Raw genomic sequence first — 103421 nt, forward strand, 5'->3', positions numbered from 1 at the left:
GCAGCGGCGGGGGCAGCGGCGGGTGCAGGGGTGGCGGCAGGCTTGGGCGCGGCGACGGGTTCCGCAGGCTTGGGCGCAGCTGCGGCCGGCTTGGCGGCAGGTGCGGCCTTCGGGGCGGCGGCGGGTTTCGAAGCGGCGGCCTTGGGGGCAGCAGGTTTCGCCGCTGCAGGCTTTGCCGCCGTCGCCTTCGGGGCGGCCGCTTTCGGAGCTGCAGACTTCACTGCCGTCTTGGCGGCGGCGGGTTTGGGTGCAGCAGCCTTGGGCGCGGCTTTCGGAGCAGCATTGGGGGCAGGGGCGGGTTTCGGCTTGGCTGCGGCCTTGGCGGCGACCGGCTTAGCGGCGGGCTTGGGGGCGGCGGTTTTGGGCGCCGCAGCCTTGGGCGGGACAGTCTTGGCGGCAGCGGGCTTCGGCGCAGCGGCTGCCGGCTTTGCCGCAGCCTTGGGCGCAGCGGTTTTCTCGGCGGCGGTCTTCACGGCGCTCGACTTCGGCGCGGCTTTAGGCTTGGAAGCGGCGGTCGCCGGCTTTGGCGACGCTGGTTTAGACGTAGACGGTGACTTGGCCATGTATTCCCCGACCCCTCGGTTTGATAAAAACGCGGCGGCGACGGGCGTTCAGCACCGGATCGCTACGATTCGCCATATTACCGGTGTTTGAAAAATGTCCGAGTCCGCACTTCAGATAATCGCACGTGGCCCGCGCGCCGCGGCAGAGGCCGCAGCAGAGGCCGTAGACGCCGATCCGCGGCTGGAAGGCGCGACCTATTCCATCCTGGAAGAGGACGAGGACAACGACGTCTGGCGCATCGACGCCTTTCCCACGACGGACGAAGAGGTCGAGGGGCTGAAGGCGGTGCTGGCGGGCTATCCGGTGACGGTGCTGGTCGAGAAGCTGGCGGACGCCGACTGGCTGGCCATGTCGCTGTCGGGTCTGCCGCCGGTCGAGGCCGGACGGTTCTTCGTCTATGGCGCGCACGATCAGGGCAAGGTGCCCGAGGGCCGCGTCACGCTGAAGATCGACGCCGGCGCCGCATTCGGCACGGGCCACCATGGCACGACGGTCGGCTGCCTGGAGGCGTTCGACAAGCTGCTGGAGACCGAACGCTTCGAGAAGGTGCTGGACGTCGGCTGCGGCACGGGCGTGCTGGCGATCGCGGCGGCCAAGACGGGCTCGCCCATCGCGGTCGGAACCGACATCGACGAGCCCTCGGCCCGGATCGCCAATGAGAACGCCGAGATCAACGAGGCCAAGTGCGACTTCTATTTCGCCGATGGTCTCAGCGATCCGCGCATCGCCCAGCATCAGCCGTATGATCTGGTGTTCGCCAACATCCTGGCCGCGCCGCTGGTGCATCTGGCGCCCGAGATCGGGGCGGCGCTGAAGAGCGGCGGGGTCGCGATCCTGTCGGGCCTGCTGCGCACGCAGGAGGAGCGGGTGCTGGAGGCTTATCTGCCGCTGGGCTTCACGGTCGAGCAGACTATCCATCACGACGCCTGGAGCGCCCTGCAACTGCGCAAGGGCTGAGGATCGATCATGCGCCAGACTTTCGACGAGACGACCGACCCGTCCTTCGGGGCCAAACACCTGCCGCTGCTGCGCGCCGAAATGGCCAAGCAGGGGCTGGACGGGTTTCTGATCCCCCATGAGGACGAGCATCAGAACGAGTATCTGCCGGACGCCAATGAGCGCCTGGCCTGGGCGACCGGCTTCACCGGCTCGGCCGGGGCGGCGGTGGTGTTTCAGGATCGCGCCAGCATGTTCACCGACGGTCGCTACACCGTTCAAGTCAAGGCCCAGACCGATCCGGCTCTGTTCGAGCGACGCGACCTCAATGACGTGGCGGCCTATCTTGAGACGGCGGCGAAGGAGGCGGTGATCGGTTACGATCCGCGTCTGCACAGCCCGGATGCCCTGGTCGTCCTGAAGGCGGCGGCGCAGAAGGCGGGGGCCGAGTTGCGCGCCGTGGACGCCAATCCGCTGGACCTGGCCTGGGGCGCCGATCGTCCGGCCCAGCCGACGGCGCCGGTCGTGCCGCACGAGGATGTCTATTCCGGCGAGAGCCATGCCTCCAAGCGGGCGCGGATCGGCAAGGCCGTGGCGGACGCCGGCGCAGACGCGGTGGTGCTGACGGCGCCGATGTCGATCGCCTGGCTGTTCAATGTGCGCGGCGGGGACGTGATCCGTTCGCCTCTGCCGATCGGTCAGGCCATTCTGGCGGCGGACGGACAGGCGCGGCTGTTCCTGGACCCGGCCAAGGTCACGAATGCGCTGCCGGGCTGGCTGGGCGACGATGTCCGCATCGAGGCGACCGAGCAGCTGGCGGCTGCGCTGGACGGGCTGTCGGGCCAGAAGGTCATGATCGATCCGTCGCTGTCCTCGGCCTGGTATTTCGACCGGCTGGACGCGGCAGGCGCGACGGTGGTGCGCGCGATGGACCCTTGCGCCATTCCCCGGGCGGCCAAGAATGCGGTGGAGATCGAGGGCAGCCGTCAGGCGCACATTCGCGACGGGGCGGCGCTGAGCCGGTTCCTGCACTGGGTCGACACCGTGGTGCAGGAGACCCTGCCGGACGAGCGCGAAGTGGTCGAGGCGCTGGAGCGGTTCCGCGAGGAGACCGGGGCGCTGAAGGACCTGAGTTTCGACACCATCGCCGGCGCCGGGCCGAACGGGGCCTTGCCGCATTACAAGCCGGTGGGCGCCAGCATTCGCAAGGTCGAGAATGGCTCGCTGCTGCTGGTGGACGGCGGCGGTCAGTATCTGGACGGCACGACCGATGTGACCCGCACCATGGCGGTGGGCGAACCGAGCGAAGATCAGCGCCACAAGTTCACCCTGGTGCTGAAGGCGCATATCGCCATGGCGACGATCCGTTTCCCGTCCGGGACCAGCGGGATGGCGCTGGACGCCATTGCAAGGGCGCCGATGTGGGCGGCGGGGCTGGATTACGATCACGGCACCGGCCACGGCGTCGGCAGCTATCTGGGGGTCCACGAGGGGCCGCAGAGGATCGCGAAATGGGGCACGTCCCAGCCGCTGCTGGAAGGGATGATCCTGTCCAACGAGCCCGGCTATTACCGCGAAGGCCACTGGGGCATCCGCATCGAGACCCTGCAGGTCGTGACGCCCGCCGAGGTCCCCGAGGGCGGCGAGCGGCCCATGCACGGGTTCGAGCAGCTGACGTTCGCGCCGATCGACCGCAAGCTGATCGCGGTCGAGATGCTGACGCCGGGCGAGCGGGCCTATGTCGACGCCTACCACGCCGAAACGCTGGCCAAGGTCGGGCCGTTGATGGATGGCGAGGCGCTGGACTGGCTGAAGCGGGCCTGCGCGCCGCTTTAAGGGGCGGGTGAAGGCGCCGGGGGCGCGCTGGGGCAGTGGCGCATCTGGGTGACGGGGCAGGCAAGGTCGGCGAGCGCCGCCTTTGTCGCCTCGTAGCCGATGGCGACGGGGCCGTCGTAGGTCTTCCAGTCGCGAATATCGCTGCCGGCGACCTGGGGCAGGATCAGGACGTCGGCGTCGGCGCGCGACTGGGTCATCTCGGCGTCGGTGGTAATGGTGGCCGAGCGCATCAGGATCGAGACGATGGGCGGGCCGGCCTTCCAGGCTCCGGACAGGACCCATTTCCACCAGGACGGCGGATTCTCCAGCGCCTGGGGATCGACGCCGCGCGTTTGGGACATGTCCACGCCGATGATGGGGCCGCTGTTCAGTTGACGCATCACGCTGGTGGGGAAATTCTTCAGCACGGCGCCGTCCACCAGCACCTGACCGTCCATGACGACCGGCGGCAGGACGCCGGGAATGGCGATGGAGGCGCGCATGGCCCGACGCATCAGGCCGGTGCGGTGCGCCTCGATCCGGCCCGAGGTCAGGTTCGAAGAGACGGCGAAGAAAGGCAGGGCCAGGTCCGCCAGATCGATGTCGCCGTAAGCCTGTTCCAGCAGACGGGCGACCTTTCGGGCGCGGGACATGGCGATGATCGGCACCGCGAGGTCCGACAGCGGGTCGGACTCGACGAAGGCGCGCCGAATCTCGAAATCCAGCCGTTCGAATGACCAGCCCAGGGCCGGGCCGGCGGCGACGACCGCGCCCATGGAGGCGCCGCCTGCGAAGTCGATGGGCACCTTGGTCTCTTCCAGGGCCCTGATCGCGCCAATGTGGCAATAGGCCCGCGCGCCTCCGCCCGACAGGACCAGGCCGACCGCCGTGCCGGTGACGACGCGGGCGATGCGCTCGGCGTCCGAGGCCACGCCCTCCATGCAATGGAACCAGCGATCGGGCTGTATCGCATCCAGCCAGACGCGGGTGTTGGCCGGATGATGCATGCGCGGATCGCGCAGCAGGATCAGGTCGGTCAGGCGGCGGCCGTCGCCGAAGCCTTGGCGGCGCGGCACGGCGGACGGCGGCGCCAGCAGGCCGCTGCCGACGATGAACATCCGGTCTACCTGACGCGCGCACAGGCTGGCCCAGGCGGGCTGATCCTGTTCGGCGACATAGAGGACGTAGTCGTGGTCGCCCTCCACCCGGCTGAACCATTCGGACGCCGAGGCCAGGGCCGACTGGTCGATGACCTGACAGGTGAAGCCCATGGCCTGGATGGCGGCGGCGATGCGTTCGACGAAGGCGCGGATGGGGCGGGGGCGGGCAGAGACGAAGCCGAAGACGCTGGGCTCGGACGCGCCGGCGGTGCGTTCGCGGGCGCGGTGGATCATCAGCCGCGACAGCTCGACCATCAGGTCCGGTTCGGTGCGGGCGGCCTCGAAGAAGGCTTCGCGCGGCAGGGCCAGGATCTCGCTGTCCCGCAGGGCGACGACGGTGGCGGTGTGCGGCGTGCCGGCCAGCATGGCCATCTCGCCCACCGGCTCGCCCGCCTTGACCACGCCCAGCATGTGCGGCGGCTGATCCGCCTCCATCCGAAACACGCCCAGACGGCCGGAGCGAACCAGATAAAGGGTGTCGGCCGGATCGCCCTCGGTGAACAGCGGCTCGCCGCCGGTCAGCGCAAACCAGCTGGCCCGGTCGACCATGCGACCTTCGAAAATTCGCGCGAGCGAGGTCGCCAGCGTGTCGGGGCGAAGCGTGGCCATGATCCGTTTGTAGGCGCGATTCTCAAGCGGGTGAATTGGGATGTTTGGACGTGCGACGGCGCCTTCGCGCGATCGCAGCGAAGTTCGGAGGGCTGGGCGGAGCGTCGGGCCTTCGCCCGGAGTGTGATTAGAGATTACCGTTTCGACGAAGGGTGTGACGCTCGGCGCGGGGGGTTGGCCTGCAAGCTCGGGGCGCCGAGCGGTGGCGGTCTTATCGCCTAACCCCATAAGCCTGCGACGGGCGGGTCGGAGCAGCGATCCCCAATCCCCGGTGCGGCCGAGTATCCCCCTCGACCCTGCGACGCGACTGCGGGCGTCGGGGCGATTCCCCGACCGATCAGCCCCGGCGCCGCGATGGAGTTTCACCATCGCTCCCGTTCCCTCCGCTCTCGCCGCCGCAAGGTCGCAGGCCAGGCGAGCCCTCCATGCGACGAGACGGGTGCATTATGCGGCCGTTTGACCCCTTGGATGGGAGACGGGGGACATAAATCGGCAAGCGGTTGAAATCGTTTGGGAGGGACCAGCGGCATTGCGCTGGCTGAGCATTGTCTCCTCCCCATGTCAGGGGGAGGTGGCTCGAAGCGTAGCGGAGAGACGGAGGGGCTCTTCAGCGCATCCCGGCGCCTAAGCGGCGTCAAGAACCCCTTCACCGCTTCGCGGTCCCCCTCCCCACAAGTGGGGGAGGAGACGATGGTGCGAGCTTCTCGCGTTGCCCGATTCCGCGTGGGCGGGTAGAGCGTTCGGCTTCTCCCGCCCAGCCGAAGTTTCAGACCATGCACGACATCAGAGCCATTCGCGAGAACCCCCAGGTTTACGTGGCGGGCTGGTCGTCGCGCGGGGTGGACGAGGCCGATGGGCTGGTGGCGGACATCCTGCGGCTGGACGGCGAACTGCGTCACGCCCAGACGACGGGGCAGGACGCCCTGGCCAAGCGCAATGCGGCCTCCAAGCTGATCGGCGCTGCGATGGGGCGTAAGGACATGGGCGAGGCCGATAGGCTGAAAGCCGAGGTCGAGGCGCTGAAAGGCGATATCGCGGCGGCGGCCGAGGTCGAAGCGCGTGTCGGCAAGGAGCTGCGCGACCTGCTGGCGGCGCAGAAAAACCTGGCGGCCGAGGATGTGCCGGACGGTGAGGACGAGGCGGGCAATGTCGAGGTCTCGACCTGGGGCGAGCCGCGTCGCATCGGTCCGGCCAAGGACCACGCCGACCTGGGCGAGGCCCTGGACATGCTGGACTTCGAGGCGGCGGCGAAGATGTCGGGCGCGCGGTTCGCAGTGCTGAAGGGGCAGCTGGCGCGGCTGGAACGGGCCGTGGGCCAGTTCATGCTGGATATGCAGACGGATCAGCACGGGTATCTGGAGGTAAACCCGCCGCTTCTGGTAAATGACGAATCCATGTTTGGAACGGGTCAGTTGCCAAAGTTTGGCGAGGACCTGTTTTATCCTACTGAAGTTCGCAAGCCGCCGAAGCGCGAAAACTTGTCTCGCGACTTGAAAGAGCTACGCAATTTTCTGGCTCACAAGCAGTTTTCTGTCCGACCAGGTTCATTGTCGCAAGAAGACTGGGGGTTATGGGCGCGTCTGGACCAACTCGGTTTCGACGATCTGCTGGAAGCGGAAGTTTATCAGCTCCTAGATGCCCTGGAACGGGCCCACGTGCAGGGTATTGAGGGGCGTCGCTGGCTCATCCCTACCGCCGAAGTCTCCCTGACCAATCTCGTGCGCGAGACCATCCTGTCTGAGGACGACCTCACCACGCCGATGCGGATGACGGCGTTGACGCCGTGCTTCCGGGCCGAGGCGGGGTCGGCGGGGCGCGATACGCGCGGGCTGATCCGCCAGCACCAGTTCTCGAAGGTCGAGATGGTGTCCATCGCGCGGCCGGAGGACTCAGACGCCGAGCACGAGCGGATGACGGCCTGTGCGGAGGCGGTGCTGAAGGCGCTGGAGCTGCCGTTCCGGCGGATGCTGCTGTGCAAGGGCGACATGGGCTTTTCGGCGCAGAAGACCTTCGACCTGGAGGTCTGGCTGCCCAGCCAGGGGACCTATCGCGAGATCAGCAGCTGCTCGAACTGCGGGGACTTCCAGGCGCGGCGCATGGATGCGCGGTTTAAGCGCGCCGGCGAGAAGAAGACCGAGTTCGTCCATACGCTGAACGGCTCTGGCCTGGCGGTCGGCCGGACGCTTGTGGCGATCATGGAAAACTATCAGCGAGACGACGGGCGGATCGCCGTGCCGGCGGTGTTGCAGCCCTATATGGGCGGTCTGCAGGTCGTGGGCGGCTGATGCGTATTCTTCTGACCAACGACGACGGCATCGAGGCCGAAGGTCTGGAATGCCTCGAGCGGATCGCGCGCACGCTGAGCGACGACGTGTGGGTGTGCGCGCCCGCCGTCGAACAGTCGGGCAAGGGGCGGGGGATCACCCTGACCGAGCCGCTGCGGGTGCTGAACCTGGGCGAGAAGCGGTTCGCCGTGACGGGAACGCCGACCGACTGCGTCGTGCTGGCGGTCAATGACCTGATGCCGGAGAAGCCCGATCTGGTCCTGTCGGGCGTCAATCGCGGGCACAATATAGGCGAGGACGTCAGCTATTCCGGCACAGTGGCGGGCGCCTTGCAGGGGATGGCGTTCGGCATCCGCTCCATCGCCCTGAGCCAGAGCCTGGAGCGGTTCCACGACGAGGTGGTCGCGCATTGGGAGACGGCTGAGGCCTTCGCGCCTGCGATCATCAGCCGCCTGCTGGAGCAGAAATGGGCGAACGGGGTGGTGATGAACCTGAACTTCCCCAACCGGCCGCCCGAAGCGGTCGATCAGGTCGAGGTGACGACCCAGGGCTTCCGCAACGTCGGCGAGATGCACGCGGTGCGGCGCACGGACCTGCGCGGACGGGACTATTACTGGATGAGCTTCCGGGGTGAAAAGCAGGAGCATGCCGAGGGCACGGACCTGCGGGCCATCGAGGAGGGGCGGATCTCGGTCACGCCGCTGCATATCGACCTGACGCACATGACCAGCGTGCATGACCTGAAGAAGGTGCTGGGCGGGGCGCCGCCGAAGAGCGTGGCGACCGCTGCATGAATCTGCACGACGACCGGGCCGGGCGGCTGATCCTGTCGCTGCGGCAGCAGGGGGTCACGGACCCGCGCGTGCTGAAGGCGATGGAGAGCATCGACCGCGCGGTCTTCGTGCATGAGAAGTTCCTGGATCAGGCGTGGGAGGATCAGGCCCTGCCGATCGACTGCGCCCAGACGATCAGCCAGCCCTATATCGTCGGACTGATGACCCAGGCGCTGGAGGTGCAGGCGCGTCATCGGGTTTTGGAGATCGGCACCGGCAGCGGATACCAGTGCGCGGTGCTGAGCCGGCTGGCGCGCTATGTCTATTCGGTGGAGCGGTATCGCAGTCTGCTGGTCGAGGCCGAAGCGCGACTGCGGGTGCTGAAGATCGAGAACGTCATCACCAAGCACGGCGACGGCGGCCTGGGCTGGGCCGAACAGGCGCCCTTCGACCGGATCATGGTCACGGCCGCCTCGCCGACCGAGCCGACCGAACTGCTGAAACAGCTGAAGCCGAACGGGGTGCTGGTCGCGCCTGTGGGACGCACGTCGGTGCAGATGCTGCATCGCTACGTCGGGCAGGGCGACGGGTCGTTCCACCGCGAAAGTCTGACGGAAGTGCGTTTCGTGCCCCTGGTCGAGGGGACGGCGAAGGAGGGATAGGCTCCTTTTTGCTGGCTATCGCTCGCGACCGGGTTGCTCGCTGTTTGAGCCGTTAATCTTCGCGCCCCAATTCCGTGCGGTTTGCGGGGTTGGCTTATGGGGCGCGAGCGGGCACACCGGGCGGGCGAGTTTAACCACGAATGGGAGCAGCCGGTGGCGATGATTTCGGGCTGGATGAGAGCGGTTCTGGTCGCGGGGGCGGCGTTGAGCACGGCGGCCTGCATCAGCTATCCTTCGGAGCCGCGCTATTCGACGCATGCGAACCCGGCGCCGGCCTATGGTCCGGGGCAGGGTGCCTACCCGCAGCAGCCGACCTATCCGAACGCCGGCCAGAATTCGAACCAGCCCTATCGTCCCGCCCCCTATGAATCGCCGCCGCCCGCGACGGCGCCGATCGGTCAGGTGGACGGCGGGGCCTTACCGCCGACGGTCAATGTCGGTCCGAGCCAACCGGCCTACCAGCCGCCGGCGTCGCAGCCGCCCGCCTATACGCCACCATCCTATCCGTCGTCGTCGGCCCCGGTGCGTCCGGGCGCGGCCTATGTGATCCAACCGGGCGACACGATCTCGGGCGTGGGACGCCGCTTCCAGACGCCGGTGCAGACACTGATCGATCTGAATGGCCTGGGGCCGCGCGGGGCGATCACGACGGGCCAGCGAATCATACTGCCTGAAGCGGCGGTGGATACCGGCCGCGATCCTTACGCGACCGGCGCCTCGCCCGTCGGCGTCCTGGTGCCCAACAATGGCTCCGTGCCGCCGCCCCCGCCGCCGCCCTCGGGCAATGCAGCTCTGCCGGTCCAGACGCGCCCTATCGAACAGACCAACGCTGGCGCCGTCACCGGTCAGCCAAACCTGCTGTGGCCAGTGCGCGGCGACATCGTGCGGCGGTTCGGCCCGGTCGGCATGGGCGAGCGGAACAACGGCATCAACATCGGCGCCTCGGCCGGCGCGCCGGTCAGCGCCTCTGCGGCAGGGCGTGTGGCCTATGTCGGCAGCGATCTGGTGGGGCAGGGGCTTACGGTGCTGATCGTGCACGCCAACGGCTGGCGCACGGTCTATGGCCATCTGGGTTCGGCGACGGTCAAGGACGGCGACGACGTGCGCGCCGGCCAGCAGATCGGCACCGTGGGTCTGACGGCCGGCGACGGACGCCCCTCGATCCACTTCGAGACCCGTCAGATGCGCGGCGACGATCCGGTCGCCGTCGATCCTTTGACAGTGTTGCCCAGGTAGCGCTTTCGCCGCGTTGCAATCTGCGAGGCGCGGCCCTAGGTTCCGCGCCTCGTTTTAATGGGGGGCCGACGAGGGCTACCCTTCTATGTTCGGAGACGACCCATGGGCGCTGAAGGCGGCTTGACGGCGCAGTTGATCGGGTTTGCGCCCATCATCGGTATTTTCATCCTGTTTTACTTCCTGCTGATCCGTCCGCAGCAGAAGCGCGCCAAGGAACACGCGACCGCCATCGCCGCCGTCAAGCGTGGCGACACGGTCGTCCTGGGCAGCGGCATGATCGGCAAGGTCACCCGCGTCGAAGAGGCCGAGGTCAACGTCGAGATCGCGCCCAGCGTCAATGTGCGCGTGGTCAAGGCCATGATCGCCGAGGTGCGCAACCGCACCGCCATCGCCGCCAACGATTCCAAGGCCTGATACGCTCGCGTATCCGCCGATACCTGGACCGCCCTCATGATTCAGCTGTCGCGCTGGAAAGTCATTCTCGTCGTCGTCGCGGCCGTTCTCGGCTGTCTGCTGGCGTTCCCGAACCTGTTGTCGGATCAGCAGCGTGAGGCGCTGCCTGGCTTCATGCCCAAGAACAAGCTGAACCTGGGGCTGGACCTTCAGGGCGGTTCGTATCTGCTGCTGGAAGTCGATGTGCCGGCGATGCGCGAAAAGCGCGTCACCAACCTGATCGAAGACGTTCGGGTCACGCTGAACGGCGCCGGCGTCGCCACCAACGGCTTCCAGCGTGAAGCCGGCGGCGTGGTCGTCACCCTGGCCAATCCGGCCCAGGGCGATGCCGCGTTCAAGGCGCTGCAACAATTGGGCGGTCAGGTCGGACCGGGCGGCCAGGCCGAACGCACCGCGACTCGCCTGGGCGACAACCGCATCCGCTTCGCCTATACCGACGCCGCGCTGAACGGCATGGGCGCGACGGCCGTCGACCAGTCGATCGAGGTGGTGCGCCGCCGGATCGACAGCCTGGGCACGCGCGAACCCTCCATCACTCGTCAGGGCGCCGACCGGATCGTGGTTCAGGCGCCGGGCGAGAGCGATCCGAGCAAGCTGGAAGAAGTGATCGGCCAGACGGCGCAGCTGACCTTCCAGATGGTCGATGTCGAGAACTCGGTTCAGGACGCGCTGGCCGGCCGTGTGCCGCCCGATTCCGAACTGCTGCAAGGCGAGGACGGCACGCCCTATCTGGTCAAGAAGCGCGTGCTGGTGTCGGGCGAGAACCTGACCCGCGCCGGCGTCGGTTCGGACCAGAGCGGCCGTCCGGCCATCGACTTCCGCTTCGACGGCGCCGGCGCCCGCCGGTTCGGCGAAGCCACTGCCGCCAACCTGCAAAAGCCCTTCGCCATCATTCTGGACGGCAAGGTCATCTCGGCCCCGACGATCCAGAGCGCGATCACCTCGGGCTCGGGTCAGATCACAGGCAACTTCTCGATCCAGGAAGCGGCGACGCTGGTGAACCTGCTGAACGGGGGCGCCCTGCCGGCGCCGCTGAATGTCGAGGAGCGCCGCACCGTGACGGCTGAACTGGGTGCGGACGCGGTGGCGGCCGGCGCCCTGTCGACCGCCGTCGGCTTCGCCATCATCGTGCTGTTCATGATCCTGGCCTACGGTCTGCTGTTCGGTGGCGTGTCGGTGGTCGGCCTGGTGCTGAACGGCGTGCTGATCGTGGCGGCCATGTCGTTGACCCAGGCGACGCTGACCTTGCCCGGTATCGCCGGTCTGATCCTGACCTTCGCAGTCGCGGTGGACGCCAACGTGCTGATCTATGAGCGGATGCGTGACGAGGCCCGGGCGGGCCGCAGCGTCATCGCCTCGATGGACGCCGGCTTCAACAAGGCCATGGGCACGATCATCGATGCCAACCTGACCACCCTGGTCGCGGCGGGCATCATGTTCGTGTTCGGCGAAGGCCCGGTTCGCGGGTTCGCCTGGACCCTGACCATCGGTGTGTTCACCTCGGTCTTCTCGTCGGTCCTGGTCGCCCAGGTCCTGCTCGGCTACTGGCTCAAGACGGCCAAGCCCAAAAAACTGCCGATCGCGGAGTGATGGCGATGCGTGGATGGCCCCTCATCAAACTGCTGCCGCAGAAGACGAACTTCCACTTCGTCAAATATGCGCGCTTCGCCGGCGTCCTGTCGGTGATCCTGTGCGTCGCGGCGATCGTCTCCTGCTTCTATCCCGGCCTGAACATGGGCATCGATTTCCGGGGCGGCGCCTCGATGGAGGTGTCCAAGCCGGCGGGCCAGACGATCGAGCTGGATCGAGTCCGCGAGGCCGTGAACGGCCTGAACCTGGGCGACGTCCAAGTCCAGGGCATCGCGCGCCGCGACACCAATGTCGATGACGGCTCAACCGCCATTCTTCGCTTCCAGGTGCCGGAAGGCCGCGATCAGACCCAGGTCGTCAACCAGGTCGAGGGCGCCATCAGCGGCGCAGTCGGTCAGGTCAACTACTCGGGCGTCAGCGTCGTCGGCTCCAAGGTGTCGGGCGAGCTGTTCACCTCCGGCCTCTTGGCTCTGGGCGTCGCGATCGGCCTGATGTTCCTCTACATCTGGTTCCGCTTCGAACCGCAGTTCGGCTTCGGCGCCGTGGTCGGCCTGCTGCACGACGTGATCCTGACGTTTGGGCTGATCGTGCTGTTCAAGCTGGAGTTCAGCCTGAACATGGTCGCCGCCGTCCTGACCGTCATCGGCTATTCGATGAACGACACCGTCGTCGTGTTCGACCGCCTTCGCGAGAACCTGCGCAAGTACAAGACCATGCCGCTGCGCGACGTGATCGACCTGTCGCTGAACGAGACCCTGTCGCGGACCATCATCACCGGCGTGACCGCCGTCATGGTGCTGGCGGCCCTGGCCATCTTCGGCGGCGAGGCCCTGTTCGGCTTCTCCATCGCTCTGATGTTCGGCATCATCATCGGCACCTATTCGTCGATCTATGTCGGCGCGCCGATCATCCTTCTGTGGGGCGTCAAGCGCGGCGCCCTGGCCGACGACGCCAAGCCGGTGAAGCTGGGCATGGCCAGCCGGCCGTAGGTTGAGCGCTATCGTCGAAAGTTGGGCCGTTCCGGCATCGCCGGGGCGGCCTTTTCCTTGGGCGGCGTCCGTGCAAGGCTGAGCCTATGAAAGCGCTCGTCTATACCGCCGTTGCTCTCGCCCTGACCGGCGCCCTCACCGGCGGACTGTCCGCCTGCACCGACAGCAAGCGGGCGCGCAACGACGCCACCTGGGGCGACAAGCCGGCGGACATCACCTGCTGGACCTATGGGGTGGAGAACTTCAAGGGACGCTCGACCGGCAAGGTCGAGTACGACGACGGCGGCCGGATCTCGTTCGTGGACGCGTCGAACAACCGCTACACCACGATCGATGGCGATTGCCGCGTGGTCTATATGCAACCCAGCAAATAGGGCCGGATGGCGGGCGGAGGCCTGAACCTCCGCCCTGGGTCGATCAGCGCAGCGAGGCCGTAAAGCGCTGGATGCGGGTGCAGGCTTCTTCCAGCACGGCGTCCGAGGTGGCGTAGCTGATGCGGAAATAGGGGCTCAGGCCGAAAGCCTCGCCCTGGACGACGGCGACGCCCTCGGCGTTCAGCAGTTCGGCGGCGAAGGTGGAGTCGCCGTCGATGACCACGCCCGTTTCCGTCGTCTTGCCGATCAGTCCAGCGATGGACGGATAGACGTAGAAGGCGCCCTCGGGCGTGGCGCATGTGACGCCAGCCGCTTGGTTGAGCATCGACACGACCAGATTGCGGCGCTTTTCAAAGGCGGCCTTGCGCTCGGGGATGAAGTCCTGCGGGCCGTTCAGCGCCTCGACGGCCGCCCACTGGCTGATGCTGGACGGGTTGGACGTGGTCTGGCTGGCCACCTTGCGCATCAGGTCGATCAGCGGCTTGGGGCCGCCAGCGTAGCCGATGCGCCAGCCGGTCATTGCATAGGCCTTGGACACGCCGTTGACCGTCAGGGTGCGGTCGATCAGGTCCGGCGCCACCTGGGCGATGGTGGTGTATTCGAAGTCGCCGTAGACGAGGTGCTCGTACATGTCGTCTGTCAGCACCCACACGTGGGGGTGACGACGTAGGACCTCGGCCAGGGCTTCCAGTTCGGCGCGCGTATAGGCGGCGCCGCTGGGGTTGGACGGGCTGTTCAGGATCAGCCACTTGGTGCGGGGCGTGATCGCGGCTTCCAGTACGACCGGCAGCAGCTTGAAGCCGTCCTTCTCCTCGCCGATCACAGTGACGGGCTCGCCGCCGGCCAGCAGCACCATGTCGGGATAGCTGACCCAGTAGGGGGCGGGCACGATGACTTCGTCGCCGGGGTTCAGCGTCGCGACCAGGGCGTTGAAGATGACGGGCTTGCCGCCCGGCGCGACGTGGATGTTGGCCGCCGTATAGTCGAGATCGTTCTCGCGCTTGAACTTGGCCACGATGGCCGCCTTCAGCTCGGGCATGCCGTCCGCATCGGTGTATTTGGTCTCGCCGCGGCTGATCGCGTCGATCGCGGCCTGTTTGATGTTTTCAGGCGTATCGAAGTCCGGCTCGCCGGCGCCCAGGCCGATCACGTCTCGGCCTTCGGCTTTCAGCTTCCGGGCCTGCGCGGTGACGGCGATGGTGGCCGAGGGCGCTACGCGGGCGAGGGCGGAAGATTGCAGGCTGGACATGAACTATCCCATGGTTTTGGAAGTTTTTGCCGGGGAGGCGGGGTTGTTTACGCGGCGTCGCCCCTCGGGACAATGCGCTGATGCTCGCTAATGCAGAGATGGGATGATAAGCGGCGGCTCTGATGCGCTGGATCATCGAGTTTCTGTCGAACATGGAGGCGCGTCGCTGGCGCGCCGTGCTGGCGACGACCCTGCTGCTGGGCGCGATGATCGCCCTGTTCGCCGTGGGCAAGAGCCAGTTGGGGCTGGAGGCCGAAGGGCGTCTGGAAGACTGGCTGGGCGGGTTTCGTCAGGGACCTTGGGGGCTGGTCGCCGCCATCGTGGTGTTCACGGTCTCGGCCTTCTTCGGCGCCCCACAGTTCATCCTGATCGCCGCCTGCGTCGTAGCGTTCGGGCCGTGGTTCGGCTTCCTCTACAGTTGGATCGCAACGGTCGTGTCTGCGGGCGTGACCTACTGGCTGGGACGCGGACCCACGGCGCGGCTGCTGGCGCGGCACGGCGGCAAGACGGTCGGACGGCTGACGCGGTTCGTCGGCAAGAACGCCTTCTACGCCAGCTTCATGATCCGCAACGTGCCGTCTGCGCCGTTCATCGTCGTCAACATGGCGTTCGGGGCGGCGAGGGCGTCGTTCCCGGGCTTTCTGGCGGGGTGCGCGCTGGGCGTATTGCCGAAGACCGCTCTGGTCGCCTTCTTCGGCGGATCCTTCATGACGGCGGTCAGCGGCGACGGGATCTGGACCTCGGCCATATTGGCTGGCGTGGCGCTGGCTTGGCTGGCTCTGATGCTGTTGGTGCGTGAACTGGTCAAGCGGCGCGAGATCGCGCGCGGCGACTGAGGGAATTTGCTTAGCCTGCTATTTAGACTCCGTTCATCCAGAGGTTGCATGGTGTAGGTTTGGAGGCGTCGCCATGGATGTCCGTATTCTGAAGACGCAGCACGGCCGGATCATTCGACTGGCCAGCGCCCTGGGCGGGACCGCCGCCATTATGAAAACGTCGGACGATGCGATCCGCGCCCGTGAGCTGATGCGTGCGCTGAATACGGCTCTGACCGAGCATCTGGCGATCGAGGACGGCGAACTTTATCCCGTCCTGATGCGGTCCCAAGATCATTCGGTTCGCGACCTCGCGCAGCACTATGTTGAGGACATGGGGGCTCTGAGCGGCGTTTGGGCGCACTATTTTGAAGAGTGGTCACAGGCCCGCATTCTGAGGGATCGGGAGCGTTTCGCCTCTGTAACCAAGGGGTTGATCGGCGCCTTGGCGCATCGGGTCGCCCGCGAGGAGGACACGCTGTATCCCACGATGGAGGCGGCGGACGCCCTGGCCGTCGTTCCGAAGCGCGACGGCAGGCCGACATCCTGAAGCCGGTGTCCACAGGCGTCGTGCCTCGATAGCCCTCTCCATATGACGACACTGTCATCGGGGCTTGTATTCCCGGTTTCATACGGGCAAACCCGCCGCTAGTAGGCGTGGCGAAGACGATCAGGAACTGTCCGGCGTGGGGATGTCAGGGCAGTTGGGGCGTCGCCAGGTCGACTGAGACATCTAGACGCCCTGCCAGCTAACAACGGTATCGATTCCCATGAGCTTCTCCCTTTTCGGCGCGATCTCCAACGACATCGCGATGGACCTGGGCACCGCCAACACCCTGATCTACATGAAGGGCAAGGGCATCGTCCTGAACGAGCCGTCGGTCGTGGCGCTGAGAAACGTCGGCGGGCGCAAGGTCGTTCACGCCGTGGGGATCGAGGCCAAGCAGATGCTGGGCCGCACGCCGGGCCACATGGAGGCGATCCGCCCCATGCGCGACGGCGTCATCGCCGACTTCGAAGTCGCCGAAGAGATGATCAAGCACTTCATTCGCAAGGTTCATAACCGCAAGGGCTTCGTGAACCCCAAGATCATCGTCTGCGTGCCCTCGGGCGCCACGGCGGTCGAGCGTCGTGCGATCAATGACAGCTGCCTGAACGCCTCGGCGCGTCGCGTGGGCCTGATTGACGAGCCCATGGCCGCCGCGATCGGCGCCGGCTTGCCGATCCACGAGCCGACCGGCTCGATGGTCGTCGACATCGGCGGCGGCACGACGGAAGTCGCCGTCCTGTCGCTGTCGGGCATCGTCTATTCGCGTTCGGTCCGCGTCGGCGGCGACAAGATGGACGACAGCATCATCAGCTACATGCGCCGCAACCATAACCTGCTGATCGGCGAAACGACCGCCGAACGCATCAAGAAGGACATCGGCACCGCCCGCATCCCGGCCGACGGCGAAGGCCTGTCGATCGAGGTCAAGGGCCGCGACCTGATGCAGGGCGTGCCGCGCGAGGTGCGTATCTCGGAGCGTCAGGCGGCGGAAGCCCTGGCCGAGCCGGTCACCCAGATCATCGAGGCCGTGAAGGTCGCGCTGGAAGCCACCCCGCCTGAACTGGCCGCCGACATCGCAGACAAGGGCATCATGCTGACGGGCGGCGGCGCCCTGCTGCGCGGTCTGGACGTCGAGATCCGCGATCACACCGGCCTGCCGGTCTCGGTCGCCGATGATCCGCTGTCGTGCGTAGCCATCGGCTGTGGCCGCGTGCTGGAGCACCCGCGCTGGATGAAGGGCGTGCTCGACTCCGCGCTCTGATCCGTCCGTTGCGGCCAGGTGAAAGCTTGGCTGCAAATCCTTGTCAGGCCTGCGTGATCACGGTTCCATTCCGGCCTTGATTTTGCGATAGGCAGGCTCAGCGGCAGGGGGCGTCCTGCCGATTCCAACCCCTTTGAGTGGAAGGTCGCCCGTGGCGTTTCGCGACGGCCCTTTTGAAAACATCAAGGTGCCGCTGGCGTGGACCGCCGCGGTCGTCGTCGTCGTGGCCGTCATCGGCGCGGTCGTCCTGTTGCTGGGCGATCGGACCACGTCCGAGGGCGGCTCGACCATGGGCGCGGCGCGCGGCGGTTTCGAAGCGGCGGCCGGGCCAGTGGGCGGGGTCTTCGCCGCGCCGGTGCGCTGGGCCGGGGCCGCGCGCGACTACGTCGGCGGCTATTTCTTCGCCATCGGCGAGAACCGCCGCCTGAAAGCCGAGATCGCTGAACTACGCGGCTGGCGTGACGAAGCGATCGCTCAAAAGAACATCAACGGCCGCTATGAGGCCCTGCTAGGTCTGCGCACCGAGCCGCCGGTGCCCATGGCCACGGGGCGGGCGATTTCGGAATCGCGGGGTCCCTTCTCCAACGCCAAGCTGATCGACGTCGGTTCGGCCAAGGGCGTGCGGATCGGTAATCCCGTTGTGACGGAACATGGACTGGTTGGTCGGGTGACGGGCGTGACGGGCGGCGTCAGCCGTGTCGTGCTGCTGACGGATGTGGCGTCGCGCACCCCTGTTATGATCGAGCGCACCGATGCGCGCGCCATGCTGACCGGCGACGGCGGCGATAGCCCGCGTCTGGAGTTCATTCGCGGATCCGGTTCGATCAAGGCCGGTGACCGTATCCTGAGTTCGGGCGACGGCGGCGGACTGCCGCGCGGCCTGCCGGTCGGGGTGGCCGCCAAGGGCGTGGACGGCGCCTGGCGGGTCAAGCTGTTCAGCGATCACGGCGCGATCGACTATGTTCGCGTGCTGTTGTTCCAGAGCTTTGGACAGCTGGTCAGCCCGAACGCCTTGAATGCGCCGCCGCTCGCAGGCCTGACGACGGCGCCGGAGCCGAGCGCGGCCGAGGTCGGGGCGATCCGTGACGCGGCCGCCCGTCGTGCGGCAGCGCAGCAGGCTCAGGCCGAACGGGCGCGTGCTGCGGCGGCGACGCCAGCGCCAACGCCTGCGCCCGCGGCTGCGCCGACTGCGGCCCGTCCGGCCGTGACGTCTCCGAGGCCTGCGGCTTCGCCCCCGTCGCCTGCACCGGTTGCGCCCAGCCCTGCGCCGGCGCCCGCTCCGGGAGGCGCGGCGTGAGACGGCCCGTCGCGGTTCGCGTTGTCGGACCTCTTCAGTGGATCGTCTATCCGGCCCTGCTCGTCCTCGCCGCGACGGTCGTTCTGGGAACGCCGCTCCAGCTGTTCGGTCTGCATCTGCCCGAGCCGGTCATTCCGATGATCCTGGCCTTCGCCTGGCCCTTGATCCGGCCCTCGATGCTGGCGCCGGCGGTGCTGTTTCTGATCGGCCTTTTCCTCGATCTGTTCTGGAATACGCCGCTGGGTCTGTGGGCGCTGTGCCTGATGGGCGTCTATGGAACGGTGCTGCTGTCGCGTAATCTGCTGGCGGGGCATGAGGGGCTGATCCGTTTCGGAGCCTATGCCGCCTGCACGCTGGGCACCTTTTTTCTGGCCTATCTGGTGGTGACGATGCGGGCGACGAACGCGCCGGCGATCCTGCCGCTGGTCGGACAGGTCGTGCCGACGCTGCTGCTGTTTCCGATCGCCAACTGGATGCTTGAGCGATTCGACGACGGAGATATTCGGTTCCGATGAGCGGCGAGCCCTCCATCTTCTTTGCCGATGTGAATGAGCGTCAGGGGTCCTTCCTGCGGCGCACCTTCGTGCTGGGCGGGGCGACGGCGCTGGGTATTACAGCGCTGATCGGAAGGCTGGGTCAGCTGCAGGTCGTTCAGGCTCAGGAATATGCGACCTTGTCGTCGCAGAACCAGTTCAACTTCCGCATGGTCCCGCCGCCGCGCGGTCTGATCAAGGACCGCAACGGCGTCGTCATCGCCGGCAACCGCCCCAGCTTCCGTGTGCTGGTGGTGCGCGACGAGACCAAGGATCTGGACCAGACCCTGGACCTTTTGGGACGCCTGCTGCCCGACACGCTGGAGCGCCGTCGCGCGATCATCCGCGACGTCAATGCGGCTTCCAAGTTCAACCCGGTGCCGGTCAAGAGCGACCTGACCTGGGAGGAGTTCGCCAAGGTCAATCAGTACGCCAACGAACTGCCCGGCGTGATGGTCGATATGAACGAGGCGCGCTATTACCCTTTCGGCGGATCGTTCGCCCACGTCATTGGCTATGTGGCCAAGGTGTCCGATCGCGACGTCAAGGCCATCCGGGACAAGGGCGAGCAGCCGCCGGCTCTGCTGTTCAACCCCAGCTTCCGCATCGGCCGCCAGGGCGTCGAAAAGGCGCTGGATACCTCGCTGCGCGGCGAGCCGGGCGGCAACCGGGTCGAGGTGGATGCGCGCGGTCGCGTGGTGGCCGAGGATATCGGCGGCTCGCGGCCGGCCGTGCCGGGCAAGGAAGTCATCCTGACACTGGACGCCGATGTTCAGAACCGGGCACTGGAGGTGTTTGGCGACGAGTCGGGCGCCTGTGTGGTCATGGATGTGCGCAACGGCGACATCCTGTGCATGATGTCTGCGCCGTCTTTCGATCCCAATCTGTTCGTCGGCGGCGTGCCGAGCAAGACCTATCGTGCGTTGGCCGACTATGAGCGCAAGCCGCTGCTGGACAAGACGCTGAACGGCACCTTCCCGCCGGGTTCGACCTTCAAGCCGACCACGGCCCTGGCTCTGTTGGAAGCTGGGGTCGATCCGAAGCTGACGGTGTTCTGCTCGGGTTCGTATCGGACGGGCAACCGAACGCAGCGATGCTGGGGGCGGCATGGCACCCAGAACATGCACGACGCGATCAAGAACTCGTGCGACGTCTATTTCTACGCCATGTGCAACCGCGCGGGCGTGGACAACATCCGCAAGGCGGGGCTGGCGCTGGGCTTCGAGCACGAGTTCGACATCGGCGTCGGCAACCAGCGCAAAGGCCTGTTGCCGTCCACGGAATGGAAGGCGCGAACCTTCCCGCGCGATCCGGTCTGGCATCCGGGGGAGACGACCTCTGTGGCGATCGGGCAGGGGGCGATCACGGTGAACGCCCTGCAGCTGGCCGTCATGACCTCGCGCCTCGCGAACGGGAAGAAGCAGCTTCAACCGCGCCTGATCAAGTCCATCGGCGGCGTCGAACAGCCCAGCGGGGCCGAGGCCCCGGACCTGCCGTTCGATCCCGCCCACGTCGAATATGTGCGCCAAGGCATGATCGCCGTGGCCAATGACCGATCCGGCACCGCCTATCGCCAGAGCCAGTTGGGCCTGGGCGACATACAGATGGCCGGCAAGACCGGCACGGCTCAGGTCCGAAACTACGGCTCCGGCTCGCGCAAGAGCAATATCTGGGCGCTGAAGGACCACAACCTCTTCGTGGCGTTCGCGCCGGTGGATGCGCCGCGATATGCGGTCGCCATCATCGTCGAACACGGGGGCAAGGGCGGAGCGACCGCCGGCGCGCCTCGCGCGCGTGAGGTGATGCGCACCGTGCTGCTCAAGGATCCGGACATGCGAGCCCGCATCGAACGGCCGCTGCCGCCCGAGCCGACCGGCGACGCCATCGTCGAGGACGGCGTGGTCGGCGCCGCGCCCGAGCCCGATGTCGTGGCCCCGCCGCAGCCGAGCCGCCCCGCGCCGTCTGCGACCAGCGGTCCGCGTCCCTATCTGTCCGAGCCCGGCCGTTGACCGCGTCGGCCCTTTCACGTCCTGGCGAGCGCGAACGCGTCTCGACCAAGCTGGGCCAGATCGACTGGCGGCTGACGGCCTTGCTGTGCGTGGTGTCCGGCACCGGGGCCCTGATGCTGTATTCGGTGGCCGGCGGGTCGTGGTCGCCGTGGGCGATGAAGCACCTGATCCGGTTCGGCATGTGTCTGGCGCTGATGCTGATGCTGTCCCTGATCAGCATCCGCTACTGGTTTGCTCTGGCCTATCCCATTTACGGGATGGCGCTGTTCATGCTGGCGCTGGTGGAGACGCCGCTTGGCTATACGGCGCTGGGCGCCACGCGATGGCTGGATTTGGGCTTCACCCGCATCCAGCCGTCCGAGATCATGAAGATCGGCGTCGTGCTGGCCTTGGCGCGCTGGTATCACGGGGCCTCGGCCAAGGAGGCGAGCTTCCATTGGAAGCTGATCTTCCCGGTCGGGATCATCGGCTTGCCGTTCCTGCTGGTCGCGCACCAGCCGGACCTGGGATCGGCCATGCTGATCGGTTTGACGGGCGCGGCGATCATGTTCGTCGCCGGGCTGAGCTGGCGGATCATCCTGCCGCTGATCATCGCCGCCGCCGTGCTGGTGCCGCCCTATGTGATGTTCGGCATGCACGACTATCAGCGTCACCGGGTGCTGACCTTCCTGAACCCCGAGGCCGACATGTCGGACAAGGGCTATCAGATCGTGCAGTCCAAGATCGCCATGGGGTCGGGCGGGCCTTTGGGGCGCGGGTTCGGCCTGGGCAGCCAGAGCCAGCTGGAGTTCCTTCCCGAACGTCAGACCGACTTCATCTTCGCCGCCTTCGCCGAGGAGTTCGGCTTTGTGGGCACCTTTACGCTTCTGGCCTCCTATGCCGCCATCATCCTGATCTCGCTGAGAATCGCTTCGCTTTCGCACAGCCACTTCGGGCGATTGGCGGCGTCGGGGGTGACGGCGACATTCGCTCTGTATGTGCTGATCAACGGGGCGATGGTGATGGGGCTGGCGCCGGTCGTGGGCGTGCCGATGCCGCTCTTGTCCTATGGCGGCACGGTGATGCTGACCGTCATGATCGGTTTCGGTCTGGTGATGGCGACGCGGGTTCACCGCTACGCCGAACTGCCCAAGGGTCACGGCCTGATCTGACGTTACGTCAGCTAGGTGATCGGCATTCAGGTTTCGCTTTCTAAGGCGGGGATTTCCTGGATAAGGTCATTCCCAACGATGTCTCGCATCGGTTTCGGCCGGTCAGCGACGCACGCCATGGGAGACGAGGAATGACCGATCTGGAGCAATTCCGCGCCGAGACGCGCGCCTGGCTGGAGGCGAACTGCCCGGCCGAATGTCGCGGGCCGATGGCCGACGACGAGATGATCTGGGGCGGGCGAAATCCCACCTTCAAGACCCCGGCGCACAAGCTGTGGCTGGATCGGATGGGCGCGCGGGGCTGGACGGCGCCGGAATGGCCCAAGGAATACGGCGGAGGCGGCCTCAGCCGGGAGGAGGCCAAGGTGCTGACCTCCGAACTGCGCCGCATCAAGGCCCAGCCGGCCCTGGCCAGTTTCGGCGTCTGGATGCTGGGCCCGGCGCTGCTGGCCTTTGGGACGGAGGAGCAGAAGAAGCGCTTCCTGCCAGAGATCGTGCGCGGCGAGATCCGCTGGTGCCAGGGCTATTCCGAACCGGGCGCGGGGTCGGATCTGGCGTCCATTCAGACGCGGGCCGAGGATCAAGGTGACCACTGGATCGTCAACGGCCAGAAGATCTGGACCTCCTACGCCGACAAGGCCGACTGGATCTTCTGCCTGGTGCGCACGGACCCCGAGGCGCCCAAACATCTGGGCATCAGCTTCGTGCTGTTCGACATGAAGACGCCGGGCGTGACGACGCGGCCGATCACCCTGATTTCAGGCAAGTCGCCCTTCTGCGAGACCTTCTTCGACGATGTGCGGGTGGAGAAGGAAAACCTGGTCGGGACGCTGAACCGGGGCTGGGACGTGGCCAAATATTTGTTGGCGCACGAGCGGACCATGATCGGCGCGATGGGCGAGGTCGGCGGCGGGCGGCCGGTGGGGCAGGTGGCGCTGGACGCCATCGGCGCCGATGAGGCGGGGCGTCTGGACGAGCCGATGCTGCGCGCGCGGATCGCGGACCTGGAGATCGACGCCGCCGCCTTCCGTCTGGCGATGGAGCGGGTCGGCGATCAGGTGAAGGCCAAACAGGCGCATCCGGCCATCGCCTCCATGCTGAAATACTATGGCTCCGAGCTGAACAAGCGGCGTCATGAGCTGCTGATGGCGGCGGGCGGGGCCGATGCGCTGGAATGGGAGGGCGATCGGTCGCACGACGGCAAGACGGCGCGCGACTGGCTGCGGACCAAGGCCAACTCCATCGAAGGCGGCACCAGCGAGGTTCAGCTGAACATCATCGCCAAACACCTGCTGCAACTGCCGGGAGCGTGAGACGATGCCGCTGATCCTGACCGAAGAACAGACGATGTTGCAGGACGCCGCCGACGGCTTCCTGAACGAACAGGCGCCGATCGCGCATCTAAGGAAGCTGCGGGACGAGCGGGACACCGACGGCGTGTCGCGCGACCTGTGGCGGGCCTTTGGCGAGATGGGTTTCGCCGGCGTCATCATTCCCGAGGCGCTGGGCGGCATGGGGCTGGGCGCGGTCGAGGCCGGGGTGATCGCCGAGAGCCTGGGGCGCACCCTGACGCCGTCGCCGTATCTGGGATCGTCGATCCTGTCGGCCAAGGTGTTGATCGACGGCGGATCGCAGGCGCAGCAGGCCTGGCTGCCCAGGATCGCAGCGGGTGGGGCGATCCTGTCGCTGGCGGTGGATGAGGGCGCGAAACACGCGCCGTCGCGGATCACCACGCGGGCCGAGCGGGCGGGCAACGGCTTCAAGCTGAACGGCGCCAAGGCCTTCGTGCTGGACGGCCATGTGGCCGACGCCCTGATCGTCGTCGCGACGGCTGAGGAAGGGACGACGCTGTTCCTGGTCGATCCTGCGACGGCTGGCGTCGCGGTCGAGCGCACGGTGATGGTGGACGCGCACAATGCGGCGCGGATCACGCTGACTGATGTGGCGGTTGACGCCGATGCGGTGATCGGCGCGGTCGGGGGCGGGGAGGCGCTGCTGGACGGCGCACTGAACCTGGGGCGGGCCTGCGCGGCCTCCAGCCTGACCGGCGCGGGCGATCAGGCGTTCAAGACGACGATGGACTATCTGCGGACGCGAAAACAGTTCGGCAAGCTGATCGGCGAGTTTCAGGCGTTGCAGCACCGGGCCGCGCATCTGTTCTCGGAGCTGGAGCTGGCGCGCGCGGCGACGATCGGCGCCCAGATCGCCATCGACGAGGGGCGCGAGGAGGCGCCGCTTGCCGCCTCCATCGCCAAGGCCAAGGCCGGGCGGGTCGCCGAGCTGGCGGTGCAGGAGGCGGTCCAGATGCACGGCGGCGTCGGCATGACCGACGAGTTCGACGTCGGCCTGTTCATGAAGCGGGTGCGGGTGCTGAACGAACTGCTGGGCGACGCCGGGTTCCACGCCGAACGGGTGGCGCGGGCGCAAGGGTTCTAGGGCGGGATTTAGACCGCCTTTTCGCTCCACAGGTCCAGATCCGCCTCGCGGCCGATCAGGGCCAGGCCGGCGGCGATGGATTCAAACTCGCCGCCCGTCTCGATCCGCTCGGCGCCGAAGCGGTTTTGGAAAAGCGCCCGCACGGCCGGCACGAAGGAGGTGCCGCCGGTCAGGAAGACGCGGTCGATGGCGTCGGGCGCCAGGCCGCTGCGAGCCATCGCCTGATCCACCGCCCCCTCGATGGCGGCCAGTTCCGGTGCGATCCAGCGTTCGAAATCGGCGCGGGCGACCGGCTTTTCGATATGGACGCCGCCGGCCTGGAAAAGGAAGGTCGCCTGGTCGTGGGCCGACAGGGCCATCTTCAGCGTGGAGACGGCGCGGTACAGGTCATGTCCGTGATTGTCGTCCAGCACCTCGATCAGGCGCTCGATCTTCTCGGGCTCCAGCGCGGTGCGAGCCAGCGCGCGGATGTCGCGCATGTCGCGCGAGGCGCGCAGCAGGGCCAACTGATCCCAGCGGGCGAAGGCGGAATAATACCGCTGGGGAATAGGCAGTTGCTTGCCGACCGAACTGTACAGCCCGCCCTTGCCCAGTTCGGGCGACACCAACTGATCGATGATCCGGTAGTCGAAGGCGTCGCCCGCCACGCCGACGCCCGAGCGGGCCAGCGGCGTCGAGCGCAGGCCGTCGGGCGTATGTTCGAACCGGATGATGGAGAAGTCGCTGGTGCCGCCGCCGAAGTCGGCGACCAGGACCGTGGCGTCCGCCTTCAGCTGGCGCGCGAAGTAGAAGGCGGCGCCGACCGGCTCGTGCGCATAGCGGATATCGGTAAAGCCCAGCCGCTGGAACGCCGTCTGATAGCGCGACAGGGCCAGGGTCTCGTCCGGATTGCCGCCCGCAAAGGTGACGGGACGGCCGACGATGACGGCGGGCGGGGCATCAGTCAGTGCGTCGCCGGCATGGTGGCGCAGGCGCAGCAGGAAGGCGGCCAGCAGATCCTCGAAGGCATAGCGCTTGTTGTCGATCCGGGTCTCGGTGAAGGCGGCGCTGGCGGCGAAGGTCTTGAACGACTGGATGAAGCGGGTCTCCAGCGGGTCCTCGACATAGGCGGCGATGGCCCAGGGCCCGGCCTCGACCACGCGCTCGGGCGGCTGGCCGTCCACGCCCGGGTGGGTCTGGAAGCTGAGCGCCGAGCGGAAGGTGGTCGTCTGGCCCTCGACCGCGTCGAAGGTCACGAGATGGGCGAGGCCGTCCGCATCGGTCAGGGCCACGACCGTATTGGTCGTGCCGAAATCGATCCCGATCGTCATCGGTTTCGTCGCCGTCATGGCAGGGCTCCAGGCAGGGGAGCCGGGTTCCTAACGGCAGACGAGGCAATAGCAAGGGCTAAGCGAGGGATAGTGGCGGAAGCGGTGGGATTCGAAGACCCCTCCGTGCGCCTCCACGACCCTCCACAGGGCCTGAACTCTAGGCCTTGCGGGCGCTGAACTTTCTCCACCTATCTCCACTGACATTGCCGGGCATCGGCGACACGAACTTAGGGCGGGACTTAGGGTGGCGACCGATATTGTCGCTGGGCTATGTTCTCGTTCCGTTCTGGAGGAGCAATGGCGCGCGAGATCAACAGACTGTCGGCCGTCAAGGTGCGGTCGCTGAAGGAGCCGGGGCTGCATGCCGACGGCAACGGTCTGTATCTGCGGATTGACCAAACCGGCGCCCGGCGCTGGGTCTTTGTCTTCTACCTTGCCGGCCGCCGTCGGGAGATGGGCCTGGGAAGCCTGGAGGCCGTTCCACTCAAGGAAGCCCGCGAAGCCCTATCCAAGGCTCGAGACGTGCTCAGGGCAGGGGAGGATCCGATTGCGGCCCGTCGCGCGCCGACAGCGCCAGCACGGACGCCGTTGTTCAGCGAAGTCGCCGGCGAGCTAATGGATAGCCTGGAGCCGTCGTGGAAGTCGCCGAAGCAGCGCGGGCAGTGGGAGGCATCGCTCAAACAGCATGCCCCGGTGATCTGGCGCGCGGAGATCACCGCCGTCGACACGGCTATGATGCTGGAGGCCCTGCAACCGATCTGGCTGTCCATTCCTGAGACGGCGACCCGACTTCGCGCCCGGATAGAGCGCGTCCTCGACACCGCGAAGGTGAAGGGCCTGCGCCACGGGGAGAACCCCGCCCGCCTGCGAGGCCACCTCGACGCGCTGCTGCCACGTGTGAAGCGCATCCGCGGTCACCATGCCGCCATGGCCTATGACCGCGTTCCCGCCTTCGTCGAGCAGCTTTCCGGCCGTCACAGCGAGAGTGCCGACGCCCTGCGTTTCCTGATTTTCACCGGCGTCAGGTCGGGTGAGGTCAGAGGGGCGACGTGGGATGAGATCAGCGGCAACGTCTGGACGATCCCGGCAGAGCGGATGAAGGCCGGCAAAACACACCGCGTCCCCCTGTCTCACGCCGCGAAGGCCGTACTCGACGCCATTGACCCGATCGACCGTACCGGCCTGATCTTCTGCGGCGCCAAGGGCGGCAAGCTGTCAGACATGGCGCTCGCCATGGTCATGCGGAAAATGGGGATCACCGATGCGACCCCTCACGGATTTCGCTCCAGCTTCCGGGATTGGGCCGGGGACTGCACGACCTATCCGCGAGAGCTGCTGGAGGAGGCTCTGGCCCACAACGTCGGCAATGCGGTCGAGCGAGCCTATCGGCGGGGAACAGCTTTCGAGAAGCGGCGGGCGCTGATGAGCGATTGGGCCGATCACTGCATGGGCGTCACCCGCGCCGACAACGTCTATCCGCTGAAGGCATGACTCACTATCGGGACGACACGACGCCCGACGACATCCGCCGCGGCGATCAATGCGCTCTGGTCTGCCAATGCGGCAGCCGCGTCATCCCGGCTTGGGCGAAGTTGCCCCAAGCCCAGCGCTTTACGCCACTGCGGGACATGCGCGCCAAGATGGTCTGCAAGCGATGCGGCAACCGGCCCGACGATCGTCATATCCGGACATCAAGGGACGGGCGGGCAGTTGAAGGAGTTTTGGCGATGGCCGCCGGCGAACCGGACCTGACGCTGGAAGAGATAGACGCGCTGATCGACGAAGCGACGGCGCCGAAGATCCTCATCGTGGCCCACTGGACCTGGTTCTTGATCCAAGAGGCCGGCCGGCACCTGAAGACCCGGAACAACGGCGGTCTGAACTATCGGGGTCTCGATGTCTGGATCAGCAGCCGAACGCGGATCGGAACGGAGGCCGAGGCCGAATTTCTCGCGGAGTGCTGAAAGACGAAAAGCCGCCATCCCGAAAGGTGACGGCCTTAGGTCGCGCAACACATGGAACCGGTATCGCAAACGGTCTCGACTCCACAATCGCATAACGCCGTGTCAGGTTCCGGTTCGGAGGACTGGAGCCATGGCAACACGGAAGACCCTCATAAAATCGCGCGCGGGCGTTCGTCTTCAGCGGATTGAGCGCCTGGCCCGGCAACAGGTCATGCAATCATCATGGCGGCTATCGACGTTGCGCCAGAACCAGCCGCGCACATTTGCTGACGAGATTGAAGCTGAAGATGCTTTCGATTTGGAGGTCATCGCTTCGCTGACCGACCCCATCATCATGGATATGCAGCGGCGTGGGCTGCTCGACTGAATGTGCAACCTCTATCGCCAGCGCTCCGGCCCCCAGGCCATCACGGACATGGCCGGTGCCATGCGCTCGACGGTCGGCAATCTGGCACCGGGCGACATCTATCCCGACTATCCTGCCCCTATTGTGCGTTGGGAGGACGCAGAGCGCATCTTAGCATCCGCGCGCTGGGGCATGTCGTCGTCCAAGAAGATGATCTTCGACAATGCGACGAAGCGCGCCGACAAGCTGCGCGCCAAGGGCGGCGAGGTGGACTTTCAGAAAATTCTGGAGTTCGAGCCCGACAGCGGCACGACCAACGTCCGCAATACCAGTTCCAGCCATTGGCGCTCGCATCTGTCGCCGGCATCGCGCTGTCTGGTCCCATTCCCGCCTTTAGCGAACCGGGCCGGGACGCGTCCGGAAAATACCGCCCCATCTGGTTCAAGCTCGCGGACGACGAGCCCGAGCCGTTGGCTTTCTTCGCCGGCATCCACCTCCAGGCCCACACGAGCGTCCGCAAGATCAAGACCGGCATGGAGACGATCGACGTCTTCGCCTTCCTGACGACCGAACCTAACGCCGAGGTCGGCGCGGTTCACCCCAAAGCCATGCCGGTGATCCTGACGGAGCCCGACGAGATCGAGGCGTGGATGACGGAGCCTTGGGACATCGCTAAAGAGCTTCAGCGCCCGCTGGATGACGGCGCGCTGGAGTATGTATGATGGACTGGGAACGCCGCGAAGATGGAGAGCTGGTGCTCTCGGTGCTTCAGAACTTCGAACTGGCGACCTTCACGAATGAAGCGCTCGCCGTGAGGCTCGAATCGCTGACGTCCAAGAACAGCTTCGCGGCGAAATGGCTCTGTCGCACAAGCAACTGATCATGACACCAAAGGCCGCTGCCGCCCTTGGCAAGCTGCTCGTCGAACAAGCGGCATTGGCGAGCGATGCCGCCGGCGAGGTTTGAACGATCTGGCTGGCCGCAAGGGTGGTGGCCCGGCGCCCTTCGCGAAGGGTGGGGATTCACCGAGCCACCGTGTTCCTACGGAGGGGAACGCATTTTCGTAGGCTGAAACCGAGAGCATGGCCCGTTAATTGGAGTTCATGCGAACGGCGGTCCGCGAGAAATAGTCAGCACCGGCACGTCCGCCCGCCGACACAAAATCTTGTTTTGAGGTGCTCCCCGAACGGTGTCGTCATATCGCTACGACGCTGTTTCGGGGGAAACGCTCATGCTGATGTCCATCGCCTTAGGCGAGACCCTTTACTGGGCGCACCGATTGCGCCGAACGATCATTCTGTCGCCGGCAGTCGCTATGAGCGTCGGGGTGGCGGTGATGGTGGTGCGAAACTGGCATCACCTCAGACATCTCGTCGCTCACTGATGAAAGAAAGCCCGCCCTCCGAAGAGAGCGGGCCTCGATAGCGGAGCCGAGGCTCGACGCTCAGATGGTTTCGGTAGCCATGCCGCCCTCCTAGCCCGGTCGAGGCGGCGGCGGACAATCCAGCCCTCGCATCCCCATCATATCGAAGAATCGGCAGAGCCGCCCGACTTGGGCCGCCAGGCGATCACCTCGCGCCTCAATGGCGATGTCGTAGGCGTCGAGCGCAGCCTCCGAATAGATCGCTTCGGGCTCCAGGACCGGCTTCGGCTCAATCGCCAGATCGGCAGGGCTCGGGTAGAAGGCGCTCTGCGGCCCCTTGGTGGCGCAACCGCTCGCAAGCGAGGCGGACGCGGCGAGCGCTAGGGACAGCATCAGGGAGCGAGTTGACCGCATCGGATAGATCCTTTTCGCGGGCGTTGATGATGGGGGTTTCGACGGAGGCCTCGCGAGCAGCGGTTTCCCGCGCGCCTGACGCCTTCGCCTTGGTCTTCTGTGTCTGGGCCGCCTGCCGGCCCCGCTCGCCCTGTGCGCCCTTGTGAGAGCAGTAGGCGCCGGTCAGGACGAAGGTGGCGCTGATAGCGACGATCAGCCAACCGAGCGGGGTGAGAAGGCGCGGGATGGAGCGGAGGAAGGCGAGGGCGATCACAGCCCGACGACCTTCTTGGCTGCCGCCGTGGCGGCTATGCGCGCATCTAGGCCGTTGGTGCCTCCGTTCACCTTCAGCGTCACGCCCTTCACGTCATCGCGCAGCGCCGGAGCGATGCAACCGTGCTTGACGAAGAAGTTGGCGGCAGCTCTGGCGGACGCGACTGGGTCAGTCCGCAGGGTGTCCGGATCATGCTCGTGCCCGGCCTCGCGATAGTTGGCCCGTCCGGTAATTGCTTCTCGCCGCCACCCCTGAACCGCCAGCCGTCGCCCGGCTCCGTGTTGCCCAGGTTCTTCCGGCCCCACTCTCCGCCGTAGATGATGTTGGCGATCGCGTTCTGGTGCGCGGGCCGGCCGGGCGCGCGACCGAACTTGCGGGCATCGGCCTCGCTGATCCGATGCCGGCCGAACATCCTCAGGAGGCCATCGACGGAATAGTTCAGATTCTCTTCGCGGGTCGTGAACCCGGCGCTTTCGACGAACATCTGACCCAGCCAGTGGGCCAGGACCAAGCCGGAGAAGCCGTTTGCGGCCGCTGCCGCCTCCAGCGCCTCGCGCGTGCCCGCCGTCGCCTTGGGCGCAAACGTACGGAACCTGTCAGCCGGTATGAGGCCCATGGTCAGTCTCCGGTTGTTAAGGGTTGCGCGCTTAGGCTGCGTCGCATAGCGTGAGAGTTGAGCCTTGCGGCTTGCTCTAGCGGGGAGTTTCAGGCCGGCGGTTCCGCAAATGCCCCGGCCAATCCATTGGGGGACGGATGGGTATGGATCAGAAAAACGTCGCACCCGTCCTGCTGACGATGATGGCTTGGCTAACCGGCCTGGTCTTGGCGGGCGTTCCGCGGATCAGGTGACAGCCACCCCCGCATTCAGCTAAGCCATAAATGTCGCAGCTCGTGCCCGAACTGCGTCAGGCGGCCCGGCTGGGCGAGGACATCAACGGCTGGGCCGCAAAGCCATTGGGGACGTGGAATGGATGACGGGACGCTGGAGCGGCGCGCCATGGGCGCGGAACAGCTGATGACGGCCAAGATCACCGAGTTCGCAGCCCATCTGACGGCGGGTGATCGATCGGCCGCAGAGCGTGCCCGAACCGAGGCCATTGCGGCGCTGGAGGTCCACTTGGACCTTACCGATCAACTGATCACCCAGACATTCGCCTGACGCTGCGCCTCGCAAGCGCGCTCTGGCGAACGGCTGATCCATAGCCTACATGGCCGCCATGATCGGTGAACTTCTCTATTTCGCGCATCGTCACGCCCGCGTCCTGATCGTGGCGGCGGCGCTCGGTTTTGCGTTCAGCCTGGTGTCCGGCGGCGAGGCCGTGGCTCACCATATTCACTGGCGCTGACGCGAACCGGGTTCGTCAGTCGGCACGCGGCGAGGCGGGCGGGACCGGGTCGATCCGGATCAGCCGGTCATAGTCTGGGGCCGGTTCGGCAAAGCCGGTGACGACCTTCTCCAGAGAGCGCTCCACGACCGGCGGGACCGTCTCCGCCACCGCTTCCTTCATGTCCTGAACGTCGGCGGCCCGTGTCTCCGCCCGCCGCACCTCCAGCACCTCGCGCCCATCGTGGACGAACATGCTGATAAGCATGGCGGTCGAGGTCAGGGCGGCGATGACGAAGAACCAGGCGACGGCGTCGGGCACATGCGCGCCGCCGACGACCTCGAAGATGACGAACACCGTCACCAGTGCGACGGCGTCCATGCCGAACCGCACGAACCCGTTGCTGGCGTAGGAACTGCGAACGCGCGGCGAAACCAATTCCGCACGGGCGAGAACGGTCAGTCCAACTAATCCAGCGGCGATGACAGTGACGATGTCGACAGGGGTCATGGGTTGGCCCTCGTGCCGCCCAACCAGCGCAGGGCCAGATCGCGAAGGGTGGCGGGGTTGGACAGCAGTTTGACGGCCCCAAACAGACCAGGCGCAAAGCGCCATGCCCCCATGCCGATCCCGAAGCCGATGGCTCTTAGGTCGGACGGGTTGATGTCAGGCGCCAATCTCAGCGCGATGGGCGCGGCCCAGAAACGGGCGACCAGCGCGCCGACGACGACGGCAAACACGCCCTCGATCACCGCGCGCATGATCTCGCGCGAGGTCGCCGGTTCGGATCCCAGCGACACCACCCCGACGTGGACCAAGGCGGAGACGATGCCCCCGCCGCGCCCGCGAGGAAAATCCAGTCGGGGTCGATCCGGTCCGCCCCGATGACGCCGGCATAGGCCGCCGCGCTCAGGATCAGGTTCAGCAGCGCGCCGATCCCGAACACGGTGAAGGGTTCCGCCACCCAGCGGATGAAACGAGCCATGGAGGTCTCCGATAGTCAGGCCGTGGTGGAACAGCCGTTGGGCGGCTTACGGGAACCGGGCGGGTCCGCGAGGCGCTTGCCTCTCATGGACATGACCACGATGCTTCTTCTGGTGCTGATCGCTGCGACGGTGATTGGCGCAATGGCGCTTCAGTCGCGTCTGTCCAACGATGCGACGCCTGATCATAGAACTAATCTGGCTCTTTGTCGGCGGCATCGTGCTTGTCGTGGCGATGTGGGCGCTGAACGACGCCATCACCAAACGTCCGCGCGGGCCGCCAGCGACAGCCAAGCCCGCACCCGCGCCTCGCGCGTCGCGCCCTTCGATCCATAGGCCGGGATCATGCCCAGCCCGCCCGCGATCAGGCCGCCGCACAGGCCCCAGAACCAGGGCATTTCACGCGGGTCGAACATCCGCCCCTCCAAGTCGTCAGCCCACGAACACAGACAGCCGACGTGGAGACGGCTTCGCAGCGATGTCAGATCGTGACCCCGCGCCGCGCCATGTGAGTGCGCACGTCTGCCACGACGGTGGCGATCTCGTCGGTCGTCAGGGCGACGGAGTGGGCTTGGAAAAAGGCCATGTCGGCATGCCCGGCGAACTGAGTGTAGCCGGAACCAATGCGAAGAAGACCCAGGCTCGGATAGCGCGGCAGGGCTGAGGAGGCGTTCTGCGCCTGTGTTCCCGCCGTTTCGTTGCGAACGATGGTGTCCTCGGAAGCGCCCACGCCGGTACGGTGGATCATCAACGCCCAGCTGCCCGGCGCGACCGTCAGCGTAGCGGGACCGGAAGTGTGGTCCGCAAGCGAGTTTCCGCGCCCGGCCCCAGCTGAATACTGGGTCGCACTTGCGGCAAAGAGCGAGATACCGAAGGTCGTATCGGCCGTCGTGCCGTCAGCTGGCAGCGAGCGGAACGTGCCATAGAACATCGGCCGGGTGGCGTTGTCCGCCAGGGTGTCCTGCGTCCTGACGACCGAGAAGATGGTCATGGCCCGCGCCTCGCGCACCTGGGTCTGCACATAGGCGCTCAGGCTCTTGGTCCGAACCGACTGCGCGCCGATCGAGACCGGTGATCCGACGAATACGGCGTTCGGCTTGCCGGGCGCGTAGTTCTTGGCGACCTTCTCCGGCGTCTTGTTCATGAAGTGGATGGCTTCCAGCCCCCGGCGAACGGGAGCCAGATACTCGACGGCGGTGTCCTCCGCGTCGATGTCCTTGGCGATCAGGCGCGTGCCCATGGGTCGATCTCCCTTGTCAGATCAGGTTGGACGCCGCGCACGCGACGTAGGCGGACACGGCGTGGAAAAGCTGCGCGCGAGCGCTGTTGATGGGGTGGATGTCGTCGGCGAGATCGGCGGAGAGCGCGCCGGTCGTCGGGTCCGGAGTGGCGGCGGCCAGGGCGAAACCCGTCTCCTGCGTCATCATCGCCCAAGCCGGGCACAGGTACATCTTGGAGTCATTGAGCGTCTTCAGCGCATCCTTCATCGCGCGAACGACGGGGATGTATTCGGGGGCCCACAGCGCATCGCGGCTGGTGGATCGGGGAGCGCCCGGCATGACGCGGATGATCTTGGCGTTCGGCCATGCCGCCCGCATTCGAGCCAGGATGAGCAGGTCGTTGGCCAGAACCGTCTCGTAGACCACGCCCGCGTCGCGATCCCGGATGTCGTTCGTGCCGCACTCCCAGATGATGATGTTTGGCGTCGGCAGGCTGAAGCGCGACTGGTAGAAGGCGAAGTCCAGCACATAGCCGTTGCGGACGATGCTGGGGTTGTCCCCGCCGGTGGATTCCCTGATAAACGGGTTGCGGCCCCGCTGGTCGCCCTTCGACATCGCTAGATAGGTCGCCTCTCCGCCCGGCGCGACTGGGGAGGAGCGGTCGGTGATCGTGTTGGTGTAGTCGCCGGTTTCCCAACCCTCGCGGACCTCCCCCAACTCCCCGGTGATGTCGTCATTGTTCGCCTGGGTCGAAGAGCCGCGCATGGTGCCGATGAAGTTCGGCGCATAGCCCCAGGCCTGGAGGAAGGCCTTCATCAGCGTTCCGCCCTGGCGGTTCAGGATGCTGTCGCCGATCGGCAGGACATTGAAGCCGGATGTGAAGGTCGCGGGGTTGGCGGCCGTGCGGACGACAAGGGGCAGAACCCGTCGAGCGTTCACGACGCTGTTGCGAAGCGAGAGTTCCGCTGTCGCCCCGAGCTTCTCCGTTCGGACCACGATCTCGTCGGCGCCGACACGGGCGTAGGGATTGCCGATGACCGTGCTGGCGATCACGCCCGTGACCACGGCCGCGTCAGACCGCGCCTCCCTGAGATTGCGCAGGTAGATCGGCGTGTCCTCGCCCTGGACACCACACAACAGGCCGCTGAAATACGGCATGGTGTCGGGGACTTCTTCGACCGGCAGCGCGACGCCACTGTCCGCGCCCGAGCCGTCGATGCGGAGCAACAGGAAGCCGTTTCGATCCGTGAAGACCGCGCCCGGCTCCACAGGGTCGCCCAAGGCCGTCAGTCCGGCCAGGAAGGCGCCGCGTTCGTCGACACCGCTGCTGCGAAAGCCTGAGCGATCCACAGCGGCCACGCCGGAGAAGCCGTCGTCCACCTGGGAACGGACGCCCGCCATCAGGGCGTTCCGAGATCCGGCGCGGGCCAGAACGAAGCCGTTCGGATCGGTCGTGACCTGTTCGTCGGCGGCGACTTCGCCCTTCACCAGGCCGGTGACCTCGGTCGCGGCCGCAGAGGCGACATTGGCGCTGGCGAGCGCGTCCACCGAAGCTTGGATGATCGGATCGTCGAACGGCTCCCAGCTGTCGCCGTCCCACCGATAGACCAGACCTGTCTGCTCGACCTTGGCCAGCTGGCCGAGGTCTGCCCCGGTCAAGGTCGGAAGGTCCGCCAGCAGGGCGTAACCTCTGACGCTATTGCTGACCGAGGCGGCCACATCGGCGATGTAATCGACGACCGGCGTCAGGGCCGACCGGATTTCTGCCTTGTCCGGCTCGTTGGCGCCGGATGCCGGCACGCCATCGACGCGGAAGTCGCGGAAGGTCGTAAGAAGGCGAGCCTTCACGGTGGCGGGATCAGCCATCGAGCACCTCGAAGAATTTGGATGTAAGGGAGCCGATCAGTCTCGACGGCTAAGTGACCTGCTGCTCATAGATCGGCGAACTGCCGCCGCCGCCCCAGCCAGGAGGCGAGGGAGGGGATGTCGGATAGCCGCCTGACCCGTCAGACGTCGCCTGCCAGCCGATGAAGACCCAAGAACCAAGCGCCAGGGCGTTGGCGGCGAAATCACCCGGCAGCGCGGCGTAGCCGACATCGCTTCGCCAGAACACGCCGTATTGCGTCAGTGCCGCCAGACCTGTGATCGTGGCGGCAGGCAGGTTCAGCGTTGAGCCGTCGGGTAATACGCCACTGAAGGCGAGAACTGAGATCGTGTCGGAAGTCGCGGACGTGGGGTATGGAACCGACAGGTTGATCAACCTGCGGGCTGGCTCTTGCTCGCCGGGAACGACAGGCGGCTTTTCGACCGGCGGCACCGATGGTGCGGCGGCTTCACCCACGTCGATCTGGGTGTCGGCGAGGACGACATCGAACACGACCTGTGCGTTGGCCATGTCCAGTTCGACGTTCGTGACCTCGACCACGACATCCGCCATGGAGTTCAGTTCAGGGTTCTGGATGCGGATGAAGCGCTCGCCCAAGCCGTTCAGTCCATAGACCGAGCTGCGGACCTGGCCCCGACGTTCAGCCGTCAGTCGCGTCATCTTTCGCCGCGCCAGCTCCATGGCTTGAGTGCCGCTCGGGCACAACGGCAGTTGCAGGGCCTCGGACCTTTCGACGCCGTTCCTACCGTCGATATCGTCTTGGTCGAAGAGCGTGCCAGCCTCGACCTCGGTATAGTCTTTCGCCGGATCGACGAACGATACGACCAGGGCGTTGCAGGCTTCCTCATCGGTCTGGAAGGCGCGCCAGCTGTAGCCCTGGATATGCTCGCCGGTCAGGGCGAAGGTCGGCTCGACATAGCGACCGGCCTTGATGATCAGGCGCCCCCGGCCGTCCAGCGACATCCACCCGTCAAACGTGGACAGCAGGGCTTCTCGCACCGCTTGCGGCTCGGTGTTGACCGGATAGTTGCCGGCGCAGCGATAGCGCGCCTCGGTCACGCCGCTGCGGGTGACGATCTGGTCGCAATAGTCAGCCTCGGCCGTCAGTTGATCCAGCACCGGCGCGATGCTTCGTTCCCAGCGGCGTCCGTGGCGATGCCACTCGACGAAAACCAGCCAGACGACCGGATTCCAGCTGGCTTTCCAGGTTGAAGGGTCCGTCCGGCTCTGCGATGGATCGCGCCAGTCGTAGCAAACAGCAGCGGCGACGATGGAGACGACGGGTTCGCCGTTCGGGAAATGTCGCGCGAAGCTCTCGCGTGAACGGTGCTGGGCGAAGATGCCAATAGAGGCGATGCCGTCGCCCCGCGCCGAGGTGGGCCAATAGGCGCCGAAGTTCGGCGTCAGCATGGAATAGTGGGTCTCGGTCGGATTGCCGAGGCGCGTCTGGACCCTCAACAGATCGCCGGAACCGAACTGTTCGCCGGCCATACCTTGGACCCAACCATCCGAGTTCCGGGTGATCAGGTTGTCGTGCTCATAGACAGCATCGACTGACGCCAGACGACCTTCGCAGACGGCGAGCACGGCGCCGTACTTATTGCCGACGGCCTCGCGCAGCATGTAGGCACCCGACATCCTCGACGGGCCGCCTACGGCATGGACGCGGATCGGGCGGGCCTGTTTGCGCGTGACCTTCTGGCCCTCGGGGTCTGGGGCTTGGGCTTGGGCAATAGCCGTCAGACCCATGCTGACGGCGGAATAGAGGGCGGCCTGGGCGCCGTAGTAGAGGGTGGCGGTGACGATGGCATGAGCGGCCGTACCGTAGGCGAGGCCGGTTGCGGCGAACGCCCAGTTGGCGAAGGCGGCGGCGGCGACCGGGATGGCTTGCGGCATTCAGACCCTCCAGGCCATCAGCAGGCGTTCAGCAGGTGCGACCACTAAGCCGTCGCCCTTGATCGCCCAGCGCTCACCCAGGCAGATCGCAGCGACCGTCTGGCCATGAGCGACAATCAGACCGACGTCGCCACGAACCGGGTTTGTCGTTTCGGTCAGACCGGCCCGCTCCGCGCCATCGGACATCAGGACCAGCAGGCCGCCGGACTTGCGGATCAGCCGGTGTCGACCCAGCGCCGTGCGATATCGGCCTCGGTACGGCGCAGCGGGGTCAGGATGGCCGTTCAGGACGATCCAGTCCGCCACGCTCAGCACGCAGTCCGCTGCGCCGTCAGCGAAGGGCTGTCGGGACAGGTCTTCCAGAAATGTCGAGAGCATCAGCCCGGCGCTGGCCAGGTGATTGTCGAGTCGACCGAATAGGACGCGACCCGACTGCAGAAGGTGTCCGTAGGCGACCGGCGCTTCTGTTCGGCGTCGGTGTAAAACGCGAGCTGGGGCCGGGTGCGATCGGTGAACCCAGAGCCGACCGACAGGGTGACGCGCCGGGTGATCTCAGTCTCGGTCGCGTCGCGATCCACAGCAGGCACATCGGCCGTACCGTCCCACAGCCAGGCGATGTCATCCACCGGCTGCCAGTCTTCGTCGAAGAAAACGACCCCCACGTTGACCGGCGCCGCCCGGACTTCGGCCGCGTCATCATCGGCCAGGGACAGGGTGATCTCGTCTGCTCCGTTGAGCGTGAACTCGACCCGTTCACCCAGCCCGCCAATCAGCTGGCTCAAGGCCGGTATGTCGCCGACCAAACCAATACCGAGATACGTCCCGCCGTCCTGATCGACGTCGTCGGCCGGCAGATCGTAATCGCCGACGCCCAGCCAGGCGCGGACGTAGCCCTGCGTTTTCGTCTTCAGTAGGAAGAACAGGGAATAGCGCGGCGCCTGGAGCGCAGACATCGCGGCGGCTTGCGTAGGGAGCATAGCGCCTCCGGGACTCGACTTACCGCCTCATCGCCAGCAACCTGCCGGCGATTTGGGGAGACGATCATGACTGACGGGTTTGCGATTGATCCATTGAGCTATGAACTCGATGAGATCGAAGCGGTGGAGACAGGGGTCTGGAAGGCGACGGTGAGGATGGTCTTGCCCGAGACGCTCGACGAGGTCGGCGTCGCACATCATGTCTCAACGACGGTGCGGTTCAGATACCCAAGCGACGGAAGCGCTGCTGGGCTTCTTCAGAAGGCTCACGAGAAGGCGATAGCAGTCCTAGGCGCCGCTTCTCGCGCAACAGGCACGCAGTCTGCGGAGACGCTGCTGGCTCGGTCGTGGGCAGCGGCTCGGAGCCGGGACGAGGATTGATCTCGGGCAGCATCAGAACGCCTCTACCCACATGGCCTTGGCCACCATGATTTCCCGGCCGCGCTGGGCGTCCAAGCCATCAAGGAAGTCGTCGGGATTGGCCAGCTTGCAGACGCAGCCGACACGAAGGAAGTTGATCTCTTCTCCGACCGCGACGGCTTCGCGCAGCGGAGGGCGGATGGTGATCTCATCCCCTTCAACCCGCGCGACCCGATAGCGACGCGTGCCCTTCGTTGGATGGGTGATCGAGAAGTTCTCACCGCCCTGGATCACGCCCGCAATCATGGCGATGGTCAAAACCGTGGCGCGCTTGGGGGCTGAGACTGCGACCGTGGCGCCGGCCGGGGCCGAGGCATATTGCGAGCCGTCGCCGAACGCGGTGCCGTCGCTGTGCGGAACATCCGGCAGGGACAGATCACCTGGAGCAAATGGCTTCTCGCAGGACCACACCACCATTTTGCCGATACCGGCATCAAGGCAGGCCTCGATCGCCCGAACGGCTTTGATTGCGTCGCGGCCGTGAACTAGGATTTCCTGCTCGCCGACCCACAACCCGCCGCCATCGGTGCGGGCGACAGGACTGGCGCCTTCGACAGTCACCCCCGTTGATTGTGACGCCCCGCAACCGCCAATGCTCCCGGCGCGGGGTGAGCAAGTCCCAAGGCCAGAAGTCCATCAGGTGCGGCCCAGGCGACGCATGGACTGTTGAGCCGCCGGCGCACCCTTACGGGCGATGGTGGTGGACGTGCGGATCGCGGTTGCCGAACCGGAGGCCACCTTCTGATTTACTTCGGCAAGGAGATCGGCGGTCATAACAGCACCCCTCATGTCGAAGATCGTCGGTGCCGAGCGACTGCCCATCGCCTGGACAGCGTGTGCCGGGATGACGTCTGTGCCCGCCGGCAGGTTGGCCAGGATTTCGCCTGCATGGACATAAGCGAGCCCCCGCCGAAGTTGCTGACGCCGCTGGAGAAGCCTGGGATCCGAAGCGCTGACTTGATTGCCAAGAAGATCGAAGAGCCGACGCCACCGCCACCCCCGATCCGCCAAACAGCATGTCTGCGAGCGGTTCCGTGATCGACTTGCGCACCGCGATCGCTGCCAGGTCAGCGAGGATTTGACGCGCGACATTGCTGAACACCTCGCCGAGGCTCCGGCTATTGGTGATCGCGTCAACCAGTCCGTTGTTCAGCGCGTCCAGGCCACGCGCCGCGACGTTCTCGTAGGCCTCCGAGATTTCGTCAGCGGATTTCAGGCTTTCATCCCGCCACTTCTCGAGCGGGGTGAGGTTGTTCCTGATGACGCCGTTGCGCTCGGCTCTGTCGATCCGGCCATTGGTCGCCATCGCGTCGTCGCGCTGAGCCTGGGTCAGGTTTGGGTTTCGCTCCAGCTCCAGGCGAAGCGCTTCACGCCGCTGACGCTGGGTGATCTCCAGCAAATCCAGCTCAATCCGCTGACGTTCCTTCGCGGTGCGAGCGGCGCCGGACTGAAGGGAAAGCAGATCGGCGGTAAGGCCTGAGAGCAGCTTCTCTGTCGCCAAGCGCTCGTCTTGGATTTCGCGGAAGGCGTTGTCGGTCAGCAGCCCGTCTTCCAGGGTGTCGGCCGAAGCGTTGGCGGCATCCAACTGTCGGCGCTCGGCAGCCTTGATCTCGCCCCGGTCGGTCTTGCTCTGGATTTCCGCGTCGCGTGCCTCCCGGTCCATCTTCAGCTGCTCGCGAGCAATGTCGTAGCGCTGTTGAGCGGTGAGGATGTCGTCTTCGGCGACTTGGAGCAGGCGCTGGCGAGCGCGGAAGATTTCCTGCTCAACGCGTTCGGCGCGGCGGGCTTCACGTTCTGCCGACCGATCGACGCGCTGGCGGCCGGGCGGGATCGTCAGAACGTCAGAAAGACCGTTGCGGGGCGTTCTGGGCGCGCGAGGAGAGACGCCGAACGCGGCAACCGCCGACTGATCGATTGGAGTCCCATAATCAGGGAGGCTGTTCCCAGCTCGGATATCCCCGGCCGCGCGGGCGGTGCGGCCTGAAAATACGCTGCCGAAACCGCTCTTCAGTGCCTGCCAGCTATTCCCGCCGACAACGTCCTCCACGAAGTTGTCGCCGTACATGGCGTTCGTGTTGGCTTTGAAGTTGCTGAACCGCTCGATAAAGCTGTTCAGCCCGCTGATGGCGTTTGCGATATGACCGGTGAAGGTGAGCACTTCATCGGACAGATCAATGAAAGCCCCCGCCATTTGAATGCCGATGACCTGAGCCAGGTCTTCCATCTTGCCTTGAGCCTCGGCCCCTTTTCGGATGAGGCTCTCGTCCATCACGAAGCCTAGGGCCTGGGCTTCGTCGCGGAGGCGGGCCACTTCATCGCCGCCGGTGCGCAGCGCTGTCGCCAGAGGATCTAGGCCGAATGAGTTTGCCGCTGCCGCGCGGCTAGTTTCGCTTTTGAGGGCGGTGACGCGGTCGATCACCTCATCAAGCAGTGCCTCCGTGTCCTTGAAGCGCTTGAGGTCTTCAGGCTCCAAACCGATGGAGCGGAACAGCTTCACATCACCTTTGGAGAGTCCAGACGCTGCGCCTGCGGCCTTGTCTGCGAACCTCTCCAACGCGCCACCGACCGCAGTCGCGTCTTCTCCGGTCTTTCTGGCGACGTACTGCCATTCCTGAAGAGCGGAGGCCGAGATACCGATACGTTGAGCCGAGTTGGCGAGCGTGTCGGCCATCTTCAAGCTGGCTTGCTGGAACTGAAGGGCCATGGCCAGACCGGCAGCGAAGACAGCCGTCAGCGCTGCAATGCCTGCGGCGATACCCTTAGACAGGCGTCCCAAAGACCCGCCGACGCGCTCACCGGCCTTGTTGGCATCGTCCTCCATTTTGCCGGTCGCGATCTTTAGGTCGCGCTCAGCTCCAGCTAGGTCAGCTTTGAACTTGTCCTTAGTGGCGCGCAGCTCGAACGAGGCTGAGCCAACAACGGGGCTGTCGGTCATAAGACCTCCAAAGAAAAAGGCCCGCCGAAGCGAGCCTTTAAGAGATTGTTGGATCTTCGCTGAACTAAGCAGCTGGCACTAGGTGAGCTCGGACCGCGACGTGATTTTGGAAGGCGTCAGCAACATACGATAGGTAGTCGAGCACGACCTCCGACAATTGCTTAATATCGGCCAACTGGAGGTCGTTGGCCCCCTGCTCAAAAGTGCGACGTCCATGAGCAATCGCGTTTCGGCGCTCGGCGAGAAACTGAAGAGCCGTCATGTCGCCGTACTCAGGTTTCGGCGAAATCCGGACCCACATCTCGGGGGGCATGTTGATGCGGATGTTTGCTCGCCGCATGAAAAGGGCAACAGCCTTATCGTCCCACGTGCCCGAGGGCTTCTTGAGCAGTTGAGGTCCTAGGGATGTAGTGCTCAGCAGCTTGGCGGATGATGAGAAAATTGTGTCGAGCCGGCCGTCCTCACCACCCTCGACCATTCGTCCGACTACCGTTTCCCGCAGCCATTCCTTGAGGGAGTGGGACGTCCAGTTCCGTGGTTCGGATGCTCCGATCGCCTCGCCGAGAAAACCCAGAGCTTGAGTGAGGATCGCCTCTTCAATGTTATAAAGATGAATGATCAGGCCAGATTTGATCGTATTTATATGTCGAGCAGATAGGCTCACTGTGCCGAGTGACGATACCTCCTCAAGCATCATTCGATCTTCAAGAGCTTTCGCGAGAGCATAATGCCCATCAAACTCTTCTCGTCGGTCGGCGAGGGATGAGGTTAGGGTTGTCATGCCGCATCCAAGAGGATTGACCGCACGATCTCAATCCGACCTTCCAGCTTGCTCCTGACGTTCGCACTCCCGGAAACCACCACTTGATCGAACGACTGCGCCTCCATCCGGGCCGCGATCTCATCCTGTCGGACGGCCAGATCCTCTTGTTGGCGGAGTGCCAACGCTGATCCAATGGCAATCGCTTCGAACCGAACGCGCGGAACGCTGTTAGCGGTCGCGTTCTTTCGGAACCCGTGGGGGAAATGACCGGCGACGAACTCTAGCATCCTAAGGAATTCGGCACGCATGGCGTCAACCACTGCGGCATCGTCGGCGGCTGCGGCGTTCGCTTTGCGCAGGTAGTCGTAGAGATACTTCTTTGGACGGTCTCGGTAACCTGGGAATCGTCCTTCTTCCGTCTCCCACCCGTCGAGATAGGCGAAGAAGCGGGTAGTGAGCTCTTCACGTTCCCTTTGGTCGACTACTTTTTGAGACATCGGCGTGGCAGCGGCCAGCTCTTCGCTTTCGGCGAGTTCTCTGATCAACTCCGTCACTGGGCCTGGCAGCGATCCGCGGCGGATTTCAGCTTCGTTTGCTGTAGTACCTGATTTGTTGATCCGCGCGAACATCTCCGCCCGCGTTGACGGATCTGTGCTTGTGTCCAGCACGATCGTCCGGACCGTAACGTCTTCGAGCTTGTTCTGGCGATCTGTCGGAAGTTCGCTGAACGTGAAGCCGTTGAGCTCAGGCAGCAAAACCAGATCGGAAAGGCGAAGGTCTTCCTTCAGGAAGGCTCGCATCGCCCTCATCCTTTGTGAGCCGTCCACGATCTCCATTCGGCCGTCAGGCGTTTGGTAGAAAAACAAAAACGGGATCGGCAACCCGACCAACAACGACTCGATGAAAGATGACTGCTGGCCTGGGTGCCAAGCTAAGTTGCGCTGATATTCTGGGACGAAGAACCGGCCGGTTACATCATCTTCAAACCGGGAGACGTAAATTGATATCGGGTACTCGGATACAGTAAACTTCACCTGCCTTGCGACAGATGAAATAGCCGCTTCTGCAGCAGCGATTTCTGCCGGGTCTCGTACCTTCTTCTTCGCCACCAGAATCTCCCCTGCGCGCAGCGCTAAGTGTCGCTTCCGACTAACTGGAGTTGTTCGAATTTCAAAGTGGCTACGAACTTAGAGGGTTGGCGTCCTTGATGTGGGATGAGATCGCCCGTCCAATAGCCTCCCCAAGCTTAGGTGGCACCGCGTTGCCAATCAGCATGCCGACCTTGGCGAAAGTCGGTGTTTCACCGTCTCTCAGGAAGCTGTACTCGCGCGGAAACGACTGCAAAATTGCAGCCTCGCGAAGCGTGATCGCTCGGTTTTGTTCAGGATGGCCGAAGCGTCCGTTGCCGTAACCGAAACACTGAGTGGTCATCGTCGGGGCAGGGTCGTCCCACGTCATCCGCCCGTAAACCGACGGATAGGTCTCGCCCGTCTCCTTCGTGTGGCATTTGGCTCGGAGATCCGCCGGCCAATCCCGCCAGGTTCCTCCAGGCTTGGAGGCCTTTATGCGCTTTAGATTGGTCTCGCTCAACTTGCACGCCACATGGAGGCTGTCACCCTTGGCTGCCTGACCAGCATTCAGCGCCGGAAGCGTGGCGATAGCTGATCGGACGGTGATGGGAAGCTCGCCGGTAGCCGCTTTGGGCACATCAATGGGGCCCAGAAGTGAGGCCACCAGAACTAGGCGCTTCCTGGACTGGGGGACCCCGTAGTCGGTGCAGACCACTTCGTCCCAAGCGACATGGTAGCCGACAGCCTTCAGCCCACCCACGAACTCCTGCCAGATAGGTTTCGCTGCGAGGCCTCGGACGTTTTCCATCGTCACGATCTCAGGCCGGACCTCTTCGGCCAGTCGAAGGAACGAGCGAAGCAAATCCCAGCGGCCGTCCGGCGTCTTGCGAGCCTGGGAATAGGTCGAGAACGGCTGGCATGGCGCGCATCCAGCGAGGACGCGGACGTCGGCACCAGTGAACCAGTCCTGCAGGTCCGACGGGGTGAGTTCAGCGACGCTCTTCTTTTCGAAGTGACCGCCGCAGTTCTGTTCAAACGGGTGTTTGCAGGCTGGGTCGAGATCGACGCCCGCGGCTATCGTCAGTCCAGCTGTCTTAAGTCCAAACGCAAGTCCGCCGGCGCCGCAGAACAGGTCTACGACTTTCACGATCGGTTCCCGATCTTTCGGGAGGTTTATGGTCTCCGCCATGATGGTCGGAGTAGCACGTCCCATGATTCTGTTTAGCCCGCTCATTGCGCCACCCGCGAGATGGCTTCGCCCTGTTGCACCGCGGACTCGTCAGAAACGGACGTATCGAGAATGAATTTCCTCATGCAGCCCTCACGCTGGGCTCTAGTTCCTTCGCAAGGCGCGCGAGGCCTTTCGGTGTCACACGGCACTGCGTCACCACCTTCTCGCTACCGTCCGAGCGATGAACCGTCGTGGTCTTGTGCTCCAGCAGACCGCTGGCCAGCTTGTCCTGGTACGCCACGTCCCCAGCGTTGCCGACCCGACCGTAAATCCAGCGGTGCGAACGCAAGAAGGCGAACAGCACCTTGGGTTGGATTTGCAGGGTTTTCGCCGCGTCGGTGATGCAGAGCGAGCCTTCCGCCGTCGCGATCCGGTCGAGCGCGTCAGCTTTGGGCGTCAGGTCCGCGATCTGGGCCTGCATCTCCATCTTGTCGTTTGCGTAGTCGGCAAGCAGGAGACGAAGGTGCGACGGATTGTTCAGGTCGATGGTAGGTTTTTGTGCAGTCCGCTCCAACTCCTCCCATCGGTCGATGATCCTGGCGCGAAGCTCGACGCTGTAGCCGGACACTAGGATCAGGCATTCACGGCGGGGAAGATTGAAGCACGGAAACTGTCTCCGATTGGCCCCGAGATAGGAGCCCCCAAAGTTGGGGGCTGGCGTTTGTAGCTCGTCCAGCATGACCTTGATGTCGCGCATCACGTGATCGTGGCGCTTCCCGGTCAGCTCGGCGATCTCGACCGATGACATGGTCTGCGGTGCGCCGTCCGCCTCGACTGCCAGGAAGGCGAGGGGTTCGCGTTTGGTTAGAGCCACCATCAGTTTACCCCCTCTAGGAAAGCGGCGATTTGTTCGACGATGTTGTAGCCGTCGGCGTCGAGGTCACAGGCCCGGAGGTGCTTTAGGTGCCGCACCTTCACAAGCAGGTCGTCCCGGCTGCGAGCGGGCGTCTTGGCGATGAGGCGCTCATAATCCCAACGTTGGCTGCTGAGCGTGTCTACCTCGTCATCGTCCATGCACCCTTTGATGCGCTCGTCGATGCTCTGGGTCATCCGCTCCCAGGTCGCGAAATCGCTGGACGCGGCGGCGGCGACGGCTGGAATGGCCGCGATCACAACGGCGGCGGGCGCTGCGGCGAACAGATTGCGGCGGCTCAGCATGCGACCAGCTCCGCAGCGGGAGCCGGGCGGGCCGGGACATTGGAGACGATTGCTGGAGCGTTGCCGCGACCGTTGAAGAAGCGGGCGAGATCGCCGAGCGGGTAGGGAGCGGACACCCAGCTTGGGTTCAGCCGGGCAGGCATGGTATGGGCTGCGGAAGCCATGACGTGATCCTCGTTCGATCCGTTGCGGTTAGGCCCGGTTCAGAGACTGCAATCTCTGGCCGGGCTGTCCGGTTTGTACGTAACCTTGCGTCCGGTGTCAACGGGTGTTACGGACAATACGTCATGACCGATAAACCGACCTCTTCCGAGCGCTTCGAGATGCGCGTCCCGTCCGATTGGCTGGCCAAAGTGGACGACTGGCGACGAACACAGGACGACCTTCCGTCGCGAGCAGAGGCTATTCGGCGGTTGGTCGAGAAAGGTCTCTCTCAGAAGTAAGCGACCACACGATTGCGGCCGCCCATCCTAGGAATGTCCAACCCAGGAGCAGGTTGAGCGCAAAAATCGGCAGCTTCTGACGGTGTTGGCGATGCAGCGCTATCAGCGTTGGAATAAAATACAGCGCCAGGGCGATAACTGCGAAGGTCAGGTGACCCCCGCTGATTTCGAGCGCGCGGCTGGCGGACAGAAGCACGATCACCAGCAGAATGATGGCAGCGATCAAAGCCGTCTTCAGATCGATGTTTCTCATTCGTCACTCCCGAAAGAGCGACAGGCTAGGCGTCGAGAGCTTCTGGCTCAACCCGCCTTTGTGTCGGGCGAAGTCTTGCCTTGTGGGAGAACTGCTGGCGCAGATGGCGGAGCATCTTCCTTACCGGCTTCCACCTTTAAACGAAGATCGCCTGCAACAAGCCACCCAACCACCAGCACGACCACAGCGATAACGCCACCTACAACCCAGGCCGCGCCCCGAACAAACGAGACTTTTGCCCTCACGTCGTCAACTTGGGTTTCAAGCTTGTCGACCGTCGCCTGAAGAGCATCAACCTTTTGCTCAACTCGCGAAAACGAGCCTTTCAGCTCGAACATGGCCTGAAGCAGGAAGCTGTGGCTACCGGCAACTTCCGGCGGAACGGATTGGGCGAAACGGTCGTCCGGCGTGACCGACCTGCCATTATCGGCAGTTGGCGGTCTAGCCATGAGCAGGAGCCTCGATCTTTGCCTTCATCCAATCCCATATGTCGACCGGCGCACGGCCATGGTACGTCGACATGCCGATCACGACGGCCGAGTTAAACTCGCCTGAAGCAAGTCCGATAGTCGTTGAAATATCTTGCGCCGTGCCGGTTGCAGCGATCAGCGTAGCGCTGTCGCTCAAGTTCAAGACATTTCCCGGGTAGCTCTGGTGGATGCGCATCTGAAGCGCGGAGTTTGGGACAAGGCTGACGACGACGAAGATGTTCATTGCCGGATATGTGGTCCTACGGAGGGCGTCCGTCAAACTCTCACATCATTGCGAAGGTTTCTCAATCGGGTTGTATGTCCACGATCTCGACACCATAGACGCGCGCGATCCGGTTGAACTCGGCGTCGGCCATCGCCTCGGCGTCGGAGGCCTTGCCTGTCGGGTCGAAGAACTCGCGGAAATAGTGCTGCGGCCCTGACAGCGTCGGCTCCCGCTCAACGGCGAGACGGGCGACCATCCACCCGGTCCAGAGGGCCGAGGCCGCTTCACCGCGCCCGCGCTCGGTCAGGATCATGCCCAGGCGATAGGGCGTCAGCTTCCAGAACTCGGCTTCGGACAGTCCGCCTTTCAGCGCCGCCCGAAGAGCCGCCTCCACAGCGTCGGCCGGCGCGTCTGAGGGTTTGCGGGGCCAGCTTCGGCGGACCTCCCGGCCGGGCCGTATTGGGCAAGTTCCCAAGCATCCCAGCAGGCTTTCATGCAAGGCGACAGCGGGTAGACGGCGACAGGGGCCCCGATCACGTCTGCCTTGGTGATGGCGCCGGCGGTCAGAACCTCCAGCAGATCACCGAGCGCAGACGACGCCCCGGCACGGCCCTTCTGGAGCACCTTGAAGCGATCCAGCAGCCAATCATGGCCCTTGGCGTCCAAGGCGGCGAAGGTCAGTTGCAGGGCGACCTGCCGCTCGTCTGGGAGCGACAGGCGCACAATGCCGAGGCGGGCGTCGTTCATGTTACGGCGTGACCGTGGTGCGGGTCGGCTTAGCGTCGGGGGTCGCCGATACGCTGTAGGTCACCACGCCGTTGACGGGGGCGGTCAGCGACACGGTCGGGACGCTCTTGAACTCCTGGGCCTTGGCACCGCGCAGCAGGCGGAAGCCAATCGGCTCGTTGTCGTCGCAGGCCTCATGGATGGCGATCTGGGCTTCATCCGTGGGCTCATCGTGCATGGTGAAGGTCAGGGGCACGTTAGGCCGGGCGCCCGAGATGCTTTCCTGCGTGCCAGGGGCGGTGTCGAAGTCGGTGACGTCGATGCGGTTTTCGGAGAAGCCGAGGCCATTGGCCACGGTGACGCCGGGAACGTTCGTCCAGTCGGGCGAGCCGTCGGTGCCGAGGTTGACCTCGACCTTGATCGCCCCTTGAGCCAGATAGGCCATAGGTCAGTCCTTTTTCAGTTGGAGCCGGAGCTGAACCCGCCGACCGACCAGCGAGGGGTCAGTGGTCGGCGCTGCAACCGGCCCGGTAGCGGTCGCGAGAGAGCAGGTTCCGTCCTCGACCTCGATCTGTGAGGCCTGGAGGTGGAAGAGGTCGCGGATGTCGCGGCCCAGCGCGTCGATGGCGGCTGTCGAGCCGGTGTCGCGAGCGTAGAGGCGGACGTCCTGGGTGATGTCGCGGATGGTCTCGGAGAAGGTGCTGGCGTCGATGTCGCCCGATGGCGCGGCGATCACCAAGGCGGACTTACCCGTGAACTGGAAGTCGTCGGGGGCACGGTCGTTGAAGATGGCGGCGCGGCCTTCGAATACGTCGAGGCGGTCGATGATCGACAGCGAGCTGTTCAGGCGGGCGAAGATGGCGGCGGTGCTGTTCATTCTCTCGCCCCCTGACGAACGCCTCGGTCAGCTCGCGCTGGTTCTCTTTCGCCGGCACATCCATGAAGGGGCGCGCCGCAATGCGCTCGGTGCCGTTGTGCAGGGGCAGGGCGTAGGCGGCGTTGGCGGTGACCGTGCCGACCTTGGCGTCCCCGTCGTCGCGGATGGTCGGATCGGCGTTCGTGTTGGCGACGAGGTTGCCCAGGTCGCGGGCAGGTGGCTCGCCGGGGGCTGAGGCCTGATGCTTCCCGTATTGCTTCCCGGTCCCGGCGCGGTTCAGCACGTCGGTCTTGAGGATGCGCTCGTATTCCCCGAGTGCCGGTCGAAGGCCAGCTTCAGCCGCGCGATCCGAAACGGCATCGATGGCGCCGAGGTCGAGCGTGACTTTCGCCATCGGGGTCTCCTATGACGACCGGATGTCCGAACCTTTGAAGCTCGTCATCGTCTCGCTCACCGAGCCGCGCCAATATCTGACAGCAGGCAAGGAATGGTCGCCGGATCGGAGCGAAGCCGTCGAACTGGACTGGCGCGAGGCCGCTGAGATGAGGGCGTCGCTGCCGAAGGGCGTTCAAGCCGCTCCGGTGCCGGCGAAGGACGCCTAGCGCGCCTGCAACTCGGCTAGGGCGCCGGCCAGGTCGCCTGTCCGCTCGATGACTTCGAACGTGGTCATCAGCAGGCCCTTGGCGGGGTCTGGCGCTGCGATCTTGTGGCCCTTCGCTGGATGGATGCCGGACGGCAGGCTGGCGGCGAGGACCAAGACGCGTCGATCGGTTGCAGGTATGCCCAGCGCGACGCGGCGGGTGTCCTTGTAGCTGCCGACCAGGGCCTTGCAGGGGTAGATGGTCGCCGGGCCCGTGGTGTAACCGCCCTGGCCATCTGGAGTGCGGGCGCCCGGAACAGTGAGGGAGCCGTCTTCGAAGTCGTCTCCGAAGTCTTCCAGCGCCTCATCAGCAACACCGTCGAGGATGCTCATAGGGGCCACTTCCTGATCGCGATGAACTCGTCGCAGCGGCAGGCCACGATCTCGGACGCCGGCGCGCCGCGTGAGGTGTCGCCGGGGAACATCATCTGGGCGCCGCTCGGGCTGGTAAACGGCATGTCGAGCCCGCGCACCTCTTGCCCGTTCATGGCGTCGTGAGTGTCGCGCTGGCGTCCGTCTTCCGTGGTGGACCAGCCGCGCACGATGTCCATGACCCCGACCCGGCCATCGTCGACGAGTTGCTGGAACGCCTCATGCTTGGCGGCGCGGATGGCGGGCAGGCCTTCGGTACGCGCGATGACCTCGCCCCGAAGACGGACCAGGCGGGCGGAATAGTGGGTGACGGCCGTGCGGGCGGTCTCGGGCGGGACGGGCTTGCCTGTCTCGATGGCGCGGACCACGGCCCGGTCATAGCGGCGATCGCGCTGGTTCCGGGTCAGATAGTTGCGGAGCAGGGCAGGGTCCGTCGACGCCAACTCGGCGCGGGCGGTGGCGACGTAGTCACGATACGGACCAGACAGACCGATCAGGCCGCCTTCGCGGTTTCCGGTGGCTCGGCTGATCCTTCCGACCAGATCCAGCGCGATAGACCGCGGGCCGGCGCCGCGCGCCATGCCGTCGGCAAGGAAAGCGCGGGCCTGATCGATTTCGCCCTGGGTCAGGCGGGTGATGAGCGTGGCGGCCGTCTCGCGGATGATCGCGGCGGCGCGCTGGTTGCCGGGGTCGAAGCGGAAGCCGATCGACACAGCGGCCGGCATGGTGGCGACAGCGCCTTGACCCCCGGCGGTGAAGGCCTCGACCAACTTGGCTTCCAGCGGCTGGAACGCGGCTCGGTCGATGTGCAGCGCCTGCATGGCGGCATCGAGGTCGCGGCGCTCCAGGGCCAGAAGCAGCTTCTGGAACTCAACCTCGCGGGTCAGGTCTTTCACTGCTGCCATGAAGGCCTGGGCGACCTCCGGGCCATACTTCGCCGCCAGCTCCCGGAAGAGCCGTTTCTGAGACGGGCGTCTGGCCATGTTTGTTATGGCCGAAGCGCTCGGACGTGGGTGGCGGACTCGGCCATGGCGTCGAGATAGGCTTCGAACTGCGCTCGGGCGACCTCGCGGAGGCGCTCGATCTCAGCTTGCGGCTGATCGTTGTAGATAGCCTTCTGCATCAGGTCGGCCGTCGTCACGACGTCGAGGATGATCTCCGTCGACATCTTTGACGGCATCCGGTGCGCGGTTTCGCGCTGATGTTCGGGATCGTTCGCCACAGCCTGGACAGTCGCACAGGTCAGCATGTCAGCCAACCGCCCATAGGCCGAGTGCCGCCGGAGCGTCTTCTGGAATGAGGAAGGGGGCGAGCAGGCCTTCGACGGCGCTCAGCCGCAGCGTGTTGTCGGTGACGGCGTTGCCGCTGCCCTCGAAATATTCCTTCTCGATCACGTCCACCTTCTTGCGCTTCAGAGCGCCTGAGTTGGCTGCGGAGATCGAGAGCGAGCCGGGCTTCAGCGCTTCCTGGATGGCCGCATGATAGCTGGCGATGATGACGTTGCGCGGGATCACATCGGCGGCGACCGGCGTCTTCCATGCCGTCGCGTTGATCCGGGGCCAGGCGCGCTCCTGGTCGATCCCGCCGGCTGGCTCGCCGCGGAACCGGGCCCCGTAGAGGCCGTCGAGGTAGTCGCTGGCCCTCTGGCGCAGCTGGGCCACGGTCAGGTCTCCGGTCGAAGTGGAATAGCCGTTCTCGGCCGCCCACTCGGTGAACCCTTGGTCTGATCCGTAGCCCGCCACGTCTTAGGCCTTGGCCTGCGAGGCGACGAACGCCTGCTTGTCCTCGTCGGACAGGGCATTGAAGGCATCGGCGTCGGCCTTCGAGATGCCTTCCAGCAGCACCTGTTCGCCTTGGGTGATGTTGAACTTGCCGCCGCCGTGATGCTCGGCCTTCAGGGCGCCGTCGTTGTTGACGCCCTTCTTGCCCTTCCTGCCGCCGCCGATCGCGACGAATCGACCGCCCCAGGGGTGGGGCTCGACCGGCTGGCCTTCGTCGTTGACGTCGAAGTCGGCGACATCGAGTTCGGTGCCGACCGGGATTTCCTTGCCTTCGCCATCGTAGATGCCGCCGGCGGTGACGCGAATGCGCATGGAGCGCTCCTTTCCTCGCGATGAGGGAAGGGCCCAGCCGGAGCCAGGCCCCGCCGGGTTAGACCGTGGTCGAGGCGAAGACGCCCGACTTGCCGTTGTAGTCGCCGCGGATCTCCAGCCCCATCGCGCCCATGTTCAGGAACTGGTAGTTGTCCGTCGGGTTCAGGCGCGTCATCGCCGTGGTGTTCACGGCCATGCCGATGATCGGGCGGATGTACCGAGCGTTCGGCACGAAGCCGAAGAACTGGTTGCCCGTCAGGCGCCACGTCACCTCGATCTTGTTGATGCGACGGTTGCGAGCGACGAACTCGCGGATGGTGCCTTGCTTGAAGCCTTGGGCGTTCGAATAGGAACGGTCCCAGGCGCGGGCGATGTCGGGGCTGATGTAGAGGTTGACGGCCTCGGTGATCAGGTTGGCGTCCAGCATCGCGCCGAAGGGCCCGACGAAGAACGCTTCCAGCTGATCCGGGGTCGCCGTGGTCAGGTCAATATTCGCCCCGCCCGCGCCGATGTTGATCAGCTTGGTCAGCGGCGACGTGCGGATGCCGTAGCCGGTGTAGCCCTGGAACTTGATGGTGGTGTCGCCGTCGAGGGCATAGCTGGCCATGTCGCGGTTCAGCTTGTCGATCGAGCCTTCCTGGTCGTCAGTCAGAGCGTCGAAGTTCTCGGACTGCAGGGTGTTCCATTCCCGCCATTCGCGGCCGTAGCCGTCGGCGAAGATCGGAACGACGGTGCCGGCGTAGTTGTAGACCGTCTTGTCCATTGCGACCGGCACCTGGCCCGACAGCGAGCGGAACACCGGGTTGGCGGTGTCCGAGGCGGTGCGGGTCATGTGGACCAGCTTGCCGATGTTCACCGGCTTGGCCAGCGGCATCAGGTCGGCCATGAAGACGCTGCCGCCATCGTCGCGCAGGACGCGGGTGGTGATGGTGTCCAGCTCCAGCCAGGCGTCGCGCGGCAGGACGGCCGAGGCGTTGGTGACGCCCGACATCTCGCCGTAGAGGGCGGCGTGCTGGTCTTCGACCCGGTGGAAGTGTTCGCGCGCCACGCTCAGCTCGCCCCACCATTGCTGGTGCGGGCGGGAGTTGGCGACGAGCTGTTCGTCGAAATAGCGCATGTTCGCCCTCCTTAGGCGGCGACCACGTTCCGGCCGGCTTTGCGCGCACGCACAAGCTGGTCGGAACCGGTGTTGTTGTTGAAGGCCTCTTCGGCGACGAAGGCGACGTTCTGGCCCGTGGTGGCGAGGACGAACTTGCCGGCCGCGCTGGTGGTCAGTTCGGCGCCGCGAGCGACGTTGGTGCCGGTCGGGACGCGGATGTTGAAGAACTGCTCATCCAGCGCTTCCATGCCAATGACAGTGTCGCCGGCGGGCCAGGCGTCGTCGGTGCCCTTCAGCGCCAGGTAGTTGTCCTGAGCGATGTAGAGCTTGTCGCCGCTGTTGGCGCCCGCGATGGCGAAGGCCGAACCGGACTCCACCAGGGCGATGCCCGGCAGGACCGCAGCAGCGCAGATACGCTCCTGGACCTGGGGCGTGACCTCGGTGACGGGGCCGGCGTAGATCTTGTTGAAGCGGGGCATGTGCTTAGGCCTCCATCTTCGTCGCGGCCGGTGCCTTGAAGGCGGGCTTGGCGGCGTTGGCGCCCGGCAGTTTGAATCCGGGGGCGATCGGGGCGGCCTTACCGGGCTCAGCCTTGGGAGCCAGAGCGCGGGCGGCGTTCAGGGTGAGTTCGCCGGCGGCGGCCTCGTCCATGATGTTGCCTGCGACGATCTTCTCGCGGAGCGTCTTCAGCTCCGCTTCTTCCGTCGCCTTGGCGCTGTTGGCCTGGGCTTCCAGCTGGTCGTTGATCGGCTTCATCGCCGTCGCGACCGCGTTTCCGATAGCCGTCGCCAGCGTCTCGGGCTTCAGGGCCTCCGTGAGGGCGTCAACCTTCGCGGAAAGCCCGTCGAATTGGACCTTGTCCATCTCGTCGTCCTTCATGTTGGTGGTGGAGGTTTCCCGCCCGGAGCCGAAGGCCTCGGTAAGTGCGGTCATGATGCGATCCATGAGAGAAGCGCGCTGCTTCTTCTCCAGAGCGCGGACGGCGCTTTCGACCGCCCATCCAAGTTCGCGCTCGGCCTCATCGCTGAAGACCGAGTTGACGACCTGGATCTCTTTGCCCGCCGAGTTGACCATCATGCCGACGCCCTGATCGGGAGTGGCGGCGCCGTCTTCGTCCAGAAGGATGGCGTCGTGGTCGAACTCGATGTCGCGAGCGGTGAACTTGTAGGGAACGTCGCCATTCGCGGCGTCCATGATGGCCAGCAGGCCCGTCGAGGTATGGACCGGATCGCCGGCGTCGATAGCCGCCAGCACGCGCTGGCCGCCTTCGGATTGATTGGCGCGCTCGACGTCGATCACCTTGTCCAGCAGGACCCGGCCGCCCTCTTGGCGCACGTTCTCGTTCCAGGCGCCGATCCAGCCTTGGTTCAGGCCTTCAGGGTCGCGGGCCGAGAGGAACTTGCCGTTGACCGACGGGTGACCCAGCGGAGCAGGTGTGCGCTCCAAGGTCTTGAACGACTTGGCGATCTCGGCGGCGGGATAGAGGATGTCGTTCATGACGACGTCGTCCGGCAGGGTCGCGGAGGGCACGATGATCACGTCGCGACCGTTGCGCTTCTCGCGCTTGATCGCCGCCGAGTTGGCCAGGGTGCGGATGTTGACGCGGACCTGATCACCGGCCGTCAGGCCTTTGTTGACCAGGAAGGCGCGCGTCGGCGCTGCGGGCTGATGCACGCGGGCCTCCTTCGATTGTGGGTGGGTCAGGCGGCCGGAGCCGGCTCGTCTTCGGTCTCGGGCAGGTCCAGGGCGTCCTGCTCTTCGTCGGGGTCGGGCTGCTCGTCCCGATACTTCTCGGCTTCCTTCAGAGGCTCGCGCCCGGTCACGCCGCGCATTTCCTCGGTCGTGAAGACGAACTCGCCGGTGTCCTTCATCTTCTGGTTCACGTCGGCCATCTTGTCGGCGAGCGCGACCTTGGCCTCCTGCGAGGTCTCGGTCAGGTCGGACCAGTCGAGGTTCCAGTCCTTGTCAGCGAGGATGCCGAAGCGGACCAGGCGGCGAACGATGTCCATGATGTTGGGGATGACGATGCCGGTGCGGCGCGCCATCACGGTCTTGTTCCACTCTGTGGCGTCTTCGGTGCTGGCTCGCTCGCCCGACTGCGACCCGACAAGAATCTTCAGTGGCATCGAGATCGAGGCGGCGTAGGACTGAAGCGGCGCGGCCCAGAAATGCTCCGGCGAGGGCAGGGAGACCTGCATGGGCGTGGCGGTGATGCCCTGCATCAACAGCGAGGCGTCGAAGCCCGCGTTGAAGTCCTTCACCTGCTCTTCCATCTTGTCGACGACTTCGGACACCTCGACGTTCATGGCCTGGGCCATGCTCGTGATGTTGGCGTCCTTGTCGATCTGCAGGCTGAGGCCTGACTTCGCGTTCTTCCAGAAGCCCTCGCCGCCGGCGCCGCTGATCTTCTCCAGCGTCAGCAGGTCGTTGTAGCCCGGAGCCAGGAACGACCGGCCGTTGACCGATCCGTCCTTGGACCAGATCACGACCCGGTCGGGGTGGACGTTGAACTGCCGAGGCTGAGAGGTGGAGCGATCGACGGCCGCCTCTTGGAAGGCGAACATCTTGGGCTTGCCGTAGGTCTTGGCATCGTTCTGGTTGGTGTGCCACTCGCTGATGGTCAGCTGGCCTTCCCAGGCTGGGATGATCTCGACCAAGCCCTCAAGGCCGCCGTTGACCCGCGTGACAGGCTGATCGAACGCCCGGTCGTCCGCCAGCTGTAGGATGACGCCGGCATAGGCTCCAACGAGGCCGCGCCGATCCGCCTCGGCGAGTTGCTGCCAGACCCGCAGTTCGGCGAAGCGCTTGCGGATTTCGCCTTCAAGCCTGGTCTCTGGCGTGTCGTCGCCGTTGTCGCGGGCGAACTCCTGCAGCCAGGGCGCGTCCTGCCAGGTCTTGGCGACCGTCTTGTCTACCCCTGCGCTGCCGAGGCCGGTGCGGGTGTAGGCGTGATAGGCCAGTTCGAACGTGACCTCAGCCGGATAGCCGAAGTCCTTGTAATGATCATGCTTCGCCGTTCCGAAGAAGCCGGGGAACATGCCCTGCAAGGTGCGGGTCGCCCGGTTCACGAGCATCTGACGCGCGCTCATCCGCGGTGCCGGCTCTTCAGGAACATGGCGACGGTCGATTGCGGTTCGACCTTCAGGTTGGTCACGGCCCAGACCAGCGCATCCATGCGGTTCGGCGAGAGGTCGCCCTGATAGCCGGCCGGGGTGGTCATCAGCATCTCGGCCTCCATCAGCGGGAACTGCTCGCGGTGCCTGACCCGCTTCTGGTCGTAGAGTGCGGCGACGGGTTCAGCGCGGACCTGCTTGCCTCGGCTCGCGGACACCATGACGACGCGAGCTTTAACGCCGCCGGCGCGGAGCGTGCTCTCAACCATGTCGCCGCCGAAGTTCTTCTCAGCGACCACGCAGTCCGCTTTCCAGCGATCGACACACTTGGCGGCGACCGTGGCCCAAGCCATTGGGGATGTAGCGGGGCAGGTGGCGTCTTCGAGGATGATGGCGCCGTCGCCGTATTCGGCTGCGACCACGATGCCGACGTCATCGCCGCCGCCTGAGGGGTCAACGCCAACGACGACGCGGCCCCAGTCACCCTCAGATGCGTTGCGGCCCTCGCGCCACGCCTCGTCCAGCGCCTCTCGGTTCCAGATCGCGCCTTGGACCGACGGCATATACGCGCCGAGCCAGATCCAGGCGGCACGCAGCTTGTCCTTGAGGAAGTCCAGCTCCATCAGCTCGCGCAGAGCATCGGGGAAGAACGGGTTTTGGTCGAAGTTGATCTTGCGGACGATGGCCCGCTTGGGCTTCACCGGGCCGCGGAAGAAAACGTCGATGGGGTCGGTTGCCAAGCGCGGGTTCCAGATCGCCCAGAGCTCGGAAATGATCGTGCGGAGCACCGTGGGGATCAGCACGTCCAGCGAGGCCTGCTTCACCTCTTGGGCTTCCTCCAGGATCGTCAGGCCAGCGCCTTCCAGCGACTTGATGCCCTCAGGCTTGCCGCCCTTCCAGAGGCCGATGAACATAATCTTCTGACCGCCGAGGCCGACAAATGTCCCGTCCACTTCCCGGAAGTAGGTACCAAGCAGGCCGAAATGCTCGAGCCGGGTGCGGACCAGCTCCAGCGACGACTCTTTCAGGTTCGCCATGACCTCCCGGAGGAAGACGACGCGGAGCCGAACGGTCGTGACCGTGTGAAAGATCGCGGCATCCACGACTGACCAGGACTTCGCTGATCCACGACCGCCATGCGCGGCCCGGAATGTGTACGACCCAAGCGGCCGATCGGTCAGATACCGAAAGGCTGGGATGGGGTCATAGATCACTGGCCGGTCTCGTAGTCCTCGTCGCTCTGCGTAGGCGCGGGACCGGATGGGCTGGTGACGTATGTGACCGTCAGCGAGCCGGCGAATGCGGCGTCCATGTCCACGGCCTGCCTAGGCTTGCCGTACCCTCTATCGAGGATGGCCGACGCTGCAGAAACGCGTGCTGCCGGCGCAGCCTTGGAGTTGTTCGCCACAGAGATCAGGACTTCCAGCGCCTTCTCAGCGTGTCCCTTCGCCATCTCGGCGATGTCGCGCTTGGCCTGTGACACCTGACCGGGTTTTCGGCCCGCGCCGGGTCGAGCGCCGCCGCGTTGGGCCATGATTTGATTCCGTTGAATGTTTTTCAGTGCTTTCCGTCGGCTTGGCGGCGGGTGTTGACCAGATTGCCTATGAGGACGGCAGCAAAAGCATTTTGATCTTTCGCCAGGCTATACGCACGCATCATGGCTTCCATCTGTGTGCCTGGAGTGCCAGCCTCAAGAATTGAGCGAACGGCGGATTCGGCCAGTCGCATTGCTTCGGATGATGAGCTCGACATGGCTACTTTAATCCACGATTGCCCTCATTGTGGCAGTCAGAAAATGGCGTTCCAGATTATCGGGGTGAGAAGCTTGCCCGATCCTCCTGGGCACCTAGGGGGAAGCTCTATCCCGTCCAGGGAAGCAACCGTCGGGCTTCAATGTCAGCAGTGCTTCTCAGGTGCCGCCGCGACAATCCGATATTTTAAAAGCACGGTCTCCCACGAGTGGTCCATGCAGCTCACGGCGTTGTCGAAGGAAGGATATTCTGTACCGAACGGGAAGTGGACGCTTGCAGAATTTTGGCCGGCAGCCAGTGCTCCGCGCGTCCCGGAATTTCTACCGCAAACTGTAGAGCGATCATTTGTTCAGGGAGAGACCAATCTTGGTCTCCATGATCACGATGAGGCGGCCGCTACCATGTTTCGGCGAGCGCTGGACCTCGCGTTGAAAGATAGGTTTCCCGATCTGAAGGGCGATCTAAACAAAAAGATCATCAAACTAGCTCAGGACCACGTTATCCCCCAATCGCTTGCCGACTGGGCGCATGAAGTCCGCGTCATCGGCAATGACGGGGCTCATGATCTCGAAGGATGTACTCACGAGGACGCCGTCGCAGCTCGTGACTTTGTCGACGCCGTTCTCAGATACCTGTTCTCTCTGCCCGGCATGATCGAGGCGAGGCGGTTGGCCGACTGAGAATAGGCTCTTCCAAACCCAGCCAGCCATTGCCGAAGCGCCGCACTTGGAGGGGTTTCGGCCACGAAAAAGCCCCGGCCGTTGCGGGTCGGGGCTGATCGGGCGCGTCTTGCGCTCTTGGCGTGTGTCCGCGATTAGCGTTCCGGTGTCAACCGCCTACGATCAGGGGAGGGATCCCAGGTTTGGCAGATTAGCCAACCGACCGATGCCCAAGCCTTGATAGTCGAAGAGCCGGTTGCTGCGCTCGCCTTGCATCATTTCCGCAGTCTTTTGCTTGAACTGATCTAGGCTCTCCACTGCAAGGATCGGGCGCATCTCGTTGAAGAACGTCAGGGACTCAGCGCGTGCAAACAGAGGGAACGGGCTGAAGCGACGGGCCGCATAGACGAGAGAATGAGGGTACCAGTTACTGGACGGGCTACGGATAGTATGAAAGCGGAGATAGAGTATGAAGTCCGCCTGCATCAGCGACTCGAAGCTTGGCACAGAACCCTCAGGGTGAGCTTCCTTCAGGATATCTGCCTCAAGGCTGATCCGGTTCAAACCTAACCTCTGGTTTCGATGGTCGAGGGAGGCGACATACTGACGGAATACAGTGTAGTCAGACGTCGCCCGACCGGCGCCTCCATTATCTTCATTGACCAGGTAAGGCCGTCGAAGCGCGGAGTCCACGAGATCAAACCTGCGCTCATCCAAAGCCAGGGCGATGGCAGCCAGAAATGCGTCATGTGCCGCAACCTTGAAGGGGTCGAACTGATGGGTGTTCCAGTGGGTGACGTCAGGTCCTCGCCACATCAGCTGCCCGAGCTGCTCATGTATGGTCAGCACTCGCTCCCATAGGTCTCCGTCTGCCCCGAAACGCAGCACAGTCGAGACGACTTCCGCGAGCTGCCTCAGGTAAGGACGGATAGCGTTGATGGACTGCAAGATGGCTTCGTCGAATGGTTGATCTGTCTCCTCCACCGGCGTCAGCCGCTTGAGTTCGGCTATGAGAGCATCGCCATACTCGCGAAGGAGTCCCGATGCATTTCGCGACCCTTGCCTAAGGGCTTCCTCGACGCGACGCGCACGCGACTGAGTTCCCGACGCAACAGGTGGGGCATCCAACACGGCTTCGGGGATCGACCCGAGCTTGGGCTTGATGTGCTGAGGCCTATTGATCAGCCACCTCAGCAGCTGCTCGTAGCTGGCTTCGAACTTGTCCACAGAACGGAAGTCAAAGAATATGCGACCTTTGTAAAAGACGGGTACATGCGCGTTTCCTTCGCCGTCTTCGTCCGTCATCAGCGCCGCGAACTTGTCCTGCGCCCCTTGCTTATATATTTCCGGTGAGATGATCTGGCTCTCAGTGCCTACGCCGCCTGATCGGTTATCTGCTTTCTCAACGTACGTCTTGTCGCAGATCATAATCACCTTGGTAACAGTCTTGTCCGTCACCATCGATTCCATGAACTGATAGGCGTCGTGCCCTGGCTTGAGATCCCACTTGTCGAGAATCACGTCGACGCCGTCTTCCCGTAGACGGGTCGCAAGGTTGATCACCCACGCTTCATGCGTAGGTGACGACCAAGAGTATGAGATGAAGGCACGGATAGGTGCCGCAGCATCGGTTTCAGGCATGGTTCCAACGTAAGGTTGATGGGAGGTGCGCTTACGCCAACTCATAGGCGATAGCGGCACAGTCGAGCGCCGCGCACAAGGCGTTCGTTGTCCGCGCGATCACTGATCCACTGTTGGTGAGGGCGCGCAGATTTGACCCCTTGCCCCCGACCTCCCGCAGCGCCCAAACAGCTCGGCCGATGCGCTCCACGTCCGAGCGACCGAGGGCGCCTCGAAATGTCGGGTCCTCCGCCTGGATCATGGCTTCAAGGTCGCGGACGAACTCTTCCCGCTCCCGGCGTTTCTGTGCGAAGCCGTCCCCACCCCTCACGATGTTCCGGGTCTGGTCGAGCGCGGGCGGGGTCAGGCCGTTCTCTGGGTCCAGCAGCTCATAGTCCGCTCGGTATCGAAGGCCGGCCGAATGCTGGGTCCGCGAGATCGAGTTGGTGGTGAGCAGGGTTTCAAGCCCGTCGCGATGGACGCGTTTGGTCTTGGAACTAGTCCCATCCGACGCCTTAACCGTGACATCCTCCAAGAAGACCTCTCGCACCTGCTCCAGATCGGCCATTTCCTTGAACCGAGCGGTCACCTCCTGGACCCGACGACGCTGTCGATCTCCCGGTCCAAGGCTTCAAGCGCGAGGTGACCCGCTCGGCGCGTCGCCAGATCGGGTTGGCCAATCTTCCCTTGGGCCTCGGCGAACCGATAGGCTTGGCTTTCGGTCAGGACGTGGCCTCTGATACTCACCGGCGCCGCGTTGTCGTTTACCGCCGACGGGTGGTTGTCGTTGGCCCCGATCATCCTGGGAGCGGAGGGCTTGGCGTAGCGGCCCTTGCGGAGCTTCGCCTTGGCTTTGGATTGCTTGCTCATGCGGCGGCGTCCTCTGGCTGGCTGATATTCTGGTTGGCGGGCTCCCACAGAAGCTTATTCTCGGTAGGGTGTTTGTCGGAGCGGCGCCGCGATGGTGTGTTCCAGCTTCGACCTTCAACTTGGGCGACAACGACCCATCCGGCGGCGCGGAGTGACGTTCCGGCCTCACGGGCCAAAGTGTATGTGCCGATCCGGCGGAACCCCAAGGCGAGCGCTGCGCGTGCGCATTTCCCAAGTAGGAACGACGGTGCGTTTCTTGCGCCATCCACGACACAGAGACGGGTCACCTCGGCTGTAAGCCCGTCGTCGCGATGGCGGGCGACCGGACGACCGACAATGGCCACCCCGACAAGATCGTCGCCGACAAAGGCCCCGATGCTGAACAGGTGACCGACCGGCGGCGTGTGGTGGCGGTGATGCTCCGCAACGAACGATGCCGCGTCGGCGAACTCAATGCGCTGATGACGCAGGGTCATGCCGCCGCTCCTCCTTCAAACAGGTCAGGCTTGGGGGTGTCGTTGGCCGCAGCCGGGCTGAACCCAAACTCGGCGAGGATAGCTTGCGGGACGCGGCAGCCGGGGCGCCAGGGGCCGGGCCAGCGTCGTCCTTGGGCCAGTAGCGGTTCTGGCGATACTCGCGGATCCAACGCCGCCAGCGCTCGTCGGCGGGCTGGGCCTGGGCCTGGCGCTGGGCCAGCGAGGCGACGGCGGTCTTCGGCGCACGCTCGATGGCCGCCGCGATCCAGTTCCGCCACGCCGCACGCCAGTCGGCACAGCGCCGGTCGTTCTGGGCGGCGTGATTGCGGAACCGCTCGGCCTGAGCCGTCACGTCGAGGTTCGCTCCGGCTGCTCGGGCCTTCGCTTGCTGCTCGGCGATGGCGTCCGCTGTCGGAAATCCATCGGGGATCGGCTTGGACGGCTTCCGCCGAGAACGGCCCTCGGGGGGTAGGGGGGTATTATATTCGCGGGAGGGTGTGGGTGGTTGGGGGGTCTGGGGGAAGGAGGGAGAGGGAGGGAGGCTCCTTCGTCCTGACCGTCAGAAATGACGTCAGTTCTGACGCTTTCTGACGCTTTCTGACGCTTGCGCTCTTCGTAGCGCGCCTGGCGTTCTGCACCCTTCGTGCGCTGGCGAGCAGCATCGCCACCCTCGGCTTGGGCTTCGGCGACACGAAGGATCTGCTCGGCGGTTAGGCCGAGGTCGACGAGTTCACGCAGGGCTGAAAGGCTCAGGCTCATGACCGCTCCGTGTTGGTGATGAGGTCGATTTCGGCCCGATAGTCCTGGGGCTCGCTGCCCTCGGACCCGTGGCGGTTCTTGGCGATGATCACGTCCATGCGCGTGCGCAGGCCGGCGACCTCCATTTCCCATTCAAGATGGGCGTCGGTGTGCGCCTTCGGCTCGGCCTTCTGCAGGTAGTAGACCTCGCGGAAGGGAAAGAGGACGGCGTCGGCGTCCTGCTCGATGGAGCCGGATTCCCGAAGGTCGGACAGCATCGGCCGCTTGTCGTCCCGGCTCTCGACGGAGCGGTTCAACTGGCTGAGCAGGATGATCGCGATCTTGGCTTCACGAGCCAGGGTCTTCAGGGCGCCGGTCATCTCAGCGATGGCGCTGGCCTCGTTGCGGCCGGCGAGGGCGGGGCGGCGCATCAGCTGCAGGTAGTCGATGCCAATGGCCGCCAGATCGCCACGGCGTTTCATGGCCCAGACGGCGCGGCTGACGTCTTCGACGGACACGCCGGCGCGGTCGCGGAGCCAGAGGTTCTTGGGAATGGATTGTTTCGCGCGGTGAAGGGCTTGCAGATCGAAGCTCGTCAACGGCTGGACCTTTGCGATGTCGGAGAAGCTGACGGGCTGGTCTTCCTCGACCGTCAGACGCGACAGGGCGCGGTCGTTCAGCTGGTCGGTGTCCATTTCCAGCGAGAAGCCGGCGAAGAGCTTGCCAGGGTTCCGCAGGGCGGCGCCGTAGAGGACGTTGCCCAGCAGCGCCGTCTTGCCCATGCCGGGGCGCCCGGCCATAACGATGACAGAACCGGGCAGCAGGCCGCCGAGGCGCTTGTCGATCGATGACAGGCCGGTCTGGACACCCTTGGGCTTGCCGGTGGCCACTTCCAGCTCCAGCCGGTCCATGCGGGCTTGGGCTGCGTCCCACGCGTTCACAAACAGGGCGTCTTCGGGGGCGGCGCCGCGTTCAGCCTCTTCAAGCTCAGCACGCGCCTTGGCGACGGCCATATAGCCGCTGTGCTCGGGGTCACGGGCCGAGGTCAGCGTCTCCGTCGCCATTTTGATCAGGCGGCGCCGGACGGCTGTGTCCGCGATCTGCTCGGCATAGGCGCGGATCGTGTTGGCGGGTGGGGCGGCATCCCAGAGACGACGCAGATACGGCAGGCCGCCGAAGTGTTCGAACGCAGGATCCGGCGCCAGGTCGTTCTGGATGGTGGCGGGCTCAGCCAGCTTGCCGGCGGTGATCAACCGACCGACCAGGGCGTAGATGCGCTGATGGTACGGCTCAGAGAAATCCTCTGGCGTGACAAGGTCGTGGACCTGCCTGTGCGCCTCGTTGCTGAAGAGGAGGATGCCTAGCAAGGCTTGTTCAGCCTCTAGGTTCAGAGGAAGGTTCGAACCCTCGTCTTGGTCGCGCGGGTCCATCATGCCGCCTTCTCCGTGAAGAGAGGGCCGCAGCGGATGGTCTCAGCGCGGGCTACAGCAGCCTCGGCATGGCGGGTGAGCAGTGCAGCCGCCTGAGGGTAGCGCTTGGCCCGAGCCTTGGCTTCCCGACGCAGGGTGTCGGCGTAGAACAGTTCGAACGCTACAAGATCGCGTCTATTCATGGCGGCCCCCATCGTTGGCGGCCTTGGTCAGGTTGGCGAACGCCTGCTCCGCGGCGGCGCGCCGGATCGGGCCGGTGTAGATCGAGACATGGGCGAAGCGCCCGAAGGTAGAGGCGGCGCCCTCGGCGTCGAGACGGGCGCATAGGGCATCCTTCACGGCCGAGAGCACGCCCTCGCAATGCAGGACCAGATCGGCGTCGCTGATGCCTGCGATGGCGACGGCTGTGGCCATGCGCGCATCGGCCCTCACCTTGGCGTCACGCGCCTTCTGAGCGGCGGTGCGGCGGTCCTTGTCGATCTGGGTCAGGACGCGATCGGAGAAGTCGCGGCGTTGGGGACGGGACATCAGGCGGCCCACCGACGGTTGGCACGCTCAAGGTTCTCCTTGGGCTTCGGCTGGGTGATGTCGCGGGCGAAGGCGCGCTGGGCGTGGTCGAGGCAGTAGGAACACTTCTCGATGCCCTGATAGATCGGGGCGCCACAGGCCAGCTGGTCGGCCGCGCGGGCGGGCGTCCCGACGGGCCAAGCGCATTGACCGAAGCTGCGACCGACCATGGGGACCGAGTTGTCGTTCGCCGCGTCGATCGTCCGCTTGATGATCAGGCGGCCGGCGGCGGCCTTCTCGGCGCGCTGCTCAGCGGTGCTGTCGGACTTGGACTTGGACAGGTCGAAAGGCTGCGAGACGGTGGCCTTCGGGGGCTTGGGATGCTTCGGGGGCGAGGCTCGCGAACGGGCTTCACCTTCGCGGTCTTGGCAACGGTCCCGGGCTTTGCGTTCGTCTTCCGGCCTTCGCTCAAGCCGTGCCGGTGAACCATGCCGATCACCATGTTTCGGGTCCAGGTCGGGCCCATCAGCCGGGCGATGTTGCTTGCCGACTTATTTTCCAGCCACAGGCGTTCGACGTGCTCGACAGTCTCGGGCGTGTGGAGCGCATTGCCGCGCCGACGGTCCCCCAGCCCGAAACTCTTTCGGATGCTACGGACGCTGGTCTCGGATATGCCGAGGCGGTCGCCGATCTGGGTTCCGCTCAGGCCGGCTTCCCATAGGCGGGTAAACTCGGCGCGGCTTACTTTGGCGAAGATGTTCATGCGGCCCTCCCGGCCGTGAAGTTGGGGATCCCAGCGGCCGGCGTCGCGGGGGAAGCGGGTTTTCACGGCGTGGAGCCAGAGACCGAAAGCGTCGGCTTCGTCGGGGACGGCAGGGTTGAAACCGTAGGTCCGGGCGGCGCGGACCATGTCGTCCTTGTCGGCGCGGCCGGAGCCGGTCAGGGCCTTCTTGACGGTGACCGGGTAGACCTCGCAGCACTCGATGGCGGCGCGGACGGCGACCATTTCAGTGATGCCGGCGAGGGCGTGGAGCTTGCGCGTCACATGCGGCGTCGCGCTGGACGCCAGGATGGGCGCTTCGAACAGGAGAAGGCTCGGCCCGACCTCGCGGACCTTCAACGTCAGCCAGTCCTCAAAGGCGATGAGGAAGGAGCCGACGTCCTCGCCGGTCTTCGGCAGGCGGATATGACCGATCGCCGGCAGTTCGCCGGTGTCAGGCTGTCCGAAGCAGAAGCCGGTGCAGGTTGCGAGGTCGAGCGCGAGGTACATCAGGCTGCGCCCTGAACCGCAGCCGCAGCCAGATCATCGTTGGCGGCCGACTTTTCGAACTTCTCAGCCAGTCTGGTCTGGGCCCGGCGCCAGCCTTGCGAGAAGTCCGGGACGTGGGCTGGCAGCACCCATTCAGGCGGGATCTCGTCTTCGCCGCGCAGGCCCATGGCATAGCCCTGGGCTTCGGCGTCGACGGAATCACGGGCGGCGTCGCCCAGATTGAACAGGTCCGGCTGGGTGCCGGCCGGAAGGCCCGCCCAGGTCCGCAGCTTGGCGCGACGCTCTTCCTCGGCCGTCAGGTCGCGTCGGCTGGCCTTGCCGTCGTCCAAGATGGCCTGCAGTTCCTTGCGCGAGAAGCCGTCGGCCTTCGCGGTGCGGAACAGATCAGTCAGGGCCTGGGCCTCGACGTCCAGCGCAGCCTTGGCGACCGCCTTCTTGGCCTCCTGCACACGCAGCTTGTTGATGTGCGACAGGAAGACAGCTTCCTCATCGCGGTTGGGGATCGACTTGGGTTCGCCGCCGTCAGGGCTGGCGCTCAGCTTCTTGGCCATCTGGCCCTCCATCAAGACCGCTCAACGGGGCGGTCTGTCCCGTTGGTCAGCGCTCTCGCGGGTGCGAGGCGAAGGTGATCAGGTCGGTGACGCCATGGGCGAAGGCCTGGAATGCGATGTGGAGGCGGTAGAGCAGGGCGCCCATCAGGCAGGCTCCACGACAGGCGCGCGGGTCGGCTCTTCAAAGTCTGTCGCCGTTTTCAGCCATGCGCTCAGGTCGCGACGTTGAAGCTTGCGAAAGAGTCTCGGGCTGAAATGACCGTCTGTGTGAACGGAGTTGGGCTTCCAAGCTTTGATGCCGACCAGCTTCACCCCAACGGTTTCACCGTGCATGTTGGCGTAGTTCTGCCCCTCGCCATCCACCAGCAGCGACACTTCGCGGATGGTGTGAATCTGACCAACTGCGATGAAGCGGCCGGACTTTGGTCCAACGGCAATCACCTGCACTTCGTCGCCCGGTTTGAAGTCGCACATTAGGCTGCCCTCCGATCATCAGTGGCGTTCTCGGCGGCACGGCGCACGGCGCGGACCCGCTCAAGCGCTTCTTCGGCGTCGCGCTCGGCGCGGCAGATGGCGTCCAGATCGTTGGGGGACAGCCGGTCGTCAGCCAGGGCCTCACGAACGGCGGTGACGACGTCCATGCTCTCCTGGGCGAGGTCGAAGGCCAGTTCCTTGAGGCAGCCCGTGACCTTCGTCGGGAACATCCGGCGTTCAGCGATGGCGCCGGAATAGACCGGGCCCTGACCCGCGTATTCCTCCAGCGCGTCCATGACATCGGCCGGCATGGTCGAGGGGTCTTCGGGGTTTTGATAGCCGGACAGGGCCGACTTGCGGACCCGGCAGGCCCCGGCCGCCTCTTCCAGGCCGCCGCATTGGTCGATCAGCTCGCGGGCGAGCCGGGCGTGTTCACGATGGCTGAGCTTGTTCATGTGCTGCGGATGTTCCGGGCGGGTTTCCAGATGACCGAAGGGGCCGGTCAGGCGACGGAGGGGCCTGGCTGTTCGGGAGAAGGCGATTGGGCTTCAGAGTTCGCGGCGTGAGGATGTGGCTGGGCGACACCGATGCTCGCGAGGACGCGGACTGTTGGCCTCTGCGTGAGATCGTAAGCCTGTGCGGCCTGACGCTCGGCGGCGAGGACGCCCCGGATGATCGGGCGGTGCGCGGCCATTCCTTCGGCAAGAAGCGCCAGCAGAGCCAGCGCGTCAGACTGGCGACCGTCGGTGGCCAGCTTCTGGATCTCGATCACTGTCCCATAGGCGGCGTCGGCAACCACCAGCGTTTCGACGACCAGAGGGAGGCGGGCCGGTGAGGTGGACACGTCAGGCCGCCTTCTCGGTGGCGGTGTCGTCGTTGGCGGCGGTCGGGCAGGGCGCCGGGGCCAGCAGATCGGCCGGACGCACCTTGCCCTTGGTCGCCCGCTCAATCGCAACGGCGGTCTCCAGAGAGGGAACGGACTTACCGCGCCGGATGCGCGACGCCTGCGATCGACTGCAGCCGACGGCGTTTGCCAGCCACTGGTCGTCCCGCTCGGAACCCATCCATCGATCAAGCCTGGTCTGCGTCATGCGCAGAATGTGCACCACATGCACATAACAGGTCAAGGCGATTGTGCACGGTGGCCGCTGGCTGGCTTTTTCACGGTGCGCGAGAATGTGCACATGCCGCACAGCGAACGCCCCAAGCACTATTTGCGCCAATGGCGGAAAGCCTCTGGGCTTTCCCTCCAGGGCGTGCGCGACAAGGCGGAGGCGCTGTTCGAGGATCGCGTCGTCGCTGAAGGCGAGGAGGTTGACCTGAACAAGATCGGCCTCAGCCACTCGACCCTGAGCCGGATTGAGAGCTTCAAGAACCCCTACAATCAGCGGCTCCTTGAGGTGCTGGCCGAAGTTTACGGCACCGATGTGCCATCGCTCATCATGCGAAACCCGGAAGACCCGGAAGGCATCTGGACGATCATGGATCAGATCCCGGCCGCCCAGCGTCCTGTCGCGCTCAAGATGCTGAGCGGGCTAAAGACCGGGACGGACGGATGATCGGGCTGCTAGCGGCTTTCGCGGTGCAAACCGACGTCGACCCAAGCCAGGTCGGAGTATACGCTCGGGTCGATACCGTCAGCCAATATGTCGCTGTGGGCGCCACTTGCCCCCAGCTCGGTTATGTCGTCGCCGACGATTTTACCGATGTGCTCGTTACCCGCATTGTGGATGAGGCCAGCGCGGGCGGGGTGGATGAGGCAACGATAAATCGCTGGTCGGGCGACATTGTTGGCCGGCAAACCACGCTGTTTCGACAGGGCCTGTCCCGCGACCTTGATGCGCTGGAATCTGGCGGTGAGCCCCAACGGATCGTCGACGCTATGTTTGATCGGCACGAAGCGCTCTGCGCAAAGGCCGCCGCCGATCCGATCACAGTTGGCATCTTCACGGCTGAGCCACCTGATGTCCGGGCCGCAGCGCGCCAGGCCGCGTCCGATGAACTGCTGAAGGGCTATGGCAAGGCCAGCTGGCAAACGAGCAAAGTTTTCGCCACGGGGGAACTGTTGCTCGCACTCGGCATGTGCAAGAGCCAGATTTCGCCGGCACGACATGACGACCTCTTGGCCCGCCATCTTCCAACGCCAGCGGCTTCAGACCCGGCTAGCAAGTGGCTTTCCACTCAATATGTCGATGGACTGCAGGGCGCGCCGGAGATGGCGCTGGATGAAACACAGTGCGCGCGCCTTTTGAGGTCGCGCACAGCAGCGGCCTCCTAGCCTAGGCTGCCTCGGCCGGAACTGCCCCAGACCGCGCAATCAGTATGGGGTCTGTCCAGAAGTCGGCTTCCGGTGACCCCACCACCCGAAACACCACCACGCCCGCAGCCGCGCCCTTGTAGGCACGCGCCGCCCGTATCGCCGCGTCTTGGCTTAGCAGGCGGCGCATGTGTCCGGGGACCAGCCTTCCGGCCGACCTTTGATAGGGCTGAACGCAGTAGATCGTTCGCATCATGCACACACTGATTCCGGCTGACGATGCAGGAGTCCAGCCCTAGTGCTGCTCCCTACGTCCGTTTCTGTCGGGCTGGCTGTGCATCCCATGCAAATAATTATTGACACAGATTGTGCATGTGGTGCACAATTACTCCATCGAAACGGAGTGACCCATGTCTATCCATCCCGCCAACATCGACCGATCCGCCGCGCTTGAATCCGCGCGCTCGCTGATCGGTCACGCCTACGTCTCGTCGCCGGTCCAGGCTGACTGCTTCAACGGCTGGACCTTCATCGCTCAATGCTTCGGCGGCCGGGCTCCTTCGTTCTTGCCGGGCTGGGGTCCGCGCGATCGTTGGATGGCCATGGGCCAGTTCTTCAACCGCGGCATGAAGCTGACGACCCTGGCTGCGGCTCAGCCCGGCGACGTGCTGGTCTTCGACATGGGCCGCGACGGTCATCATGCCGGCGTCGTGTCCGAGACGGGCGGCGCCGAACCCAAGATGATCTCCTGCCAGTTCGGCAAGGCGGCGTCGCAGTGCTGGCTAGGCCGGTCCTGGACCGATCGTCTGGTCGGCGTCTTCACCTATGCCGACGCTGCAGTTCCGGCTGTGAACGACAACGCCCAGGTCGAGGAAGCGGCCTGATGCGCCACGTCTCCGAAACCATCCGCCCCATCATCGCCAACGCCGCCGCGCTGGTTGATCCCGGTCTGGTCCCGCCAACGCGGCTCAAGACCTTCATCGTCGAGGGCAACCGCATCCTCCAACGCTCGACCCGCCGCTGGCTGACGGTCGAGCAGGCGAGGGCGATGATCCCGGTCGCCGCTGATCTGGCGATCACGTCTGAGGCTCCGTTCGACGGCGTCCACGAGGTTCAGCTTCTCGATCTGGTCCGCGCCATTCGCGAGGCCGAGGGCAACGACGCGCCGCCGCCGGCTGTCATGCAGAAGGCGGCCTGACCATGGAAGCCATCGTCTGCCCTGGCGCCCAGCGTCTCTATGCTGTGGCCCTCGTCGGTCCCGACGGCGAGTTCACCCGGATCTCCGAGCATGACTGCCCGGCATCGGCCATCGCTGCCCGCAACGCCGCCAATCGTGCAGCAGAGGACGCGGTGAAGGCCCTGCGTCTGGTGCTGGCATGATCCGCCACCCCATCACCGGCGCCCTGGCCAATCCCGAATGGGATGGCGTCAGGGAGCGCTGGAACGAGCGGCATTGCAACGCCGTCCTCGCCGCCAGCCGGGCCGCGCCGAAGTCCCGCCGCTACCCCGTCAACCTGATCCGCGCCGTGTTCGTCCTCGGCATCGGCCTTCTCGTCCTAGGGGCGCTCTGGTCGCTGTGATCGCCTTCCAAATCCTCGTCGCGGCCGTGGGCCTGCTGGCGATCTTCTCAATCCCGGTTCGGAGGAAGCCTTGAGCCTTTCCAACCCCCTACCGCTGCCACCTCCCGGCAAGGTTTCGGTCCCAGGCGTCTATGCGCTGTCGATGGCCGAGTATCACGGCGACCTGTGCGTCGGCCCGTCGATCTCGTCGTCAGGCCTCCGCACGATCTGGAGCCAGTCGCCGGCGCACTATTTCCACGCCAGCCCCTACAATCCGGCGGGCTTCGTCCTGCAGGTCGTGGACGGGGTCGAGGTCATGGTCCCCAGGGATCAGCCCGAGCGCCCGCACTTCTCCATCGGGAAGGCTGCGCACCATCTGCTGTATCTCGGCCGGAAAGGCTTCGACGCTGAGTTCGTCATCCGCCCTTCGAAGTGGAAGGACTGGCGCACAGACGCGGCGAAGGAGTGGAAGGCCGAGCAGATCAAGGCTGGCCTGACGATCATCACCGACGCCGAGCTCGAAGCGATCACCGGCATGGCCCGTTCGCTGGGCGCCCACCCGCTGGTTAAGTCGGGCATCCTCGACGGCGCCGTGGAGCGATCCCTGATCTTCAAGGACGAGAAGACGGGCGCATGGCTCAAGAGCCGCCCCGACAACATCCCGTCGTCGTCTGGCCTGTTCGCTGATCTGAAAACCGCCGACAGCGTGTCGGACGACAGCCTGGAGCGCTCGCTGGCCAACTACGGATATCACATGCAGGCCGCGCTGGTCGGCATGGCCTCTGAGGCTGTTCTCGGCCGCCCCATGGAAGAGTTCGCCCTGGTCTGGGTCGAGAAGGCCCCGCCGCATTGCGTCCGCGTGACCGTGCTGACCGGCGCCGATCTGGAGCGCGGGCGGATGCAGTTGCGCCGTTCCATCGATCAGTTCGCCGAGTGCGTTGCGACAGGCGAATGGCCGGGCCCAGGCGGAACGCGCCGCGACGCCGAATATCTGACCCTGCCGCCGTGGGCCGCCAAGCGGATCGACGAGCGCCTTGAGATCGCCGCCGCCGAGGCCAGCGACAACGACAACACCCCGAACAAGGAAGCTGCCTGATGAATGCCGTCGCCATCCAAGGGCCGCGTCTGCCCTATCACCCCGCCATCGCCGAGCGCTTTCCGGGTGTCGATCAGTCGTCGTGGCGCGTCCTCACCGATGCCGTGTTCCCGGCCGCCGAGCGCCCCGAGAGCATCATCATGGCTCTGGCCTACTGCCGGGCCCGCAATCTCGACATCTTTAAGAAGCCTGTCCAGATCGTCCCGATCTACGACCGCAAACGCGGCGGGATGGTCGACACCGTCTGGCCTGGCATTGCCGAGCTGCGCACGACGGCCATGCGCACCGGATCGTTCGCCGGCTTCGAAGACACCGAATACGGACCGATGGTCGAGGAGAAGCTCGGGGGCGTCGACGTCCGCTATCCCGAGTGGGCGCAATGCACGGTCTATCGCCTGATCGCCGGGCAGCGCGTCGCCTTCGTCGGTCCGAAGACCTACTGGATCGAGACCTACGCCACCGCCAAGCGCGACACGAAAGCCCCGAACAGCATGTGGGCCAAGCGTCCGCGTGGTCAGCTGGAAAAGTGCGCCGAGGCTGCCGCGCTCCGTCGGGCATTCCCCGAAGAGATCGGCAATGAATACGCGGCGGAAGAGGTCGAGGGCCAGGCCTTCGGCTCTGTCCGCGATGTGACCAACCGCCCGGCGCCCAACTTGGCAGCCCGTCTCGCCGCGCCGACCGATGGCCCGCGCGAAGGCTTCACGACCGTGCATGGCGAGCAGGGCTTCGACCCGCGCGACCCCGACAATCAGATTCCAGATTTCGAGGCGGCCCCTCCGACGCCTCGGAACAGCCCGCGTCCGACGGTGCCTCCGACCAGACCGACGCGGGCGAAACCTTCCCCGGTGATCTCCCCATCACTGGAGGAGGCCAGACAGCCGGGCCCGCTGAGGCCAACGCCGTTGAAGGAACGGGCTCGGCTGTCGATGTCATCGCTTGGGCCGACAAGCTGATCGAAGACCTGCCGTTCATGCGGCCGGAGCAGATTGCGCATCTGGAGCAGGACCGGAAAGAGCTGGCGAAGTTTGCCATCCTGAAGGCGACCGACCTCAGCAAGGCGAAGGCGCTGGAAGCCGCCATCATCGCTGCGAAGGAGGGCTGAGCATGGTCGTTCTTCGCGTCATCGACTTCGAGACGACGGGCATGGAGCCGCCGGCCGAAGTGGTGGAGGTCGGATACTGCGACCTGATCGGCTCAGGCGACGACCCCAGCGAATGGACTGTCGGCAGCCCGGTTTCGTGGCTTTGCGGCGTGCAGTCCATTCCGCCCGAAACGCGAGCTGTCCACCACATCAGCGCGGCCGAGGTCGCCGGTCTCGCATCCTTCGCGGACACCCGAGCGCGACTGTTCGAAGGTGATCCGGTCTTGTCGGCTATCGTCGCTCACAACCTGGACTTTGAGAACCGCTTCCTCGGCGACCACGGCGCCCACTCGATCTGTACGTTGAAAGCGGCCCTTCGGGTCTGGCCAGACGCCCCGGCCCATTCGAACGGCGTGCTACGCTACTGGCTGGAAGATCGCGGCCTGCTGACCCTGGACCACGACACGGCCATGCCGCCGCACCGGGCCGGGCCTGACGCCTATGTCACCGCCCATATCCTCAAGGCGCTCTTCGCAGCCGGCGCGACCGATCAGGATCTGGTCGCCTGGACGAAGGAGCCGCGCGTGCTTCCGACGTGCCCGATCGGCAAGTTCCGGGGCAAGCCGTGGCCCGAGGTCGACGCCGGCTTCCTGTCGTGGATGCTGGCCCAGCCGAGCATGGAGGCGGACCTGAAGTGGAACGCCCAGCGCGAGCTTGATCGGAGGGCGGGACGATGACTGCCGTCGAGATTCAGAAGCGCGCCGTCAGCAAGTCCCGACGCGACGCCGTGATCGAAGGGCAGGGCGGCATCTGCAAGCGCTCCTACTGTGACGCGCCAGCCGTGGACGTCGATCACATCCTGCCGCTCTGGTCTGGCGGGTCAAACGCCAACGACAACCTCGAAGCCCTCTGCGTCGACTGCCACAAGCAGAAGACGGCGGCCGAGGCAAAGGCGCGCGGCAAGGTGAAGCGCTTGGCTGGCGAAACCGGCACTAATCGCGTTCGCAGGCCCATCCAATCGCGGGGCTTCGGCTCCGTCTCCCGCGGCTTCGACGGCAAGATAAAGCTGACGAAGAAGGCCGCTCGGACCCAGGCCGCGAACGATGGCGCCGCCTCTTCCTCCAACAGGGAGGGCTAGAGGATGGGCGTGACGATCTTGATCGGTGACGTCCGTGACCGGCTGCGCGAAATGCCAGCGGACTCTGTGGACTGCGTCGTGACCTCGCCGCCCTATTGGGGCCTTCGCGACTATGGCGTCGACGGGCAGATCGGCCTTGAGCCGACGCTCGGCGAGCACCTGTCCGTCATGGTCGGAGTGTTCGAAGAGGTTCGCCGCGTCCTGAAGCCGACGGGCACCCTCTGGCTGAACTACGGCGACTGCTACGCCACTTCGCCGAACGGACGAAGCGCGGCCGACACGAAGGCGGCGGGTACGGATGACCGGACGTTCCGCGACAAGCCGTTCTCGACCATCCAGGGCGTGCTGAAGGCGAAAGACCTCTGCATGGTCCCGAACCGGCTGGCCATCGCCCTGCAGGAGGCGGGCTGGTGGGTCCGCTCGGAGATCATCTGGGCCAAGCCGAACCCGATGCCCGAGAGCATCAATGACCGGCCGGCGACATCGCACGAAAAGATCTTCCTGCTGAGCCGGGCGCCTCGATACCACTACGACGGGGACGCGGTGCGGCAGGGTCTCGCCACGGCGTCTGTTTCGCGGCTGGCCCAAGACATTGAAGCGCAGGGCGGGTCCGATAGGGCGAACGGAGGCACGCGACCCGAACGACCAATGAAGGCTGTCCGGGGTCGTTCCACGCATGGTCGTCACACCCTTGGTTCCGCTGTTCCGGAGGCAGAACGTCGAGAAAAAATCCGCGCGGCGGACGTTGCTGGGCCGCGCCATGCTGGTCACATCAACCATACCGGCATCGAGCAGACGCCACGCGGCGAGGGCCGGAACCTCCGCAACTATGAACCGGCGCCCGTTCAGGTCTGGCCCATCGCCACGCGTCCGTTCAGTGAGGCCCACTTCGCCACGTTTCCGCCCGAGCTTGCCGAACGTTGCCTGCAGGCGGGCTGCCCCGCCGGCGGAACCGTCCTCGACCCCTTCGGCGGCGCCGGGACCACGGCCCTTGTCGCTGACCGCATGGGCCTCGACTGCACCATCATCGAACTGAACCCCGAATACGCCGAGATCGCGCGCCGTCGCATCTCGACCGAGCAGGGCATGTTCCAAGCCATAGAGGTCGCCGCCTGATGTCTGACCAGACCATCACATCGCTGATCGAGAAGCTGGAAGGGGCGAGCATCATCGACACCGTCGAGGGCCGGTTGATCCTCCGCGCCCAATCGGAGGCCCGCGTCTGATGGGGAGAAGCAGGGACAACCAAACAACGCGCGGCTGATCGCTGAACTGCAAGCCGTGACACTCGGCATCCACCTCGTCGGCCTGGATCGACTGCCCGAGGTGATGAATGCGAACCGTCCGAGCCCCACCGGAGAAGACAGCCCCGCAAATGAGGGGAGGCGTAGATGGCGAAGCTCACGAAGCCGCAGATCAAGGCCCACGTGCGGGCGCTTGGGTATTTGAAACAAGACAGGCTGACGGAAGAAGAGCGGGAGTTTGTGTTCGATAACTGGCAGGAATCCGCAAATCACGTGAACAGCGCGGCGGGCGCCTTCTTCACACCACTCGACATGGCCTGGACGTTTGAGCTTGAGGTGGGCGGCCCGCGCGTGCTCGACCTATGTGCTGGTATCGGCGTGCTGTCCTACGCCGTCTATCAGCGGCGGTGCTGGGTGAACTCAGGTCCAACGCCGCAGATCACGTGCGTCGAGATCAATCCTGACTATGCGGCTATCGGCCAGAAGCTCCTCCCGGAGGCGACTTGGATCATCGCCGATGCGATGTCAGATCTGGACATCGGCCGGTTTGATTGGGTCATCAGCAACCCGCCGTTCGGCCGCCTGAATGGCATAGGCGATTTTGACCTCGCCATCGTCGAGCGCGCCGAGCGCTACGCAGACAACGCCACCTTCATTCTTCCTGCTGGATCGGTGCCTTGGGCCTACAGCGGTAGGCCCAGTTTCGAGCCAGACAGCCGAAGCGAGAAGGCCAAACGCTTCCGCGATCGAACGAAGATCGACCTGACCCCAAACTGCGGCATCGACTGCTCCGTCTGGGCCGGCGACTGGCGCGGCGCGGCTCCCAAAGTCGAGATCGCCCTCGCTGATTACGCGGAGGCACGTTCGCTCCGCACACCGACTATCATCGCCGACCATCACAATGATGGTCAGCTTAGCCTCTTCGGAGCCGCAGCATGACCGCGACCCAAGCCCCCACACCCGGCCCGCTGGACTGGACCACATGGAGCGGAGGACCGCGCCCGCACCCGCCCGCAACGCGCGTTCGCGTCCGTTACCGCGACGGCACGGAAGACGAAGGTGCGAGCGCATTCTGCGACTGGTTGCACAGCCCACGTCGCACCGATCCGAAAGATGTGGTGGCCTACAAGATCGTCAGGGAAGCCCCCACCGCTCCGGTCAAAGCGAGCGGGTCGGAGGGGAGGCCGTCGGGCCGGGCGGATGGTTGATCCGTGAAAGCGACGGCGGCTGGCTTTGGACCGGAACGCGGATCGCCGCTGTCGCCGCCCTGACCGAAGGCCATGAGGTTGTAGCCCTCCACCCCCAACCGAGCGGCTTCCTGGCGACCTTAACTGACGACCAGCGGGCGGTGGCTCTGGCGCACACTGGCAACGACACGCACCCCCAACCGAGCGGAGAGACGCGGAAGGCGGCGGCGCGGCTAGAAGACCGGCTTAATGCACGTCGGATGAAGGCCAGAGATGAGGCCCGCAACCTTGTTCCTCAAAGCAAACGCGCGACATGGGTTGAAGACAGCCTGTCGAGCGCGGCTGTCGAGGTTCCTTATGCTGACCTTCTCGCCCTCCTATCCGCCCGCTCCGCCTTGGGAGGCCAGCAGGGGGAGTTCCTTGGTCATCTGGTCGCGCCGAAATCTGGTGTCGGCATGGTCTTCGTTCCGAAGGGCGAACCTGTCCCGCTGATGGCCGGTCGAGGCTCTGTGACGCCAGTTTATTCCGGTCCTCAGAACGTCACCACCCCCGCCCGAGCCGAGGCCCAGGACGAACAGCCAGACATCACGCCCTACACCGAAGACCTGAAAGGCCTGAAGGCGGCTATGCAAGCCGAGGCCGAGGACGAAGGGGCGGCGGGGGAGCCTGTGGCGTGGCGCTACAGGGTCAATGGCGAAACACCGTGGAGGCTGTCAGATCAGGAGCCACGAAAAGACCTGGAATGGCCGGAAGTCCAGCCCCTCTACGCCCACCCATCCCCGCCCCCGCCGCCGATGCCGACAGGGTGCTGCAAGACTTGGCTGATCGCGTGACGGCAGAAGTGAAGCGCGGTGCTGACGGTTCGTTTGTTCAGGCCTTGGGTGCGCTTTCCAACATCGAGGCGATGGTTCTCGCCACCCTGAAATCGGAGGGGAGGTAGATGGCCCGCTATACCGCCGACGCGGAGACGCGGGAAATGGGCCGCAAGATCGTTCACTACGACGCGCCTGGCATAATGGGCTGGCAGACATTGTGCGGTCATGTGGATCGCACCGATTACCGCTGGAAAAAGACCAGAGAGAAGGTCGATTGCCGTGCCTGTCTTTCCATCGTCGCGCACGCCGCCGCCCTGAAATCGACCGCCGCGAAGGAAGGGGAGAGTGATGGCTGAGAAGTGGCAATCAATCGGCGGCGCAGACCGAGACATGTTCTTGGTCGGCAAGGACTGGACTGGCCCCGAAAATGTCGAGGCGATTTTGAGCGACAACGACGACATCTTGTCTATGCGCGCAATCTTCACCAAGCCCGATGGAACCCGCATTCTAGCAATCCGCAAGCATTTGGCGCGCTCAGTAAAGCACGTCTTTCAGAAAATGGAGCCCTTCCCTTGACCGCCCCCTCTAACGCGAACACGTCGGGGCTGGAGTTGGTCGATCTGAACGGGCTGCTGCATCAGGCTTGGGAGCGCCTTCACCGATCCGATGCAGACGTACCGGGCGCGCTCGTCGTACTGAACGCCCTGCACGTTGCCCTAGAAGCGCCCCTCGTCACCGCCGCATCCGCTCAAGCCGAGATCACTTCGCTTGCTGAGGCTGTTCGGCGCGCAGAGGCGAACGAAACGATCTGGAGCGACTTGGCAGATGAGTGGAAAGCCAAGGCCGAGGCCGCTGATCGGATCATAGTCCAGCAATCAGCCTGTGCTTCTGAATGGCAGGTCCGAGCCACCGCAGCCGAAGCCCGAGCGGATAGGCTGGCGAAAGCGTTGGAGGCGGCTCGCGGGACATTGGATGCGATTGATTGTCCGCTGACCACAGATCGAACCGTCGCGGGCGCTGCAAAACACGCGGTGAAGCGCATCGACGCCGCCCTACACCCAGGACACGCCCCAATGACCCAGACCCCCACCGATGCGCTGCGCCTGGTGCCTGTAAGGGCCACACCGCAGCAACTAGAAACCGCCGCGTTCAACCTGTCCGCTGAGATCGGCGCGGCAGAGGCCATGAAACTCGGGCCACATATCGAACGGGCATATGAGCTTCTTGTCGCAGCCGCCCCCGCATCGCCGCTGCCAGGGGCGGGTGGCAGGACATCAGCACCGCGCCTCGACAGGAGCGCGTCATGCTCGGACACAAGGATTTCAAAGGCTGGTTCTGCCTCGCGATCTGCAATGCCCTTGGTGAGTGGTCCTACGATGACCGGCCTTGGGGGCAACAGGATGCGCCCGACAAAGAGGCCACCCACTGGATGCCGCTTCCCGCCGCCCCGACAGGTGACGCATGACCGACCATATCGGTGAAGCCACCAAAAAGGTCATCGACCTAGACGCGCTGGAGAAGCTGGCGGATGAGGCGGGTGGGAAGTCATGGACACTTGGAGGTGGCGGATTCGTGGTCGAAGGTGATCGGCCTATTGCCGATTTTCTGGCTCAGACTGATCCCGAAGACTGGAAATCTGCTCCAAGCCTTGGCGATGCATTTGAACGCGCAAAGTTTGTAGCAGCCGCCAACCCCGCCACCATCAAAGCCCTGATCGCTGAACTGAAGGAGGCGAGGGCTATTATCGCCGAAACAGTCGAAGAGTTCGGCTGCACTATAGACCTCTACAATAGGCATGGTCCTCACTGGACCAGCGCAGACGGCGAGATGTTCTACGTTGGCGTCGTTCTTGACCGCGAACCGCTTATCGAAAGAGGACGCGCCTTCCTCGCCCGCAATGGGAAGGGGGAGAGGAAATGAACGACGTGACCGTATTGGACCCAACCCGTTCGGCCTGGGATGTGGCGCACGACCAGCAGCGGTTCGACCGGCTAGGCCTGACGCGCGACAACATCCTTTCGAAGATGGCGGAGGCCGGAACCGAGATCGCAGGCTGGGGCGCCGGCAACGAGGCCGCCGTCATGCGATTTGCCATGGCCGAGATCGTCAGGCTTCGGGCCGGGAAGGGGGAGGGATGAGCGCCGTCGTCCTAATCTGCGCGACCCTGCTCATGAGCGACGGGGACAGCGGCCGGTGCGTGAGCGCCGACGGCGAGCGCCACCGGGTGCGCTTGGCAGGGATCGATGCTGGGGAGGTCGCGCCTCATACCCGCTGCCGCCAGCGGCCGGATGTCTGGGCCTGCTCGCCTGTCGCCCGGTCCACGGCTTCGGCCGCGGCTGCCCGCGCGCGTCAGCTGGCCAGCGCCGGCGCTCGCTGCACCATCGCCGACACCGATCGGTATCGCCGCAATGTCGCGGTGTGCACGGTCAGGGGCCGCGACCTCGGCGCCCAGCTGGTCCGCGAGGGCCTGGCCATCAGCGAGACGAACTTCGAGACCCATACCGGCGCGAAGAGAACGCAGCCCGGAGAGAACGCAGGGGAGTGTGGAGATGAGCGCGGCGAACGATAACGGCTTCAAGCTGGCCTACTCGATTGCAGAGGCGAGCGCGGCGATGAGCCTGAGCGAGGCGACCATCTACGCGTTGCTCGCGGAGGGGCGCCTGGAGCGTCGCAAGGTTGGGCGACGGACACTTATCCCCAGAAGTTCGCTCGAGGCGCTTTTGGCCAACTCGCCAGAAGCGGCTTAGGGCGCGGCTTAGGGCGCAAACCCGAAACGCCCCGCAAATCCAGTGGTGGTGTGAGAGGCTGGCGGAAGCGGTGGGATTCGAAGACCCCTCCGTGCGCCTCCACGACCCTCCACAGGGCCTGAACTCTAGGCCTTGCGGGCGCTGAACTTTCTCCACCTATCTCCACTGACATTGCCGGGCATCGGCGACACGAACTTAGGGCGGGACTTAGGGTGGCGACCGATATTGTCGCTGGGCTATGTTCTCGTTCCGTTCTGGAGGAGCAATGGCGCGCGAGATCAACAGACTGTCGGCCGTCAAGGTGCGGTCGCTGAAGGAGCCGGGGCTGCATGCCGACGGCAACGGTCTGTATCTGCGGATTGACCAAACCGGCGCCCGGCGCTGGGTCTTTGTCTTCTACCTTGCCGGCCGCCGTCGGGAGATGGGCCTGGGAAGCCTGGAGGCCGTTCCACTCAAGGAAGCCCGCGAAGCCCTATCCAAGGCTCGAGACGTGCTCAGGGCAGGGAGGATCCGATTGCGGCCCGTCGCGCGCCGACAGCGCCAGCACGGACGCCGTTGTTCAGCGAAGTCGCCGGCGAGCTAATGGATAGCCTGGAGCCGTCGTGGAAGTCGCCGAAGCAGCGCGGGCAGTGGGAGGCATCGCTCAAACAGCATGCCCCGGTGATCTGGCGCGCGGAGATCACCGCCGTCGACACGGCTATGATGCTGGAGGCCCTGCAACCGATCTGGCTGTCCATTCCTGAGACGGCGACCCGACTTCGCGCCCGGATAGAGCGCGTCCTCGACACCGCGAAGGTGAAGGGCCTGCGCCACGGGGAGAACCCCGCCCGCCTGCGAGGCCACCTCGACGCGCTGCTGCCACGTGTGAAGCGCATCCGCGGTCACCATGCCGCCATGGCCTATGACCGCGTTCCCGCCTTCGTCGAGCAGCTTTCCGGCCGTCACAGCGAGAGTGCCGACGCCCTGCGTTTCCTGATTTTCACCGGCGTCAGGTCGGGTGAGGTCAGAGGGGCGACGTGGGATGAGATCAGCGGCAACGTCTGGACGATCCCGGCAGAGCGGATGAAGGCCGGCAAAACACACCGCGTCCCCCTGTCTCACGCCGCGAAGGCCGTACTCGACGCCATTGACCCGATCGACCGTACCGGCCTGATCTTCTGCGGCGCCAAGGGCGGCAAGCTGTCAGACATGGCGCTCGCCATGGTCATGCGGAAAATGGGGATCACCGATGCGACCCCTCACGGATTTCGCTCCAGCTTCCGGGATTGGGCCGGGGACTGCACGACCTATCCGCGAGAGCTGCTGGAGGAGGCTCTGGCCCACAACGTCGGCAATGCGGTCGAGCGAGCCTATCGGCGGGGAACAGCTTTCGAGAAGCGGCGGGCGCTGATGAGCGATTGGGCCGATCACTGCATGGGCGTCACCCGCGCCGACAACGTCTATCCGCTGAAGGCATGACTCACTATCGGGACGACACGACGCCCGACGACATCCGCCGCGGCGATCAATGCGCTCTGGTCTGCCAATGCGGCAGCCGCGTCATCCCGGCTTGGGCGAAGTTGCCCCAAGCCCAGCGCTTTACGCCACTGCGGGACATGCGCGCCAAGATGGTCTGCAAGCGATGCGGCAACCGGCCCGACGATCGTCATATCCGGACATCAAGGGACGGGCGGGCAGTTGAAGGAGTTTTGGCGATGGCCGCCGGCGAACCGGACCTGACGCTGGAAGAGATAGACGCGCTGATCGACGAAGCGACGGCGCCGAAGATCCTCATCGTGGCCCACTGGACCTGGTTCTTGATCCAAGAGGCCGGCCGGCACCTGAAGACCCGGAACAACGGCGGTCTGAACTATCGGGGTCTCGATGTCTGGATCAGCAGCCGAACGCGGATCGGAACGGAGGCCGAGGCCGAATTTCTCGCGGAGTGCTGAAAGACGAAAAGCCGCCATCCCGAAAGGTGACGGCCTTAGGTCGCGCAACACATGGAACCGGTATCGCAAACGGTCTCGACTCCACAATCGCATAACGCCGTGTCAGGTTCCGGTTCGGAGGACTGGAGCCATGGCAACACGGAAGACCCTCATAAAATCGCGCGCGGGCGTTCGTCTTCAGCGGATTGAGCGCCTGGCCCGGCAACAGGTCATGCAATCATCATGGCGGCTATCGACGTTGCGCCAGAACCAGCCGCGCACATTTGCTGACGAGATTGAAGCTGAAGATGCTTTCGATTTGGAGGTCATCGCTTCGCTGACCGACCCCATCATCATGGATATGCAGCGGCGTGGGCTGCTCGACTGAATGTGCAACCTCTATCGCCAGCGCTCCGGCCCCCAGGCCATCACGGACATGGCCGGTGCCATGCGCTCGACGGTCGGCAATCTGGCACCGGGCGACATCTATCCCGACTATCCTGCCCCTATTGTGCGTTGGGAGGACGCAGAGCGCATCTTAGCATCCGCGCGCTGGGGCATGTCGTCGTCCAAGAAGATGATCTTCGACAATGCGACGAAGCGCGCCGACAAGCTGCGCGCCAAGGGCGGCGAGGTGGACTTTCAGAAAATTCTGGAGTTCGAGCCCGACAGCGGCACGACCAACGTCCGCAATACCAGTTCCAGCCATTGGCGCTCGCATCTGTCGCCGGCATCGCGCTGTCTGGTCCCATTCCCGCCTTTAGCGAACCGGGCCGGGACGCGTCCGGAAAATACCGCCCCATCTGGTTCAAGCTCGCGGACGACGAGCCCGAGCCGTTGGCTTTCTTCGCCGGCATCCACCTCCAGGCCCACACGAGCGTCCGCAAGATCAAGACCGGCATGGAGACGATCGACGTCTTCGCCTTCCTGACGACCGAACCTAACGCCGAGGTCGGCGCGGTTCACCCCAAAGCCATGCCGGTGATCCTGACGGAGCCCGACGAGATCGAGGCGTGGATGACGGAGCCTTGGGACATCGCTAAAGAGCTTCAGCGCCCGCTGGATGACGGCGCGCTGGAGTATGTATGATGGACTGGGAACGCCGCGAAGATGGAGAGCTGGTGCTCTCGGTGCTTCAGAACTTCGAACTGGCGACCTTCACGAATGAAGCGCTCGCCGTGAGGCTCGAATTCGCTGACGTCCAAGAACAGCTTCGCGGCGAAATGGCTCTGTCGCACAAGCAACTGATCATGACACCAAAGGCCGCTGCCGCCCTTGGCAAGCTGCTCGTCGAACAAGCGGCATTGGCGAGCGATGCCGCCGGCGAGGTTTGAACGATCTGGCTGGCCGCAAGGGTGGTGGCCCGGCGCCCTTCGCGAAGGGTGGGGATTCACCGAGCCACCGTGTTCCTACGGAGGGGAACGCATTTTCGTAGGCTGAAACCGAGAGCATGGCCCGTTAATTGGAGTTCATGCGAACGGCGGTCCGCGAGAAATAGTCAGCACCGGCACGTCCGCCCGCCGACACAAAATCTTGTTTTGAGGTGCTCCCCGAACGGTGTCGTCATATCGCTACGACGCTGTTTCGGGGGAAACGCTCATGCTGATGTCCATCGCCTTAGGCGAGACCCTTTACTGGGCGCACCGATTGCGCCGAACGATCATTCTGTCGCCGGCAGTCGCTATGAGCGTCGGGGTGGCGGTGATGGTGGTGCGAAACTGGCATCACCTCAGACATCTCGTCGCTCACTGATGAAAGAAAGCCCGCCCTCCGAAGAGAGCGGGCCTCGATAGCGGAGCCGAGGCTCGACGCTCAGATGGTTTCGGTAGCCATGCCGCCCTCCTAGCCCGGTCGAGGCGGCGGCGGACAATCCAGCCCTCGCATCCCCATCATATCGAAGAATCGGCAGAGCCGCCCGACTTGGGCCGCCAGGCGATCACCTCGCGCCTCAATGGCGATGTCGTAGGCGTCGAGCGCAGCCTCCGAATAGATCGCTTCGGGCTCCAGGACCGGCTTCGGCTCAATCGCCAGATCGGCAGGGCTCGGGTAGAAGGCGCTCTGCGGCCCCTTGGTGGCGCAACCGCTCGCAAGCGAGGCGGACGCGGCGAGCGCTAGGGACAGCATCAGGGAGCGAGTTGACCGCATCGGATAGATCCTTTTCGCGGGCGTTGATGATGGGGGTTTCGACGGAGGCCTCGCGAGCAGCGGTTTCCCGCGCGCCTGACGCCTTCGCCTTGGTCTTCTGTGTCTGGGCCGCCTGCCGGCCCCGCTCGCCCTGTGCGCCCTTGTGAGAGCAGTAGGCGCCGGTCAGGACGAAGGTGGCGCTGATAGCGACGATCAGCCAACCGAGCGGGGTGAGAAGGCGCGGGATGGAGCGGAGGAAGGCGAGGGCGATCACAGCCCGACGACCTTCTTGGCTGCCGCCGTGGCGGCTATGCGCGCATCTAGGCCGTTGGTGCCTCCGTTCACCTTCAGCGTCACGCCCTTCACGTCATCGCGCAGCGCCGGAGCGATGCAACCGTGCTTGACGAAGAAGTTGGCGGCAGCTCTGGCGGACGCGACTGGGTCAGTCCGCAGGGTGTCCGGATCATGCTCGTGCCCGGCCTCGCGATAGTTGGCCCGTCCGGTAATTTGCTTCTCGCCGCCACCCCTGAACCGCCAGCCGTCGCCCGGCTCCGTGTTGCCCAGGTTCTTCCGGCCCCACTCTCCGCCGTAGATGATGTTGGCGATCGCGTTCTGGTGCGCGGGCCGGCCGGGCGCGCGACCGAACTTGCGGGCATCGGCCTCGCTGATCCGATGCCGGCCGAACATCCTCAGGAGGCCATCGACGGAATAGTTCAGATTCTCTTCGCGGGTCGTGAACCCGGCGCTTTCGACGAACATCTGACCCAGCCAGTGGGCCAGGACCAAGCCGGAGAAGCCGTTTGCGGCCGCTGCCGCCTCCAGCGCCTCGCGCGTGCCCGCCGTCGCCTTGGGCGCAAACGTACGGAACCTGTCAGCCGGTATGAGGCCCATGGTCAGTCTCCGGTTGTTAAGGGTTGCGCGCTTAGGCTGCGTCGCATAGCGTGAGAGTTGAGCCTTGCGGCTTGCTCTAGCGGGGAGTTTCAGGCCGGCGGTTCCGCAAATGCCCCGGCCAATCCATTGGGGGACGGATGGGTATGGATCAGAAAAACGTCGCACCCGTCCTGCTGACGATGATGGCTTGGCTAACCGGCCTGGTCTTGGCGGGCGTTCCGCGGATCAGGTGACAGCCACCCCCGCATTCAGCTAAGCCATAAATGTCGCAGCTCGTGCCCGAACTGCGTCAGGCGGCCCGGCTGGGCGAGGACATCAACGGCTGGGCCGCAAAGCCATTGGGGACGTGGAATGGATGACGGGACGCTGGAGCGGCGCGCCATGGGCGCGGAACAGCTGATGACGGCCAAGATCACCGAGTTCGCAGCCCATCTGACGGCGGGTGATCGATCGGCCGCAGAGCGTGCCCGAACCGAGGCCATTGCGGCGCTGGAGGTCCACTTGGACCTTACCGATCAACTGATCACCCAGACATTCGCCTGACGCTGCGCCTCGCAAGCGCGCTCTGGCGAACGGCTGATCCATAGCCTACATGGCCGCCATGATCGGTGAACTTCTCTATTTCGCGCATCGTCACGCCCGCGTCCTGATCGTGGCGGCGGCGCTCGGTTTTGCGTTCAGCCTGGTGTCCGGCGGCGAGGCCGTGGCTCACCATATTCACTGGCGCTGACGCGAACCGGGTTCGTCAGTCGGCACGCGGCGAGGCGGGCGGGACCGGGTCGATCCGGATCAGCCGGTCATAGTCTGGGGCCGGTTCGGCAAAGCCGGTGACGACCTTCTCCAGAGAGCGCTCCACGACCGGCGGGACCGTCTCCGCCACCGCTTCCTTCATGTCCTGAACGTCGGCGGCCCGTGTCTCCGCCCGCCGCACCTCCAGCACCTCGCGCCCATCGTGGACGAACATGCTGATAAGCATGGCGGTCGAGGTCAGGGCGGCGATGACGAAGAACCAGGCGACGGCGTCGGGCACATGCGCGCCGCCGACGACCTCGAAGATGACGAACACCGTCACCAGTGCGACGGCGTCCATGCCGAACCGCACGAACCCGTTGCTGGCGTAGGAACTGCGAACGCGCGGCGAAACCAATTCCGCACGGGCGAGAACGGTCAGTCCAACTAATCCAGCGGCGATGACAGTGACGATGTCGACAGGGGTCATGGGTTGGCCCTCGTGCCGCCCAACCAGCGCAGGGCCAGATCGCGAAGGGTGGCGGGGTTGGACAGCAGTTTGACGGCCCCAAACAGACCAGGCGCAAAGCGCCATGCCCCCATGCCGATCCCGAAGCCGATGGCTCTTAGGTCGGACGGGTTGATGTCAGGCGCCAATCTCAGCGCGATGGGCGCGGCCCAGAAACGGGCGACCAGCGCGCCGACGACGACGGCAAACACGCCCTCGATCACCGCGCGCATGATCTCGCGCGAGGTCGCCGGTTCGGATCCCAGCGACACCACCCCGACGTGGACCAAGGCGGAGACGATGCCCCCGCCGCGCCCGCGAGGAAAATCCAGTCGGGGTCGATCCGGTCCGCCCCGATGACGCCGGCATAGGCCGCCGCGCTCAGGATCAGGTTCAGCAGCGCGCCGATCCCGAACACGGTGAAGGGTTCCGCCACCCAGCGGATGAAACGAGCCATGGAGGTCTCCGATAGTCAGGCCGTGGTGGAACAGCCGTTGGGCGGCTTACGGGAACCGGGCGGGTCCGCGAGGCGCTTGCCTCTCATGGACATGACCACGATGCTTCTTCTGGTGCTGATCGCTGCGACGGTGATTGGCGCAATGGCGCTTCAGTCGCGTCTGTCCAACGATGCGACGCCTGATCATAGAACTAATCTGGCTCTTTGTCGGCGGCATCGTGCTTGTCGTGGCGATGTGGGCGCTGAACGACGCCATCACCAAACGTCCGCGCGGGCCGCCAGCGACAGCCAAGCCCGCACCCGCGCCTCGCGCGTCGCGCCCTTCGATCCATAGGCCGGGATCATGCCCAGCCCGCCCGCGATCAGGCCGCCGCACAGGCCCCAGAACCAGGGCATTTCACGCGGGTCGAACATCCGCCCCTCCAAGTCGTCAGCCCACGAACACAGACAGCCGACGTGGAGACGGCTTCGCAGCGATGTCAGATCGTGACCCCGCGCCGCGCCATGTGAGTGCGCACGTCTGCCACGACGGTGGCGATCTCGTCGGTCGTCAGGGCGACGGAGTGGGCTTGGAAAAAGGCCATGTCGGCATGCCCGGCGAACTGAGTGTAGCCGGAACCAATGCGAAGAAGACCCAGGCTCGGATAGCGCGGCAGGGCTGAGGAGGCGTTCTGCGCCTGTGTTCCCGCCGTTTCGTTGCGAACGATGGTGTCCTCGGAAGCGCCCACGCCGGTACGGTGGATCATCAACGCCCAGCTGCCCGGCGCGACCGTCAGCGTAGCGGGACCGGAAGTGTGGTCCGCAAGCGAGTTTCCGCGCCCGGCCCCAGCTGAATACTGGGTCGCACTTGCGGCAAAGAGCGAGATACCGAAGGTCGTATCGGCCGTCGTGCCGTCAGCTGGCAGCGAGCGGAACGTGCCATAGAACATCGGCCGGGTGGCGTTGTCCGCCAGGGTGTCCTGCGTCCTGACGACCGAGAAGATGGTCATGGCCCGCGCCTCGCGCACCTGGGTCTGCACATAGGCGCTCAGGCTCTTGGTCCGAACCGACTGCGCGCCGATCGAGACCGGTGATCCGACGAATACGGCGTTCGGCTTGCCGGGCGCGTAGTTCTTGGCGACCTTCTCCGGCGTCTTGTTCATGAAGTGGATGGCTTCCAGCCCCCGGCGAACGGGAGCCAGATACTCGACGGCGGTGTCCTCCGCGTCGATGTCCTTGGCGATCAGGCGCGTGCCCATGGGTCGATCTCCTTGTCAGATCAGGTTGGACGCCGCGCACGCGACGTAGGCGGACACGGCGTGGAAAGCTGCGCGCGAGCGCTGTTGATGGGGTGGATGTCGTCGGCGAGATCGGCGGAGAGCGCGCCGGTCGTCGGGTCCGGAGTGGCGGCGGCCAGGGCGAAACCCGTCTCCTGCGTCATCATCGCCCAAGCCGGGCACAGGTACATCTTGGAGTCATTGAGCGTCTTCAGCGCATCCTTCATCGCGCGAACGACGGGGATGTATTCGGGGGCCCACAGCGCATCGCGGCTGGTGGATCGGGGAGCGCCCGGCATGACGCGGATGATCTTGGCGTTCGGCCATGCCGCCCGCATTCGAGCCAGGATGAGCAGGTCGTTGGCCAGAACCGTCTCGTAGACCACGCCCGCGTCGCGATCCCGGATGTCGTTCGTGCCGCACTCCCAGATGATGATGTTTGGCGTCGGCAGGCTGAAGCGCGACTGGTAGAAGGCGAAGTCCAGCACATAGCCGTTGCGGACGATGCTGGGGTTGTCCCCGCCGGTGGATTCCCTGATAAACGGGTTGCGGCCCCGCTGGTCGCCCTTCGACATCGCTAGATAGGTCGCCTCTCCGCCCGGCGCGACTGGGGAGGAGCGGTCGGTGATCGTGTTGGTGTAGTCGCCGGTTTCCCAACCCTCGCGGACCTCCCCCAACTCCCCGGTGATGTCGTCATTGTTCGCCTGGGTCGAAGAGCCGCGCATGGTGCCGATGAAGTTCGGCGCATAGCCCCAGGCCTGGAGGAAGGCCTTCATCAGCGTTCCGCCCTGGCGGTTCAGGATGCTGTCGCCGATCGGCAGGACATTGAAGCCGGATGTGAAGGTCGCGGGGTTGGCGGCCGTGCGGACGACAAGGGGCAGAACCCGTCGAGCGTTCACGACGCTGTTGCGAAGCGAGAGTTCCGCTGTCGCCCCGAGCTTCTCCGTTCGGACCACGATCTCGTCGGCGCCGACACGGGCGTAGGGATTGCCGATGACCGTGCTGGCGATCACGCCCGTGACCACGGCCGCGTCAGACCGCGCCTCCCTGAGATTGCGCAGGTAGATCGGCGTGTCCTCGCCCTGGACACCACACAACAGGCCGCTGAAATACGGCATGGTGTCGGGGACTTCTTCGACCGGCAGCGCGACGCCACTGTCCGCGCCCGAGCCGTCGATGCGGAGCAACAGGAAGCCGTTTCGATCCGTGAAGACCGCGCCCGGCTCCACAGGGTCGCCCAAGGCCGTCAGTCCGGCCAGGAAGGCGCCGCGTTCGTCGACACCGCTGCTGCGAAAGCCTGAGCGATCCACAGCGGCCACGCCGGAGAAGCCGTCGTCCACCTGGGAACGGACGCCCGCCATCAGGGCGTTCCGAGATCCGGCGCGGGCCAGAACGAAGCCGTTCGGATCGGTCGTGACCTGTTCGTCGGCGGCGACTTCGCCCTTCACCAGGCCGGTGACCTCGGTCGCGGCCGCAGAGGCGACATTGGCGCTGGCGAGCGCGTCCACCGAAGCTTGGATGATCGGATCGTCGAACGGCTCCCAGCTGTCGCCGTCCCACCGATAGACCAGACCTGTCTGCTCGACCTTGGCCAGCTGGCCGAGGTCTGCCCCGGTCAAGGTCGGAAGGTCCGCCAGCAGGGCGTAACCTCTGACGCTATTGCTGACCGAGGCGGCCACATCGGCGATGTAATCGACGACCGGCGTCAGGGCCGACCGGATTTCTGCCTTGTCCGGCTCGTTGGCGCCGGATGCCGGCACGCCATCGACGCGGAAGTCGCGGAAGGTCGTAAGAAGGCGAGCCTTCACGGTGGCGGGATCAGCCATCGAGCACCTCGAAGAATTTGGATGTAAGGGAGCCGATCAGTCTCGACGGCTAAGTGACCTGCTGCTCATAGATCGGCGAACTGCCGCCGCCGCCCCAGCCAGGAGGCGAGGGAGGGGATGTCGGATAGCCGCCTGACCCGTCAGACGTCGCCTGCCAGCCGATGAAGACCCAAGAACCAAGCGCCAGGGCGTTGGCGGCGAAATCACCCGGCAGCGCGGCGTAGCCGACATCGCTTCGCCAGAACACGCCGTATTGCGTCAGTGCCGCCAGACCTGTGATCGTGGCGGCAGGCAGGTTCAGCGTTGAGCCGTCGGGTAATACGCCACTGAAGGCGAGAACTGAGATCGTGTCGGAAGTCGCGGACGTGGGGTATGGAACCGACAGGTTGATCAACCTGCGGGCTGGCTCTTGCTCGCCGGGAACGACAGGCGGCTTTTCGACCGGCGGCACCGATGGTGCGGCGGCTTCACCCACGTCGATCTGGGTGTCGGCGAGGACGACATCGAACACGACCTGTGCGTTGGCCATGTCCAGTTCGACGTTCGTGACCTCGACCACGACATCCGCCATGGAGTTCAGTTCAGGGTTCTGGATGCGGATGAAGCGCTCGCCCAAGCCGTTCAGTCCATAGACCGAGCTGCGGACCTGGCCCCGACGTTCAGCCGTCAGTCGCGTCATCTTTCGCCGCGCCAGCTCCATGGCTTGAGTGCCGCTCGGGCACAACGGCAGTTGCAGGGCCTCGGACCTTTCGACGCCGTTCCTACCGTCGATATCGTCTTGGTCGAAGAGCGTGCCAGCCTCGACCTCGGTATAGTCTTTCGCCGGATCGACGAACGATACGACCAGGGCGTTGCAGGCTTCCTCATCGGTCTGGAAGGCGCGCCAGCTGTAGCCCTGGATATGCTCGCCGGTCAGGGCGAAGGTCGGCTCGACATAGCGACCGGCCTTGATGATCAGGCGCCCCGGCCGTCCAGCGACATCCACCCGTCAAACGTGGACAGCAGGGCTTCTCGCACCGCTTGCGGCTCGGTGTTGACCGGATAGTTGCCGGCGCAGCGATAGCGCGCCTCGGTCACGCCGCTGCGGGTGACGATCTGGTCGCAATAGTCAGCCTCGGCCGTCAGTTGATCCAGCACCGGCGCGATGCTTCGTTCCCAGCGGCGTCCGTGGCGATGCCACTCGACGAAAACCAGCCAGACGACCGGATTCCAGCTGGCTTTCCAGGTTGAAGGGTCCGTCCGGCTCTGCGATGGATCGCGCCAGTCGTAGCAAACAGCAGCGGCGACGATGGAGACGACGGGTTCGCCGTTCGGGAAATGTCGCGCGAAGCTCTCGCGTGAACGGTGCTGGGCGAAGATGCCAATAGAGGCGATGCCGTCGCCCCGCGCCGAGGTGGGCCAATAGGCGCCGAAGTTCGGCGTCAGCATGGAATAGTGGGTCTCGGTCGGATTGCCGAGGCGCGTCTGGACCCTCAACAGATCGCCGGAACCGAACTGTTCGCCGGCCATACCTTGGACCCAACCATCCGAGTTCCGGGTGATCAGGTTGTCGTGCTCATAGACAGCATCGACTGACGCCAGACGACCTTCGCAGACGGCGAGCACGGCGCCGTACTTATTGCCGACGGCCTCGCGCAGCATGTAGGCACCCGACATCCTCGACGGGCCGCCTACGGCATGGACGCGGATCGGGCGGGCCTGTTTGCGCGTGACCTTCTGGCCCTCGGGGTCTGGGGCTTGGGCTTGGGCAATAGCCGTCAGACCCATGCTGACGGCGGAATAGAGGGCGGCCTGGGCGCCGTAGTAGAGGGTGGCGGTGACGATGGCATGAGCGGCCGTACCGTAGGCGAGGCCGGTTGCGGCGAACGCCCAGTTGGCGAAGGCGGCGGCGGCGACCGGGATGGCTTGCGGCATTCAGACCCTCCAGGCCATCAGCAGGCGTTCAGCAGGTGCGACCACTAAGCCGTCGCCCTTGATCGCCCAGCGCTCACCCAGGCAGATCGCAGCGACCGTCTGGCCATGAGCGACAATCAGACCGACGTCGCCACGAACCGGGTTTGTCGTTTCGGTCAGACCGGCCCGCTCCGCGCCATCGGACATCAGGACCAGCAGGCCGCCGGACTTGCGGATCAGCCGGTGTCGACCCAGCGCCGTGCGATATCGGCCTCGGTACGGCGCAGCGGGGTCAGGATGGCCGTTCAGGACGATCCAGTCCGCCACGCTCAGCACGCAGTCCGCTGCGCCGTCAGCGAAGGGCTGTCGGGACAGGTCTTCCAGAAATGTCGAGAGCATCAGCCCGGCGCTGGCCAGGTGATTGTCGAGTCGACCGAATAGGACGCGACCCGACTGCAGAAGGTGTCCGTAGGCGACCGGCGCTTCTGTTCGGCGTCGGTGTAAAACGCGAGCTGGGGCCGGGTGCGATCGGTGAACCCAGAGCCGACCGACAGGGTGACGCGCCGGGTGATCTCAGTCTCGGTCGCGTCGCGATCCACAGCAGGCACATCGGCCGTACCGTCCCACAGCCAGGCGATGTCATCCACCGGCTGCCAGTCTTCGTCGAAGAAAACGACCCCCACGTTGACCGGCGCCGCCCGGACTTCGGCCGCGTCATCATCGGCCAGGGACAGGGTGATCTCGTCTGCTCCGTTGAGCGTGAACTCGACCCGTTCACCCAGCCCGCCAATCAGCTGGCTCAAGGCCGGTATGTCGCCGACCAAACCAATACCGAGATACGTCCCGCCGTCCTGATCGACGTCGTCGGCCGGCAGATCGTAATCGCCGACGCCCAGCCAGGCGCGGACGTAGCCCTGCGTTTTCGTCTTCAGTAGGAAGAACAGGGAATAGCGCGGCGCCTGGAGCGCAGACATCGCGGCGGCTTGCGTAGGGAGCATAGCGCCTCCGGGACTCGACTTACCGCCTCATCGCCAGCAACCTGCCGGCGATTTGGGGAGACGATCATGACTGACGGGTTTGCGATTGATCCATTGAGCTATGAACTCGATGAGATCGAAGCGGTGGAGACAGGGGTCTGGAAGGCGACGGTGAGGATGGTCTTGCCCGAGACGCTCGACGAGGTCGGCGTCGCACATCATGTCTCAACGACGGTGCGGTTCAGATACCCAAGCGACGGAAGCGCTGCTGGGCTTCTTCAGAAGGCTCACGAGAAGGCGATAGCAGTCCTAGGCGCCGCTTCTCGCGCAACAGGCACGCAGTCTGCGGAGACGCTGCTGGCTCGGTCGTGGGCAGCGGCTCGGAGCCGGGACGAGGATTGATCTCGGGCAGCATCAGAACGCCTCTACCCACATGGCCTTGGCCACCATGATTTCCCGGCCGCGCTGGGCGTCCAAGCCATCAAGGAAGTCGTCGGGATTGGCCAGCTTGCAGACGCAGCCGACACGAAGGAAGTTGATCTCTTCTCCGACCGCGACGGCTTCGCGCAGCGGAGGGCGGATGGTGATCTCATCCCCTTCAACCCGCGCGACCCGATAGCGACGCGTGCCCTTCGTTGGATGGGTGATCGAGAAGTTCTCACCGCCCTGGATCACGCCCGCAATCATGGCGATGGTCAAAACCGTGGCGCGCTTGGGGGCTGAGACTGCGACCGTGGCGCCGGCCGGGGCCGAGGCATATTGCGAGCCGTCGCCGAACGCGGTGCCGTCGCTGTGCGGAACATCCGGCAGGGACAGATCACCTGGAGCAAATGGCTTCTCGCAGGACCACACCACCATTTTGCCGATACCGGCATCAAGGCAGGCCTCGATCGCCCGAACGGCTTTGATTGCGTCGCGGCCGTGAACTAGGATTTCCTGCTCGCCGACCCACAACCCGCCGCCATCGGTGCGGGCGACAGGACTGGCGCCTTCGACAGTCACCCCCGTTGATTGTGACGCCCCGCAACCGCCAATGCTCCCGGCGCGGGGTGAGCAAGTCCCAAGGCCAGAAGTCCATCAGGTGCGGCCCAGGCGACGCATGGACTGTTGAGCCGCCGGCGCACCCTTACGGGCGATGGTGGTGGACGTGCGGATCGCGGTTGCCGAACCGGAGGCCACCTTCTGATTTACTTCGGCAAGGAGATCGGCGGTCATAACAGCACCCCTCATGTCGAAGATCGTCGGTGCCGAGCGACTGCCCATCGCCTGGACAGCGTGTGCCGGGATGACGTCTGTGCCCGCCGGCAGGTTGGCCAGGATTTCGCCTGCATGGACATAAGCGAGCCCCCGCCGAAGTTGCTGACGCCGCTGGAGAAGCCTGGGATCCGAAGCGCTGACTTGATTGCCAAGAAGATCGAAGAGCCGACGCCACCGCCACCCCCGATCCGCCAAACAGCATGTCTGCGAGCGGTTCCGTGATCGACTTGCGCACCGCGATCGCTGCCAGGTCAGCGAGGATTTGACGCGCGACATTGCTGAACACCTCGCCGAGGCTCCGGCTATTGGTGATCGCGTCAACCAGTCCGTTGTTCAGCGCGTCCAGGCCACGCGCCGCGACGTTCTCGTAGGCCTCCGAGATTTCGTCAGCGGATTTCAGGCTTTCATCCCGCCACTTCTCGAGCGGGGTGAGGTTGTTCCTGATGACGCCGTTGCGCTCGGCTCTGTCGATCCGGCCATTGGTCGCCATCGCGTCGTCGCGCTGAGCCTGGGTCAGGTTTGGGTTTCGCTCCAGCTCCAGGCGAAGCGCTTCACGCCGCTGACGCTGGGTGATCTCCAGCAAATCCAGCTCAATCCGCTGACGTTCCTTCGCGGTGCGAGCGGCGCCGGACTGAAGGGAAAGCAGATCGGCGGTAAGGCCTGAGAGCAGCTTCTCTGTCGCCAAGCGCTCGTCTTGGATTTCGCGGAAGGCGTTGTCGGTCAGCAGCCCGTCTTCCAGGGTGTCGGCCGAAGCGTTGGCGGCATCCAACTGTCGGCGCTCGGCAGCCTTGATCTCGCCCCGGTCGGTCTTGCTCTGGATTTCCGCGTCGCGTGCCTCCCGGTCCATCTTCAGCTGCTCGCGAGCAATGTCGTAGCGCTGTTGAGCGGTGAGGATGTCGTCTTCGGCGACTTGGAGCAGGCGCTGGCGAGCGCGGAAGATTTCCTGCTCAACGCGTTCGGCGCGGCGGGCTTCACGTTCTGCCGACCGATCGACGCGCTGGCGGCCGGGCGGGATCGTCAGAACGTCAGAAAGACCGTTGCGGGGCGTTCTGGGCGCGCGAGGAGAGACGCCGAACGCGGCAACCGCCGACTGATCGATTGGAGTCCCATAATCAGGAGGCTGTTCCCAGCTCGGATATCCCCGGCCGCGCGGGCGGTGCGGCCTGAAAATACGCTGCCGAAACCGCTCTTCAGTGCCTGCCAGCTATTCCCGCCGACAACGTCCTCCACGAAGTTGTCGCCGTACATGGCGTTCGTGTTGGCTTTGAAGTTGCTGAACCGCTCGATAAAGCTGTTCAGCCCGCTGATGGCGTTTGCGATATGACCGGTGAAGGTGAGCACTTCATCGGACAGATCAATGAAAGCCCCCGCCATTTGAATGCCGATGACCTGAGCCAGGTCTTCCATCTTGCCTTGAGCCTCGGCCCCTTTTCGGATGAGGCTCTCGTCCATCACGAAGCCTAGGGCCTGGGCTTCGTCGCGGAGGCGGGCCACTTCATCGCCGCCGGTGCGCAGCGCTGTCGCCAGAGGATCTAGGCCGAATGAGTTTGCCGCTGCCGCGCGGCTAGTTTCGCTTTTGAGGGCGGTGACGCGGTCGATCACCTCATCAAGCAGTGCCTCCGTGTCCTTGAAGCGCTTGAGGTCTTCAGGCTCCAAACCGATGGAGCGGAACAGCTTCACATCACCTTTGGAGAGTCCAGACGCTGCGCCTGCGGCCTTGTCTGCGAACCTCTCCAACGCGCCACCGACCGCAGTCGCGTCTTCTCCGGTCTTTCTGGCGACGTACTGCCATTCCTGAAGAGCGGAGGCCGAGATACCGATACGTTGAGCCGAGTTGGCGAGCGTGTCGGCCATCTTCAAGCTGGCTTGCTGGAACTGAAGGGCCATGGCCAGACCGGCAGCGAAGACAGCCGTCAGCGCTGCAATGCCTGCGGCGATACCCTTAGACAGGCGTCCCAAAGACCCGCCGACGCGCTCACCGGCCTTGTTGGCATCGTCCTCCATTTTGCCGGTCGCGATCTTTAGGTCGCGCTCAGCTCCAGCTAGGTCAGCTTTGAACTTGTCCTTAGTGGCGCGCAGCTCGAACGAGGCTGAGCCAACAACGGGGCTGTCGGTCATAAGACCTCCAAAGAAAAAGGCCCGCCGAAGCGAGCCTTTAAGAGATTGTTGGATCTTCGCTGAACTAAGCAGCTGGCACTAGGTGAGCTCGGACCGCGACGTGATTTTGGAAGGCGTCAGCAACATACGATAGGTAGTCGAGCACGACCTCCGACAATTGCTTAATATCGGCCAACTGGAGGTCGTTGGCCCCCTGCTCAAAAGTGCGACGTCCATGAGCAATCGCGTTTCGGCGCTCGGCGAGAAACTGAAGAGCCGTCATGTCGCCGTACTCAGGTTTCGGCGAAATCCGGACCCACATCTCGGGGGGCATGTTGATGCGGATGTTTGCTCGCCGCATGAAAAGGGCAACAGCCTTATCGTCCCACGTGCCCGAGGGCTTCTTGAGCAGTTGAGGTCCTAGGGATGTAGTGCTCAGCAGCTTGGCGGATGATGAGAAAATTGTGTCGAGCCGGCCGTCCTCACCACCCTCGACCATTCGTCCGACTACCGTTTCCCGCAGCCATTCCTTGAGGGAGTGGGACGTCCAGTTCCGTGGTTCGGATGCTCCGATCGCCTCGCCGAGAAAACCCAGAGCTTGAGTGAGGATCGCCTCTTCAATGTTATAAAGATGAATGATCAGGCCAGATTTGATCGTATTTATATGTCGAGCAGATAGGCTCACTGTGCCGAGTGACGATACCTCCTCAAGCATCATTCGATCTTCAAGAGCTTTCGCGAGAGCATAATGCCCATCAAACTCTTCTCGTCGGTCGGCGAGGGATGAGGTTAGGGTTGTCATGCCGCATCCAAGAGGATTGACCGCACGATCTCAATCCGACCTTCCAGCTTGCTCCTGACGTTCGCACTCCCGGAAACCACCACTTGATCGAACGACTGCGCCTCCATCCGGGCCGCGATCTCATCCTGTCGGACGGCCAGATCCTCTTGTTGGCGGAGTGCCAACGCTGATCCAATGGCAATCGCTTCGAACCGAACGCGCGGAACGCTGTTAGCGGTCGCGTTCTTTCGGAACCCGTGGGGGAAATGACCGGCGACGAACTCTAGCATCCTAAGGAATTCGGCACGCATGGCGTCAACCACTGCGGCATCGTCGGCGGCTGCGGCGTTCGCTTTGCGCAGGTAGTCGTAGAGATACTTCTTTGGACGGTCTCGGTAACCTGGGAATCGTCCTTCTTCCGTCTCCCACCCGTCGAGATAGGCGAAGAAGCGGGTAGTGAGCTCTTCACGTTCCCTTTGGTCGACTACTTTTTGAGACATCGGCGTGGCAGCGGCCAGCTCTTCGCTTTCGGCGAGTTCTCTGATCAACTCCGTCACTGGGCCTGGCAGCGATCCGCGGCGGATTTCAGCTTCGTTTGCTGTAGTACCTGATTTGTTGATCCGCGCGAACATCTCCGCCCGCGTTGACGGATCTGTGCTTGTGTCCAGCACGATCGTCCGGACCGTAACGTCTTCGAGCTTGTTCTGGCGATCTGTCGGAAGTTCGCTGAACGTGAAGCCGTTGAGCTCAGGCAGCAAAACCAGATCGGAAAGGCGAAGGTCTTCCTTCAGGAAGGCTCGCATCGCCCTCATCCTTTGTGAGCCGTCCACGATCTCCATTCGGCCGTCAGGCGTTTGGTAGAAAAACAAAAACGGGATCGGCAACCCGACCAACAACGACTCGATGAAAGATGACTGCTGGCCTGGGTGCCAAGCTAAGTTGCGCTGATATTCTGGGACGAAGAACCGGCCGGTTACATCATCTTCAAACCGGGAGACGTAAATTGATATCGGGTACTCGGATACAGTAAACTTCACCTGCCTTGCGACAGATGAAATAGCCGCTTCTGCAGCAGCGATTTCTGCCGGGTCTCGTACCTTCTTCTTCGCCACCAGAATCTCCCCTGCGCGCAGCGCTAAGTGTCGCTTCCGACTAACTGGAGTTGTTCGAATTTCAAAGTGGCTACGAACTTAGAGGGTTGGCGTCCTTGATGTGGGATGAGATCGCCCGTCCAATAGCCTCCCCAAGCTTAGGTGGCACCGCGTTGCCAATCAGCATGCCGACCTTGGCGAAAGTCGGTGTTTCACCGTCTCTCAGGAAGCTGTACTCGCGCGGAAACGACTGCAAAATTGCAGCCTCGCGAAGCGTGATCGCTCGGTTTTGTTCAGGATGGCCGAAGCGTCCGTTGCCGTAACCGAAACACTGAGTGGTCATCGTCGGGGCAGGGTCGTCCCACGTCATCCGCCCGTAAACCGACGGATAGGTCTCGCCCGTCTCCTTCGTGTGGCATTTGGCTCGGAGATCCGCCGGCCAATCCCGCCAGGTTCCTCCAGGCTTGGAGGCCTTTATGCGCTTTAGATTGGTCTCGCTCAACTTGCACGCCACATGGAGGCTGTCACCCTTGGCTGCCTGACCAGCATTCAGCGCCGGAAGCGTGGCGATAGCTGATCGGACGGTGATGGGAAGCTCGCCGGTAGCCGCTTTGGGCACATCAATGGGGCCCAGAAGTGAGGCCACCAGAACTAGGCGCTTCCTGGACTGGGGGACCCCGTAGTCGGTGCAGACCACTTCGTCCCAAGCGACATGGTAGCCGACAGCCTTCAGCCCACCCACGAACTCCTGCCAGATAGGTTTCGCTGCGAGGCCTCGGACGTTTTCCATCGTCACGATCTCAGGCCGGACCTCTTCGGCCAGTCGAAGGAACGAGCGAAGCAAATCCCAGCGGCCGTCCGGCGTCTTGCGAGCCTGGGAATAGGTCGAGAACGGCTGGCATGGCGCGCATCCAGCGAGGACGCGGACGTCGGCACCAGTGAACCAGTCCTGCAGGTCCGACGGGGTGAGTTCAGCGACGCTCTTCTTTTCGAAGTGACCGCCGCAGTTCTGTTCAAACGGGTGTTTGCAGGCTGGGTCGAGATCGACGCCCGCGGCTATCGTCAGTCCAGCTGTCTTAAGTCCAAACGCAAGTCCGCCGGCGCCGCAGAACAGGTCTACGACTTTCACGATCGGTTCCCGATCTTTCGGGAGGTTTATGGTCTCCGCCATGATGGTCGGAGTAGCACGTCCCATGATTCTGTTTAGCCCGCTCATTGCGCCACCCGCGAGATGGCTTCGCCCTGTTGCACCGCGGACTCGTCAGAAACGGACGTATCGAGAATGAATTTCCTCATGCAGCCCTCACGCTGGGCTCTAGTTCCTTCGCAAGGCGCGCGAGGCCTTTCGGTGTCACACGGCACTGCGTCACCACCTTCTCGCTACCGTCCGAGCGATGAACCGTCGTGGTCTTGTGCTCCAGCAGACCGCTGGCCAGCTTGTCCTGGTACGCCACGTCCCCAGCGTTGCCGACCCGACCGTAAATCCAGCGGTGCGAACGCAAGAAGGCGAACAGCACCTTGGGTTGGATTTGCAGGGTTTTCGCCGCGTCGGTGATGCAGAGCGAGCCTTCCGCCGTCGCGATCCGGTCGAGCGCGTCAGCTTTGGGCGTCAGGTCCGCGATCTGGGCCTGCATCTCCATCTTGTCGTTTGCGTAGTCGGCAAGCAGGAGACGAAGGTGCGACGGATTGTTCAGGTCGATGGTAGGTTTTTGTGCAGTCCGCTCCAACTCCTCCCATCGGTCGATGATCCTGGCGCGAAGCTCGACGCTGTAGCCGGACACTAGGATCAGGCATTCACGGCGGGGAAGATTGAAGCACGGAAACTGTCTCCGATTGGCCCCGAGATAGGAGCCCCCAAAGTTGGGGGCTGGCGTTTGTAGCTCGTCCAGCATGACCTTGATGTCGCGCATCACGTGATCGTGGCGCTTCCCGGTCAGCTCGGCGATCTCGACCGATGACATGGTCTGCGGTGCGCCGTCCGCCTCGACTGCCAGGAAGGCGAGGGGTTCGCGTTTGGTTAGAGCCACCATCAGTTTACCCCCTCTAGGAAAGCGGCGATTTGTTCGACGATGTTGTAGCCGTCGGCGTCGAGGTCACAGGCCCGGAGGTGCTTTAGGTGCCGCACCTTCACAAGCAGGTCGTCCCGGCTGCGAGCGGGCGTCTTGGCGATGAGGCGCTCATAATCCCAACGTTGGCTGCTGAGCGTGTCTACCTCGTCATCGTCCATGCACCCTTTGATGCGCTCGTCGATGCTCTGGGTCATCCGCTCCCAGGTCGCGAAATCGCTGGACGCGGCGGCGGCGACGGCTGGAATGGCCGCGATCACAACGGCGGCGGGCGCTGCGGCGAACAGATTGCGGCGGCTCAGCATGCGACCAGCTCCGCAGCGGGAGCCGGGCGGGCCGGGACATTGGAGACGATTGCTGGAGCGTTGCCGCGACCGTTGAAGAAGCGGGCGAGATCGCCGAGCGGGTAGGGAGCGGACACCCAGCTTGGGTTCAGCCGGGCAGGCATGGTATGGGCTGCGGAAGCCATGACGTGATCCTCGTTCGATCCGTTGCGGTTAGGCCCGGTTCAGAGACTGCAATCTCTGGCCGGGCTGTCCGGTTTGTACGTAACCTTGCGTCCGGTGTCAACGGGTGTTACGGACAATACGTCATGACCGATAAACCGACCTCTTCCGAGCGCTTCGAGATGCGCGTCCCGTCCGATTGGCTGGCCAAAGTGGACGACTGGCGACGAACACAGGACGACCTTCCGTCGCGAGCAGAGGCTATTCGGCGGTTGGTCGAGAAAGGTCTCTCTCAGAAGTAAGCGACCACACGATTGCGGCCGCCCATCCTAGGAATGTCCAACCCAGGAGCAGGTTGAGCGCAAAAATCGGCAGCTTCTGACGGTGTTGGCGATGCAGCGCTATCAGCGTTGGAATAAAATACAGCGCCAGGGCGATAACTGCGAAGGTCAGGTGACCCCCGCTGATTTCGAGCGCGCGGCTGGCGGACAGAAGCACGATCACCAGCAGAATGATGGCAGCGATCAAAGCCGTCTTCAGATCGATGTTTCTCATTCGTCACTCCCGAAAGAGCGACAGGCTAGGCGTCGAGAGCTTCTGGCTCAACCCGCCTTTGTGTCGGGCGAAGTCTTGCCTTGTGGGAGAACTGCTGGCGCAGATGGCGGAGCATCTTCCTTACCGGCTTCCACCTTTAAACGAAGATCGCCTGCAACAAGCCACCCAACCACCAGCACGACCACAGCGATAACGCCACCTACAACCCAGGCCGCGCCCCGAACAAACGAGACTTTTGCCCTCACGTCGTCAACTTGGGTTTCAAGCTTGTCGACCGTCGCCTGAAGAGCATCAACCTTTTGCTCAACTCGCGAAAACGAGCCTTTCAGCTCGAACATGGCCTGAAGCAGGAAGCTGTGGCTACCGGCAACTTCCGGCGGAACGGATTGGGCGAAACGGTCGTCCGGCGTGACCGACCTGCCATTATCGGCAGTTGGCGGTCTAGCCATGAGCAGGAGCCTCGATCTTTGCCTTCATCCAATCCCATATGTCGACCGGCGCACGGCCATGGTACGTCGACATGCCGATCACGACGGCCGAGTTAAACTCGCCTGAAGCAAGTCCGATAGTCGTTGAAATATCTTGCGCCGTGCCGGTTGCAGCGATCAGCGTAGCGCTGTCGCTCAAGTTCAAGACATTTCCCGGGTAGCTCTGGTGGATGCGCATCTGAAGCGCGGAGTTTGGGACAAGGCTGACGACGACGAAGATGTTCATTGCCGGATATGTGGTCCTACGGAGGGCGTCCGTCAAACTCTCACATCATTGCGAAGGTTTCTCAATCGGGTTGTATGTCCACGATCTCGACACCATAGACGCGCGCGATCCGGTTGAACTCGGCGTCGGCCATCGCCTCGGCGTCGGAGGCCTTGCCTGTCGGGTCGAAGAACTCGCGGAAATAGTGCTGCGGCCCTGACAGCGTCGGCTCCCGCTCAACGGCGAGACGGGCGACCATCCACCCGGTCCAGAGGGCCGAGGCCGCTTCACCGCGCCCGCGCTCGGTCAGGATCATGCCCAGGCGATAGGGCGTCAGCTTCCAGAACTCGGCTTCGGACAGTCCGCCTTTCAGCGCCGCCCGAAGAGCCGCCTCCACAGCGTCGGCCGGCGCGTCTGAGGGTTTGCGGGGCCAGCTTCGGCGGACCTCCCGGCCGGGCCGTATTGGGCAAGTTCCCAAGCATCCCAGCAGGCTTTCATGCAAGGCGACAGCGGGTAGACGGCGACAGGGGCCCCGATCACGTCTGCCTTGGTGATGGCGCCGGCGGTCAGAACCTCCAGCAGATCACCGAGCGCAGACGACGCCCCGGCACGGCCCTTCTGGAGCACCTTGAAGCGATCCAGCAGCCAATCATGGCCCTTGGCGTCCAAGGCGGCGAAGGTCAGTTGCAGGGCGACCTGCCGCTCGTCTGGGAGCGACAGGCGCACAATGCCGAGGCGGGCGTCGTTCATGTTACGGCGTGACCGTGGTGCGGGTCGGCTTAGCGTCGGGGGTCGCCGATACGCTGTAGGTCACCACGCCGTTGACGGGGGCGGTCAGCGACACGGTCGGGACGCTCTTGAACTCCTGGGCCTTGGCACCGCGCAGCAGGCGGAAGCCAATCGGCTCGTTGTCGTCGCAGGCCTCATGGATGGCGATCTGGGCTTCATCCGTGGGCTCATCGTGCATGGTGAAGGTCAGGGGCACGTTAGGCCGGGCGCCCGAGATGCTTTCCTGCGTGCCAGGGGCGGTGTCGAAGTCGGTGACGTCGATGCGGTTTTCGGAGAAGCCGAGGCCATTGGCCACGGTGACGCCGGGAACGTTCGTCCAGTCGGGCGAGCCGTCGGTGCCGAGGTTGACCTCGACCTTGATCGCCCCTTGAGCCAGATAGGCCATAGGTCAGTCCTTTTTCAGTTGGAGCCGGAGCTGAACCCGCCGACCGACCAGCGAGGGGTCAGTGGTCGGCGCTGCAACCGGCCCGGTAGCGGTCGCGAGAGAGCAGGTTCCGTCCTCGACCTCGATCTGTGAGGCCTGGAGGTGGAAGAGGTCGCGGATGTCGCGGCCCAGCGCGTCGATGGCGGCTGTCGAGCCGGTGTCGCGAGCGTAGAGGCGGACGTCCTGGGTGATGTCGCGGATGGTCTCGGAGAAGGTGCTGGCGTCGATGTCGCCCGATGGCGCGGCGATCACCAAGGCGGACTTACCCGTGAACTGGAAGTCGTCGGGGGCACGGTCGTTGAAGATGGCGGCGCGGCCTTCGAATACGTCGAGGCGGTCGATGATCGACAGCGAGCTGTTCAGGCGGGCGAAGATGGCGGCGGTGCTGTTCATTCTCTCGCCCCCTGACGAACGCCTCGGTCAGCTCGCGCTGGTTCTCTTTCGCCGGCACATCCATGAAGGGGCGCGCCGCAATGCGCTCGGTGCCGTTGTGCAGGGGCAGGGCGTAGGCGGCGTTGGCGGTGACCGTGCCGACCTTGGCGTCCCCGTCGTCGCGGATGGTCGGATCGGCGTTCGTGTTGGCGACGAGGTTGCCCAGGTCGCGGGCAG

At 64.7% G+C, this 103421-nt stretch carries 143 protein-coding genes (2 of these 143 only partly in view); 62 read left to right on the forward strand and 81 right to left on the reverse strand.

Annotated elements, in window-relative coordinates:
- Positions 1 to 473: the 5' portion of a hypothetical protein gene (locus PFY01_RS08395; protein ID WP_271040958.1), read on the reverse strand. Its footprint begins 127 nt before the window's first position; 473 of the gene's 600 nt are visible here — the first part of the coding sequence; the start codon lies at positions 471 to 473; its stop codon lies off the left edge, out of view.
- Positions 474 to 657: 184 nt separating this feature from the next.
- Here PFY01_RS08395 and PFY01_RS08400 point away from each other — a divergent pair, with 184 nt between their 5' ends.
- Together PFY01_RS08400 and PFY01_RS08405 are read left to right on the forward strand one after the other, a co-directional pair.
- Positions 658 to 1521, forward strand: coding sequence for a 50S ribosomal protein L11 methyltransferase (locus PFY01_RS08400; protein ID WP_271040959.1), 864 nt, complete (start codon positions 658 to 660; stop codon positions 1519 to 1521).
- Between the two features lie 9 nt (positions 1522 to 1530).
- A complete protein-coding gene (locus PFY01_RS08405) occupies positions 1531 to 3336 on the forward strand; it encodes an aminopeptidase P family protein (RefSeq protein ID WP_271040960.1) in 1806 nt (601 codons plus the stop codon).
- Here PFY01_RS08405 and PFY01_RS08410 read toward each other — a convergent pair.
- Entirely contained in the window at positions 3333 to 5084 is a 1752-nt protein-coding gene (locus tag PFY01_RS08410; RefSeq protein ID WP_271040961.1) for a patatin-like phospholipase family protein, read from the reverse strand. The genes PFY01_RS08405 and PFY01_RS08410 overlap by 4 nt on opposite strands.
- Before the next feature lie 773 nt (positions 5085 to 5857).
- Here PFY01_RS08410 and serS point away from each other — a divergent pair.
- The 8 genes from serS (at position 5858) to PFY01_RS08450 (ending at position 13446) form a co-directional block, all read left to right on the forward strand.
- Complete coding sequence (serS, locus tag PFY01_RS08415) at positions 5858 to 7369, forward strand: serine--tRNA ligase (protein WP_271040962.1); 1512 nt, start codon at positions 5858 to 5860, stop codon at positions 7367 to 7369.
- Positions 7369 to 8163, forward strand: a complete 795-nt coding sequence (surE, locus tag PFY01_RS08420; protein ID WP_271040963.1) for a 5'/3'-nucleotidase SurE — start codon at positions 7369 to 7371, stop codon at positions 8161 to 8163. The genes serS and surE overlap by 1 nt, the downstream gene beginning before the upstream one ends.
- Positions 8160 to 8804: a protein-L-isoaspartate(D-aspartate) O-methyltransferase gene (locus tag PFY01_RS08425; protein ID WP_045810751.1), complete on the forward strand. Its 645-nt coding sequence runs from the start codon at positions 8160 to 8162 to the stop codon at positions 8802 to 8804. Before surE ends, PFY01_RS08425 begins: the two co-directional genes overlap by 4 nt.
- A 159-nt stretch (positions 8805 to 8963) precedes the next feature.
- Positions 8964 to 10040 (forward strand): peptidoglycan DD-metalloendopeptidase family protein, encoded by a 1077-nt coding sequence (locus tag PFY01_RS08430; protein ID WP_271043045.1) that lies wholly within the window; start codon positions 8964 to 8966, stop codon positions 10038 to 10040.
- Positions 10041 to 10142: 102 nt separating this feature from the next.
- Positions 10143 to 10454 carry a preprotein translocase subunit YajC gene (gene yajC, locus PFY01_RS08435; RefSeq protein WP_017504795.1) on the forward strand — a complete coding sequence of 104 codons (312 nt, stop codon included), beginning with the start codon at positions 10143 to 10145 and terminating at the stop codon, positions 10452 to 10454.
- A 36-nt stretch (positions 10455 to 10490) separates the two neighbouring features.
- Positions 10491 to 12083: a protein translocase subunit SecD gene (gene secD, locus PFY01_RS08440; RefSeq protein WP_055804957.1), complete on the forward strand. Its 1593-nt coding sequence runs from the start codon at positions 10491 to 10493 to the stop codon at positions 12081 to 12083.
- The gene (gene secF, locus PFY01_RS08445; RefSeq protein WP_039243629.1) at positions 12083 to 13072 is read left to right on the forward strand and encodes a protein translocase subunit SecF; all 990 of its coding nucleotides are present in this window, start codon (positions 12083 to 12085) and stop codon (positions 13070 to 13072) included. The genes secD and secF overlap by 1 nt, the downstream gene beginning before the upstream one ends.
- Before the next feature lie 86 nt (positions 13073 to 13158).
- A complete protein-coding gene (locus tag PFY01_RS08450) occupies positions 13159 to 13446 on the forward strand; it encodes a hypothetical protein (RefSeq protein ID WP_271040964.1) in 288 nt (95 codons plus the stop codon).
- A 43-nt stretch (positions 13447 to 13489) separates the two neighbouring features.
- Here the strand turns inward: PFY01_RS08450 and PFY01_RS08455 are convergent, their stop codons facing one another.
- Positions 13490 to 14695: a pyridoxal phosphate-dependent aminotransferase gene (locus tag PFY01_RS08455; RefSeq protein ID WP_271040965.1), complete on the reverse strand. Its 1206-nt coding sequence runs from the start codon at positions 14693 to 14695 to the stop codon at positions 13490 to 13492.
- Positions 14696 to 14817: 122 nt separating this feature from the next.
- Between PFY01_RS08455 and PFY01_RS08460 the strand changes: the two genes are divergently transcribed.
- From PFY01_RS08460 to PFY01_RS08500, 9 genes are all read left to right on the forward strand, one after another.
- Positions 14818 to 15531 carry a TVP38/TMEM64 family protein gene (locus tag PFY01_RS08460; RefSeq protein WP_271040966.1) on the forward strand — a complete coding sequence of 238 codons (714 nt, stop codon included), beginning with the start codon at positions 14818 to 14820 and terminating at the stop codon, positions 15529 to 15531.
- Positions 15532 to 15604: 73 nt separating this feature from the next.
- Positions 15605 to 16060: a hemerythrin domain-containing protein gene (locus PFY01_RS08465; protein WP_091746530.1), complete on the forward strand. Its 456-nt coding sequence runs from the start codon at positions 15605 to 15607 to the stop codon at positions 16058 to 16060.
- Positions 16061 to 16280: 220 nt separating this feature from the next.
- Entirely contained in the window at positions 16281 to 17321 is a 1041-nt protein-coding gene (locus PFY01_RS08470; RefSeq protein WP_017504801.1) for a rod shape-determining protein, read from the forward strand.
- A 151-nt stretch (positions 17322 to 17472) separates the two neighbouring features.
- Positions 17473 to 18618: a rod shape-determining protein MreC gene (mreC, locus tag PFY01_RS08475; RefSeq protein WP_271040967.1), complete on the forward strand. Its 1146-nt coding sequence runs from the start codon at positions 17473 to 17475 to the stop codon at positions 18616 to 18618.
- On the forward strand, positions 18615 to 19133 hold the full coding sequence (locus tag PFY01_RS08480; protein ID WP_271040968.1) for a hypothetical protein: 519 nt from the start codon (positions 18615 to 18617) through the stop codon (positions 19131 to 19133). Before mreC ends, PFY01_RS08480 begins: the two co-directional genes overlap by 4 nt.
- Entirely contained in the window at positions 19130 to 21160 is a 2031-nt protein-coding gene (mrdA, locus tag PFY01_RS08485; protein ID WP_153922118.1) for a penicillin-binding protein 2, read from the forward strand. The genes PFY01_RS08480 and mrdA overlap by 4 nt, the downstream gene beginning before the upstream one ends.
- Positions 21157 to 22311 carry a rod shape-determining protein RodA gene (gene rodA, locus PFY01_RS08490; protein ID WP_066551392.1) on the forward strand — a complete coding sequence of 385 codons (1155 nt, stop codon included), beginning with the start codon at positions 21157 to 21159 and terminating at the stop codon, positions 22309 to 22311. The genes mrdA and rodA overlap by 4 nt, the downstream gene beginning before the upstream one ends.
- 131 nt (positions 22312 to 22442) lie before the next feature.
- On the forward strand, positions 22443 to 23624 hold the full coding sequence (locus PFY01_RS08495; protein WP_271040969.1) for an acyl-CoA dehydrogenase family protein: 1182 nt from the start codon (positions 22443 to 22445) through the stop codon (positions 23622 to 23624).
- Between the two features lie 4 nt (positions 23625 to 23628).
- Positions 23629 to 24747: an acyl-CoA dehydrogenase family protein gene (locus PFY01_RS08500; RefSeq protein ID WP_271040970.1), complete on the forward strand. Its 1119-nt coding sequence runs from the start codon at positions 23629 to 23631 to the stop codon at positions 24745 to 24747.
- A gap of 8 nt (positions 24748 to 24755) precedes the next feature.
- Here the strand turns inward: PFY01_RS08500 and PFY01_RS08505 are convergent, their stop codons facing one another.
- On the reverse strand, positions 24756 to 26075 hold the full coding sequence (locus tag PFY01_RS08505; RefSeq protein ID WP_271040971.1) for an Hsp70 family protein: 1320 nt from the start codon (positions 26073 to 26075) through the stop codon (positions 24756 to 24758).
- 279 nt (positions 26076 to 26354) lie between these two features.
- Here PFY01_RS08505 and PFY01_RS08510 point away from each other — a divergent pair, with 279 nt between their 5' ends.
- The 5 genes from PFY01_RS08510 (at position 26355) to PFY01_RS08530 (ending at position 29247) form a co-directional block, all read left to right on the forward strand.
- A complete protein-coding gene (locus tag PFY01_RS08510) occupies positions 26355 to 27548 on the forward strand; it encodes a tyrosine-type recombinase/integrase (RefSeq protein ID WP_271040972.1) in 1194 nt (397 codons plus the stop codon).
- Complete coding sequence (locus tag PFY01_RS08515; RefSeq protein ID WP_271040973.1) at positions 27545 to 28021, forward strand: hypothetical protein; 477 nt, start codon at positions 27545 to 27547, stop codon at positions 28019 to 28021. The genes PFY01_RS08510 and PFY01_RS08515 overlap by 4 nt, the downstream gene beginning before the upstream one ends.
- 130 nt (positions 28022 to 28151) lie before the next feature.
- Positions 28152 to 28388, forward strand: a complete 237-nt coding sequence (locus PFY01_RS08520; protein ID WP_271040974.1) for a hypothetical protein — start codon at positions 28152 to 28154, stop codon at positions 28386 to 28388.
- A gap of 320 nt (positions 28389 to 28708) precedes the next feature.
- Positions 28709 to 29089 (forward strand): SOS response-associated peptidase family protein, encoded by a 381-nt coding sequence (locus PFY01_RS08525; protein ID WP_271040975.1) that lies wholly within the window; start codon positions 28709 to 28711, stop codon positions 29087 to 29089.
- Entirely contained in the window at positions 29089 to 29247 is a 159-nt protein-coding gene (locus tag PFY01_RS08530; protein WP_271040976.1) for a hypothetical protein, read from the forward strand. Before PFY01_RS08525 ends, PFY01_RS08530 begins: the two co-directional genes overlap by 1 nt.
- Positions 29248 to 29841: 594 nt before the next feature.
- Here PFY01_RS08530 and PFY01_RS08535 read toward each other — a convergent pair.
- Both PFY01_RS08535 and PFY01_RS08540 read right to left on the reverse strand, forming a co-directional pair.
- Positions 29842 to 30144: a hypothetical protein gene (locus PFY01_RS08535; protein ID WP_271040977.1), complete on the reverse strand. Its 303-nt coding sequence runs from the start codon at positions 30142 to 30144 to the stop codon at positions 29842 to 29844.
- Between the two features lie 341 nt (positions 30145 to 30485).
- Positions 30486 to 31013 carry a hypothetical protein gene (locus tag PFY01_RS08540; RefSeq protein WP_271040978.1) on the reverse strand — a complete coding sequence of 176 codons (528 nt, stop codon included), beginning with the start codon at positions 31011 to 31013 and terminating at the stop codon, positions 30486 to 30488.
- A gap of 351 nt (positions 31014 to 31364) precedes the next feature.
- Here PFY01_RS08540 and PFY01_RS08545 point away from each other — a divergent pair, with 351 nt between their 5' ends.
- Both PFY01_RS08545 and PFY01_RS08550 read left to right on the forward strand, forming a co-directional pair.
- On the forward strand, positions 31365 to 31556 hold the full coding sequence (locus PFY01_RS08545; RefSeq protein ID WP_066550153.1) for a hypothetical protein: 192 nt from the start codon (positions 31365 to 31367) through the stop codon (positions 31554 to 31556).
- A 49-nt stretch (positions 31557 to 31605) separates the two neighbouring features.
- Positions 31606 to 31743, forward strand: coding sequence for a hypothetical protein (locus PFY01_RS08550; protein WP_271040979.1), 138 nt, complete (start codon positions 31606 to 31608; stop codon positions 31741 to 31743).
- Between the two features lie 15 nt (positions 31744 to 31758).
- Here the strand turns inward: PFY01_RS08550 and PFY01_RS08555 are convergent, their stop codons facing one another.
- From PFY01_RS08555 to PFY01_RS08595, 9 genes are all read right to left on the reverse strand, one after another.
- Entirely contained in the window at positions 31759 to 32232 is a 474-nt protein-coding gene (locus PFY01_RS08555; protein ID WP_271040980.1) for a hypothetical protein, read from the reverse strand.
- A complete protein-coding gene (locus PFY01_RS08560; protein WP_271040981.1) occupies positions 32229 to 32483 on the reverse strand; it encodes a hypothetical protein in 255 nt (84 codons plus the stop codon). The genes PFY01_RS08555 and PFY01_RS08560 overlap by 4 nt, the downstream gene beginning before the upstream one ends.
- Entirely contained in the window at positions 32471 to 32707 is a 237-nt protein-coding gene (locus tag PFY01_RS08565; protein ID WP_271040982.1) for a hypothetical protein, read from the reverse strand. The genes PFY01_RS08560 and PFY01_RS08565 overlap by 13 nt, the downstream gene beginning before the upstream one ends.
- A gap of 255 nt (positions 32708 to 32962) precedes the next feature.
- Positions 32963 to 33121 (reverse strand): hypothetical protein, encoded by a 159-nt coding sequence (locus PFY01_RS08570; protein ID WP_271040983.1) that lies wholly within the window; start codon positions 33119 to 33121, stop codon positions 32963 to 32965.
- Positions 33122 to 33186: 65 nt separating this feature from the next.
- Positions 33187 to 33945 carry a hypothetical protein gene (locus tag PFY01_RS08575; protein ID WP_271040984.1) on the reverse strand — a complete coding sequence of 253 codons (759 nt, stop codon included), beginning with the start codon at positions 33943 to 33945 and terminating at the stop codon, positions 33187 to 33189.
- Between the two features lie 16 nt (positions 33946 to 33961).
- Positions 33962 to 35791, reverse strand: a complete 1830-nt coding sequence (locus tag PFY01_RS08580) for an SGNH/GDSL hydrolase family protein (protein WP_271040985.1) — start codon at positions 35789 to 35791, stop codon at positions 33962 to 33964.
- Between the two features lie 49 nt (positions 35792 to 35840).
- Positions 35841 to 37706: a phage tail protein gene (locus PFY01_RS08585; protein ID WP_271040986.1), complete on the reverse strand. Its 1866-nt coding sequence runs from the start codon at positions 37704 to 37706 to the stop codon at positions 35841 to 35843.
- Positions 37707 to 38084 carry a DUF6950 family protein gene (locus PFY01_RS08590; protein WP_271040987.1) on the reverse strand — a complete coding sequence of 126 codons (378 nt, stop codon included), beginning with the start codon at positions 38082 to 38084 and terminating at the stop codon, positions 37707 to 37709.
- The gene (locus tag PFY01_RS08595; protein WP_271040988.1) at positions 38084 to 38683 is read right to left on the reverse strand and encodes a hypothetical protein; all 600 of its coding nucleotides are present in this window, start codon (positions 38681 to 38683) and stop codon (positions 38084 to 38086) included. Before PFY01_RS08595 ends, PFY01_RS08590 begins: the two co-directional genes overlap by 1 nt.
- A gap of 66 nt (positions 38684 to 38749) precedes the next feature.
- Here PFY01_RS08595 and PFY01_RS08600 point away from each other — a divergent pair, with 66 nt between their 5' ends.
- On the forward strand, positions 38750 to 39064 hold the full coding sequence (locus PFY01_RS08600; protein WP_271040989.1) for a hypothetical protein: 315 nt from the start codon (positions 38750 to 38752) through the stop codon (positions 39062 to 39064).
- 12 nt (positions 39065 to 39076) lie between these two features.
- Here PFY01_RS08600 and PFY01_RS08605 read toward each other — a convergent pair whose 3' ends face one another.
- From PFY01_RS08605 to PFY01_RS08670, 14 genes are all read right to left on the reverse strand, one after another.
- A complete protein-coding gene (locus PFY01_RS08605) occupies positions 39077 to 39616 on the reverse strand; it encodes a hypothetical protein (protein ID WP_271040990.1) in 540 nt (179 codons plus the stop codon).
- 172 nt (positions 39617 to 39788) lie between these two features.
- A complete protein-coding gene (locus PFY01_RS08610) occupies positions 39789 to 42038 on the reverse strand; it encodes a hypothetical protein (RefSeq protein WP_271040991.1) in 2250 nt (749 codons plus the stop codon).
- A gap of 64 nt (positions 42039 to 42102) precedes the next feature.
- Positions 42103 to 42819, reverse strand: a complete 717-nt coding sequence (locus tag PFY01_RS08615; RefSeq protein WP_271040992.1) for an MAE_28990/MAE_18760 family HEPN-like nuclease — start codon at positions 42817 to 42819, stop codon at positions 42103 to 42105.
- Positions 42816 to 43910 (reverse strand): DUF262 domain-containing protein, encoded by a 1095-nt coding sequence (locus PFY01_RS08620; protein WP_271040993.1) that lies wholly within the window; start codon positions 43908 to 43910, stop codon positions 42816 to 42818. Before PFY01_RS08620 ends, PFY01_RS08615 begins: the two co-directional genes overlap by 4 nt.
- 70 nt (positions 43911 to 43980) lie before the next feature.
- Positions 43981 to 45105: a DNA cytosine methyltransferase gene (locus PFY01_RS08625; RefSeq protein ID WP_271040994.1), complete on the reverse strand. Its 1125-nt coding sequence runs from the start codon at positions 45103 to 45105 to the stop codon at positions 43981 to 43983.
- A gap of 76 nt (positions 45106 to 45181) precedes the next feature.
- Positions 45182 to 45850, reverse strand: coding sequence for a phage regulatory protein/antirepressor Ant (locus PFY01_RS08630; RefSeq protein WP_271040995.1), 669 nt, complete (start codon positions 45848 to 45850; stop codon positions 45182 to 45184).
- 68 nt (positions 45851 to 45918) lie between these two features.
- Entirely contained in the window at positions 45919 to 46260 is a 342-nt protein-coding gene (locus PFY01_RS08635) for a hypothetical protein (RefSeq protein WP_271040996.1), read from the reverse strand.
- A 402-nt stretch (positions 46261 to 46662) separates the two neighbouring features.
- Positions 46663 to 46956, reverse strand: a complete 294-nt coding sequence (locus PFY01_RS08640) for a superinfection immunity protein (RefSeq protein ID WP_271040997.1) — start codon at positions 46954 to 46956, stop codon at positions 46663 to 46665.
- A 47-nt stretch (positions 46957 to 47003) separates the two neighbouring features.
- The gene (locus PFY01_RS08645) at positions 47004 to 47405 is read right to left on the reverse strand and encodes a hypothetical protein (protein ID WP_271040998.1); all 402 of its coding nucleotides are present in this window, start codon (positions 47403 to 47405) and stop codon (positions 47004 to 47006) included.
- A complete protein-coding gene (locus PFY01_RS08650) occupies positions 47398 to 47670 on the reverse strand; it encodes a hypothetical protein (protein WP_271040999.1) in 273 nt (90 codons plus the stop codon). Before PFY01_RS08650 ends, PFY01_RS08645 begins: the two co-directional genes overlap by 8 nt.
- 61 nt (positions 47671 to 47731) lie before the next feature.
- A complete protein-coding gene (locus PFY01_RS08655) occupies positions 47732 to 48046 on the reverse strand; it encodes a hypothetical protein (RefSeq protein ID WP_271041000.1) in 315 nt (104 codons plus the stop codon).
- Positions 48019 to 48399: a hypothetical protein gene (locus PFY01_RS08660; protein ID WP_271041001.1), complete on the reverse strand. Its 381-nt coding sequence runs from the start codon at positions 48397 to 48399 to the stop codon at positions 48019 to 48021. Before PFY01_RS08660 ends, PFY01_RS08655 begins: the two co-directional genes overlap by 28 nt.
- 1 nt (position 48400) lies before the next feature.
- Entirely contained in the window at positions 48401 to 48823 is a 423-nt protein-coding gene (locus PFY01_RS08665; protein ID WP_153925109.1) for a hypothetical protein, read from the reverse strand.
- Between the two features lie 3 nt (positions 48824 to 48826).
- Positions 48827 to 49255 carry a hypothetical protein gene (locus PFY01_RS08670; protein WP_271041002.1) on the reverse strand — a complete coding sequence of 143 codons (429 nt, stop codon included), beginning with the start codon at positions 49253 to 49255 and terminating at the stop codon, positions 48827 to 48829.
- Here PFY01_RS08670 and PFY01_RS08675 point away from each other — a divergent pair.
- Positions 49236 to 49490 (forward strand): hypothetical protein, encoded by a 255-nt coding sequence (locus PFY01_RS08675; protein ID WP_271041003.1) that lies wholly within the window; start codon positions 49236 to 49238, stop codon positions 49488 to 49490. The two genes, PFY01_RS08670 and PFY01_RS08675, sit on opposite strands and share 20 nt — an antisense overlap.
- A 145-nt stretch (positions 49491 to 49635) precedes the next feature.
- Positions 49636 to 49857 carry a hypothetical protein gene (locus tag PFY01_RS08680; protein WP_271041004.1) on the forward strand — a complete coding sequence of 74 codons (222 nt, stop codon included), beginning with the start codon at positions 49636 to 49638 and terminating at the stop codon, positions 49855 to 49857.
- On the opposite strand, the gene PFY01_RS08685 is transcribed toward PFY01_RS08680, so the two are convergent.
- The 11 genes from PFY01_RS08685 to PFY01_RS08735 all read right to left on the reverse strand — a co-directional run bounded on the left by PFY01_RS08685 (position 49854) and on the right by PFY01_RS08735 (position 58106).
- A complete protein-coding gene (locus PFY01_RS08685; protein WP_271041005.1) occupies positions 49854 to 50228 on the reverse strand; it encodes a hypothetical protein in 375 nt (124 codons plus the stop codon). The genes PFY01_RS08680 and PFY01_RS08685 overlap by 4 nt on opposite strands.
- Positions 50225 to 51172, reverse strand: coding sequence for a hypothetical protein (locus PFY01_RS08690; RefSeq protein ID WP_271041006.1), 948 nt, complete (start codon positions 51170 to 51172; stop codon positions 50225 to 50227). The genes PFY01_RS08685 and PFY01_RS08690 overlap by 4 nt, the downstream gene beginning before the upstream one ends.
- Before the next feature lie 83 nt (positions 51173 to 51255).
- A complete protein-coding gene (locus tag PFY01_RS08695) occupies positions 51256 to 51435 on the reverse strand; it encodes a hypothetical protein (protein ID WP_271041007.1) in 180 nt (59 codons plus the stop codon).
- Positions 51436 to 51517: 82 nt separating this feature from the next.
- On the reverse strand, positions 51518 to 52009 hold the full coding sequence (locus tag PFY01_RS08700; RefSeq protein ID WP_271041008.1) for a DnaT-like ssDNA-binding protein: 492 nt from the start codon (positions 52007 to 52009) through the stop codon (positions 51518 to 51520).
- Positions 52010 to 52012: 3 nt separating this feature from the next.
- Positions 52013 to 52360, reverse strand: a complete 348-nt coding sequence (locus tag PFY01_RS08705) for a hypothetical protein (protein WP_271041009.1) — start codon at positions 52358 to 52360, stop codon at positions 52013 to 52015.
- A 58-nt stretch (positions 52361 to 52418) separates the two neighbouring features.
- Entirely contained in the window at positions 52419 to 53477 is a 1059-nt protein-coding gene (locus PFY01_RS08710) for a major capsid protein (protein WP_271041010.1), read from the reverse strand.
- Between the two features lie 11 nt (positions 53478 to 53488).
- A complete protein-coding gene (locus PFY01_RS08715) occupies positions 53489 to 53938 on the reverse strand; it encodes a hypothetical protein (protein ID WP_271041011.1) in 450 nt (149 codons plus the stop codon).
- A gap of 4 nt (positions 53939 to 53942) precedes the next feature.
- Positions 53943 to 55133, reverse strand: coding sequence for a hypothetical protein (locus PFY01_RS08720; RefSeq protein WP_271041012.1), 1191 nt, complete (start codon positions 55131 to 55133; stop codon positions 53943 to 53945).
- A gap of 26 nt (positions 55134 to 55159) precedes the next feature.
- The gene (locus tag PFY01_RS08725; RefSeq protein ID WP_271041013.1) at positions 55160 to 56548 is read right to left on the reverse strand and encodes an anti-CBASS protein Acb1 family protein; all 1389 of its coding nucleotides are present in this window, start codon (positions 56546 to 56548) and stop codon (positions 55160 to 55162) included.
- Positions 56545 to 57786, reverse strand: a complete 1242-nt coding sequence (locus PFY01_RS08730) for a phage terminase large subunit (protein WP_271041014.1) — start codon at positions 57784 to 57786, stop codon at positions 56545 to 56547. The genes PFY01_RS08725 and PFY01_RS08730 overlap by 4 nt, the downstream gene beginning before the upstream one ends.
- Positions 57783 to 58106 (reverse strand): hypothetical protein, encoded by a 324-nt coding sequence (locus PFY01_RS08735; RefSeq protein WP_271041015.1) that lies wholly within the window; start codon positions 58104 to 58106, stop codon positions 57783 to 57785. Before PFY01_RS08735 ends, PFY01_RS08730 begins: the two co-directional genes overlap by 4 nt.
- A 432-nt stretch (positions 58107 to 58538) precedes the next feature.
- On the opposite strand from PFY01_RS08735, the gene PFY01_RS08740 reads away from it, so the two are divergent.
- Positions 58539 to 59003 carry a DUF4145 domain-containing protein gene (locus PFY01_RS08740; protein WP_271041016.1) on the forward strand — a complete coding sequence of 155 codons (465 nt, stop codon included), beginning with the start codon at positions 58539 to 58541 and terminating at the stop codon, positions 59001 to 59003.
- A 162-nt stretch (positions 59004 to 59165) separates the two neighbouring features.
- Here PFY01_RS08740 and PFY01_RS08745 read toward each other — a convergent pair whose 3' ends face one another.
- The 13 genes from PFY01_RS08745 to PFY01_RS08805 all read right to left on the reverse strand — a co-directional run bounded on the left by PFY01_RS08745 (position 59166) and on the right by PFY01_RS08805 (position 67373).
- Positions 59166 to 60623 carry a toll/interleukin-1 receptor domain-containing protein gene (locus PFY01_RS08745; RefSeq protein WP_271041017.1) on the reverse strand — a complete coding sequence of 486 codons (1458 nt, stop codon included), beginning with the start codon at positions 60621 to 60623 and terminating at the stop codon, positions 59166 to 59168.
- 31 nt (positions 60624 to 60654) lie between these two features.
- The gene (locus PFY01_RS08750) at positions 60655 to 61170 is read right to left on the reverse strand and encodes a hypothetical protein (RefSeq protein ID WP_271041018.1); all 516 of its coding nucleotides are present in this window, start codon (positions 61168 to 61170) and stop codon (positions 60655 to 60657) included.
- 17 nt (positions 61171 to 61187) lie between these two features.
- Entirely contained in the window at positions 61188 to 61472 is a 285-nt protein-coding gene (locus tag PFY01_RS08755) for a hypothetical protein (protein WP_271041019.1), read from the reverse strand.
- The gene (locus PFY01_RS08760; RefSeq protein ID WP_271041020.1) at positions 61469 to 61948 is read right to left on the reverse strand and encodes an XF1762 family protein; all 480 of its coding nucleotides are present in this window, start codon (positions 61946 to 61948) and stop codon (positions 61469 to 61471) included. Before PFY01_RS08760 ends, PFY01_RS08755 begins: the two co-directional genes overlap by 4 nt.
- Positions 61923 to 62300 carry a hypothetical protein gene (locus PFY01_RS08765; protein WP_271041021.1) on the reverse strand — a complete coding sequence of 126 codons (378 nt, stop codon included), beginning with the start codon at positions 62298 to 62300 and terminating at the stop codon, positions 61923 to 61925. Before PFY01_RS08765 ends, PFY01_RS08760 begins: the two co-directional genes overlap by 26 nt.
- A gap of 403 nt (positions 62301 to 62703) precedes the next feature.
- The gene (locus PFY01_RS08770) at positions 62704 to 64119 is read right to left on the reverse strand and encodes a DnaB-like helicase C-terminal domain-containing protein (RefSeq protein ID WP_271041022.1); all 1416 of its coding nucleotides are present in this window, start codon (positions 64117 to 64119) and stop codon (positions 62704 to 62706) included.
- Positions 64116 to 64298 carry a hypothetical protein gene (locus PFY01_RS08775; protein ID WP_271041023.1) on the reverse strand — a complete coding sequence of 61 codons (183 nt, stop codon included), beginning with the start codon at positions 64296 to 64298 and terminating at the stop codon, positions 64116 to 64118. The genes PFY01_RS08770 and PFY01_RS08775 overlap by 4 nt, the downstream gene beginning before the upstream one ends.
- A complete protein-coding gene (locus PFY01_RS08780; protein WP_271041024.1) occupies positions 64291 to 64644 on the reverse strand; it encodes a hypothetical protein in 354 nt (117 codons plus the stop codon). The genes PFY01_RS08775 and PFY01_RS08780 overlap by 8 nt, the downstream gene beginning before the upstream one ends.
- Positions 64644 to 64964, reverse strand: a complete 321-nt coding sequence (locus PFY01_RS08785; protein ID WP_420197067.1) for a hypothetical protein — start codon at positions 64962 to 64964, stop codon at positions 64644 to 64646. Before PFY01_RS08785 ends, PFY01_RS08780 begins: the two co-directional genes overlap by 1 nt.
- Positions 64898 to 65893 carry a GcrA family cell cycle regulator gene (locus PFY01_RS15580; protein ID WP_333780211.1) on the reverse strand — a complete coding sequence of 332 codons (996 nt, stop codon included), beginning with the start codon at positions 65891 to 65893 and terminating at the stop codon, positions 64898 to 64900. The genes PFY01_RS08785 and PFY01_RS15580 overlap by 67 nt, the downstream gene beginning before the upstream one ends.
- Complete coding sequence (locus tag PFY01_RS08795) at positions 65893 to 66444, reverse strand: hypothetical protein (protein ID WP_153925038.1); 552 nt, start codon at positions 66442 to 66444, stop codon at positions 65893 to 65895. The genes PFY01_RS15580 and PFY01_RS08795 overlap by 1 nt, the downstream gene beginning before the upstream one ends.
- A gap of 144 nt (positions 66445 to 66588) precedes the next feature.
- A complete protein-coding gene (locus PFY01_RS08800) occupies positions 66589 to 66918 on the reverse strand; it encodes a hypothetical protein (protein WP_271041025.1) in 330 nt (109 codons plus the stop codon).
- A complete protein-coding gene (locus PFY01_RS08805) occupies positions 66918 to 67373 on the reverse strand; it encodes a hypothetical protein (RefSeq protein WP_271041026.1) in 456 nt (151 codons plus the stop codon). Before PFY01_RS08805 ends, PFY01_RS08800 begins: the two co-directional genes overlap by 1 nt.
- Before the next feature lie 107 nt (positions 67374 to 67480).
- Between PFY01_RS08805 and PFY01_RS08810 the strand changes: the two genes are divergently transcribed.
- Positions 67481 to 67753 (forward strand): hypothetical protein, encoded by a 273-nt coding sequence (locus PFY01_RS08810; protein ID WP_271041027.1) that lies wholly within the window; start codon positions 67481 to 67483, stop codon positions 67751 to 67753.
- A gap of 10 nt (positions 67754 to 67763) precedes the next feature.
- On the opposite strand, the gene PFY01_RS08815 is transcribed toward PFY01_RS08810, so the two are convergent.
- Positions 67764 to 67982 (reverse strand): helix-turn-helix domain-containing protein, encoded by a 219-nt coding sequence (locus PFY01_RS08815; RefSeq protein ID WP_271041028.1) that lies wholly within the window; start codon positions 67980 to 67982, stop codon positions 67764 to 67766.
- A 120-nt stretch (positions 67983 to 68102) separates the two neighbouring features.
- On the opposite strand from PFY01_RS08815, the gene PFY01_RS08820 reads away from it, so the two are divergent.
- From PFY01_RS08820 to PFY01_RS08950, 27 genes are all read left to right on the forward strand, one after another.
- Positions 68103 to 68477, forward strand: a complete 375-nt coding sequence (locus PFY01_RS08820; RefSeq protein ID WP_271041029.1) for a helix-turn-helix domain-containing protein — start codon at positions 68103 to 68105, stop codon at positions 68475 to 68477.
- Positions 68474 to 69196, forward strand: a complete 723-nt coding sequence (locus PFY01_RS08825) for a hypothetical protein (protein ID WP_271041030.1) — start codon at positions 68474 to 68476, stop codon at positions 69194 to 69196. The genes PFY01_RS08820 and PFY01_RS08825 overlap by 4 nt, the downstream gene beginning before the upstream one ends.
- Positions 69197 to 69585: 389 nt before the next feature.
- Positions 69586 to 70059 (forward strand): hypothetical protein, encoded by a 474-nt coding sequence (locus PFY01_RS08830; RefSeq protein WP_271041031.1) that lies wholly within the window; start codon positions 69586 to 69588, stop codon positions 70057 to 70059.
- Complete coding sequence (locus PFY01_RS08835; protein ID WP_271041032.1) at positions 70059 to 70373, forward strand: hypothetical protein; 315 nt, start codon at positions 70059 to 70061, stop codon at positions 70371 to 70373. The genes PFY01_RS08830 and PFY01_RS08835 overlap by 1 nt, the downstream gene beginning before the upstream one ends.
- A 2-nt stretch (positions 70374 to 70375) precedes the next feature.
- Positions 70376 to 70555 (forward strand): hypothetical protein, encoded by a 180-nt coding sequence (locus tag PFY01_RS08840; protein ID WP_271041033.1) that lies wholly within the window; start codon positions 70376 to 70378, stop codon positions 70553 to 70555.
- Entirely contained in the window at positions 70552 to 70755 is a 204-nt protein-coding gene (locus PFY01_RS08845; protein WP_271041034.1) for a hypothetical protein, read from the forward strand. The genes PFY01_RS08840 and PFY01_RS08845 overlap by 4 nt, the downstream gene beginning before the upstream one ends.
- A gap of 70 nt (positions 70756 to 70825) precedes the next feature.
- A complete protein-coding gene (locus PFY01_RS08850; RefSeq protein WP_271041035.1) occupies positions 70826 to 71830 on the forward strand; it encodes a PD-(D/E)XK nuclease-like domain-containing protein in 1005 nt (334 codons plus the stop codon).
- Positions 71830 to 72783, forward strand: a complete 954-nt coding sequence (bet, locus tag PFY01_RS08855; protein ID WP_271041036.1) for a phage recombination protein Bet — start codon at positions 71830 to 71832, stop codon at positions 72781 to 72783. Before PFY01_RS08850 ends, bet begins: the two co-directional genes overlap by 1 nt.
- 17 nt (positions 72784 to 72800) lie before the next feature.
- Positions 72801 to 72932 (forward strand): hypothetical protein, encoded by a 132-nt coding sequence (locus PFY01_RS08860; protein ID WP_271041037.1) that lies wholly within the window; start codon positions 72801 to 72803, stop codon positions 72930 to 72932.
- 2 nt (positions 72933 to 72934) lie between these two features.
- Positions 72935 to 73648 (forward strand): exonuclease domain-containing protein, encoded by a 714-nt coding sequence (locus PFY01_RS08865; RefSeq protein WP_271041038.1) that lies wholly within the window; start codon positions 72935 to 72937, stop codon positions 73646 to 73648.
- Entirely contained in the window at positions 73645 to 74049 is a 405-nt protein-coding gene (locus PFY01_RS08870) for an HNH endonuclease (RefSeq protein WP_271041039.1), read from the forward strand. Before PFY01_RS08865 ends, PFY01_RS08870 begins: the two co-directional genes overlap by 4 nt.
- Before the next feature lie 3 nt (positions 74050 to 74052).
- The gene (locus PFY01_RS08875) at positions 74053 to 75165 is read left to right on the forward strand and encodes a DNA-methyltransferase (protein ID WP_420197011.1); all 1113 of its coding nucleotides are present in this window, start codon (positions 74053 to 74055) and stop codon (positions 75163 to 75165) included.
- A 275-nt stretch (positions 75166 to 75440) separates the two neighbouring features.
- Positions 75441 to 76232 carry a methyltransferase gene (locus PFY01_RS08880; RefSeq protein ID WP_271041041.1) on the forward strand — a complete coding sequence of 264 codons (792 nt, stop codon included), beginning with the start codon at positions 75441 to 75443 and terminating at the stop codon, positions 76230 to 76232.
- A gap of 265 nt (positions 76233 to 76497) precedes the next feature.
- The gene (locus PFY01_RS08885) at positions 76498 to 77313 is read left to right on the forward strand and encodes a hypothetical protein (protein ID WP_271041042.1); all 816 of its coding nucleotides are present in this window, start codon (positions 76498 to 76500) and stop codon (positions 77311 to 77313) included.
- A gap of 107 nt (positions 77314 to 77420) precedes the next feature.
- Complete coding sequence (locus PFY01_RS08890) at positions 77421 to 77651, forward strand: hypothetical protein (RefSeq protein WP_271041043.1); 231 nt, start codon at positions 77421 to 77423, stop codon at positions 77649 to 77651.
- Complete coding sequence (locus tag PFY01_RS08895; protein WP_271041044.1) at positions 77644 to 77871, forward strand: hypothetical protein; 228 nt, start codon at positions 77644 to 77646, stop codon at positions 77869 to 77871. The genes PFY01_RS08890 and PFY01_RS08895 overlap by 8 nt, the downstream gene beginning before the upstream one ends.
- Positions 77872 to 78598: 727 nt before the next feature.
- Complete coding sequence (locus PFY01_RS08900) at positions 78599 to 78760, forward strand: DUF551 domain-containing protein (protein WP_271041045.1); 162 nt, start codon at positions 78599 to 78601, stop codon at positions 78758 to 78760.
- The gene (locus PFY01_RS08905) at positions 78757 to 79215 is read left to right on the forward strand and encodes a hypothetical protein (RefSeq protein ID WP_271041046.1); all 459 of its coding nucleotides are present in this window, start codon (positions 78757 to 78759) and stop codon (positions 79213 to 79215) included. Before PFY01_RS08900 ends, PFY01_RS08905 begins: the two co-directional genes overlap by 4 nt.
- Complete coding sequence (locus PFY01_RS08910; RefSeq protein ID WP_271041047.1) at positions 79212 to 79433, forward strand: hypothetical protein; 222 nt, start codon at positions 79212 to 79214, stop codon at positions 79431 to 79433. Before PFY01_RS08905 ends, PFY01_RS08910 begins: the two co-directional genes overlap by 4 nt.
- Entirely contained in the window at positions 79430 to 79864 is a 435-nt protein-coding gene (locus tag PFY01_RS08915) for a thermonuclease family protein (RefSeq protein ID WP_271041048.1), read from the forward strand. Before PFY01_RS08910 ends, PFY01_RS08915 begins: the two co-directional genes overlap by 4 nt.
- On the forward strand, positions 79845 to 80042 hold the full coding sequence (locus PFY01_RS08920) for a helix-turn-helix domain-containing protein (protein WP_271041049.1): 198 nt from the start codon (positions 79845 to 79847) through the stop codon (positions 80040 to 80042). The genes PFY01_RS08915 and PFY01_RS08920 overlap by 20 nt, the downstream gene beginning before the upstream one ends.
- A 265-nt stretch (positions 80043 to 80307) precedes the next feature.
- Complete coding sequence (locus tag PFY01_RS08925; RefSeq protein ID WP_271041050.1) at positions 80308 to 80625, forward strand: Arm DNA-binding domain-containing protein; 318 nt, start codon at positions 80308 to 80310, stop codon at positions 80623 to 80625.
- Positions 80625 to 81500 (forward strand): tyrosine-type recombinase/integrase, encoded by an 876-nt coding sequence (locus PFY01_RS08930; RefSeq protein WP_271041051.1) that lies wholly within the window; start codon positions 80625 to 80627, stop codon positions 81498 to 81500. The genes PFY01_RS08925 and PFY01_RS08930 overlap by 1 nt, the downstream gene beginning before the upstream one ends.
- Positions 81497 to 81973, forward strand: coding sequence for a hypothetical protein (locus PFY01_RS08935; protein ID WP_271040973.1), 477 nt, complete (start codon positions 81497 to 81499; stop codon positions 81971 to 81973). The genes PFY01_RS08930 and PFY01_RS08935 overlap by 4 nt, the downstream gene beginning before the upstream one ends.
- 130 nt (positions 81974 to 82103) lie before the next feature.
- Positions 82104 to 82340, forward strand: a complete 237-nt coding sequence (locus PFY01_RS08940; RefSeq protein ID WP_271040974.1) for a hypothetical protein — start codon at positions 82104 to 82106, stop codon at positions 82338 to 82340.
- Positions 82341 to 82660: 320 nt separating this feature from the next.
- Positions 82661 to 83041: an SOS response-associated peptidase family protein gene (locus PFY01_RS08945; protein ID WP_271040975.1), complete on the forward strand. Its 381-nt coding sequence runs from the start codon at positions 82661 to 82663 to the stop codon at positions 83039 to 83041.
- Positions 83038 to 83286 (forward strand): hypothetical protein, encoded by a 249-nt coding sequence (locus tag PFY01_RS08950; protein ID WP_271041052.1) that lies wholly within the window; start codon positions 83038 to 83040, stop codon positions 83284 to 83286. The genes PFY01_RS08945 and PFY01_RS08950 overlap by 4 nt, the downstream gene beginning before the upstream one ends.
- Before the next feature lie 508 nt (positions 83287 to 83794).
- Here PFY01_RS08950 and PFY01_RS08955 read toward each other — a convergent pair.
- Together PFY01_RS08955 and PFY01_RS08960 are read right to left on the reverse strand one after the other, a co-directional pair.
- The gene (locus tag PFY01_RS08955) at positions 83795 to 84097 is read right to left on the reverse strand and encodes a hypothetical protein (protein ID WP_271040977.1); all 303 of its coding nucleotides are present in this window, start codon (positions 84095 to 84097) and stop codon (positions 83795 to 83797) included.
- Between the two features lie 249 nt (positions 84098 to 84346).
- On the reverse strand, positions 84347 to 84967 hold the full coding sequence (locus tag PFY01_RS08960) for a glycoside hydrolase family 19 protein (protein WP_271041053.1): 621 nt from the start codon (positions 84965 to 84967) through the stop codon (positions 84347 to 84349).
- A gap of 351 nt (positions 84968 to 85318) precedes the next feature.
- On the opposite strand from PFY01_RS08960, the gene PFY01_RS08965 reads away from it, so the two are divergent.
- A complete protein-coding gene (locus PFY01_RS08965) occupies positions 85319 to 85510 on the forward strand; it encodes a hypothetical protein (protein ID WP_066550153.1) in 192 nt (63 codons plus the stop codon).
- A gap of 49 nt (positions 85511 to 85559) precedes the next feature.
- A complete protein-coding gene (locus PFY01_RS08970; protein ID WP_271040979.1) occupies positions 85560 to 85697 on the forward strand; it encodes a hypothetical protein in 138 nt (45 codons plus the stop codon).
- Between the two features lie 15 nt (positions 85698 to 85712).
- Here PFY01_RS08970 and PFY01_RS08975 read toward each other — a convergent pair whose 3' ends face one another.
- The 10 genes from PFY01_RS08975 to PFY01_RS09020 form a co-directional block, all read right to left on the reverse strand.
- Positions 85713 to 86186, reverse strand: a complete 474-nt coding sequence (locus PFY01_RS08975; RefSeq protein ID WP_271040980.1) for a hypothetical protein — start codon at positions 86184 to 86186, stop codon at positions 85713 to 85715.
- Positions 86183 to 86437, reverse strand: a complete 255-nt coding sequence (locus PFY01_RS08980; RefSeq protein WP_271040981.1) for a hypothetical protein — start codon at positions 86435 to 86437, stop codon at positions 86183 to 86185. Before PFY01_RS08980 ends, PFY01_RS08975 begins: the two co-directional genes overlap by 4 nt.
- The gene (locus tag PFY01_RS08985; RefSeq protein WP_271040982.1) at positions 86425 to 86661 is read right to left on the reverse strand and encodes a hypothetical protein; all 237 of its coding nucleotides are present in this window, start codon (positions 86659 to 86661) and stop codon (positions 86425 to 86427) included. Before PFY01_RS08985 ends, PFY01_RS08980 begins: the two co-directional genes overlap by 13 nt.
- 255 nt (positions 86662 to 86916) lie before the next feature.
- Positions 86917 to 87075, reverse strand: coding sequence for a hypothetical protein (locus tag PFY01_RS08990; RefSeq protein WP_271040983.1), 159 nt, complete (start codon positions 87073 to 87075; stop codon positions 86917 to 86919).
- 65 nt (positions 87076 to 87140) lie between these two features.
- A complete protein-coding gene (locus PFY01_RS08995) occupies positions 87141 to 87899 on the reverse strand; it encodes a hypothetical protein (RefSeq protein ID WP_271040984.1) in 759 nt (252 codons plus the stop codon).
- Between the two features lie 20 nt (positions 87900 to 87919).
- The gene (locus tag PFY01_RS09000) at positions 87920 to 89743 is read right to left on the reverse strand and encodes an SGNH/GDSL hydrolase family protein (protein WP_271041054.1); all 1824 of its coding nucleotides are present in this window, start codon (positions 89741 to 89743) and stop codon (positions 87920 to 87922) included.
- A gap of 49 nt (positions 89744 to 89792) precedes the next feature.
- Positions 89793 to 90728: a phage tail protein gene (locus PFY01_RS09005; RefSeq protein ID WP_271041055.1), complete on the reverse strand. Its 936-nt coding sequence runs from the start codon at positions 90726 to 90728 to the stop codon at positions 89793 to 89795.
- Complete coding sequence (locus PFY01_RS09010) at positions 90698 to 91657, reverse strand: hypothetical protein (RefSeq protein ID WP_271041056.1); 960 nt, start codon at positions 91655 to 91657, stop codon at positions 90698 to 90700. The genes PFY01_RS09005 and PFY01_RS09010 overlap by 31 nt, the downstream gene beginning before the upstream one ends.
- A complete protein-coding gene (locus PFY01_RS09015) occupies positions 91658 to 92035 on the reverse strand; it encodes a DUF6950 family protein (protein WP_271040987.1) in 378 nt (125 codons plus the stop codon).
- The gene (locus PFY01_RS09020; RefSeq protein ID WP_271040988.1) at positions 92035 to 92634 is read right to left on the reverse strand and encodes a hypothetical protein; all 600 of its coding nucleotides are present in this window, start codon (positions 92632 to 92634) and stop codon (positions 92035 to 92037) included. Before PFY01_RS09020 ends, PFY01_RS09015 begins: the two co-directional genes overlap by 1 nt.
- Before the next feature lie 66 nt (positions 92635 to 92700).
- Here PFY01_RS09020 and PFY01_RS09025 point away from each other — a divergent pair, with 66 nt between their 5' ends.
- The gene (locus PFY01_RS09025) at positions 92701 to 93015 is read left to right on the forward strand and encodes a hypothetical protein (protein ID WP_271040989.1); all 315 of its coding nucleotides are present in this window, start codon (positions 92701 to 92703) and stop codon (positions 93013 to 93015) included.
- Positions 93016 to 93027: 12 nt separating this feature from the next.
- On the opposite strand, the gene PFY01_RS09030 is transcribed toward PFY01_RS09025, so the two are convergent.
- The 15 genes from PFY01_RS09030 to PFY01_RS09100 form a co-directional block, all read right to left on the reverse strand.
- A complete protein-coding gene (locus tag PFY01_RS09030) occupies positions 93028 to 93567 on the reverse strand; it encodes a hypothetical protein (protein WP_271040990.1) in 540 nt (179 codons plus the stop codon).
- 172 nt (positions 93568 to 93739) lie between these two features.
- On the reverse strand, positions 93740 to 94717 hold the full coding sequence (locus PFY01_RS09035) for a hypothetical protein (RefSeq protein WP_271041057.1): 978 nt from the start codon (positions 94715 to 94717) through the stop codon (positions 93740 to 93742).
- A gap of 170 nt (positions 94718 to 94887) precedes the next feature.
- Entirely contained in the window at positions 94888 to 95988 is a 1101-nt protein-coding gene (locus PFY01_RS09040) for a hypothetical protein (protein ID WP_271041058.1), read from the reverse strand.
- A 64-nt stretch (positions 95989 to 96052) separates the two neighbouring features.
- A complete protein-coding gene (locus PFY01_RS09045) occupies positions 96053 to 96769 on the reverse strand; it encodes an MAE_28990/MAE_18760 family HEPN-like nuclease (protein WP_271040992.1) in 717 nt (238 codons plus the stop codon).
- The gene (locus tag PFY01_RS09050) at positions 96766 to 97860 is read right to left on the reverse strand and encodes a DUF262 domain-containing protein (RefSeq protein WP_271040993.1); all 1095 of its coding nucleotides are present in this window, start codon (positions 97858 to 97860) and stop codon (positions 96766 to 96768) included. Before PFY01_RS09050 ends, PFY01_RS09045 begins: the two co-directional genes overlap by 4 nt.
- A gap of 70 nt (positions 97861 to 97930) precedes the next feature.
- Positions 97931 to 99055: a DNA cytosine methyltransferase gene (locus tag PFY01_RS09055; RefSeq protein WP_271040994.1), complete on the reverse strand. Its 1125-nt coding sequence runs from the start codon at positions 99053 to 99055 to the stop codon at positions 97931 to 97933.
- 76 nt (positions 99056 to 99131) lie between these two features.
- Positions 99132 to 99800, reverse strand: a complete 669-nt coding sequence (locus PFY01_RS09060; RefSeq protein ID WP_271040995.1) for a phage regulatory protein/antirepressor Ant — start codon at positions 99798 to 99800, stop codon at positions 99132 to 99134.
- A 68-nt stretch (positions 99801 to 99868) separates the two neighbouring features.
- Positions 99869 to 100210, reverse strand: a complete 342-nt coding sequence (locus tag PFY01_RS09065; protein WP_271040996.1) for a hypothetical protein — start codon at positions 100208 to 100210, stop codon at positions 99869 to 99871.
- Between the two features lie 402 nt (positions 100211 to 100612).
- Positions 100613 to 100906, reverse strand: a complete 294-nt coding sequence (locus PFY01_RS09070) for a superinfection immunity protein (RefSeq protein WP_271040997.1) — start codon at positions 100904 to 100906, stop codon at positions 100613 to 100615.
- 47 nt (positions 100907 to 100953) lie between these two features.
- The gene (locus PFY01_RS09075; protein ID WP_271040998.1) at positions 100954 to 101355 is read right to left on the reverse strand and encodes a hypothetical protein; all 402 of its coding nucleotides are present in this window, start codon (positions 101353 to 101355) and stop codon (positions 100954 to 100956) included.
- The gene (locus tag PFY01_RS09080) at positions 101348 to 101620 is read right to left on the reverse strand and encodes a hypothetical protein (protein ID WP_271040999.1); all 273 of its coding nucleotides are present in this window, start codon (positions 101618 to 101620) and stop codon (positions 101348 to 101350) included. Before PFY01_RS09080 ends, PFY01_RS09075 begins: the two co-directional genes overlap by 8 nt.
- Before the next feature lie 61 nt (positions 101621 to 101681).
- On the reverse strand, positions 101682 to 101996 hold the full coding sequence (locus PFY01_RS09085) for a hypothetical protein (protein ID WP_271041000.1): 315 nt from the start codon (positions 101994 to 101996) through the stop codon (positions 101682 to 101684).
- Positions 101969 to 102349: a hypothetical protein gene (locus tag PFY01_RS09090; protein ID WP_271041001.1), complete on the reverse strand. Its 381-nt coding sequence runs from the start codon at positions 102347 to 102349 to the stop codon at positions 101969 to 101971. The genes PFY01_RS09085 and PFY01_RS09090 overlap by 28 nt, the downstream gene beginning before the upstream one ends.
- Before the next feature lies 1 nt (position 102350).
- Positions 102351 to 102773 carry a hypothetical protein gene (locus PFY01_RS09095; protein ID WP_153925109.1) on the reverse strand — a complete coding sequence of 141 codons (423 nt, stop codon included), beginning with the start codon at positions 102771 to 102773 and terminating at the stop codon, positions 102351 to 102353.
- 3 nt (positions 102774 to 102776) lie between these two features.
- Positions 102777 to 103205, reverse strand: coding sequence for a hypothetical protein (locus PFY01_RS09100; RefSeq protein ID WP_271041002.1), 429 nt, complete (start codon positions 103203 to 103205; stop codon positions 102777 to 102779).
- Here PFY01_RS09100 and PFY01_RS09105 point away from each other — a divergent pair.
- A protein-coding gene (locus PFY01_RS09105) for a hypothetical protein (protein WP_271041003.1) crosses the window boundary here: on the forward strand, positions 103186 to 103421 show its 5' portion. 19 nt of this gene lie beyond the right edge of the window; 236 of the gene's 255 nt are visible here — the first part of the coding sequence; it begins with the start codon at positions 103186 to 103188; the stop codon falls past the right edge of the window. The genes PFY01_RS09100 and PFY01_RS09105 overlap by 20 nt on opposite strands.

The sequence above is a fragment of the Brevundimonas vesicularis genome (assembly GCF_027886425.1).
Taxonomy (GTDB): Bacteria; Pseudomonadota; Alphaproteobacteria; order Caulobacterales; family Caulobacteraceae; genus Brevundimonas; species Brevundimonas vesicularis_C.

Coding starts and splice junctions, on each gene's coding strand:
- PFY01_RS08400 (WP_271040959.1), top strand. CDS start 658: ATGTCCGAGTCCGCACTTCAGATAATCGCACGTGGCCCGCGCGCCGCG.
- PFY01_RS08405 (WP_271040960.1), top strand. CDS start 1,531: ATGCGCCAGACTTTCGACGAGACGACCGACCCGTCCTTCGGGGCCAAA.
- PFY01_RS08410 (WP_271040961.1), bottom strand. CDS start 5,084: ATGGCCACGCTTCGCCCCGACACGCTGGCGACCTCGCTCGCGCGAATT.
- serS (WP_271040962.1), top strand. CDS start 5,858: ATGCACGACATCAGAGCCATTCGCGAGAACCCCCAGGTTTACGTGGCG.
- surE (WP_271040963.1), top strand. CDS start 7,369: ATGCGTATTCTTCTGACCAACGACGACGGCATCGAGGCCGAAGGTCTG.
- PFY01_RS08425 (WP_045810751.1), top strand. CDS start 8,160: ATGAATCTGCACGACGACCGGGCCGGGCGGCTGATCCTGTCGCTGCGG.
- PFY01_RS08430 (WP_271043045.1), top strand. CDS start 8,964: ATGATTTCGGGCTGGATGAGAGCGGTTCTGGTCGCGGGGGCGGCGTTG.
- yajC (WP_017504795.1), top strand. CDS start 10,143: ATGGGCGCTGAAGGCGGCTTGACGGCGCAGTTGATCGGGTTTGCGCCC.
- secD (WP_055804957.1), top strand. CDS start 10,491: ATGATTCAGCTGTCGCGCTGGAAAGTCATTCTCGTCGTCGTCGCGGCC.
- secF (WP_039243629.1), top strand. CDS start 12,083: ATGGCGATGCGTGGATGGCCCCTCATCAAACTGCTGCCGCAGAAGACG.
- PFY01_RS08450 (WP_271040964.1), top strand. CDS start 13,159: ATGAAAGCGCTCGTCTATACCGCCGTTGCTCTCGCCCTGACCGGCGCC.
- PFY01_RS08455 (WP_271040965.1), bottom strand. CDS start 14,695: ATGTCCAGCCTGCAATCTTCCGCCCTCGCCCGCGTAGCGCCCTCGGCC.
- PFY01_RS08460 (WP_271040966.1), top strand. CDS start 14,818: ATGCGCTGGATCATCGAGTTTCTGTCGAACATGGAGGCGCGTCGCTGG.
- PFY01_RS08465 (WP_091746530.1), top strand. CDS start 15,605: ATGGATGTCCGTATTCTGAAGACGCAGCACGGCCGGATCATTCGACTG.
- PFY01_RS08470 (WP_017504801.1), top strand. CDS start 16,281: ATGAGCTTCTCCCTTTTCGGCGCGATCTCCAACGACATCGCGATGGAC.
- mrdA (WP_153922118.1), top strand. CDS start 19,130: ATGAGCGGCGAGCCCTCCATCTTCTTTGCCGATGTGAATGAGCGTCAG.
- PFY01_RS08495 (WP_271040969.1), top strand. CDS start 22,443: ATGACCGATCTGGAGCAATTCCGCGCCGAGACGCGCGCCTGGCTGGAG.
- PFY01_RS08500 (WP_271040970.1), top strand. CDS start 23,629: ATGCCGCTGATCCTGACCGAAGAACAGACGATGTTGCAGGACGCCGCC.
- PFY01_RS08505 (WP_271040971.1), bottom strand. CDS start 26,075: ATGACGGCGACGAAACCGATGACGATCGGGATCGATTTCGGCACGACC.
- PFY01_RS08510 (WP_271040972.1), top strand. CDS start 26,355: ATGGCGCGCGAGATCAACAGACTGTCGGCCGTCAAGGTGCGGTCGCTG.
- PFY01_RS08515 (WP_271040973.1), top strand. CDS start 27,545: ATGACTCACTATCGGGACGACACGACGCCCGACGACATCCGCCGCGGC.
- PFY01_RS08520 (WP_271040974.1), top strand. CDS start 28,152: ATGGCAACACGGAAGACCCTCATAAAATCGCGCGCGGGCGTTCGTCTT.
- PFY01_RS08530 (WP_271040976.1), top strand. CDS start 29,089: ATGGACTGGGAACGCCGCGAAGATGGAGAGCTGGTGCTCTCGGTGCTT.
- PFY01_RS08535 (WP_271040977.1), bottom strand. CDS start 30,144: ATGCGGTCAACTCGCTCCCTGATGCTGTCCCTAGCGCTCGCCGCGTCC.
- PFY01_RS08540 (WP_271040978.1), bottom strand. CDS start 31,013: ATGGGCCTCATACCGGCTGACAGGTTCCGTACGTTTGCGCCCAAGGCG.
- PFY01_RS08545 (WP_066550153.1), top strand. CDS start 31,365: ATGGATGACGGGACGCTGGAGCGGCGCGCCATGGGCGCGGAACAGCTG.
- PFY01_RS08550 (WP_271040979.1), top strand. CDS start 31,606: ATGGCCGCCATGATCGGTGAACTTCTCTATTTCGCGCATCGTCACGCC.
- PFY01_RS08555 (WP_271040980.1), bottom strand. CDS start 32,232: ATGACCCCTGTCGACATCGTCACTGTCATCGCCGCTGGATTAGTTGGA.
- PFY01_RS08560 (WP_271040981.1), bottom strand. CDS start 32,483: ATGCGCGCGGTGATCGAGGGCGTGTTTGCCGTCGTCGTCGGCGCGCTG.
- PFY01_RS08565 (WP_271040982.1), bottom strand. CDS start 32,707: ATGGCTCGTTTCATCCGCTGGGTGGCGGAACCCTTCACCGTGTTCGGG.
- PFY01_RS08570 (WP_271040983.1), bottom strand. CDS start 33,121: ATGTTCGACCCGCGTGAAATGCCCTGGTTCTGGGGCCTGTGCGGCGGC.
- PFY01_RS08575 (WP_271040984.1), bottom strand. CDS start 33,945: ATGGGCACGCGCCTGATCGCCAAGGACATCGACGCGGAGGACACCGCC.
- PFY01_RS08580 (WP_271040985.1), bottom strand. CDS start 35,791: ATGGCTGATCCCGCCACCGTGAAGGCTCGCCTTCTTACGACCTTCCGC.
- PFY01_RS08585 (WP_271040986.1), bottom strand. CDS start 37,706: ATGCCGCAAGCCATCCCGGTCGCCGCCGCCGCCTTCGCCAACTGGGCG.
- PFY01_RS08590 (WP_271040987.1), bottom strand. CDS start 38,084: ATGCTCTCGACATTTCTGGAAGACCTGTCCCGACAGCCCTTCGCTGAC.
- PFY01_RS08595 (WP_271040988.1), bottom strand. CDS start 38,683: ATGCTCCCTACGCAAGCCGCCGCGATGTCTGCGCTCCAGGCGCCGCGC.
- PFY01_RS08600 (WP_271040989.1), top strand. CDS start 38,750: ATGACTGACGGGTTTGCGATTGATCCATTGAGCTATGAACTCGATGAG.
- PFY01_RS08610 (WP_271040991.1), bottom strand. CDS start 42,038: ATGACCGACAGCCCCGTTGTTGGCTCAGCCTCGTTCGAGCTGCGCGCC.
- PFY01_RS08615 (WP_271040992.1), bottom strand. CDS start 42,819: ATGACAACCCTAACCTCATCCCTCGCCGACCGACGAGAAGAGTTTGAT.
- PFY01_RS08625 (WP_271040994.1), bottom strand. CDS start 45,105: ATGAGCGGGCTAAACAGAATCATGGGACGTGCTACTCCGACCATCATG.
- PFY01_RS08630 (WP_271040995.1), bottom strand. CDS start 45,850: ATGTCATCGGTCGAGATCGCCGAGCTGACCGGGAAGCGCCACGATCAC.
- PFY01_RS08635 (WP_271040996.1), bottom strand. CDS start 46,260: ATGCTGAGCCGCCGCAATCTGTTCGCCGCAGCGCCCGCCGCCGTTGTG.
- PFY01_RS08640 (WP_271040997.1), bottom strand. CDS start 46,956: ATGAGAAACATCGATCTGAAGACGGCTTTGATCGCTGCCATCATTCTG.
- PFY01_RS08645 (WP_271040998.1), bottom strand. CDS start 47,405: ATGGCTAGACCGCCAACTGCCGATAATGGCAGGTCGGTCACGCCGGAC.
- PFY01_RS08650 (WP_271040999.1), bottom strand. CDS start 47,670: ATGAACATCTTCGTCGTCGTCAGCCTTGTCCCAAACTCCGCGCTTCAG.
- PFY01_RS08660 (WP_271041001.1), bottom strand. CDS start 48,399: ATGAACGACGCCCGCCTCGGCATTGTGCGCCTGTCGCTCCCAGACGAG.
- PFY01_RS08665 (WP_153925109.1), bottom strand. CDS start 48,823: ATGGCCTATCTGGCTCAAGGGGCGATCAAGGTCGAGGTCAACCTCGGC.
- PFY01_RS08675 (WP_271041003.1), top strand. CDS start 49,236: ATGGCGGCGGTGCTGTTCATTCTCTCGCCCCCTGACGAACGCCTCGGT.
- PFY01_RS08670 (WP_271041002.1), bottom strand. CDS start 49,255: ATGAACAGCACCGCCGCCATCTTCGCCCGCCTGAACAGCTCGCTGTCG.
- PFY01_RS08685 (WP_271041005.1), bottom strand. CDS start 50,228: ATGAGCATCCTCGACGGTGTTGCTGATGAGGCGCTGGAAGACTTCGGA.
- PFY01_RS08690 (WP_271041006.1), bottom strand. CDS start 51,172: ATGGCAGCAGTGAAAGACCTGACCCGCGAGGTTGAGTTCCAGAAGCTG.
- PFY01_RS08695 (WP_271041007.1), bottom strand. CDS start 51,435: ATGTCGACGGAGATCATCCTCGACGTCGTGACGACGGCCGACCTGATG.
- PFY01_RS08705 (WP_271041009.1), bottom strand. CDS start 52,360: ATGCGCATTCGCGTCACCGCCGGCGGCATCTACGATGGCGAAGGCAAG.
- PFY01_RS08710 (WP_271041010.1), bottom strand. CDS start 53,477: ATGCGCTATTTCGACGAACAGCTCGTCGCCAACTCCCGCCCGCACCAG.
- PFY01_RS08715 (WP_271041011.1), bottom strand. CDS start 53,938: ATGCCCCGCTTCAACAAGATCTACGCCGGCCCCGTCACCGAGGTCACG.
- PFY01_RS08725 (WP_271041013.1), bottom strand. CDS start 56,548: ATGAGCGCGCGTCAGATGCTCGTGAACCGGGCGACCCGCACCTTGCAG.
- PFY01_RS08735 (WP_271041015.1), bottom strand. CDS start 58,106: ATGGCCCAACGCGGCGGCGCTCGACCCGGCGCGGGCCGAAAACCCGGT.
- PFY01_RS08740 (WP_271041016.1), top strand. CDS start 58,539: ATGCAGCTCACGGCGTTGTCGAAGGAAGGATATTCTGTACCGAACGGG.
- PFY01_RS08745 (WP_271041017.1), bottom strand. CDS start 60,623: ATGCCTGAAACCGATGCTGCGGCACCTATCCGTGCCTTCATCTCATAC.
- PFY01_RS08750 (WP_271041018.1), bottom strand. CDS start 61,170: ATGGCCGATCTGGAGCAGGTGCGAGAGGTCTTCTTGGAGGATGTCACG.
- PFY01_RS08755 (WP_271041019.1), bottom strand. CDS start 61,472: ATGAGCAAGCAATCCAAAGCCAAGGCGAAGCTCCGCAAGGGCCGCTAC.
- PFY01_RS08760 (WP_271041020.1), bottom strand. CDS start 61,948: ATGACCCTGCGTCATCAGCGCATTGAGTTCGCCGACGCGGCATCGTTC.
- PFY01_RS08770 (WP_271041022.1), bottom strand. CDS start 64,119: ATGATGGACCCGCGCGACCAAGACGAGGGTTCGAACCTTCCTCTGAAC.
- PFY01_RS08775 (WP_271041023.1), bottom strand. CDS start 64,298: ATGAATAGACGCGATCTTGTAGCGTTCGAACTGTTCTACGCCGACACC.
- PFY01_RS08780 (WP_271041024.1), bottom strand. CDS start 64,644: ATGTCCCGTCCCCAACGCCGCGACTTCTCCGATCGCGTCCTGACCCAG.
- PFY01_RS15580 (WP_333780211.1), bottom strand. CDS start 65,893: ATGTACCTCGCGCTCGACCTCGCAACCTGCACCGGCTTCTGCTTCGGA.
- PFY01_RS08795 (WP_153925038.1), bottom strand. CDS start 66,444: ATGGCCAAGAAGCTGAGCGCCAGCCCTGACGGCGGCGAACCCAAGTCG.
- PFY01_RS08800 (WP_271041025.1), bottom strand. CDS start 66,918: ATGTGCGACTTCAAACCGGGCGACGAAGTGCAGGTGATTGCCGTTGGA.
- PFY01_RS08805 (WP_271041026.1), bottom strand. CDS start 67,373: ATGAACAAGCTCAGCCATCGTGAACACGCCCGGCTCGCCCGCGAGCTG.
- PFY01_RS08815 (WP_271041028.1), bottom strand. CDS start 67,982: ATGGGTTCCGAGCGGGACGACCAGTGGCTGGCAAACGCCGTCGGCTGC.
- PFY01_RS08820 (WP_271041029.1), top strand. CDS start 68,103: ATGCCGCACAGCGAACGCCCCAAGCACTATTTGCGCCAATGGCGGAAA.
- PFY01_RS08825 (WP_271041030.1), top strand. CDS start 68,474: ATGATCGGGCTGCTAGCGGCTTTCGCGGTGCAAACCGACGTCGACCCA.
- PFY01_RS08830 (WP_271041031.1), top strand. CDS start 69,586: ATGTCTATCCATCCCGCCAACATCGACCGATCCGCCGCGCTTGAATCC.
- PFY01_RS08835 (WP_271041032.1), top strand. CDS start 70,059: ATGCGCCACGTCTCCGAAACCATCCGCCCCATCATCGCCAACGCCGCC.
- PFY01_RS08840 (WP_271041033.1), top strand. CDS start 70,376: ATGGAAGCCATCGTCTGCCCTGGCGCCCAGCGTCTCTATGCTGTGGCC.
- PFY01_RS08845 (WP_271041034.1), top strand. CDS start 70,552: ATGATCCGCCACCCCATCACCGGCGCCCTGGCCAATCCCGAATGGGAT.
- bet (WP_271041036.1), top strand. CDS start 71,830: ATGAATGCCGTCGCCATCCAAGGGCCGCGTCTGCCCTATCACCCCGCC.
- PFY01_RS08860 (WP_271041037.1), top strand. CDS start 72,801: ATGCGGCCGGAGCAGATTGCGCATCTGGAGCAGGACCGGAAAGAGCTG.
- PFY01_RS08865 (WP_271041038.1), top strand. CDS start 72,935: ATGGTCGTTCTTCGCGTCATCGACTTCGAGACGACGGGCATGGAGCCG.
- PFY01_RS08870 (WP_271041039.1), top strand. CDS start 73,645: ATGACTGCCGTCGAGATTCAGAAGCGCGCCGTCAGCAAGTCCCGACGC.
- PFY01_RS08875 (WP_420197011.1), top strand. CDS start 74,053: ATGGGCGTGACGATCTTGATCGGTGACGTCCGTGACCGGCTGCGCGAA.
- PFY01_RS08880 (WP_271041041.1), top strand. CDS start 75,441: ATGGCGAAGCTCACGAAGCCGCAGATCAAGGCCCACGTGCGGGCGCTT.
- PFY01_RS08890 (WP_271041043.1), top strand. CDS start 77,421: ATGGCCCGCTATACCGCCGACGCGGAGACGCGGGAAATGGGCCGCAAG.
- PFY01_RS08895 (WP_271041044.1), top strand. CDS start 77,644: ATGGCTGAGAAGTGGCAATCAATCGGCGGCGCAGACCGAGACATGTTC.
- PFY01_RS08900 (WP_271041045.1), top strand. CDS start 78,599: ATGCTCGGACACAAGGATTTCAAAGGCTGGTTCTGCCTCGCGATCTGC.
- PFY01_RS08905 (WP_271041046.1), top strand. CDS start 78,757: ATGACCGACCATATCGGTGAAGCCACCAAAAAGGTCATCGACCTAGAC.
- PFY01_RS08910 (WP_271041047.1), top strand. CDS start 79,212: ATGAACGACGTGACCGTATTGGACCCAACCCGTTCGGCCTGGGATGTG.
- PFY01_RS08915 (WP_271041048.1), top strand. CDS start 79,430: ATGAGCGCCGTCGTCCTAATCTGCGCGACCCTGCTCATGAGCGACGGG.
- PFY01_RS08920 (WP_271041049.1), top strand. CDS start 79,845: ATGAGCGCGGCGAACGATAACGGCTTCAAGCTGGCCTACTCGATTGCA.
- PFY01_RS08925 (WP_271041050.1), top strand. CDS start 80,308: ATGGCGCGCGAGATCAACAGACTGTCGGCCGTCAAGGTGCGGTCGCTG.
- PFY01_RS08930 (WP_271041051.1), top strand. CDS start 80,625: ATGGATAGCCTGGAGCCGTCGTGGAAGTCGCCGAAGCAGCGCGGGCAG.
- PFY01_RS08935 (WP_271040973.1), top strand. CDS start 81,497: ATGACTCACTATCGGGACGACACGACGCCCGACGACATCCGCCGCGGC.
- PFY01_RS08940 (WP_271040974.1), top strand. CDS start 82,104: ATGGCAACACGGAAGACCCTCATAAAATCGCGCGCGGGCGTTCGTCTT.
- PFY01_RS08950 (WP_271041052.1), top strand. CDS start 83,038: ATGATGGACTGGGAACGCCGCGAAGATGGAGAGCTGGTGCTCTCGGTG.
- PFY01_RS08955 (WP_271040977.1), bottom strand. CDS start 84,097: ATGCGGTCAACTCGCTCCCTGATGCTGTCCCTAGCGCTCGCCGCGTCC.
- PFY01_RS08960 (WP_271041053.1), bottom strand. CDS start 84,967: ATGGGCCTCATACCGGCTGACAGGTTCCGTACGTTTGCGCCCAAGGCG.
- PFY01_RS08965 (WP_066550153.1), top strand. CDS start 85,319: ATGGATGACGGGACGCTGGAGCGGCGCGCCATGGGCGCGGAACAGCTG.
- PFY01_RS08970 (WP_271040979.1), top strand. CDS start 85,560: ATGGCCGCCATGATCGGTGAACTTCTCTATTTCGCGCATCGTCACGCC.
- PFY01_RS08975 (WP_271040980.1), bottom strand. CDS start 86,186: ATGACCCCTGTCGACATCGTCACTGTCATCGCCGCTGGATTAGTTGGA.
- PFY01_RS08980 (WP_271040981.1), bottom strand. CDS start 86,437: ATGCGCGCGGTGATCGAGGGCGTGTTTGCCGTCGTCGTCGGCGCGCTG.
- PFY01_RS08985 (WP_271040982.1), bottom strand. CDS start 86,661: ATGGCTCGTTTCATCCGCTGGGTGGCGGAACCCTTCACCGTGTTCGGG.
- PFY01_RS08990 (WP_271040983.1), bottom strand. CDS start 87,075: ATGTTCGACCCGCGTGAAATGCCCTGGTTCTGGGGCCTGTGCGGCGGC.
- PFY01_RS08995 (WP_271040984.1), bottom strand. CDS start 87,899: ATGGGCACGCGCCTGATCGCCAAGGACATCGACGCGGAGGACACCGCC.
- PFY01_RS09000 (WP_271041054.1), bottom strand. CDS start 89,743: ATGGCTGATCCCGCCACCGTGAAGGCTCGCCTTCTTACGACCTTCCGC.
- PFY01_RS09010 (WP_271041056.1), bottom strand. CDS start 91,657: ATGCCGCAAGCCATCCCGGTCGCCGCCGCCGCCTTCGCCAACTGGGCG.
- PFY01_RS09015 (WP_271040987.1), bottom strand. CDS start 92,035: ATGCTCTCGACATTTCTGGAAGACCTGTCCCGACAGCCCTTCGCTGAC.
- PFY01_RS09020 (WP_271040988.1), bottom strand. CDS start 92,634: ATGCTCCCTACGCAAGCCGCCGCGATGTCTGCGCTCCAGGCGCCGCGC.
- PFY01_RS09025 (WP_271040989.1), top strand. CDS start 92,701: ATGACTGACGGGTTTGCGATTGATCCATTGAGCTATGAACTCGATGAG.
- PFY01_RS09035 (WP_271041057.1), bottom strand. CDS start 94,717: ATGGACCGGGAGGCACGCGACGCGGAAATCCAGAGCAAGACCGACCGG.
- PFY01_RS09040 (WP_271041058.1), bottom strand. CDS start 95,988: ATGACCGACAGCCCCGTTGTTGGCTCAGCCTCGTTCGAGCTGCGCGCC.
- PFY01_RS09045 (WP_271040992.1), bottom strand. CDS start 96,769: ATGACAACCCTAACCTCATCCCTCGCCGACCGACGAGAAGAGTTTGAT.
- PFY01_RS09055 (WP_271040994.1), bottom strand. CDS start 99,055: ATGAGCGGGCTAAACAGAATCATGGGACGTGCTACTCCGACCATCATG.
- PFY01_RS09060 (WP_271040995.1), bottom strand. CDS start 99,800: ATGTCATCGGTCGAGATCGCCGAGCTGACCGGGAAGCGCCACGATCAC.
- PFY01_RS09065 (WP_271040996.1), bottom strand. CDS start 100,210: ATGCTGAGCCGCCGCAATCTGTTCGCCGCAGCGCCCGCCGCCGTTGTG.
- PFY01_RS09070 (WP_271040997.1), bottom strand. CDS start 100,906: ATGAGAAACATCGATCTGAAGACGGCTTTGATCGCTGCCATCATTCTG.
- PFY01_RS09075 (WP_271040998.1), bottom strand. CDS start 101,355: ATGGCTAGACCGCCAACTGCCGATAATGGCAGGTCGGTCACGCCGGAC.
- PFY01_RS09080 (WP_271040999.1), bottom strand. CDS start 101,620: ATGAACATCTTCGTCGTCGTCAGCCTTGTCCCAAACTCCGCGCTTCAG.
- PFY01_RS09090 (WP_271041001.1), bottom strand. CDS start 102,349: ATGAACGACGCCCGCCTCGGCATTGTGCGCCTGTCGCTCCCAGACGAG.
- PFY01_RS09095 (WP_153925109.1), bottom strand. CDS start 102,773: ATGGCCTATCTGGCTCAAGGGGCGATCAAGGTCGAGGTCAACCTCGGC.
- PFY01_RS09100 (WP_271041002.1), bottom strand. CDS start 103,205: ATGAACAGCACCGCCGCCATCTTCGCCCGCCTGAACAGCTCGCTGTCG.